General features: G+C 47.0%; 112 protein-coding genes (1 of these 112 running past the window's edge). 51 read left to right on the forward strand and 61 right to left on the reverse strand.

The window, feature by feature from the left end:
* The 4 genes from QZZ54_RS04795 to QZZ54_RS04810 form a co-directional block, all read right to left on the reverse strand.
* On the reverse strand, window positions 1-103 hold a 103-nt coding region (locus tag QZZ54_RS04795), incomplete at its 3' end, for a cold shock domain-containing protein (protein ID WP_290700142.1).
* A gap of 204 nt (window positions 104-307) precedes the next feature.
* Complete coding sequence (locus tag QZZ54_RS04800) at window positions 308-1,774, reverse strand: sensor domain-containing diguanylate cyclase (RefSeq protein WP_290699617.1); 1,467 nt, start codon at window positions 1,772-1,774, stop codon at window positions 308-310.
* A 265-nt stretch (window positions 1,775-2,039) separates the two neighbouring features.
* A complete protein-coding gene (locus tag QZZ54_RS04805) occupies window positions 2,040-3,161 on the reverse strand; it encodes a polyamine ABC transporter substrate-binding protein (protein ID WP_290699620.1) in 1,122 nt (373 codons plus the stop codon).
* Window positions 3,162-3,247: 86 nt separating this feature from the next.
* The gene (locus tag QZZ54_RS04810; RefSeq protein WP_290699622.1) at window positions 3,248-4,594 is read right to left on the reverse strand and encodes a glutamine synthetase family protein; all 1,347 of its coding nucleotides are present in this window, start codon (window positions 4,592-4,594) and stop codon (window positions 3,248-3,250) included.
* 336 nt (window positions 4,595-4,930) lie between these two features.
* Here QZZ54_RS04810 and QZZ54_RS04815 point away from each other — a divergent pair, with 336 nt between their 5' ends.
* The 3 genes from QZZ54_RS04815 to QZZ54_RS04825 all read left to right on the forward strand — a co-directional run bounded on the left by QZZ54_RS04815 (window position 4,931) and on the right by QZZ54_RS04825 (window position 7,917).
* On the forward strand, window positions 4,931-6,214 hold the full coding sequence (locus QZZ54_RS04815; RefSeq protein ID WP_290699624.1) for an FAD-binding oxidoreductase: 1,284 nt from the start codon (window positions 4,931-4,933) through the stop codon (window positions 6,212-6,214).
* Window positions 6,215-6,301: 87 nt separating this feature from the next.
* Window positions 6,302-6,952, forward strand: coding sequence for a TetR/AcrR family transcriptional regulator (locus tag QZZ54_RS04820; RefSeq protein ID WP_290699626.1), 651 nt, complete (start codon window positions 6,302-6,304; stop codon window positions 6,950-6,952).
* 236 nt (window positions 6,953-7,188) lie between these two features.
* Complete coding sequence (locus QZZ54_RS04825) at window positions 7,189-7,917, forward strand: glutathione S-transferase (protein ID WP_290699629.1); 729 nt, start codon at window positions 7,189-7,191, stop codon at window positions 7,915-7,917.
* 69 nt (window positions 7,918-7,986) lie between these two features.
* On the opposite strand, the gene QZZ54_RS04830 is transcribed toward QZZ54_RS04825, so the two are convergent.
* A complete protein-coding gene (locus QZZ54_RS04830; protein ID WP_290699632.1) occupies window positions 7,987-10,233 on the reverse strand; it encodes a peptidase U32 family protein in 2,247 nt (748 codons plus the stop codon).
* A gap of 761 nt (window positions 10,234-10,994) precedes the next feature.
* Between QZZ54_RS04830 and QZZ54_RS04835 the strand changes: the two genes are divergently transcribed.
* The 4 genes from QZZ54_RS04835 to QZZ54_RS04850 all read left to right on the forward strand — a co-directional run bounded on the left by QZZ54_RS04835 (window position 10,995) and on the right by QZZ54_RS04850 (window position 12,912).
* Window positions 10,995-11,606 carry a glutathione S-transferase family protein gene (locus tag QZZ54_RS04835; RefSeq protein WP_290699635.1) on the forward strand — a complete coding sequence of 204 codons (612 nt, stop codon included), beginning with the start codon at window positions 10,995-10,997 and terminating at the stop codon, window positions 11,604-11,606.
* Window positions 11,607-11,752: 146 nt separating this feature from the next.
* On the forward strand, window positions 11,753-11,977 hold the full coding sequence (locus tag QZZ54_RS04840) for a cysteine-rich CWC family protein (protein ID WP_290699638.1): 225 nt from the start codon (window positions 11,753-11,755) through the stop codon (window positions 11,975-11,977).
* 124 nt (window positions 11,978-12,101) lie between these two features.
* The gene (locus tag QZZ54_RS04845; RefSeq protein WP_290699641.1) at window positions 12,102-12,365 is read left to right on the forward strand and encodes a hypothetical protein; all 264 of its coding nucleotides are present in this window, start codon (window positions 12,102-12,104) and stop codon (window positions 12,363-12,365) included.
* A 61-nt stretch (window positions 12,366-12,426) separates the two neighbouring features.
* A complete protein-coding gene (locus QZZ54_RS04850) occupies window positions 12,427-12,912 on the forward strand; it encodes a GNAT family N-acetyltransferase (protein WP_290699643.1) in 486 nt (161 codons plus the stop codon).
* Window positions 12,913-12,924: 12 nt separating this feature from the next.
* On the opposite strand, the gene QZZ54_RS04855 is transcribed toward QZZ54_RS04850, so the two are convergent.
* Both QZZ54_RS04855 and QZZ54_RS04860 read right to left on the reverse strand, forming a co-directional pair.
* Complete coding sequence (locus QZZ54_RS04855) at window positions 12,925-13,398, reverse strand: NYN domain-containing protein (protein ID WP_290699645.1); 474 nt, start codon at window positions 13,396-13,398, stop codon at window positions 12,925-12,927.
* A gap of 49 nt (window positions 13,399-13,447) precedes the next feature.
* Window positions 13,448-14,365, reverse strand: a complete 918-nt coding sequence (locus tag QZZ54_RS04860) for a LysR family transcriptional regulator (RefSeq protein WP_290699648.1) — start codon at window positions 14,363-14,365, stop codon at window positions 13,448-13,450.
* 201 nt (window positions 14,366-14,566) lie between these two features.
* On the opposite strand from QZZ54_RS04860, the gene QZZ54_RS04865 reads away from it, so the two are divergent.
* Both QZZ54_RS04865 and QZZ54_RS04870 read left to right on the forward strand, forming a co-directional pair.
* The gene (locus QZZ54_RS04865) at window positions 14,567-15,904 is read left to right on the forward strand and encodes an aspartate aminotransferase family protein (protein WP_290699651.1); all 1,338 of its coding nucleotides are present in this window, start codon (window positions 14,567-14,569) and stop codon (window positions 15,902-15,904) included.
* 146 nt (window positions 15,905-16,050) lie between these two features.
* Entirely contained in the window at window positions 16,051-17,541 is a 1,491-nt protein-coding gene (locus QZZ54_RS04870) for a CoA-acylating methylmalonate-semialdehyde dehydrogenase (protein WP_290699654.1), read from the forward strand.
* 232 nt (window positions 17,542-17,773) lie between these two features.
* Here QZZ54_RS04870 and QZZ54_RS04875 read toward each other — a convergent pair whose 3' ends face one another.
* Complete coding sequence (locus QZZ54_RS04875; protein ID WP_290699657.1) at window positions 17,774-18,562, reverse strand: alpha/beta hydrolase; 789 nt, start codon at window positions 18,560-18,562, stop codon at window positions 17,774-17,776.
* Window positions 18,563-18,811: 249 nt separating this feature from the next.
* Between QZZ54_RS04875 and QZZ54_RS04880 the strand changes: the two genes are divergently transcribed.
* Window positions 18,812-19,657, forward strand: coding sequence for a DNA ligase (locus QZZ54_RS04880; protein ID WP_290699660.1), 846 nt, complete (start codon window positions 18,812-18,814; stop codon window positions 19,655-19,657).
* 46 nt (window positions 19,658-19,703) lie between these two features.
* Window positions 19,704-20,033, forward strand: a complete 330-nt coding sequence (locus tag QZZ54_RS04885) for a hypothetical protein (protein WP_290699663.1) — start codon at window positions 19,704-19,706, stop codon at window positions 20,031-20,033.
* 120 nt (window positions 20,034-20,153) lie between these two features.
* Here QZZ54_RS04885 and QZZ54_RS04890 read toward each other — a convergent pair whose 3' ends face one another.
* From QZZ54_RS04890 to dctP, 3 genes are all read right to left on the reverse strand, one after another.
* On the reverse strand, window positions 20,154-21,455 hold the full coding sequence (locus tag QZZ54_RS04890) for a TRAP transporter large permease (RefSeq protein ID WP_290699665.1): 1,302 nt from the start codon (window positions 21,453-21,455) through the stop codon (window positions 20,154-20,156).
* A 3-nt stretch (window positions 21,456-21,458) separates the two neighbouring features.
* On the reverse strand, window positions 21,459-22,112 hold the full coding sequence (locus QZZ54_RS04895) for a TRAP transporter small permease (RefSeq protein WP_290699667.1): 654 nt from the start codon (window positions 22,110-22,112) through the stop codon (window positions 21,459-21,461).
* 114 nt (window positions 22,113-22,226) lie between these two features.
* Window positions 22,227-23,246: a TRAP transporter substrate-binding protein DctP gene (dctP, locus tag QZZ54_RS04900; protein ID WP_290699669.1), complete on the reverse strand. Its 1,020-nt coding sequence runs from the start codon at window positions 23,244-23,246 to the stop codon at window positions 22,227-22,229.
* Between the two features lie 478 nt (window positions 23,247-23,724).
* On the opposite strand from dctP, the gene QZZ54_RS04905 reads away from it, so the two are divergent.
* Entirely contained in the window at window positions 23,725-24,207 is a 483-nt protein-coding gene (locus QZZ54_RS04905; RefSeq protein WP_290699671.1) for a cyclic nucleotide-binding domain-containing protein, read from the forward strand.
* 146 nt (window positions 24,208-24,353) lie between these two features.
* On the opposite strand, the gene QZZ54_RS04910 is transcribed toward QZZ54_RS04905, so the two are convergent.
* The 4 genes from QZZ54_RS04910 to QZZ54_RS04925 all read right to left on the reverse strand — a co-directional run bounded on the left by QZZ54_RS04910 (window position 24,354) and on the right by QZZ54_RS04925 (window position 29,395).
* The gene (locus QZZ54_RS04910) at window positions 24,354-25,310 is read right to left on the reverse strand and encodes a DMT family transporter (protein ID WP_290699674.1); all 957 of its coding nucleotides are present in this window, start codon (window positions 25,308-25,310) and stop codon (window positions 24,354-24,356) included.
* A gap of 70 nt (window positions 25,311-25,380) precedes the next feature.
* Window positions 25,381-26,889, reverse strand: a complete 1,509-nt coding sequence (locus QZZ54_RS04915) for a Na+/H+ antiporter NhaC family protein (protein WP_290699676.1) — start codon at window positions 26,887-26,889, stop codon at window positions 25,381-25,383.
* 95 nt (window positions 26,890-26,984) lie between these two features.
* Window positions 26,985-28,268: an FAD-binding oxidoreductase gene (locus QZZ54_RS04920; RefSeq protein WP_290699679.1), complete on the reverse strand. Its 1,284-nt coding sequence runs from the start codon at window positions 28,266-28,268 to the stop codon at window positions 26,985-26,987.
* A gap of 188 nt (window positions 28,269-28,456) precedes the next feature.
* Window positions 28,457-29,395 carry a LysR family transcriptional regulator gene (locus QZZ54_RS04925; protein ID WP_290699682.1) on the reverse strand — a complete coding sequence of 313 codons (939 nt, stop codon included), beginning with the start codon at window positions 29,393-29,395 and terminating at the stop codon, window positions 28,457-28,459.
* A gap of 214 nt (window positions 29,396-29,609) precedes the next feature.
* Between QZZ54_RS04925 and QZZ54_RS04930 the strand changes: the two genes are divergently transcribed.
* The 4 genes from QZZ54_RS04930 to QZZ54_RS04945 all read left to right on the forward strand — a co-directional run bounded on the left by QZZ54_RS04930 (window position 29,610) and on the right by QZZ54_RS04945 (window position 32,991).
* Window positions 29,610-30,626 carry a TRAP transporter substrate-binding protein gene (locus tag QZZ54_RS04930; RefSeq protein ID WP_290699685.1) on the forward strand — a complete coding sequence of 339 codons (1,017 nt, stop codon included), beginning with the start codon at window positions 29,610-29,612 and terminating at the stop codon, window positions 30,624-30,626.
* A gap of 61 nt (window positions 30,627-30,687) precedes the next feature.
* Window positions 30,688-31,218 carry a TRAP transporter small permease gene (locus QZZ54_RS04935; RefSeq protein ID WP_290699688.1) on the forward strand — a complete coding sequence of 177 codons (531 nt, stop codon included), beginning with the start codon at window positions 30,688-30,690 and terminating at the stop codon, window positions 31,216-31,218.
* Window positions 31,218-32,540 carry a TRAP transporter large permease subunit gene (locus tag QZZ54_RS04940; protein WP_290699691.1) on the forward strand — a complete coding sequence of 441 codons (1,323 nt, stop codon included), beginning with the start codon at window positions 31,218-31,220 and terminating at the stop codon, window positions 32,538-32,540. Before QZZ54_RS04935 ends, QZZ54_RS04940 begins: the two co-directional genes overlap by 1 nt.
* A gap of 10 nt (window positions 32,541-32,550) precedes the next feature.
* Window positions 32,551-32,991: a universal stress protein gene (locus QZZ54_RS04945; RefSeq protein ID WP_290699694.1), complete on the forward strand. Its 441-nt coding sequence runs from the start codon at window positions 32,551-32,553 to the stop codon at window positions 32,989-32,991.
* Here QZZ54_RS04945 and QZZ54_RS04950 read toward each other — a convergent pair.
* Complete coding sequence (locus tag QZZ54_RS04950; RefSeq protein ID WP_290699696.1) at window positions 32,980-33,903, reverse strand: LysR family transcriptional regulator; 924 nt, start codon at window positions 33,901-33,903, stop codon at window positions 32,980-32,982. The two genes, QZZ54_RS04945 and QZZ54_RS04950, sit on opposite strands and share 12 nt — an antisense overlap.
* A gap of 137 nt (window positions 33,904-34,040) precedes the next feature.
* Between QZZ54_RS04950 and QZZ54_RS04955 the strand changes: the two genes are divergently transcribed.
* The 3 genes from QZZ54_RS04955 (at window position 34,041) to QZZ54_RS04965 (ending at window position 39,184) form a co-directional block, all read left to right on the forward strand.
* Window positions 34,041-35,507: an NAD-dependent succinate-semialdehyde dehydrogenase gene (locus tag QZZ54_RS04955; RefSeq protein ID WP_290699699.1), complete on the forward strand. Its 1,467-nt coding sequence runs from the start codon at window positions 34,041-34,043 to the stop codon at window positions 35,505-35,507.
* 23 nt (window positions 35,508-35,530) lie between these two features.
* Window positions 35,531-36,883 (forward strand): aminotransferase, encoded by a 1,353-nt coding sequence (locus tag QZZ54_RS04960; RefSeq protein ID WP_290699701.1) that lies wholly within the window; start codon window positions 35,531-35,533, stop codon window positions 36,881-36,883.
* 363 nt (window positions 36,884-37,246) lie between these two features.
* Window positions 37,247-39,184 (forward strand): ATP-dependent DNA helicase RecQ, encoded by a 1,938-nt coding sequence (locus tag QZZ54_RS04965; protein WP_290699703.1) that lies wholly within the window; start codon window positions 37,247-37,249, stop codon window positions 39,182-39,184.
* A 90-nt stretch (window positions 39,185-39,274) separates the two neighbouring features.
* Here QZZ54_RS04965 and QZZ54_RS04970 read toward each other — a convergent pair whose 3' ends face one another.
* Complete coding sequence (locus tag QZZ54_RS04970; RefSeq protein ID WP_290699706.1) at window positions 39,275-39,478, reverse strand: DUF1289 domain-containing protein; 204 nt, start codon at window positions 39,476-39,478, stop codon at window positions 39,275-39,277.
* 508 nt (window positions 39,479-39,986) lie between these two features.
* Between QZZ54_RS04970 and QZZ54_RS04975 the strand changes: the two genes are divergently transcribed.
* The 4 genes from QZZ54_RS04975 (at window position 39,987) to QZZ54_RS04990 (ending at window position 42,802) form a co-directional block, all read left to right on the forward strand.
* Window positions 39,987-40,292, forward strand: a complete 306-nt coding sequence (locus tag QZZ54_RS04975) for a helix-turn-helix transcriptional regulator (protein WP_290699708.1) — start codon at window positions 39,987-39,989, stop codon at window positions 40,290-40,292.
* A gap of 62 nt (window positions 40,293-40,354) precedes the next feature.
* The gene (locus QZZ54_RS04980) at window positions 40,355-41,407 is read left to right on the forward strand and encodes an alkene reductase (RefSeq protein WP_290699710.1); all 1,053 of its coding nucleotides are present in this window, start codon (window positions 40,355-40,357) and stop codon (window positions 41,405-41,407) included.
* A 199-nt stretch (window positions 41,408-41,606) separates the two neighbouring features.
* Window positions 41,607-42,266: a nicotinamide riboside transporter PnuC gene (gene pnuC / locus QZZ54_RS04985; RefSeq protein WP_290699713.1), complete on the forward strand. Its 660-nt coding sequence runs from the start codon at window positions 41,607-41,609 to the stop codon at window positions 42,264-42,266.
* A complete protein-coding gene (locus tag QZZ54_RS04990) occupies window positions 42,266-42,802 on the forward strand; it encodes an ATP-binding protein (protein ID WP_290699716.1) in 537 nt (178 codons plus the stop codon). The genes pnuC and QZZ54_RS04990 overlap by 1 nt, the downstream gene beginning before the upstream one ends.
* A 142-nt stretch (window positions 42,803-42,944) precedes the next feature.
* On the opposite strand, the gene QZZ54_RS04995 is transcribed toward QZZ54_RS04990, so the two are convergent.
* From QZZ54_RS04995 to QZZ54_RS05005, 3 genes are all read right to left on the reverse strand, one after another.
* Window positions 42,945-43,808 (reverse strand): aminotransferase class IV, encoded by an 864-nt coding sequence (locus tag QZZ54_RS04995; protein WP_290699719.1) that lies wholly within the window; start codon window positions 43,806-43,808, stop codon window positions 42,945-42,947.
* Between the two features lie 373 nt (window positions 43,809-44,181).
* Entirely contained in the window at window positions 44,182-45,066 is an 885-nt protein-coding gene (locus QZZ54_RS05000; RefSeq protein ID WP_290699722.1) for a LysR family transcriptional regulator, read from the reverse strand.
* Window positions 45,067-45,128: 62 nt separating this feature from the next.
* Window positions 45,129-45,590: an Lrp/AsnC family transcriptional regulator gene (locus QZZ54_RS05005; protein ID WP_290699725.1), complete on the reverse strand. Its 462-nt coding sequence runs from the start codon at window positions 45,588-45,590 to the stop codon at window positions 45,129-45,131.
* A gap of 153 nt (window positions 45,591-45,743) precedes the next feature.
* On the opposite strand from QZZ54_RS05005, the gene QZZ54_RS05010 reads away from it, so the two are divergent.
* Window positions 45,744-46,790 carry a PLP-dependent cysteine synthase family protein gene (locus QZZ54_RS05010; protein WP_290699728.1) on the forward strand — a complete coding sequence of 349 codons (1,047 nt, stop codon included), beginning with the start codon at window positions 45,744-45,746 and terminating at the stop codon, window positions 46,788-46,790.
* A 98-nt stretch (window positions 46,791-46,888) separates the two neighbouring features.
* On the opposite strand, the gene QZZ54_RS05015 is transcribed toward QZZ54_RS05010, so the two are convergent.
* From QZZ54_RS05015 to QZZ54_RS05045, 7 genes are all read right to left on the reverse strand, one after another.
* Complete coding sequence (locus QZZ54_RS05015; protein WP_290699731.1) at window positions 46,889-47,743, reverse strand: DUF4392 domain-containing protein; 855 nt, start codon at window positions 47,741-47,743, stop codon at window positions 46,889-46,891.
* A 101-nt stretch (window positions 47,744-47,844) separates the two neighbouring features.
* Entirely contained in the window at window positions 47,845-48,783 is a 939-nt protein-coding gene (locus QZZ54_RS05020; RefSeq protein ID WP_290699733.1) for a biotin-dependent carboxyltransferase family protein, read from the reverse strand.
* Window positions 48,780-49,493: a 5-oxoprolinase subunit PxpB gene (pxpB, locus tag QZZ54_RS05025; protein WP_290699736.1), complete on the reverse strand. Its 714-nt coding sequence runs from the start codon at window positions 49,491-49,493 to the stop codon at window positions 48,780-48,782. Before pxpB ends, QZZ54_RS05020 begins: the two co-directional genes overlap by 4 nt.
* Window positions 49,490-50,224, reverse strand: coding sequence for a 5-oxoprolinase subunit PxpA (locus QZZ54_RS05030; protein ID WP_290699740.1), 735 nt, complete (start codon window positions 50,222-50,224; stop codon window positions 49,490-49,492). Before QZZ54_RS05030 ends, pxpB begins: the two co-directional genes overlap by 4 nt.
* 13 nt (window positions 50,225-50,237) lie before the next feature.
* The gene (locus QZZ54_RS05035) at window positions 50,238-51,026 is read right to left on the reverse strand and encodes a putative hydro-lyase (protein WP_290700145.1); all 789 of its coding nucleotides are present in this window, start codon (window positions 51,024-51,026) and stop codon (window positions 50,238-50,240) included.
* A gap of 294 nt (window positions 51,027-51,320) precedes the next feature.
* Complete coding sequence (locus QZZ54_RS05040) at window positions 51,321-51,512, reverse strand: hypothetical protein (protein WP_290699743.1); 192 nt, start codon at window positions 51,510-51,512, stop codon at window positions 51,321-51,323.
* A 210-nt stretch (window positions 51,513-51,722) separates the two neighbouring features.
* Window positions 51,723-52,928: an HDOD domain-containing protein gene (locus QZZ54_RS05045; RefSeq protein WP_290699745.1), complete on the reverse strand. Its 1,206-nt coding sequence runs from the start codon at window positions 52,926-52,928 to the stop codon at window positions 51,723-51,725.
* A 250-nt stretch (window positions 52,929-53,178) separates the two neighbouring features.
* On the opposite strand from QZZ54_RS05045, the gene QZZ54_RS05050 reads away from it, so the two are divergent.
* Window positions 53,179-53,949, forward strand: coding sequence for an SH3 domain-containing protein (locus QZZ54_RS05050; protein ID WP_290699747.1), 771 nt, complete (start codon window positions 53,179-53,181; stop codon window positions 53,947-53,949).
* A gap of 80 nt (window positions 53,950-54,029) precedes the next feature.
* On the opposite strand, the gene raiA is transcribed toward QZZ54_RS05050, so the two are convergent.
* From raiA to QZZ54_RS05070, 4 genes are all read right to left on the reverse strand, one after another.
* Window positions 54,030-54,377: a ribosome-associated translation inhibitor RaiA gene (gene raiA, locus QZZ54_RS05055; RefSeq protein WP_290699749.1), complete on the reverse strand. Its 348-nt coding sequence runs from the start codon at window positions 54,375-54,377 to the stop codon at window positions 54,030-54,032.
* 446 nt (window positions 54,378-54,823) lie between these two features.
* On the reverse strand, window positions 54,824-55,342 hold the full coding sequence (locus tag QZZ54_RS05060) for a hypothetical protein (RefSeq protein WP_290699751.1): 519 nt from the start codon (window positions 55,340-55,342) through the stop codon (window positions 54,824-54,826).
* A gap of 57 nt (window positions 55,343-55,399) precedes the next feature.
* Complete coding sequence (locus tag QZZ54_RS05065) at window positions 55,400-57,058, reverse strand: GMC family oxidoreductase (RefSeq protein WP_290699753.1); 1,659 nt, start codon at window positions 57,056-57,058, stop codon at window positions 55,400-55,402.
* 18 nt (window positions 57,059-57,076) lie between these two features.
* The gene (locus tag QZZ54_RS05070) at window positions 57,077-57,577 is read right to left on the reverse strand and encodes a gluconate 2-dehydrogenase subunit 3 family protein (protein ID WP_290699756.1); all 501 of its coding nucleotides are present in this window, start codon (window positions 57,575-57,577) and stop codon (window positions 57,077-57,079) included.
* A 94-nt stretch (window positions 57,578-57,671) separates the two neighbouring features.
* On the opposite strand from QZZ54_RS05070, the gene QZZ54_RS05075 reads away from it, so the two are divergent.
* Window positions 57,672-58,514, forward strand: a complete 843-nt coding sequence (locus QZZ54_RS05075; protein WP_290699758.1) for a hypothetical protein — start codon at window positions 57,672-57,674, stop codon at window positions 58,512-58,514.
* 19 nt (window positions 58,515-58,533) lie between these two features.
* Here QZZ54_RS05075 and QZZ54_RS05080 read toward each other — a convergent pair whose 3' ends face one another.
* Both QZZ54_RS05080 and QZZ54_RS05085 read right to left on the reverse strand, forming a co-directional pair.
* A complete protein-coding gene (locus tag QZZ54_RS05080; protein WP_290699761.1) occupies window positions 58,534-59,151 on the reverse strand; it encodes a glutathione S-transferase N-terminal domain-containing protein in 618 nt (205 codons plus the stop codon).
* Window positions 59,152-59,168: 17 nt separating this feature from the next.
* The gene (locus QZZ54_RS05085) at window positions 59,169-59,936 is read right to left on the reverse strand and encodes a hypothetical protein (protein WP_290699764.1); all 768 of its coding nucleotides are present in this window, start codon (window positions 59,934-59,936) and stop codon (window positions 59,169-59,171) included.
* Between the two features lie 239 nt (window positions 59,937-60,175).
* Here QZZ54_RS05085 and QZZ54_RS05090 point away from each other — a divergent pair, with 239 nt between their 5' ends.
* Window positions 60,176-60,781 carry a DUF924 family protein gene (locus tag QZZ54_RS05090; protein ID WP_290699767.1) on the forward strand — a complete coding sequence of 202 codons (606 nt, stop codon included), beginning with the start codon at window positions 60,176-60,178 and terminating at the stop codon, window positions 60,779-60,781.
* A 66-nt stretch (window positions 60,782-60,847) separates the two neighbouring features.
* Window positions 60,848-61,804, forward strand: coding sequence for a GGDEF domain-containing protein (locus QZZ54_RS05095; protein ID WP_290699770.1), 957 nt, complete (start codon window positions 60,848-60,850; stop codon window positions 61,802-61,804).
* 195 nt (window positions 61,805-61,999) lie between these two features.
* Here the strand turns inward: QZZ54_RS05095 and QZZ54_RS05100 are convergent, their stop codons facing one another.
* The gene (locus QZZ54_RS05100) at window positions 62,000-63,421 is read right to left on the reverse strand and encodes an FGGY family carbohydrate kinase (RefSeq protein ID WP_290699773.1); all 1,422 of its coding nucleotides are present in this window, start codon (window positions 63,419-63,421) and stop codon (window positions 62,000-62,002) included.
* Between the two features lie 128 nt (window positions 63,422-63,549).
* Here QZZ54_RS05100 and QZZ54_RS05105 point away from each other — a divergent pair, with 128 nt between their 5' ends.
* Window positions 63,550-65,445, forward strand: a complete 1,896-nt coding sequence (locus tag QZZ54_RS05105) for a GNAT family N-acetyltransferase (RefSeq protein ID WP_290699776.1) — start codon at window positions 63,550-63,552, stop codon at window positions 65,443-65,445.
* Here QZZ54_RS05105 and QZZ54_RS05110 read toward each other — a convergent pair.
* The gene (locus QZZ54_RS05110) at window positions 65,442-66,269 is read right to left on the reverse strand and encodes an MOSC domain-containing protein (protein ID WP_290699779.1); all 828 of its coding nucleotides are present in this window, start codon (window positions 66,267-66,269) and stop codon (window positions 65,442-65,444) included. The genes QZZ54_RS05105 and QZZ54_RS05110 overlap by 4 nt on opposite strands.
* Before the next feature lie 150 nt (window positions 66,270-66,419).
* Between QZZ54_RS05110 and QZZ54_RS05115 the strand changes: the two genes are divergently transcribed.
* Complete coding sequence (locus QZZ54_RS05115) at window positions 66,420-66,635, forward strand: DUF3820 family protein (protein WP_290699782.1); 216 nt, start codon at window positions 66,420-66,422, stop codon at window positions 66,633-66,635.
* A 21-nt stretch (window positions 66,636-66,656) separates the two neighbouring features.
* Here QZZ54_RS05115 and QZZ54_RS05120 read toward each other — a convergent pair whose 3' ends face one another.
* Window positions 66,657-67,445, reverse strand: a complete 789-nt coding sequence (locus QZZ54_RS05120; protein WP_290699784.1) for a glutathione S-transferase family protein — start codon at window positions 67,443-67,445, stop codon at window positions 66,657-66,659.
* A gap of 87 nt (window positions 67,446-67,532) precedes the next feature.
* Here QZZ54_RS05120 and QZZ54_RS05125 point away from each other — a divergent pair, with 87 nt between their 5' ends.
* From QZZ54_RS05125 to ybaK, 4 genes are all read left to right on the forward strand, one after another.
* Entirely contained in the window at window positions 67,533-68,411 is an 879-nt protein-coding gene (locus QZZ54_RS05125) for a LysR family transcriptional regulator (RefSeq protein ID WP_290699786.1), read from the forward strand.
* 63 nt (window positions 68,412-68,474) lie between these two features.
* Complete coding sequence (locus tag QZZ54_RS05130; RefSeq protein WP_290699789.1) at window positions 68,475-69,014, forward strand: YSC84-related protein; 540 nt, start codon at window positions 68,475-68,477, stop codon at window positions 69,012-69,014.
* 10 nt (window positions 69,015-69,024) lie between these two features.
* Window positions 69,025-69,558, forward strand: a complete 534-nt coding sequence (locus QZZ54_RS05135; protein WP_290699791.1) for a hypothetical protein — start codon at window positions 69,025-69,027, stop codon at window positions 69,556-69,558.
* Between the two features lie 26 nt (window positions 69,559-69,584).
* Window positions 69,585-70,058 (forward strand): Cys-tRNA(Pro) deacylase, encoded by a 474-nt coding sequence (gene ybaK / locus QZZ54_RS05140; RefSeq protein WP_290699794.1) that lies wholly within the window; start codon window positions 69,585-69,587, stop codon window positions 70,056-70,058.
* A gap of 92 nt (window positions 70,059-70,150) precedes the next feature.
* Here the strand turns inward: ybaK and QZZ54_RS05145 are convergent, their stop codons facing one another.
* The 5 genes from QZZ54_RS05145 to QZZ54_RS05165 all read right to left on the reverse strand — a co-directional run bounded on the left by QZZ54_RS05145 (window position 70,151) and on the right by QZZ54_RS05165 (window position 74,980).
* Window positions 70,151-71,524: a sigma 54-interacting transcriptional regulator gene (locus QZZ54_RS05145; RefSeq protein ID WP_290699797.1), complete on the reverse strand. Its 1,374-nt coding sequence runs from the start codon at window positions 71,522-71,524 to the stop codon at window positions 70,151-70,153.
* Between the two features lie 2 nt (window positions 71,525-71,526).
* Window positions 71,527-72,048, reverse strand: a complete 522-nt coding sequence (locus QZZ54_RS05150; RefSeq protein WP_290699801.1) for a hypothetical protein — start codon at window positions 72,046-72,048, stop codon at window positions 71,527-71,529.
* The gene (locus QZZ54_RS05155) at window positions 72,041-73,420 is read right to left on the reverse strand and encodes a HAMP domain-containing sensor histidine kinase (RefSeq protein WP_290699803.1); all 1,380 of its coding nucleotides are present in this window, start codon (window positions 73,418-73,420) and stop codon (window positions 72,041-72,043) included. The genes QZZ54_RS05150 and QZZ54_RS05155 overlap by 8 nt, the downstream gene beginning before the upstream one ends.
* A gap of 79 nt (window positions 73,421-73,499) precedes the next feature.
* Window positions 73,500-73,880, reverse strand: a complete 381-nt coding sequence (locus QZZ54_RS05160; protein ID WP_290699804.1) for a hypothetical protein — start codon at window positions 73,878-73,880, stop codon at window positions 73,500-73,502.
* Window positions 73,881-74,095: 215 nt separating this feature from the next.
* The gene (locus tag QZZ54_RS05165) at window positions 74,096-74,980 is read right to left on the reverse strand and encodes a fumarylacetoacetate hydrolase family protein (RefSeq protein WP_290699806.1); all 885 of its coding nucleotides are present in this window, start codon (window positions 74,978-74,980) and stop codon (window positions 74,096-74,098) included.
* A 139-nt stretch (window positions 74,981-75,119) separates the two neighbouring features.
* Between QZZ54_RS05165 and QZZ54_RS05170 the strand changes: the two genes are divergently transcribed.
* Complete coding sequence (locus tag QZZ54_RS05170) at window positions 75,120-76,241, forward strand: hypothetical protein (protein ID WP_290699808.1); 1,122 nt, start codon at window positions 75,120-75,122, stop codon at window positions 76,239-76,241.
* Between the two features lie 53 nt (window positions 76,242-76,294).
* On the opposite strand, the gene QZZ54_RS05175 is transcribed toward QZZ54_RS05170, so the two are convergent.
* The 4 genes from QZZ54_RS05175 to QZZ54_RS05190 all read right to left on the reverse strand — a co-directional run bounded on the left by QZZ54_RS05175 (window position 76,295) and on the right by QZZ54_RS05190 (window position 79,830).
* Window positions 76,295-76,897 (reverse strand): DnaJ domain-containing protein, encoded by a 603-nt coding sequence (locus QZZ54_RS05175; RefSeq protein ID WP_290699810.1) that lies wholly within the window; start codon window positions 76,895-76,897, stop codon window positions 76,295-76,297.
* Window positions 76,898-77,007: 110 nt separating this feature from the next.
* The gene (locus tag QZZ54_RS05180) at window positions 77,008-77,709 is read right to left on the reverse strand and encodes a VWA domain-containing protein (protein WP_290699812.1); all 702 of its coding nucleotides are present in this window, start codon (window positions 77,707-77,709) and stop codon (window positions 77,008-77,010) included.
* An 86-nt stretch (window positions 77,710-77,795) separates the two neighbouring features.
* Window positions 77,796-79,511 carry a lysophospholipid acyltransferase family protein gene (locus QZZ54_RS05185; RefSeq protein ID WP_290699815.1) on the reverse strand — a complete coding sequence of 572 codons (1,716 nt, stop codon included), beginning with the start codon at window positions 79,509-79,511 and terminating at the stop codon, window positions 77,796-77,798.
* Between the two features lie 130 nt (window positions 79,512-79,641).
* Entirely contained in the window at window positions 79,642-79,830 is a 189-nt protein-coding gene (locus QZZ54_RS05190; protein WP_290699818.1) for a hypothetical protein, read from the reverse strand.
* 227 nt (window positions 79,831-80,057) lie between these two features.
* Between QZZ54_RS05190 and QZZ54_RS05195 the strand changes: the two genes are divergently transcribed.
* The 5 genes from QZZ54_RS05195 to QZZ54_RS05215 all read left to right on the forward strand — a co-directional run bounded on the left by QZZ54_RS05195 (window position 80,058) and on the right by QZZ54_RS05215 (window position 84,574).
* Window positions 80,058-80,339: a helix-turn-helix domain-containing protein gene (locus tag QZZ54_RS05195; protein WP_290699821.1), complete on the forward strand. Its 282-nt coding sequence runs from the start codon at window positions 80,058-80,060 to the stop codon at window positions 80,337-80,339.
* Window positions 80,340-80,385: 46 nt separating this feature from the next.
* Window positions 80,386-81,495 (forward strand): DNA polymerase IV, encoded by a 1,110-nt coding sequence (dinB, locus tag QZZ54_RS05200; protein ID WP_366645146.1) that lies wholly within the window; start codon window positions 80,386-80,388, stop codon window positions 81,493-81,495.
* A 12-nt stretch (window positions 81,496-81,507) separates the two neighbouring features.
* Window positions 81,508-82,062, forward strand: a complete 555-nt coding sequence (locus QZZ54_RS05205) for a nucleoside deaminase (RefSeq protein ID WP_290699823.1) — start codon at window positions 81,508-81,510, stop codon at window positions 82,060-82,062.
* Between the two features lie 79 nt (window positions 82,063-82,141).
* Window positions 82,142-83,704, forward strand: a complete 1,563-nt coding sequence (locus QZZ54_RS05210) for a SulP family inorganic anion transporter (protein ID WP_290699826.1) — start codon at window positions 82,142-82,144, stop codon at window positions 83,702-83,704.
* A gap of 69 nt (window positions 83,705-83,773) precedes the next feature.
* Window positions 83,774-84,574: a sulfite exporter TauE/SafE family protein gene (locus QZZ54_RS05215; protein ID WP_290699828.1), complete on the forward strand. Its 801-nt coding sequence runs from the start codon at window positions 83,774-83,776 to the stop codon at window positions 84,572-84,574.
* A gap of 393 nt (window positions 84,575-84,967) precedes the next feature.
* Here the strand turns inward: QZZ54_RS05215 and QZZ54_RS05220 are convergent, their stop codons facing one another.
* The 12 genes from QZZ54_RS05220 to QZZ54_RS05275 form a co-directional block, all read right to left on the reverse strand.
* Window positions 84,968-85,309, reverse strand: a complete 342-nt coding sequence (locus QZZ54_RS05220) for a HopJ type III effector protein (protein ID WP_290699830.1) — start codon at window positions 85,307-85,309, stop codon at window positions 84,968-84,970.
* A 37-nt stretch (window positions 85,310-85,346) separates the two neighbouring features.
* Window positions 85,347-86,285, reverse strand: coding sequence for a 2-dehydropantoate 2-reductase (locus tag QZZ54_RS05225; protein ID WP_290699832.1), 939 nt, complete (start codon window positions 86,283-86,285; stop codon window positions 85,347-85,349).
* Window positions 86,286-86,416: 131 nt separating this feature from the next.
* On the reverse strand, window positions 86,417-87,892 hold the full coding sequence (locus tag QZZ54_RS05230) for a DEAD/DEAH box helicase (RefSeq protein WP_290699834.1): 1,476 nt from the start codon (window positions 87,890-87,892) through the stop codon (window positions 86,417-86,419).
* 76 nt (window positions 87,893-87,968) lie between these two features.
* Window positions 87,969-88,817, reverse strand: a complete 849-nt coding sequence (locus QZZ54_RS05235; RefSeq protein WP_290699836.1) for a class I SAM-dependent methyltransferase — start codon at window positions 88,815-88,817, stop codon at window positions 87,969-87,971.
* A gap of 94 nt (window positions 88,818-88,911) precedes the next feature.
* Entirely contained in the window at window positions 88,912-90,603 is a 1,692-nt protein-coding gene (locus QZZ54_RS05240) for an AMP-binding protein (protein WP_290699838.1), read from the reverse strand.
* 100 nt (window positions 90,604-90,703) lie between these two features.
* A complete protein-coding gene (locus QZZ54_RS05245) occupies window positions 90,704-91,282 on the reverse strand; it encodes a peroxidase-related enzyme (protein ID WP_290699840.1) in 579 nt (192 codons plus the stop codon).
* Between the two features lie 125 nt (window positions 91,283-91,407).
* Window positions 91,408-92,310 carry a hydroxymethylglutaryl-CoA lyase gene (locus QZZ54_RS05250; protein ID WP_290699842.1) on the reverse strand — a complete coding sequence of 301 codons (903 nt, stop codon included), beginning with the start codon at window positions 92,308-92,310 and terminating at the stop codon, window positions 91,408-91,410.
* 2 nt (window positions 92,311-92,312) lie between these two features.
* Complete coding sequence (locus tag QZZ54_RS05255) at window positions 92,313-94,298, reverse strand: acetyl/propionyl/methylcrotonyl-CoA carboxylase subunit alpha (RefSeq protein WP_290699844.1); 1,986 nt, start codon at window positions 94,296-94,298, stop codon at window positions 92,313-92,315.
* A 5-nt stretch (window positions 94,299-94,303) separates the two neighbouring features.
* Entirely contained in the window at window positions 94,304-95,110 is an 807-nt protein-coding gene (locus tag QZZ54_RS05260; RefSeq protein ID WP_290699846.1) for an enoyl-CoA hydratase/isomerase family protein, read from the reverse strand.
* Between the two features lie 14 nt (window positions 95,111-95,124).
* Complete coding sequence (locus tag QZZ54_RS05265) at window positions 95,125-96,732, reverse strand: carboxyl transferase domain-containing protein (protein ID WP_290699848.1); 1,608 nt, start codon at window positions 96,730-96,732, stop codon at window positions 95,125-95,127.
* Between the two features lie 259 nt (window positions 96,733-96,991).
* Window positions 96,992-98,158, reverse strand: coding sequence for an isovaleryl-CoA dehydrogenase (locus tag QZZ54_RS05270; protein WP_290699849.1), 1,167 nt, complete (start codon window positions 98,156-98,158; stop codon window positions 96,992-96,994).
* Window positions 98,159-98,201: 43 nt separating this feature from the next.
* Entirely contained in the window at window positions 98,202-98,639 is a 438-nt protein-coding gene (locus QZZ54_RS05275; RefSeq protein WP_290699851.1) for a MerR family DNA-binding transcriptional regulator, read from the reverse strand.
* Between the two features lie 289 nt (window positions 98,640-98,928).
* Between QZZ54_RS05275 and QZZ54_RS05280 the strand changes: the two genes are divergently transcribed.
* The 6 genes from QZZ54_RS05280 to QZZ54_RS05305 all read left to right on the forward strand — a co-directional run bounded on the left by QZZ54_RS05280 (window position 98,929) and on the right by QZZ54_RS05305 (window position 104,979).
* Window positions 98,929-99,753 carry an ABC transporter ATP-binding protein gene (locus QZZ54_RS05280; RefSeq protein WP_290699853.1) on the forward strand — a complete coding sequence of 275 codons (825 nt, stop codon included), beginning with the start codon at window positions 98,929-98,931 and terminating at the stop codon, window positions 99,751-99,753.
* The gene (locus tag QZZ54_RS05285) at window positions 99,750-100,460 is read left to right on the forward strand and encodes an ABC transporter ATP-binding protein (protein ID WP_290699855.1); all 711 of its coding nucleotides are present in this window, start codon (window positions 99,750-99,752) and stop codon (window positions 100,458-100,460) included. The genes QZZ54_RS05280 and QZZ54_RS05285 overlap by 4 nt, the downstream gene beginning before the upstream one ends.
* An 83-nt stretch (window positions 100,461-100,543) precedes the next feature.
* On the forward strand, window positions 100,544-101,761 hold the full coding sequence (locus QZZ54_RS05290; protein WP_290699857.1) for an ABC transporter substrate-binding protein: 1,218 nt from the start codon (window positions 100,544-100,546) through the stop codon (window positions 101,759-101,761).
* 93 nt (window positions 101,762-101,854) lie between these two features.
* Window positions 101,855-102,742: a branched-chain amino acid ABC transporter permease gene (locus QZZ54_RS05295; RefSeq protein WP_290699859.1), complete on the forward strand. Its 888-nt coding sequence runs from the start codon at window positions 101,855-101,857 to the stop codon at window positions 102,740-102,742.
* 9 nt (window positions 102,743-102,751) lie between these two features.
* On the forward strand, window positions 102,752-103,678 hold the full coding sequence (locus tag QZZ54_RS05300; protein ID WP_290699862.1) for a branched-chain amino acid ABC transporter permease: 927 nt from the start codon (window positions 102,752-102,754) through the stop codon (window positions 103,676-103,678).
* Window positions 103,679-103,797: 119 nt separating this feature from the next.
* Window positions 103,798-104,979 carry an acetyl-CoA C-acyltransferase gene (locus QZZ54_RS05305; protein WP_290699863.1) on the forward strand — a complete coding sequence of 394 codons (1,182 nt, stop codon included), beginning with the start codon at window positions 103,798-103,800 and terminating at the stop codon, window positions 104,977-104,979.
* Window positions 104,980-105,285: 306 nt separating this feature from the next.
* Here QZZ54_RS05305 and QZZ54_RS05310 read toward each other — a convergent pair whose 3' ends face one another.
* Window positions 105,286-105,543: a DUF1272 domain-containing protein gene (locus QZZ54_RS05310; protein ID WP_290699864.1), complete on the reverse strand. Its 258-nt coding sequence runs from the start codon at window positions 105,541-105,543 to the stop codon at window positions 105,286-105,288.
* Window positions 105,544-105,607: 64 nt separating this feature from the next.
* On the opposite strand from QZZ54_RS05310, the gene QZZ54_RS05315 reads away from it, so the two are divergent.
* Window positions 105,608-106,606: a helix-turn-helix domain-containing protein gene (locus tag QZZ54_RS05315; protein ID WP_290699865.1), complete on the forward strand. Its 999-nt coding sequence runs from the start codon at window positions 105,608-105,610 to the stop codon at window positions 106,604-106,606.
* Window positions 106,607-106,698: 92 nt separating this feature from the next.
* Entirely contained in the window at window positions 106,699-107,049 is a 351-nt protein-coding gene (locus QZZ54_RS05320) for a putative quinol monooxygenase (RefSeq protein WP_290699866.1), read from the forward strand.
* A gap of 229 nt (window positions 107,050-107,278) precedes the next feature.
* Here the strand turns inward: QZZ54_RS05320 and QZZ54_RS05325 are convergent, their stop codons facing one another.
* Window positions 107,279-109,327 carry an NADH:flavin oxidoreductase gene (locus QZZ54_RS05325; protein ID WP_290699867.1) on the reverse strand — a complete coding sequence of 683 codons (2,049 nt, stop codon included), beginning with the start codon at window positions 109,325-109,327 and terminating at the stop codon, window positions 107,279-107,281.
* Between the two features lie 153 nt (window positions 109,328-109,480).
* Between QZZ54_RS05325 and QZZ54_RS05330 the strand changes: the two genes are divergently transcribed.
* Both QZZ54_RS05330 and QZZ54_RS05335 read left to right on the forward strand, forming a co-directional pair.
* The gene (locus QZZ54_RS05330) at window positions 109,481-110,245 is read left to right on the forward strand and encodes a TetR/AcrR family transcriptional regulator (protein WP_290699870.1); all 765 of its coding nucleotides are present in this window, start codon (window positions 109,481-109,483) and stop codon (window positions 110,243-110,245) included.
* Window positions 110,246-110,333: 88 nt separating this feature from the next.
* Window positions 110,334-110,570: a DUF1059 domain-containing protein gene (locus QZZ54_RS05335; RefSeq protein ID WP_290699873.1), complete on the forward strand. Its 237-nt coding sequence runs from the start codon at window positions 110,334-110,336 to the stop codon at window positions 110,568-110,570.
* Between the two features lie 67 nt (window positions 110,571-110,637).
* On the opposite strand, the gene yjeH is transcribed toward QZZ54_RS05335, so the two are convergent.
* Window positions 110,638-111,912, reverse strand: a complete 1,275-nt coding sequence (yjeH, locus tag QZZ54_RS05340; RefSeq protein ID WP_290699876.1) for an L-methionine/branched-chain amino acid transporter — start codon at window positions 111,910-111,912, stop codon at window positions 110,638-110,640.
* Between the two features lie 47 nt (window positions 111,913-111,959).
* Here yjeH and QZZ54_RS05345 point away from each other — a divergent pair, with 47 nt between their 5' ends.
* A complete protein-coding gene (locus QZZ54_RS05345) occupies window positions 111,960-112,472 on the forward strand; it encodes an Lrp/AsnC family transcriptional regulator (protein WP_290699878.1) in 513 nt (170 codons plus the stop codon).
* 13 nt (window positions 112,473-112,485) lie between these two features.
* Here the strand turns inward: QZZ54_RS05345 and QZZ54_RS05350 are convergent, their stop codons facing one another.
* Window positions 112,486-112,586, reverse strand: partial view of a VOC family protein gene (locus QZZ54_RS05350; protein ID WP_290699881.1) — the final stretch only. The gene runs 322 nt beyond the window's last position; 101 of the gene's 423 nt are visible here — the last part of the coding sequence; its start codon lies off the right edge, out of view; the stop codon is at window positions 112,486-112,488.

Raw genomic sequence — 112,586 nt, forward strand, 5'->3', positions numbered from 1 at the left:
TTGCACTGAAATGTGCGAATACGTCAGGGCCATTTTCTTGCTCAATAAAACCGAAGCCTTTATCAGCGTTAAACCATTTAACAGTACCGGTTACAGTAGACATGTTAGTTTCCTTTAAGAAATAATGTTAGCCATCAATGATGGCGGATGATGCAGGAATTTTTACTATACATTATGGAAACAGGACGATGAAGCTGAAACAGGATCTTCGCAATGAGGCATAAAAATACGGTGAATCTTCAAGCTGAATTCAATATAACACTTTATTTTTTATTATCAACACTTTAATTAATCTTTGTGACAGTTATCAAACGGTCTCAGTTGGTATGTTCGTCGTGCATTCAACCTGATTACGTGATTTAGCTTTAGCCCGATATAGCGCTTTGTCAGTACGGCTGAACAGGTTAGCAGATGATTCATTGTTGCTATATTCAGCGACGCCAAAGCTGGCTGTGATTTTTAAATTCAGGTTGTCTACTGAAGGTAAAGAATTTTCTATCTGCTGGCGCATCTTCTCAGCGACCTGGCGGGCTTCTGCCTGATTACAGTGTGGTAGAACGATTAGAAACTCATCCCCGCCCCAGCGGCATAAAGTATCGGATTGACGCAGGTTATCAGTGAGAATATTTGCAATCCGAGAGAGTACTTTATCACCAACCAGGTGGCCGTGATTATCATTTACTTTTTTAAAATGATCGATATCGACCAAGATTGTAGAGACCGGGTGTTGCTCCCGCTGGGCAAAACTGAGTATCTGTTCAAAGATTGATTCGAATGCATAACGGCTTGCAGTGCCGGTCAGAGGGTCAGTATTGGCCATATACTCCAGCCGACGCTGATACCCGCCAAGAGTATAATAAAGCAGTAGCAGTACAAGCAGGGTGACTAGCAGACTGATCGAGAGGTTAACCCATAATGTTTTAGTGATGAGCACTTCACTATGCTCTTTGTGTTCGACGATCAGATACCAGTCCAGCTCCGGAATAAAACGTGATTTGATCAGATATTGTTGGTTGTTACTGCTATAGCTGAATGATCCACCCCGTGTGGTTAGTATCACCGAGGCAATATCTCTCAATCCCTCAGCCTGATGTATGTTCTCTGTACCGTTATATTTACTGCCCTGGAGGGCGACCTTGCCGAGTCGGTCAATGAAGTAAACCTGACGACCAAATCTTTGTTGATAATCTTCAATTAACTCTTTGAGTGTATGTGACGCCAGGCCAACACCGATGATGCCCAAGAAGTTGCCTTGCTGGTCTTTGACTTTATGGTTAACGAATAGGTTAGTGCTGGAGCTATCAACGGTATCCAAATCAAGATTGATATCAAACTCGACCTCGAGATTTCGGGTGGTGAAATACCAATTATCTGCTGGGTCTTCAGCGGATACTTGTTTGATGATGCCGCTACTGTGGTAGTAGTTAGATGTTTGCTCTGAAACAAAGAAAGTGGTGATTGCGTTATAGCGATCCTGAATTGATTTGAGGTAGCGATACATCTGCTCGGGTTGCTGTTCTCCGGTATCAATCCAGTTGTGTACGAAGGTATCCTGGGCCATTAATGAAGACACCAAAATTGGCTGTAACAGATCTCGCTGTACTTCTGAGTAGATGTTGTCACTGGTTAGGGGGAGCGTATTTGTCTTGATGTGCTGATTCAGTGAACGGTTTGCCACATAGTAGCTAATCAGGCTAATCGCAGTGAATGCAATGATCAGTAAGCAGCTGCTAATCAGAATAAAAGGTGGCTTACGCTTAAATGTCTGTTTCATATAGTGCATCGACTCGGAGTAGTATTGGCCGACAGCCGAAATCTTCCTTGGTGTCGCTTCCTTATTTTAGCAGCTTTCTTAGCTTTGCCTATCGAAAGAGAGTGGCCGATTGGCAAGTATTGATGAGTGCCAGCTAGCTATCAACAGCAGTTACATTTGCTTGCGGGTAAAAAGGTGGAGGGGGTGGGTAGAAAAAAAACCGCCCTTAGAAGGGCGGTATGAATGGAGTAAATATTGGTCTGACCGGATTAGTTATCAGTGTACTTTAGTTGCCGGTTTTTATGTTTGACCAGGTACGGCTTCGCACGCGGGCGACTTTTGCTGGGAGTGTTGCTGGCATATACAAGCGAGCCCTGGTTTCAGCATCCGGATAGATCGCTGGATCTGAAGTGATCTCCTCATCGACCATTGTGGTGGAAGCCTTGTTTGGGTTGGCATACCAGACGTAGTTAGTAATCTCGGCAATGATCTCAGGTCGTAGCAGGAAGTTGATAAACTTATGCGCGTTTTCGGCATGTTTGGCATCAGATGGGATTAGCAGCATATCAAACCAGATCTCAGTTCCCTGTTTGGGAATGCTGTAGCCGATCTCGATACCGTTTCCAGCCTCTTCAGCTCGGGCCTGAGCCTGAAATACATCACCGGAGTAGCCGATAGCGACACAGATATCGCCATTTGCCAGGTCGTTAACATACTGGGATGAATGAAATTGGCGCAGGTAGGGGCGTACTGCTTTCAATGCCGTCGCTGCGGGACTGTCATTTTTATGCGCGGCTTTACTCGTATCCGTTGAGGACTGACCACTGTAAAGCAATGCTAATGGGTATATTTCATCGGGAGAGTCGAGGAAGGTGACACCGCAGTCCTTCAGTTTTTTTATGTTCTCAGGGTTGAAGATTAGCTCCCAGCTGTCGATGGGTGCATTTTCACCCAGTGCCGCCTGAACCAGTTTAACGTTGTAGCCGATACCCGTAGTGCCCCAAAGATAGGGAACACCGTAGTCATTACCCGGGTCTTTACTATCTAATAGCTTCATTAATGAAGGGTCAAGATTGCTGAGGTTGGACAGTTTCTCTTTCTGTAGTTTCTGAAATATGCCCGCTCTAATCTGCTGTTGCATAAAGTGTGAACTAGGTACAACCAGGTCGTATCCTGAGTTGCCGGCCAGCAGTTTTGCCTCAAGCGTTTCGTTACTGTCATAGACGTCGTAGATTACTTTGATACCGGTTTCAGCTTCAAACTTTTCCAACGTATCTTCAGCGATATAGTCTGACCAGTTGTAGAAGTTCAGAACCTCCTGAGCTTGGACGAATGGCACAGATGCTGTCAGCCCCAAAATCGAGATCTGAATAGCTTTTCTGATCAGGGAAGGTACAGATGTTTTCATTATTATTTGCCTCTCAACTGATTTAATAATTGATTACTTTTTAAGAACCCCTCTAGCAACTCAATATTGCTAGAGGGGTGATAGCATTAAACATTCAGTAACAGGTATTCCCGTTCCCAGGAACTGATGACTTCATGGAAAGTTTCGAACTCGGCCCGCTTAACGCCAATATAAGCATCAACAAATGCTGAGCCCATAATTTCACGGAGTTCAGGGCAGTCTTCCAAAAGCCTCAGGCCCTCTTCAAGTGAGCGTGCTACCTCTACCGTATCGCCTTCATCAGCAGCCAGTTCTGAAACCGGCTTGTCTGGTTGCAAACTATGCTTTAACCCCAGATAACCACAGGCCAGGCTTGCGGCAATAGCCAGATAAGGATTGCAATCAGCCCCCGGGAAGCGGTTTTCTATTCGGGTTGCTGCTAATGGTGCCTCGGGAGCCCGCAACCCTGTCGTACGGTTATCAATTCCCCATTTGAAGTTAACCGGTGCTGCGATATCTGGCGCAAAACGGCGATAAGAATTCACGTTGGGCGCATAGAACGAGATTGCGTGGTGAGTATATTTCTGCAACCCTCCCAGATAGTTGTAAAACTTGTCTGAGAACTTCTTCTCTTTAGTACCAGCAAAGATGTTTTTACCGGTTTTAACGTCGATAAGACTCTGGTGGATATGCATCGAACTGCCAGGCTCATGCTGCATCGGCTTGGCCATAAAGGTCGCGTACATGTCGTGTTTCAGAGCGGTTTCCCGCAGGGTACGCTTGAATACAAATACCTGATCAGCCAGGTCCAGTGCATCGCCATGAAGGAAGTTGATCTCCATCTGTGCAGCACCGGATTCATGGATTAGCGTGTCGACGTCCAGTCCCAGGGTTTCACAATAGCTGTATAGGGTATCGATCACTGGGGTGAATTCATTCACGGCGTCGATACCGTATGATTGGCGAGCAGTTTCCCGACGGCCAGAGCGACCGGTAGCGGGCTTTAGCTCATAGTCAGGGTCGACATTTTTTTGTATCAGGTAGAACTCTACTTCAGGTGCGATAACCGGGCGTAGCCCTTCATCCTCATAGAGCTTTAATACTCTGCGAAGTACTGAGCGGCTGGCTAATGGGTGTAATTCCCCATCATTTGTATAACAGTCATTGATCACTTGGGCAGTGGGTTCATCAGCCCAGGGGACCAGACGCAATGAATTTGAGTCGGGCACTAACACCATATCCCGGTCAGCCGGGTCGACAATGTCGTAATGGTTATTGGCCCACTCGCCGGTCACGGTCTGTACCAGCAGAGTCTCAGGAATTTTACCGCCTTTCTCCGCTAGGAATTTTTTCGTGGGGTAAAACTTGCCCCGTGCGTTGCCTGTCATGTCCGGTAGGGTCGATTCGACCTCAGTAATCCCGTTCTCTTTGAGAAACCTTTCCACGGCTTCCATAAATCACCTGCTTGGTAGTGTTAATTTCTCTGCGCTGCCTTTCACTATAGAAGTGCTGTGCGTAACCGCTAAGCCTGAATACAGGGCAGATCAAAATATTTGGGAATAATAAACGCGGATATCAGATCGGTTTAGATCTTGTTGTGTGATAGATAACCGAATTATTATTCGGCTTTTAGGTTATTTCATGATTTTATAGAAATCAACACTAATTTGAAATTTGTTACCATTTAATGGGGTTGTTGTTGGGTTAAATTAGAACTATTATTCGGTTTATTGTGTGGTCCTTTCTATTTTTGTTGTTATTTAATGCTATGTTTGATGGAGACCCAGTTTATGAGTTCTAACGATTATCAGCCGTCTTACTATGCCGATTCGGCGAGTTTCAACACGGATTATCCATCGCTTACCGGTGAGGAACAGGCTGATGTCTGCATAATTGGAGCGGGCTATACGGGGCTGTCTGCCGCTCTGCATCTGGCTGAAAAAGGCTACTCAGTCAGGGTGCTGGAAAGTGAGAAGGTGGGCTGGGGAGCCTCTGGACGCAACGGTGGTCAGGTGTGTCCTGGGCATAATATGGGTCACGAAGAGCTGATTAAGAAAGTGGGTAAAACCTCGGCAGACGGATTGTGGCAGATGTCCCTTGATTCAGTGCAATTGGTAAAAGATCTGATTGCTGAACACCAGATCAGCTGTGATCTGAAGCAGGGGGTTATGCATGTTGCGGCTAAGCCGGGGCATGTTGCTGAGATACGCGAAAGTGTTGAGTATAAACAGCGTGTTCAGGGTTATGACAAAATCCGCTTTGTCGCAGATGATGAAGTTCAGGCGATGCTGGGCACCGAACGCTATTTTGGAGGTGAGTACTGGGAGGATGCGGTACATCTGCACCCATTTAATTACACCCTGGGTCTGGCTAGTGCTGCGGTAAAGGCAGGGGCGGTTATTCATGAGAAAAGCCGGGTTACCGATTATCACACCGGGGCTAATGCTGAAGTACGTACCACCGCGGGCGTGGTAAAAACTAAATATATTCTGCTGGCCTGTAATGGCTATCTGGGCAAACTCGAGCCCAGGATTGCGGGTAAAATTATGCCAATAAACAACTTCATCCTGGCGACCGAACCACTCAGTGATGAGCTGTGCCGAAAGATAAACCGAGATGATGTTGCGGTGGCCGATTCCCGGTTTGTTATCAACTACTTCAAGCTCTCCGGCGATAATCGATTGCTCTGGGGTGGCGGTGAAAACTATAGCAGCCAGTTCCCGAAGGATATTCCCAACTTTGTCCGTCCCTATATGCTGCAGTTCTACCCTGAACTGAAGGATGTAAAGATAGATTATGGCTGGGGCGGCACTCTGGCTATTACCCTCAATCGGATGCCGCACTTTGATCGTATGGACGATAATCTGTTCGTCGCCCATGGCTATTCAGGACACGGTGTTGCCCTGGCGACCCTGGGTGGAAAACTAATGGCCGAGGCGATCAGTGGGACGGTAGAGAAATTCGATACTTTTGCCAGGGTTCCTACTCCGACTTTCCCCGGGGGGACTCTGCTGCGCTGGCCAGGTCTGGTGGCGGGGATGTTGTATTACTCAATGCGGGATCGTTTTTTATAGGCTTAGTTTTCAGCCGCTGGATAAATCGGTCTATAATAGCCCCGCATTATCAGAACCGGTTTATAAGAATAAGAGCAGGGTAGAAAGTTGACTGAGAGTCGTCGGGTAAAAACAGCGCAAGATCTGGCACCGCGCAATGCGCCGGTACAGGGGCGTTCAAAAAAGCGTTCAAAGGAGATCATTGATGTTACCGGTGAGCTGCTTGAACGGGTTGGACTGGATGACCTGAACACTATCCTGATCGCTAAAGAGGTGGGTATCTCGGTTGGCTCACTCTATCACTACTTTCCTAACAAACATGCCATCTTATATGCCATGGGCTCACGCTGGTTAGAAACCGTGGAAGCCGCACTTGATGAGATTGCGAGCTGGCCGATAGAAGGGTTGCCCATGGATGTTTTGGTCGAGCAGATGCTCGGCCTGAAACTGAAAACGTATAAGCGGCAGAAAGCGATTCTGACGTTGGTGCAGGCGATGTTTTCAGTGCCGGAGTTACGCGAACTGGATGCACGTCATGATGAACTGGAAATATCCCGCATGTCTGTTGTGTTTAAGCGGATGGGTATTAATCGACACCTGAAAGAGCGCGAACGACTTGCTCGACTCTACCTGGAAGTGACCCACAGTGTGATGCTGGTGGTTGTTAATCAGCAGGGTGAACGCGCCAAACGTACTCTGGCCGATTTGAAAATGATTATCTGTAATCTGTTGAGTCAGTATACGGTAGATGTCGAGTAGCTCGAACGTCGCTTCGCGACTTACTCGTGGCTCGACGTGACTGCGTCACTTGCTAGAAAGGGCGGGTGGTTCCAGGGTTTTAATCTGGTGTAGGAGCTGCTTCTAGCAGCGATGGGTACAGTGCTTAGAGCGACTGTTAGTTGCTCGACGTGACTGCGTCACTTGCTAGAAAGGGCGGGTTGAGTCTGCACTTCAAGCCTACTCGCGTAGAATTCCGTAATTTGGTACGCTCAATTATGCTTAAATCCTGCTCAAATCTACCCATATTGTATTCCCTACAACATTGCCCTTATGCGATGCGTGCTCGGTTAGGCATTCTATTGGCGCAGCAGTCAGTGCTGATTCGCGCGGTGGTGACAAATAACAAACCAGCAGAAATGTTAGCCATCTCTCCTAAGGGCACCGTGCCCGTATTAATCATCAATCATATTGAAGGTAGCGAAGCGCAGCACCAGCCGGGCGCTCTTGTTGATGAGCGTATTATTGATGCCAGTATTATCGACGAAAGCATCGATATTATGTTGTGGGCGCTAAAGCGAAATGATCCTCAGAATTTATTACGGGCGGAAGACCCCGTTCATCTAGAGTCCATGTTAGAACTTATCCGGAAAAACGATAAAGAATTCAAATCCAGGTTGGAAGTTTATAAGCTGGCGAAGCGATTCCATAAAGAGTCTGAAGTGAAAGATCGTCAGGACTGTGAAGTTTTTATAGCAGCGCTAGAAAAGAGGTTGGAGAGGCATCACAACCTAATGGGCGACCAAGACAGCCTGGTTGACTATGCTTTACTGCCCTTTGTACGGCAATTCGCCCGAGTCGATCGCAAATGGTATCTGCAATCGCCTTACCCTAAATGTCGAGACTGGTTAAATCGGCATTTGCAAATGCCGCTATACACTAAAGCCATGGCGAAATATCCACTCTGGTTAGAGTGCCATGAAGCCTTTTTATTAGGGAAAAACTAGAGTCTTCTCCTAAGCAGAGAGCACAGCATAACGTACTAGCAAGTGCCGTCGTTATGCTGAGGTTTCTCTCTATAGGCCCTGCTTGTACTGCGCATTAGTCGATACTGTGACCATCTCATGTAACTGAACGCCAGCTTCCTGTACGCCATTCAACACACTTTCAAATTGATGAATCAGTTGGATTTTATCCAGCTTTTCTTTCGACCCGCTACCGATATCAGTTAGATCGATAAAGAACTCATCGAACAACTTCGAAAAATCATTAACGGCATCTATATTCAAAAATTGTTCATGATTATAGATGCTGGGATAGCCTCCTTTCTGCTTATCAACGGCAAACTTAATGCCTTTCACATTGGTAATAGAGGTGGCCTTTTCACACTTCAGCATACAGCCGTCTTCGATACTGGGTTTTTTACATCCGACCGTTTGCTGGAAGAAGCACTGACGGCTGGTCATCATCAGAATAGGGTGATAGATACTGTAAAACAGCTTAAAGTTTTCAGGGCGCTTAATATTACGAATTTGAGATTGGTTAATCTCGTTAGAGATAAAAGCACCCTTACAATTCAGATCTTCTTTCAGCGTTAATAACGCATAAGAGTTGGTCGTATTCAGGAAGGGGCCTGCTACCCAATCAATACCCATTTCAAACGCTTTGTAAGCGATGCCCGTGTTATTGCTTACAATCTGTTTTGGCCGTACTTCTTCAAGTACTTTAACCGCCTCTAAATAGTCCTTACCAATGAGCACGGCAGGAAACCAAGGGATCAGCCTTGGGTTGTCTAAGAATATGTCGATGTACTTTCGGTCGCCGACTTTGAAGCTTTCTGGCAACTTGAAATAAATGTCGGCCGCTGTTTCATCACATAGATGGATGTCATTTATGTCGGCAATTAACAGCGATAGCGTAGGCTTTTCTTCGACCTTGGCATGCTGCTTTAAGGGCGCTATTTCAACAGCCGGAACAATAGCGACAGAGTCATTGAGTAGGAATGCCAGTTCTTTTTTTAACGCGGTCAGTTCTCTAAACGGAATATTCAGATCTGAATCCAGATCTTCATAGTCAAAGCTTTCAACCAGGTACTCAGAGTTGTTGAATGCTTTGAAACGCTTTTCGATATCGACCTTATCAATTCCGGATTGGCCTGCTGCCGTCAGATTCATACTGGATTTAACGACAAATGTCTTATCTTCAGACACCATCGCTGTGACGGTAAAAGGTTGGCCTAGCTTGCCTGAAAACTTTATCACAAGATTTTGTTTGGCAATGCTCAGATACTTTATTTTCTCGTCTACCAGCAGGCCGATCTCATTTTTTTCTTGAGCCAGGTCATGCTGTGTTTCCTGAATTTGAACAACCGAAATAGCATCGCTTTTTTCATTGGCATGGGTAAAGCTATGATCACGGGGGTTATCAATAAACATCGACTTTTTCATGTCGCCTTTCATGAAAAGGTTGGTGAAATCCCGGTTAAACACTTTGTAGAGATTTGAGTCGTCATCAAGCAACTTGCCGGTTTCGACAAACGTATTGATCTGTTTGCGCCAGCTATCAACCACCGTATGCACATACTGTGGGCCTTTAATTCGCCCTTCGATTTTCAAAGAATCTACACCGGCCTCTACCAGTTCGGGTAGATCAAAATAGGCTGAATTGTCTTTTAAGTTAAGCGGGAATTTATTGCCCATGGCGGTGGGCTCATATTCATCACGGCACGCCTGACTACAGCGACCACGGTTACCCGAGTTGCCCACGCTGACCGAGCTTGAATAACATTGACCAGAAAAGGCGATGCACAAAGCCCCATGAACAAAGACTTCAGTTAATACGTCAACATCATGAGCAACTTCTGTTAAGGCTTTAATTTCAGTCAGGTTTAGCTCACGGGATAAATTAACCCGCGTAGCACCGACTTTAGACAGAAACTGAATCTGCCCTTCATTATGCGTCGTTACCTGAGTTGATGCGTGCGCATCCAAACTCGGAAAATGCTTTTTAACCAGATTAAACAGCCCGAGATCCTGGACAATGATGCCATCGATTCCACTGTTCACCAGCTTATTCAATAGCTTAATCATGCCCACTATTTCGTGTTCCAAAATCACAACATTGAGGGTTAAAAAGATCTCGCAATCATACTTATGGGCCAGCTTGACGACACCGGTTAGATCATCAAAAGAGAGGTTAGCCGCACGGTTACGGGCATTAAAGGTGTCGAGGCCGCAATAGACGGCATTGGCACCCGCCACGATAGCCGCTTTAATCGCATTAACATCACCGCCAGGGGCTAATAGTTCTATTTTCTTAGTCATACAAACCCACTTTAAGTCTTTGCCGGCTAACGTTGTAATTTTGAGGGGCGATTTTATCTTTACCCCCTGAGTATTACTATCAAATTGTGGGTGAGGGCGGGTTAATGTTACAAGAAGAGTACAAATCAGCGCTCTTATGGGCATTTTCCACGTAGTAACCGTACATAATTAAGGGTCTAGAGCGATAAGGGCCGTAGCTCGAACGTCGCTTCGCGACTTGCTAGTAGCTCGACGCGACTTCGTCACTTGCTAGAAAAATCGAGATTGGTGCAGGGCTTGATTTTGTAGGAGCCGCTTTAGCATGCCCTCTGGGTACTAGCAGCGATGGATATATTACCCGGTGTGAACGTCGCTACGCGACTCATTAGACGAAACTGCGATTCGTACTGTTTCTTCAAAACGCCATTTCAAAGCGCGATTTTAACGCAATAAGGTGCCTACTAAATACTGGTCGATTCAGAAACGGTAAAGCGGGAAGGATTGAGTGTGGGGCAGAGTTTTTTATATATGGTTCAAGAAGTATTTATATAACTACTAAAAAGTACGATCTTTGAGTTGAACCATGTAACACATCAACCTTGGACATGCATAATCCATAAAATTTAATTTATGCTGTTTCAGCCTCAACACGGATGAAGTGATAACGCCTTATTTCCTTATGAATATCGGGCCTACTCCAGCAGCATCTTGTGCTAGCATCGTCATCAATCCAATTGCTATCTAATTGTTAATCGATGGCAGAACATATTTAAGGAATCCCTATGTTAACTATTTATGGTAGCCCTCAGTCCAGTGCCGGCCGTTGTTTCTGGTGTTTAGAAGAGACAGGTGTTGAGTACAGAGCAAAGTCGATTGATTTTAGCGCGGGTGAGCATAAGGCAGTTGATTTTTTAAAGGTGAATCCGAACGGGAAAGTCCCGGCATTGGTCGATGGCGATTTCACAATTTGGGAATCGTTGGCGATCAATAATTACATTGCGGAAGCTTATAAACCAGAGTTGCTGGGCAACACCGTGCAGGAGCGCGGGTTGGTTAGTCAGTGGAGTATCTGGTCGGTGGCTGATTTACAAGCACCGTTAATTCAGGCGTTTATTCAGTTGGTGTTTGTCCCCGAACCGAAGCGTGATGCTTCGATCATTGAGAAATCGTTTGAGAAACTGCCTCCCCTACTGAGCACACTGAATAATTCCCTCGCAGATAAAACCTATTTGGTGGCAGAGAGGTTTACACTGGCCGATCTTAATACGTCGTTTGTAGTGGCGATTTGTGATGCAGTTAAGTTTGATCTGGCTGAATGCACGCATATCCAGCAATGGCGTGAACGTATTGCTGAGCAAGACAGCGCAAAACGCTATATGGCTTTGTGCAAGTAGTTTAGGGAATAAATGGGGAATAAATGGGGTCAAGATCAATGGGGTCAGAGTAGATTGATCCGATATTTGGGACAGTTTAACGCTATGTCTTAGGTTGAAACATGCTTCGTAGTACAACCAAGTCTTTCAGTTGATAGAGGTTTATTTTGAGCATTAATCCAGACGCTATTGATCCAAATCTATGCCCGATCTGTCAGCAAGACAATCGGTGTGGGAATATGGCTTCCTGTGGTTCTGATGAAAATTGTTGGTGTCGCTCGCCTGATATAACGTTTTCAGAATCGTTGTTAAGTCAGGTGCGGGAAGAGGCTAAAGGGAAGGCCTGTATATGCAGAGCTTGTGCGTTGTTAAATAGTCAAATAGCTAAATAGTTAAGTGACTTGACTGTTTGGTGTATATTCAAAGAGTTAAGAAAACAAAACGGATGCCTAACCGTTGGCTGTGGTACCTTTTTCTCTCTTTCAGCCGACTGCGTTAAAGCCTGAGGAATTGGTAATGCCTAAGAATAAGCACAAACGAAAAGCGTCAGCTCACTCTAAATCTAACGCAGTAAAAAGTGCCAAGCCATCCGGGTTGAGAGCGTTAAACCCTAAAATATTTGTTGTGCTGGGTTTGTGCTTAGTTGCGTTAGGGCTCTATATTTTGGTGTTTAAATCTCACGGTAATGCCATGTCTGGCTTTGCTATGCTGTCTATTTTTATTGGCGTGGTGACAGCCATCATTGCCAGCTTTTCTGGGCCGAAGAAAAAGATAGATTAACGGGTGTAAAGGCTTGCTCCCAGTTCTTCTTTAATTGGGTGCTATGTTGTAGGGATACTGAATGTTCAGAGAAATAACGCAATCAGATTTTGAGTTGTTTTGGCCTACGTTTTCGAGCGTAATCCAAGCTCAGGAAACCTATGCATTCGACCCGAGTATGACACTAGAGCAGGCATATCATTTGTGGTGTGAAACACCATTGAAAACTTATGTGTTCGTAGAGAATGACGTAGTCTTAGGTTCTTACTTTATTAAGCCAAACGGGATGGGCCCCAGTCAGCATATTTGTAATTGTGGTTATATGGTTGCAGATAAAGCGAGAGGCAAGGGCATCGCCCGTAAAATGTGTGAGCATTCTCAACAACAAGCACTTTTGCTGGGCTTTGAAGCTATGCAATTTAATAGTGTAGTTTCAACTAATGACGTTGCAGTTCAGCTTTGGCAAAAGCTTGGCTTCAATATTATTGGCACGATTCCAAGGGCTTATAAACACGGCAAACTTGGGTATGTTGATAGCTATGTCATGCACAAGCAGCTACGAACATAATTAACGACTGCTTCAAAGAAGCAGTTCCTGTTCGATGGGGAAAAACTCGGTCGCCGAGCTGACTAACGAATTCGCTGTTAGTGCCGGCACCCCGTATACCTGGGCCTTCACGCCATACTTCCGTTTGATCCTTTCCAGTAATAGATCAAAATCACCATCGCCTGAGAGTAGAATAATAGTGTCTACTTCCGGAGCGGTGTCCATCACGTCGATGGCGATACCTACATCCCAGTCGCCTTTGGCAGAACCGTCGCTGCGCTGAATGTAAGGTTTTAGTTTTATGTTGAAACCGATATGTTTCAGGGCGTTCTGGAACTTCATCTGACTGTCGTCACCCCGATGAATGGCGTAGGCATTAGCGATAACGATCTCACCTTCAGCACTGATTTTCTGCCAGAGTTTACGGTAGTTAAATTGTCGTCCATACGCCTGACGGGTGGTGTAGTAGATATTCTGTACATCAACAAAGACAGCAATTCGATTCACAGGTATTCCTTAGGTTTTAATCTTTATCGAGCAACGAGCAACGGCTTTCTTACTGCTTTTCCAATTCTTCAATAAAGGCATCACGAATCAGGTTATTGCGAGCACCTTTACGGGTGATGGTGGTGTAATGAGTGGTAAAAGTGCGTTTCTCTGGCTGGACCGCTTTGAGCCGTCCTTCCTTAATCCATTGTTCAGCATAATGGGTGGGTAGAAAGCCGATATAACTACCACTGAGAATCAGAAAAGCGATGCCTTCCCGATCGGTAGAGCTGGCGCTGGCTTTCAGCATCGTTTGTTGCTGCTTTATCTCGGCTGATTGGGGGTAGGCGGGTAAAACGGCATCGTACTTAGCCAGTTCACTATCGCTCAAACTATCGTTATCGGTTTCAAACAGTGGGTGTTCGTTGCCGCAATAGAGCAGGGATTGTTCGTCATAGAGAGACAGGTAATTAAGGCCGGGCAGGGTACGCTGTTCAGACACAATACCGACCAGTAGCTGGCCATCCAACACTCCGGATTCAATATCTTTAGGTGGGATCATGCGAATATTGATAGTTACTTCAGGTCCGCGTGCTTTCAGTGCTGCAAGGGCCCGGGTAATGCGCATATGTGGCACAGTGATCATATTGTCGGTAATACCAATATTTAACTCACCTTTGAGTTCAGTATTGATTGCGTTGATACGCGCACGAAAGTTTTCCAGCCCGCCCAATAACTGCAATGTCGCATCGTATGCTTCTTCGCCTTGCTCGGTCAAAGCAAAGCCAGCTCTGCCTCGATTACAGAGGCGCATATTGAGTAGGCTTTCCAGCTCAGATATAGCTAAACTGATAGCGGGACGACTTATATTCAGTTCCACTTCAGCCGCTGAAAAACCGCCACTTTCGACCACGGCCTTATAGATACGTAGTAGCCGGATATGGGCATCGCCAAGCTGCCGTGGCAACAGGTTTTCTCGTCGGGACATGTACGCCTCTATATGAAAGTCTTAATAGGTTTGTTAATGGTTAACTTTAAGTAAATAAGTATGGATTTAATAAACTTAGTTGTTGGCGATAATAGAGTCAACCGAAAATAACAACACAACACTGAGATTGGTTAGTTAACGGACTGCGTAAAACCTAAAGCGTAGCCGATACCAATAAGCTCAAAATTGAGGTGAGATTCTATGACTGATACCACCAAACGCTGCGGCCTGAGTCAGGCGCAACTAGATGCACACTGGATGCCGTTTACTGCGAATCGCAGTTTTAAGCAGGACCCACGCCTGATCGTTTCAGCAGAAGGGAATTACTATACCGATGCTGAAGGTCGCAAGATCTTCGATGGCCTGTCTGGCCTGTGGACTTGCGGTGCAGGTCATAGCCGTCCGGAAATTACCGAGGCTGTGAGCCGACAGTTGAAGGAGCTGGATTATTCTCCGGCATTTCAGTTTGGTCACCCTAAATCATTTGAGCTGGCGCATCGCATTTCTGAACTGATGCCAGACGGCATGAACCGTGTGTTCTTTACCGGTTCGGGTTCTGAGTCGGTTGAGACCGCATTGAAGATCGCCCGTGCATACTGGCGTAAAAAAGGTATGGCCAGCAAGACTCGTTTTATTGGTCGGGCTAAAGGCTACCACGGTGTTAACTGGGGTGGCATCAGCGTTGGTGGTATCGGTGGTAACCGGGCTACTTTCGGTCAGGGTATCGATGCGGTTCATCTGCCTCATACAATGCTGCCGGAAAATCTGTTTACCCAGGGTATGCCTGAAACCGGTGCCCATCTGGCAGATGAGCTAGAGCAACAGATTGCTATGTATGACGCTTCAAATATCGCGGCAGTGATTGTTGAGCCGTTAGCGGGCTCTGCGGGTGTGATTCCACCACCAAAGGGCTACCTGAAGCGTCTGCGTGAAATCTGCGATAAGCATAATATTCTGCTGATTTTTGATGAGGTTATTACTGCTTTTGGTCGTATGGGCTCAAATACCGGGTCAGAAGAGTTTGGTGTAACGCCTGACATGATGACGGTAGCCAAGCAGCTGACCAACGGTGTAGTGCCGATGGGTGCGCTGATTGCTAAGCAGGAAATTTACGATACTTTTATGGAAGATGCCGGCCCTGACTATATGTTAGAGCTGCCCCATGGCTATACCTATTCTGCACATCCAGTGGCTTGCGCTGCTGCTCTGGCATCGCTGGATATTCTGGCTAATGACAAACTGATCGAGCGGGTTAATTCTATCTCACCTCAATTCCAGGAGATGGTACATAGCCTCAAAGGTACACAGTATGTTGCGGATATTCGCAACTACGGTCTGGCTGCGGGTATTACTATCGAGTCGGCACCGGGTGAGCCAGCACTGCGTCCTTACCAGATCGCGATGAAGTGCTGGGAGAAAGGTTTCTATGTTCGCTTCGGCGGAGACACTATTCAACTAGGTCTGCCGTTTACGACAGAACTGGGAGAGATAGATAGCCTGATTAATGCCTTGGGTGAATCAATCAACGAACTTTCCTGAAGCTGAAGGTAGCTATTGTGCCTGGCCAGATGATGCTTTCTGGCCGGCGCTCATGACGCTATCTATAGCCTCAGTATTTTGACACAACAGATTAAATACTGCCGTTTGCAGTAAATAATAAATAAATATATTAAGAGTATAAAGCTATGACAATTATCGGCCATCTGATTAACGGCGAGATGCGTGATGACGCAGCCCGTACCCAGGACGTATTCAACCCATCCACTGGTGAAGTAACTAAGCAGGTTGCGCTGGCAAGTGTTGAAACTGTTGAAGAAGCGATTGCTGCTGCACAGGCTGCTTTCCCTGCATGGCGTAATACACCACCGGCAAAGCGTGCTCAGGTGATGTTCCGTTTTAAAGCGCTACTGGAACAGAATGCTGACAAGATCTGCGCCATGATTGGTGAAGAGCATGGCAAGATTTCTCACGATGCAATGGGTGAGCTTCAGCGTGGTATTGAAAACGTTGAGTACGCTTGCGGTGCACCTGAGCTGCTGAAAGGCGAGCATAGCCGTAATGTTGGACCAGGTATCGATTCCTGGAGTGAATTCCAGCCATTGGGCGTCGTTGCGGGTATTACACCGTTCAACTTCCCAGCGATGGTTCCGCTGTGGATGTACCCTATGGCGATCGTTTGCGGTAACACTTTTATACTGAAGCCTTCTGAGCGTGATCCAACCGCTACTACCTTTATTGCACAGTTGTTGCAGGAAGCGGGTCTGCCAAAGGGTGTCATTAACGTCGTAAATGGCGATAAAGAAGCAGTTGATGTTCTGCTGACTGATGAGCGGATTAAAGCGGTAAGCTTTGTTGGCTCTACACCGATTGCTGAATACATTTACAGCACTGCTAATGCCAACGGTAAGCGTTGTCAGGCACTGGGTGGCGCTAAGAACCACGCGATCGTAATGCCGGATGCGGATATGGATAACGCTGTAAACCAGTTGTTGGGTGCTGCATTTGGCTCTTCTGGCGAGCGTTGTATGGCTCTGTCTGTTGCGGTTGCCGTGGGCGATGACGCTGCAGACGCGCTAGTTGCGAAAATGAGTGCCGGTATGGAACCTTTGAAAGTTGGTGCTTACAGCAATAGTGATAACGATTTCGGTCCGGTAATCACTCGTGCACACCAGCAGAAAGTAAATGGCTTCATCGACAGTGCAGAAGCTGACGGTGCGAAGATTGTTGTTGATGGTCGTAACCCAGACGTTGCGGGTTATGAAAACGGCTTCTTCGTTGGTGCTACCCTGATCGACGGCGTTACTGCTGAGATGCAGAGCTACCAGGAAGAGATCTTCGGTCCGGTACTGCAGATTGTACGTGTTGATACGATGGAAGAAGCGATGCAGCTAATCAACGATCACGAATATGGTAACGGTACCTGTATCTTTACCCGTGACGGTGAAGCAGCACGTTACTTCTCTGACAATATCCAGGTGGGCATGGTCGGTATTAACGTACCACTGCCAGTACCCGTGTCTTACCACAGCTTCGGTGGCTGGAAGCGTTCTTTGTTTGGTGATCTGCACGCTTACGGTCCTGACTCAGTACGTTTTTACACTAAGCGTAAGACGATTACTCAGCGCTGGCCTTCCAGCAGTATGCGTGAAGGTGTTTCTTTCGCATTCCCTAGTTAATCACCAATGTAAGATTGGCTAGACCGTTGAATATGTTTGCTTTGCTAGAGTGTCGCAGTGCGACCTGCTAGTGGTCAGACAAAACGGTCTAGGCTTCTTTTTGCTTTCCTCTTGTTTTGAGCGATAAGGAAACAAGTTTTACTCCTGAGTTTCTTTTATTCCGCCATTTGCCGGTTCCTGTACATACAGGTGCCGGCTTTTTTTTGTCTGGTTGTTAATAATCTTAGGCGTGTCAGTTCGCCGCGATAAAGTCATATATCTTATCTACGACTTTATCTTCGATTCCCAGGAAACCGTGATAAGAGAGGCCCTTACAGGAATCGCCAGTTTCCCTGCCACCTTGAAAGATAATAACCTCAGCGCTACTGGCGTTGACTAATTTATCTTTGATCAGCTCAGCACCTTCTGGTGGTGTATTTGCACAGCCGTCATTCTCATGGGTGGCAATAAGAGTCGGTTGAGTAATCTTTGCAAGATCCATCATGACTACGGATTTACCACCCTTATTACGCTTACTCATGCTGGATGTCAGCACCAGACCGGAAACCTGTTGAGCGCTATTAATCGTAATATGGGTTGCTGATTCTGTACCGCGGCTAGTGCCTACCAACCAGACCGGAATATCTGCCTGCTGCTTCAGATAGGCAATAACTGCGTCAATATCGGTGACATGCTCCTCGCTGCTACGAAAGCCTTTGAACATGCCTTTCATCTTTTGCTTATCAGATGGCGCATCAACCACCGCAACCATCAGACCTTTATCAGCGAACAGACCCCTGGAGCGGACCAGAAAGTTAGTTGTGCCAGCGCCCAGAGAGGGAGTGCCAAACACTGACGAAAGCTTAAGAGTACCTGCGCCGCCGCTGAATAGAATTACACTGGCAGTGGGGTTGTCCGGTTTGATCAGGATAAATTTTTGGGTTACGTCGCCGCGAGTTTTCAGGCTGACAAGTTCTGCAGCGGATACAGAGTAGGAAGCTAAAGTGAGGAGCAGGATTAAGAAGTTGCTTAACAGTCGCATAGTCATTCCATGTATTAAAGCACCTGCGAACAAGTCTGCAGGTTACTTAGATGCTGTTATTAAAGAGGTTCAGATAAAGAAAACAGACCTGAATCAGTATTATCATCGGTCAGGGCTGTATGAAAAACAATCAGACTAAGGCCGTTATATGGCCAGTCTGGAAGGAGCTTTAACTATTCTTTTGCTATGATAACCCTGTTTATATGAGTTCAGGGATAGTGTTACAGCTAACCGCCATGGAGGGTGGAAATGGTAATTCGTAATGGGCTGATTTTGTTAATCAGCTATCTAATCACGTCATTTAGTTATGCAGATAAACCGGCGTTGCAGTTGGCGACAGTCTACTCGCCCGGGCTTGATGTCTCTCGTTATTGGGTTAGTGAGAAACTTGATGGAGTACGCGGTTACTGGGATGGCCAGCAGTTGCTAACCCGCCAGGGTTATCGCATTGATGCGCCGGACTGGTTTATTGCACCGCTACCCGAACAATCACTGGATGGCGAGTTATGGATAGGACGGGGGCAGTTTGATACAGTCTCTGCGCTTATCCGAAGTAGCTATGTTGGAGACAATAAAGGCCGCGATAACCGCTGGCGACAGGTGAAATTTATGCTATTTGATCTGCCACAGTTCCCCGGTGCTTTTAGTCAGCGACTTACGCGATTAAGAGGCGTTATTGATGAGGTTGATCGGGACTGGATTCAGACGGTGTATCAACGGCAGTTGGCCAGTGATACAGCGTTAATGGATTGGTTAGAACAGGTAGTTGCTGGTGGCGGTGAAGGGTTGATGTTGCATCATGAAGAGGCGATTTATAAGCAGGGGCGTAGTGCAGATCTGCTGAAGTTGAAACAGTGGCAAGATGCAGAAGCGATGGTTATAGGTTATCAACCGGGCAGAGGTAAATATGCCGGTATGCTGGGTTCATTAGTGGTGGAAACGGCTGATGGAATACGCTTCAAATTAGGCAGTGGATTCAGCGATGCTCAGCGCAAGAATCCGCCTGCAATCGGCAGTCAGGTTACCTATAAATATACCGGCGTCAGTGCCAGAGGTGTGCCCCGGTTTGCCAGTTTTATGCGAGTTCGCAGATAATGAGCACAGCGCTTTAAAATCTTTATAGCAGAGATCTATATGACATATGAATAGAGTTGAATCATTAAGCCAGATTATCAGTTTTGGTGAACGCAGGGAGCAAGCCTATTCTTGTCTAGTGGGTGGTTCTCTTGAAAGTAGTTGCGAGCAGGTTGTCGTAACTAAACAGCAGCTTGCTGAAGTGTTAAACAAATATATCCTTGGCGATATCTGCACCGATGATCTTGAAGAGTGGGCGATGTTTGTTGAGTGCCGTGATGATATCGATCACGCCACAATTGAAGATTATATATATGCTTTGTCTAATCCATCTGTGATGGGAGAAATTGATAAAGATAAGATAGTTCAGATGGCGCAGCTGCTGACGGATGTATAACAATTATCAAGCCAGCTTAATTTATTCAATAGTGTTTGCCCTGTCAGATTAGAATCAAGTGAGTCACGTAAATAAAAACCGGGCATGGAGCCCGGTTTTTTTATGGCTATCGACCGTTGATTAGTAACCCAGTAATAACTTAGGCAGGAAGAGTGACAGTTCCGGCACAAAGGTCACCAGGAATACCATCGGCAAGTGGCCCAAACAGAGGAATTTCAAGGTCGGTTTGATATATTTATCTAACGATAACTTTCCGACCCCTCCTGCCATATAGAGCATGGGCGCACAGGGGGGCGAAACATTACCCAGTCCCAGGTTCACACCCACAACCGCTGCGAAGTGGATCGGATCTATACCCAGTTGATTAATGATCGGCAGGAAGATAATCGCGGCAAGTACGCTGCCAGAAATATCATCCACTATCATGCCGATAAGTAGCAGCAGGATATTGATCAGAAATAGCAGTACGTACTTGTTATCCGATACCTGGAGTAAAGCGTCTGCCAGATCGCGGGGCACCTGCTCCAGAATCATGGCGCGGCTCATAATAAACAGGAAGAACAATACCGCCATAATTGAGCCGGTCATGGTCACCGCTCGTACGGTCACTGCTCCTAAGTTGCTTAGAGACATCCCTTTGTAGATAAACAGACCCACCGGAATAGCATAGATAACGGCAATAGCAGCCGCTTCAGTGGGTGTTGCGATGCCACTATAGATAGCACCGAGAATGATCAGTGGCATGAGTAGCGCAAAGATTGCGTTGTAGCTGGTTGTTGCGACTTCTTTGGCTGCTGCTTTAAAGGCCAGTGGTGGATCGACTTTAATATCGGGATTATCACGCAGGAACCAGATGTTCAGTACGCAGTAAATGACGGTCAGCATGATGCCCGGAATAATGGTTGACAGAAATGCCGCGCCTACCGATAAGCCACCGGTGATTGAAAACACGATCATCGGAATGCTGGGGGGAATCAGCAATGCCAATACCGAAGAGCAGGCTACCAGCGCGGTGGCATGCCCCGGTGGATAGCCTTCGCGAATCATCCTTGGAATCATGATCTGACCAACGGCTGCGATCGCCGCGGACGAGCTGCCGGATATGGCACCAAATAGCGCACAGGTAAGCACCGTCACAGCGCCTAAGCCGCCTTTAATTCGTCCTACCAGAGAGTTTACAAAGTTAAGTAGTCGTTCTGATATTCCACCTTCAGCCATTAAAAGACCGGCAAATATAAACAGTGGCAGAGCCAATAGGGCAAAGCTACTGGCGGTTTTAAACCCGTGCGGAATCAGGAACGAAATATCGTTACCGGTGGTGTAGGTAAAGAGAATTGCGCCGATACCGAAGGCAAAGGCTACCGGGATCTCGATCAGGATCAGGATAACGACAATCAGCATTGAAATTAGAAACAGAGTCATCGTTTAATCCTCCTGTTTATTCGGTTGGCGGGGCATTTTGCATAATGCGCGGAATTCAGTAATGGTTTCGAGCAAGAAGTAGCCCACCATCATGGCAAATCCTACGACCATGCTGGCGCTCCAAAGGCCACGGGGCCAACGCAGGTTGACGCTTAAGCGGCCACGATCTATCTCTTTTAGCGCGTATTTACAGGCAAAGTAGCCAAAGATGCAGGCGGCAATCATGCAGGTTATTGAGCCAGCAAAGCGAATAATGCTTACTTTGTAGGGGTCTTTTACTACCAGGCTTACAATACCGCCGTGGATATGTTCGCGTACCCGGGTGGCATAGCCCATACCGAGGAAATAGATCCATACAGCCAATAGGACAGCTACTTCTTCTATTCCAGTGAAGGGAGATTGGAATACGTAGCGCATGATGACTTGCGAGAACATCAGTACAGCCAGGCCCAGGCCAGCTATCATCATCATCCCACGGAACGTCCAGTTCAACAGGCGTTCAAAGCGGATCAGATAGTGGTCAATCTTGTTGTTTGATTGAACAGGTATGGCGTGTAGGTGAGGTGGAATTGGATGGGTACTGAGGTCAGGATCGTAATCATAGATCTTGGCTTCACCCACCGGTTTTACAACGGTATTCAGTTTTTCTTTTTGCATAGTACTGATCCTGAATTAGTATCCGGACGATATCACCCTCGAGGCCCCTGTGTTCTGCCAACAGGGCAGAACAGAGGGGGAGGGTGATACCGAGACAGTTAACGTCGGGATGGATCAGTTGATACCGGCAATATCGCGCATCATGTTCATGATCTCAGGACCAACAATCTTTTCCATGAATGGCCATTCATTCTTATAGAGAATAGCTTTTGCCTTATCCATCTGTTCAGGAGTCAGTTCAACTACGTTGATACCTTCGTCACGAACTCGCTTCAGGAAGCCTTCGTCAATTGCTTGTGCTTCATCCCAAACTTTGTTGAGGGTTACGTCAGCAGCTGCCAGCAGTTTTGCACGCTCATCAGCCGGCAGGTCTTCCAACCAGGATTTGTTGACTACCCAGAATGCGTGCTCAAAGTAGTCCTTGGTCAGGATGTAAGCGGACAGTACGTCGCGCATCTGCCAGATCTCTACGGATGGGCCAAACGCACGGCCATCAACGGTGCCTAGCTGTAAGCCTGTGTATAGCTCAGAGAATGGCATAGGTACTGCGGTGAAGCCCCAGTTATTGAAACGCTCAATGCCGATTGGCACTGGTGGTACGCGCATCTGGATACCTTTGGTATCTTCCGGGAAGTTGACGGGTACGCGATCTACGCCTTTACGGATAGCAACTGAGCCGAAGCCGGTAGGAATAGTTCCCAGTACGACCAGATCAAGATCGGCCATGATGTTGTTATATACATCGGTCATCTTACCGTTCGGGCCATAAACTTTGCGTGCGTCATCCCAGTTATCAACCACGTAACCCAGCCATGAGATGTCCAGGCGTGGATCAAATTCGGATGCAGCAAAGGTCATGCTCATCGGAACGACACCATCCATGCTTTGCTCGAAGATAGATGCCCAGTCACCCAGGTCGCCGCCTGGATGGTAATCGACTTCCATACCAGAACCCTGCTTTGCCAGCTGTTCTGTAAAGGAAGTAGATGCCAGGTGAAATATGTGATCAGTAGGGTAGGCGTGGGCTAGCATAAAGTCATCGCCGGCCTGTGCAGACTGAATTGCCGGCACTGATAGTGCTGCGGTAACGGCACAGGTAGAGATAAGGTTTTTCAGAGATTTGTAACTTGTCATAGCGACCTCTAATATTTTTTTTATGGTCTTTCTTAAGCACTGCCATCGGCCGTTTCTGTTTATAACAGACCTAGTTAAGATGGAGCAGGTGACATTCTGCGCTATGAGTTTGGTTAGTTAAATTACGAATTTATATATTTAACTTAAGTGAAAGCTTAACTTTAATCTTTATCAATACCCTTATCTGGGTACGGGATTTAAATGAAGCAATTAAGGGACGTTTTATGATAAAAAAGGCATCGCATTAAAGTAGTCTGTCGTAATTATTTATTGTAAATAACCGGAGGGTTGAACAACGTTATGCTGTTAGCACAAGGAGTGCTTAACACTGGCAGTAGCTTGATGACTTGTCGGGTGTCACTGAAGTGATCGGCGATATCGTTAGTCAGGCATTGTATCTCTACCCCCACGAGGGTATGCCCTGATGCTTAAATCGCAGACTATAATTAGGTTGTCTTAATAATTTCGAGTAGTAGTAATGCAGGAACTTCAATATTCCGAGCAACGTGGACAGTTTTCAACTGATTTCTGTCATGGCTTGTCTATGTTTGGTGCCCTATCAGACGATAGCCTTGATTTTATGTTACAGCGGGGGCGGCTTTTGCAGGTAGATGCGGGTGAGACGCTGTTCAGCGTCGGTGATAAATCTGACATGTTTTATGTCGTGTTAAAAGGGGCTGTGCGTTTCTTTCAAGCTAAAGATGAAAGTGGCATTAAGGTGCCATTGCGTAAATACCAGGTCGGTGAACAGGTGGGATTTGTTGGCATGATAGGTCTGCATCAACGACGTGGTGACGCACTGATGGAAGAATCCGGTTATTTGATGGAGATCAGTGCTGAACTGTTCCATCAATTGTGTGAGAAATTTCCTGAAATGTTCCAGATTTTCCTGATAAATATTGCCCGGGAAATGAGCCGAGAGATCAGCCATTTGGACCAGATGTATATTGATAAAGATTAATATCGGGGCTCAACTTTCCCTGCTTTACCATTCCTGGTTCTTACTCTCTTTGCTGTTTAATGTTCATGGCCAGTATTTAAAGGCCAAGCCTCGGAATGTTCCTCATACAACAGCACAAGCTACAGATATCGTTTTATATTACCGGGCTAAGTAATAGCTGTGGTCTGATCTAGCGGCGCTATTTTTACTTTACGTTTACGGTCGCCTAGTTCCGCAATTAGCATGGCGGCAATAATCAGTCCTGCACCGATAAAGCCTTTGCTACCCAACTCTTCTTCCAGAAAAAACCACGCAGCAAGGTAGGCAAATACTGGCTCTGTCGCAAAGATTAGCGCGACTTTGTGAGATTCTAATATCTGTTGGCAAGCTGACTGAGCCCAGTAAGCGTAGGCGGTACCTAAAACGCCTGAGATGAGAACTGCGCTGATAATGATGGGGCTCACCGCAAGATCTTGCCAGCTAAGGGGTGAAGAACCGGCGTGATAGAAAGCGGGCTCAGAACTTAACCCTGCCGATACTGAACTATAGATAGCCACAGCAAACAGCTGCAGAATACTCAAGGGTATAACGGGAAGCTTGTCGACGAATCGACCGGTCAGAATGATATGAATGGCAAAGCAAAATGCGCAGATAAGCACCAGAACATCACCCTGATTAAATTCTAACTTATCACCAATAGTGAGCAGATAAAGTCCGCAGGTGGCGATGATCATTCCGATCCAGACTGAGATGGCGGCACGGGTTTTAAAGAGAAGAAAGCCTAATAGAGGGACCAGAGGTACATTCATCCCGGTGATAAAACCGGCGTTGGAAACCGAGGTGTAACGCATACCCTCTGTCTGGGTGTAGAAACCAGCAAATAGAAGCAGACCGAGTAAAGCACTGGCGCCCAGCAGAGGGCGCCAGCACATATCTGCATATTGCTTACGCGTCAACCAGAGCAGTGGTAATAATGATAAAGCTGCCAGTAAAAAGCGCACACTGTTAAACGTATGCGTGGGTATCAACTCGATTGCCAGATCTATCAGAACAAACTCTGCTCCCCAGATAAAGCTTACTAATAGCAATAGAATGACAGCCATTCGCGGAGATCTGATAAGCATCGATTGTCCTTTTCCATAATCTGAAAATGGAGGCTAGGCCTCCATTTTATCTATTATGTGGTTTAGCCGCTTAGGCTACGCTGAAACCTAGTATTAATAGAGATATAAGTGCAATGACTGCTCCGATCATCGCATAGGGTATCTGACTCAGGGCATGTTGCATCGGTGTACAGCCAGAACCTTGGGAGGAGAGCACAGTGGAGTCACTGAAGAAGCAGGCGTGGCTACCGAATGCTGAAGCAGACAACAGAGCACCAACTGTTAACGGCATCGACATATCCAGGCTGATTGCCATAGGGATGACGATCGGCAGGGATACGACGAATACACCCCAGCTGGAACCCGTGGCGAAAACGACTGCAGCCATAGAGACGAAAACTAATGCCGGTAATAGTTCTTTAGAGAGGTAGGGTGCCAGTGAGTCGATGATGTACGGCGTCATACCCAGTTGATCGTTGACCTCTTTAACCATGAAACCTGCACAAACAACGGCGATAGGGTGAAGCATGACCTTAAAGCCATCTAACATGGAGTCGACCAGCTGTCCGAAACTCATTAGGCGCTGCCAGAAGTACAGAACCATCGTGAACATAGAGGCAACCAGAGCTCCCAGTAATAGATCAATTTCGTAGTAGACGCTTGCCGCAACCAGAACCGCCATCGGCATCAAAAAGTTGAGTAGGCCAACAATCGGTGCTGTTTTTTTCATGGCCGAGGTATCAAAACCATCCTGCTGGATACCAGGAGGAATCGGCTGACCTGCCTGGGCGCGCTTCTCCGCTGTTTTCATGGTGCCAAAGTCGCCTAAGATACCTGCAGCAACCAGGAAAACGACTAATAGAGCAGCCCAGCCGTAAGCCATATAAGGAATAGACTCGATATAGAGGGACATACCCTTGCCTTCAGGGGTAGCGCCGTTCTCTTCTAACAGAGCCGCAAAGTAAACTGCCCAGGTTGATACGGGCACTAGAATACAGACAGGAGCTGCCGTTGAGTCGACCAGAAAGGCCAGTTTTTCACGGGAGATCTTGTAGCGGTCAGTCAGGTTCTTCATTGAGGCGGATACCGCCAGAGAGTTCAGGTAGTCATCGATAAAAACCATGATTCCCAGAGTGCAGGTGGTCAGCATAGTGCCGCGCTTGGTTTTGATTCGCTTGGCCAGCATCTCGCCAAAACTAAGGACACTTCCACCCCGTTCCAGCATATTGATCAAGCCTCCCATCATGCCGCATACCAAAACAATCCAGGCGATGGTTTCATCCATCACAACGTTGATTGATAAATCTCCTAAGCCTGACACTATATTGGTTGGATCTAATAGCAACAGGCCGGCAATAATGCCGGCAAAAATAGATTCCAGTGGTTTTTTGGTAATGACTGCGACAAATAGGATCAGCAGCGCAGGTAGCAAACTATAGAAGCCATAAGGCTCGCCTTCGATATGTTGAGTCGACAAATAAGCGAAAAATGCCATGATCGAACCAAAGAAGATTATCCACTTTTGTGGGCTATTCGTGGTTTCATTTACCGTGCAGGTAAAATTGCTATCTGCTCCCGGTTGAGCGATATCAGAACTCATAAAAACACCTTATGTTGTATTTCTTATAACTGTTATTTTGGTCTTACTGCATTCACTGCGCTGATTCAGAGCGCTACTGTTAGCAAGGAAATTATTTAGATTCCCAGCTTATCCCGCAGGGTGTAATACCAAGCGCCCATTGCAGTGTAGGGGATGCGCAAAGCACGGCCGCCCGGGAAGGGATATTGCGGCAGGCCGGCAAATATATCGTAACGTTCAGCCTGACCCTGGATCGCGTCGGAGAGTACTTTGCCCGCCAGGTGTGAGCTGGTGACACCGTGGCCGCTATAGCCCTGGGCGTAGTATATGTTGCTGCCGATCCGGCCGAATTGAGGCAGACGCATCAGGGTTAGCAGGAAGTTGCCGGTCCAGGCGTAATCAACTTTGACGCCTTTGAGTTGTGGAAAGGTTTTTAACATATTCGGCACGATAAGTGATTCGATCTTGTCCGGCTCGCGGGCTCCGTAAGTGACGCCACCACCATAGATCAGGCGGCCATCGCCGGACAGACGGAAATAGTCCAGCAGGTAGTTACAGTCTTCGACACAATTACCCTGGGGTAAGAGCTCTTTCTGCTGAGCTTCGGTCAGCGGTGCAGTAGTGATTACCTGAGTACCACAGGGCATCGCCTTCTGTTCCAGCTTGGGAATCAGGCCACCCAGATACGCGTTACCAGCCACAACGACAAAATCGGCGGTTACCGAACCCTTATCGGTGAAGATGACCGCTTTATTACCCTCCTGAACCCGGGTGACAGCAGAGTCTTCGTAAATCACTCCGCCCAGGCTTTCCAGTGCGGCTGCCTCGCCCAATACCAGATTAAGTGGATGGAAGTGGCCGCCACTTTTGTCCAGCAGGCCACCTTTGTAACGTGATGAACCTACGTGGTTCTGAATAGTCTCTTCTGAAAGCATTTCCAGCTGGCTATGGCCATGGGCTTCCCAGAGTGCTTTTTTCTGTTCCATATCTTGTAGCTGTTTGCTGTTGCAGGCTGCAAAAATCCCACCCTCTTTAAGGTCACACTTAATATTGTACTGATCGACAAAGCGACGGATGATTCTGCCACCCTCGAAGGCCATCTTGCCCATCTCAGTACCGGTATGCTTTCCGTAATGTTTCTCAATAAAGTCGATATCGCGGCTGTAGCTGTGAACAATTTGGCCGCCATTACGGCCCGAGGCGCCGAAGCCAATTCTGCTGGCTTCCAGTACGACAACTTTAAAACCCTGTTCAGCAAGGTGAAGTGCAGATGACATACCGGTATAGCCTGCACCGATAACACAGACATCGGCTGTGATATCTTCATTTAATGAGGCGCGAAGCGATTTATCATTAGCGGAAGCGGCATAGTATGACGTTGTGTGAGATGGAGTTGTCATATAAAGAAACCTGTATTACGACCCAGCGTGGGTATTGGTGATATGTGCCGGGACGTAAAATGAAAGTCCGCAGCTTGGTATATGCCACTACAATAATATTTTGCAGCTGTAGAGAGCTATACCTATCAGGGGATAGAAGAGTGTTGGTGTTACCTACTCGCCGTGTAGGCGCCGATATCAGACGAGTATTAATAAGGGGGGGCAATTTCTGTATCAGCGTGAATGCTACGGATAGTCTCGAGAAACAGGTCTCTGGCCCGGTTTGGCTGAGCAGATTTTTTACTGATAACAGCCACTCCTAAACGGAAGCTCTTAAGTTGTCTGGCAATGGATTTTAACTGACCACGTTCCACATAGGGAAGGGCGACTTGCTCCGGCAGAAAACTGATAAAGAAGCCGGACATTAATAACGCGATTCTGGATTCATAGTGATAAGAACTGGCTGCCAGGTTCATGTGAGCCAATTGATGGTAGACCTCTTCATGGGGTTTTAAACCGGCATGGACTAGCTTACTGCTGTTGATTATGTCTTCCGTTATTTCCGCCTCTGGTAGATTGAACAGAGGGTGTTCATGGCCGCAGTATATGTAGTTTACATCGGTAAAAAGGTGGATATAGTCGAGGCCTTCAAACTGGCGATGGTAGGGAATTATCGCGATATCAACTTCGTTATTCAGAACCAGTTTTTCCATCACGGTCATATGTTCGACTTCAACTTTCAGTTCAACATCCGGTGCTTGTTGATAAAATTGTCGGAATATCTCGGTTACTTTACAGCGCGGATCTGTACTGAAGGTGTCGCTTAACGCAATTTTGAGTAACCCGGCTGGACTTGAGCCTAAATTATTAATGGTATTACGAAATTGATTCAGTTGTTCGAGAAGCTGATTAGTTTGCTGGTATACAACGGCACCTTCCTCGGTTAATGAAAACCCCGCTCGTCCTCGTTTACACAACGTCATATCCAGGCGTGATTCCAGTGCGGCAATATGATTACTAATAGTGGGACGACTGATATTTAGTTCTGTTTCAGACGCCGAAAACCCGCCGCAATCGACAACCGCTTTGAAAATTTTCAATTGCTTTATTTCAATGTCACCCAGCTGTCCCAATGCAAATTTAGTCACTTACTGCCTCTTTTTCTCTCGTTCAGGTCCTATAACCAAGCTCTAATAACGGAGTTATTGTTCGTATATTCTATACCTATGGAGAGGTGTTGCGTAAAGCTTTTCAAACGTTTGGGTGGATTTGTCGTGATTTATCGATTCACCGTGATTTGTAAGGATTGGGGTACAGAGAGTTTATTCCGATCAATAACTAATAAGAACTGTAGGGTAAAGCATGATTAAAAACCTTAAGAAAAAGCTATCTACATCTGCGTTAGCAGTAACGTTAGGCCTGGCTACGCTGGCAGCAGATGTATCTGCAGCAGAGCATAACTGGCGCTTTAGCAATCTGTATGGCCGTGGTACTGCTTTCGGTGAAGTTTACGAGAGTCTGGCTAAGAATATTGAAACCGCTTCAGAAGGCCGTATTAAGGTTCAGGTTCTGTACTCCGGTGAAGGTGTCGGTACAAGTGGTCTGTTGGGTGCAGTTAAGTCCGGTCTGGTCACTATGGGTGCGCCTTTCCAGTCTATGCATGCCGGTGAATTACCTGCAGGTGTTGTAGAGATCGGCCTGCCAGGTGGTACTGATGATCCGGCTGAGCTACAGGCGCTTTTTCATGATCAGGGTTGGGATAAAGTCCTGACTAAAGCTTACGGTTCACAAGGTCTGGTTTGGCTTGAACCTTACATCCAGCCACCGGTTTACATCCTGACTAAGAAAGAAATTAAGTCCGCTGCAGACTTTAAAGGTCTGAAAATCCGTGCGCCGGGTGCTTACGGTAAGTTCCTGCGTAACCTGGAAGCGTCACCTGTTTCTTTGTCCTGGAGCGAGATTTATACCTCTCTGGCAACGGGCGTAATCGATGGTTCTATCGGTAGTAACATGATCGATCACCGCGATGGTAACCACGTTGAAGTGGCTAAGTACATGTACAAACTACCGTTGGCGGGCGCTCAGGTGCTGCCAATCGTTGTTAACCGTAGTGCCTGGAAGAAACTGCCAGAAGATCTGCAGGCTGTAGTACGTAAAGCAACTGAACAGCATGCAGCTGACCAGCTGCGTTTGTCTAAGAAGTGGGAAACTGAAGCGGTTGCCGAGATGGAAGCTAAAGGCCTGAAGTGGAGCCCAGAGCCATCTGACGCTGATCGTAAAGCATGGGCTGATGCAGGTGCTGGCCTGTGGGATGAATATGCCGCAGCGGATAAGTACAGCAAAGAGCTGATCGATATCCTGCGTGCAAATAGCAAGTAAGCATTTTCAGTAAGCTAAAAAGGGGTGCAGCTGTGCCCCTTTTTTTATTGCAGGTGTCGTTATGTTTAAGAAAATACTAATAAAATTCTGTTTTACTATTGATTGGGTGGTTCGCCAGGCAGGCCTGCTAGCGTCTTTCATCATGCCTGTGCTCGCGTTTGTTGTCGCCTATGAAGTGTTCTCTCGCTACGTCCTGGGCAGCCCTACGATCTGGGCATTTGATCTATCCCTGTTTATGTTTGGTTATCTTGCGGCTCTCGGCGGTGCGTATGCGCAGCAACAACGAGCCCACATCAATGTAGATATTCTCTATCTGAAAGTTTCCCACAAAACCCGCTGCATTTTTAATCTGATCTCATTCTCGTTAGCCATTTTCTTCCTGGTGGTCATCGTCATGATGAGCTGGGGAAAGTATGAAGAAGCGATTGAGTTTGATTACCGCCGACAAAGTGAGTGGGCTCCACCCATGTTTCACTTCTGGATCATGATGATGGTCGCTAGTGGTTTATTTATTGCCCAGTTGGCAAGAGACATGTTGGCCGAGCTGTATTTTCTTCTGACCAGTACAGCGCTTATTGAGGAGGCTCAGTGATGGGTATCGAACTATTAACGGTAGTATTACTGCTATGCATACTGGTGTTCTTCGCGTTAGGCGCTCAGGTGGGACTGGCATTGGGCGGTATCGCCATGATGATCGGTTATATGACCTGGGGCGATGGAATATTCAATGTTATACCCACGACGCTTGAATCAACCTACTTCAGTTTTATTCTGTTGGCGATTCCCCTCTATATCTATATGGGGCAGTTGCTGACTAAGTCGGGTATCGGCGATGCGATGTTCAATTTCAGCCAGATGTTGATTGGCCGTGTGCGTGGATCGCTGGCAATCAGTGTTATCGGTGTTTGTTCAATGATCGGCGCAATGGTGGGCATTATCGGCGCAGGTATTATGACCTCCGGTAGTATCGCACTACGCCCGATGTTGGAACGGGGTTATAACAAGCGTCTGGCTCTGGGTGTCATCATGGCCGGTGGAGGCCTGGGTATCCTTATTCCGCCCAGTATTCCGATGATTATGTTTGCGGCGTCAACGCAAAACTCAGTGGGCCGGATGTTCCTGGGTGCGATGATGCCTGCACTGCTGACAGTGGTGATGATGGTGCTCTATGTTGGTATCAGCTGCTGGCTGTATCCGGAGCGTGCGCCACGGGATATGGATAATAAAGATATCGTTAAGCTGGAAGGGCGGGAAAAATTCAAGATTGCCCGGGACGGCCTGTTCTCAATACTGCTAATTGTGGCGGTACTGGGCAGTATTATCAGTGGTATCGCAACGCCAACTGAATCCGGTGCTATCGGCGTAGTGGGTGCGTTAATTCTGGCGGTTATGTTTAAGCGCTTTAAGCTGGATATGTTCCTGCATTCCGGTTTCCAGACCGCCGCATTGGTGAGCGTCGCGATGTGGATTATCTTTGGCGCTTCAGTCTTCAGTAACTTCCATCTGTTGATGGGTGTGCAAAGCATGGTGGCTGACTTTACAGGCACCCTCGATTTGCCGCCGATCATGATCATTATCATGTTCCAGCTGATCATGCTGTTGTTGGGCTTCATCATTGATGAGTTCATCATCGTGTTGATGTGTGCACCGCTATTTACGCCGATTGCAGTGTCTCTGGGCTACGATCCAATCTGGTTCGGTGTGTTGATGATTCTGAATATTCTGATTGCGGTACAAACACCACCCTATGGTTTTGCACTGTTCTATCTGAAAGGGATAGCACCTCCTGAGATCGGTATGTCAGAGATCTACAAGTCAGTAGCGCCCTTTATTATGTTGAATCTGACCGTGCTGATTCTCTGTATGGTGTTTCCAGAGATTGTGCTCTGGTTACCGACACTAGTGATGGGTTGAGGAAGTAATTATGTACAAAAATATTCTAGTGCCTCTGGATCTGTCTCATAAAGAACAGGTTGTCGAGTTAGGGCAGATAGCCGCATCACTGGCTGCCGGAGGGAACGCTGATCTGAATTTACTTTATGTTGATCAGAGCTTTGTGCACCGAGCGGGAAATCCTCAGTTTGATGAGAAAACCCATGAGGGGCATCGTAAAGACGCTCTTAAAGAGATGGAGGGGTTGTTGTCTGAGCTGCCAGAGAGCCTTCGCGTGAGTACCATCTATCGTAGTGGCCCTGCCCATGATCAGATTCTGGAAACGGCTAATCAGCTTAATGCCGATGTCATAGTAATGATGGCCCGTAAACCGGGTATCAGCAGCTATTTCATCGGGTCTAATGCTGAACGGGTGGTGCGTCATGCGCCTTGCTCGGTCTTTATCGTACGCTGCGATGAATCAGATAGTTGATTCACTCAGGCATTCGGTAAAGCGTTGAATAATTAACTGGTTTTTCTGGCGGTTACGCCAGATCGCTTTGAATTGGTTGCTGTAGCCGTACTGCTCAATTAACAGGGGACGAAGATCGTTATCAAGTCCCCAGTTACTGACCAGATGGCGGGGCAGGAATCCCAAATAGTGGCCACTCAGAATAAGCGTGGCCCGAGCTTCCTGGTGATGGGCTTTGGCCTGTTTATTCCACAGTTTCATTTCTGGATGTATCTCCCTACCTGGCATAAGGCGAGGTGACTCAACAAAACGATACTGGCGAAGCTCCTCTGCACTAATATTATCTTCACGGATAAACAGAGGGTGGCTCTGACCACAGTACAACAGCATCTCTTCGTCGAAGAGGTGCAGACTGGTGAGTTCGGGGTAGGACTGATGAGTAACGGTAATGCCGATGTCGATCTGATTGTTGAGAAGTGTTGAGATGACTTCATCGGAGCTCATGATACTGATGCTAATATTTACATCAGGTGCTAATTGAGAAAAACGGTCCAGTGCTTTTACAATACCTGAATTATGAGCGCCCAGCATATGTTCGGCAAAGCCCAGATGAAGATCCCCCAGAATTCGGTGATGACTTTGGTTGATGGTGTTTTTAAATTGATCGATAGCGCTTATCAGTTCTAACGTTGCGTTGTAAACGGTTTGACCCTGCTCTGTGAGTGAAAATCCAGCCCGGCCCCGTTCACATAAGCGCATATCAAGCCGTTTCTCCAAATCAGATATGTAGTTTGAAATCGTGGAGTTAGCCAAATTCAGCTGAATTTCAGCGGCAGTAAAACCACCGCATTCAACGACAGTTTTGAAAACTCTCAGCAAGCGCAAGTCCATATCTGCCAGCTGACCGGAGAGGGCGGCTTTTTTGCGTCCCATAGCACGTTGTACCTTTATGTTTGTATATTCAAATGTAAATAATTGAAAGTAATTATATAAGCAAAAGAGTTGCCGATCTATAAATAGGTTAATAGCTAAGCCGCTTGAACGGCTATGTGTAAGAGATGAGATAGAGAATGACATTAGAACTTAAAGACAGAGCGTTGCTCCGGACTCAGGCTTTTATCAATGGCCAGTGGGTTAATGCTGATAGTGGAGACACTTTTGCTGTTACTGATCCTGCTACGGGCGAACACCTGGCAGATATCGCCAGCGTAGGTGCAGATGAAACCCGCAGGGCCATCGAAGCGGCTCAAATCGCTATGTCTGAATGGAAGGCGTTGCCAGCAAAAGAACGCAGCGATGTGTTAGAAACGTGGTATCAGCTGATCATTGAAAGCACCGAAGATCTGGCGGTGATTATGACCGCAGAGCAGGGCAAGCCTTTGGCTGAGTCTCGTGGTGAGATCGCCTACGGTGCTTCGTTTATTAAGTGGTTTGCCGAAGAAGGGAAACGGGTTTACGGCGATATTATTCCTACCCCGCAGACAGATCGTCGTGGTGTTGTCGTTAAACAGCCTATTGGTGTGGTGGCTGCTATTACGCCCTGGAATTTCCCTAATGCGATGATTACCCGTAAAGCGGGTCCAGCTTTGGCGGTTGGTTGTGCCATTGTGTTGAAGCCTGCTGCTGAGACGCCTTTGTCTGCATTGGCATTGGTTGAGTTGGCAAATCGTGCGGGTATGCCAGCAGGCCTGTTAAATGTGTTGCCTGGTATGGATGCGCCAGCGATCGGTGGAGAGATGACTTCGAATCCTATCGTTAAGAAGCTTACTTTCACCGGCTCTACACCGGTAGGTAAATTGCTGATGAAACAGTGCGCTGATACTGTTAAACGAACGTCTATGGAGTTAGGTGGCAACGCACCGGTCATCATTTTTGATGATGCTGATCTTGATCTGGCCGTTGCGGGTGCTTTAACTGCTAAGTATCGTAACTCTGGTCAAACCTGTATCTGTGCCAATCGTCTGTTAGTACAGGAAGGGATCTACGATGCTTTCGTTGAGAAATTTAGTGCTGCGGTCAGCGAGTTCCGGATGGGTAATGGCTTTGATACCAACACCACGCATGGCCCGGTGATTACCGTGAAAGCGGCTAAAGATATCGATGCTAAAGTTAAGAATGCGATTGAAGAGGGCGCAACCGTAGTTATCGGTGGTCAGCCTGGTGAGCAGGGCCCCTGTTTCTATCAGCCTACCGTGTTGACTAACGTAAACCGTTCGATGCGCGTATTCCGGGAGGAGATCTTTGGCCCAGTAGCGCCAGTATTTAAATTCAGTACAGAAGCAGAGGCTGTGCAGATGGCCAATGATACTGAGTTTGGCCTGGCTGCTTATGTTTATACCGAGAATATGGGCCGTAGCTGGCGCGTATCGGAAGCGATTGATTACGGTATGGTGGGTGTGAATGAAACCGCCATCAGCTCTGAAGTAATTCCGTTCGGCGGTGTTAAAGAGTCGGGGCAGGGCCGTGAAGGTTCTAAATATGGTCTGGATGATTATCTGGAAACCAAGTACATCTGTTTTGGCGCATTGCAGCGTTAAGCTGCGATTAGTGGAGAAGAATTATGAGTAATATTATTTACCCAACGACTAACCTGAAAGCAACTGAAACCCTGGTTATAGAGCGGGGCGACGGCGCCTATGTTTATGACAACGAAGGTAATCAGTATCTGGAAGGGCTGGCAGGGCTGTGGTGTACTTCACTTGGTTACAACAACCGTGAACTGATAGACACTGCGGCTGATCAGATGAGCAAGCTGTCCTACTCGCATATGTTCGGTGGTAAAACTCATCAAGTGGGCATCGATCTGTCCGAGAAGCTAACCGCAATGGTGCCGGTTGAGAATGCGAAGGTGTTTTTTGGTAACTCAGGAAGCGATGCTAACGATACCCATGTAAAGATGCTGCGCTATTACTTTAATGCCATCGGTAAGCCTGAAAAGTTTAAGATTATTGCCCGAGAGCGCTCTTATCATGGAGTGACGGTTGCCGCGGCGTCTCTGACCGGATTGCCACCTAATCATACCAATTTTGATCTGCCGTTTGATGCTCTGGGTGTTCTGCGAACCGATGCTCCGCATTACTTCCGTGGTGCGCTAGTAGGTGAAACTGAAGAGCAGTTTGTGGACCGTATCGTTAATAATCTGGAACAACTGATCCTGAAAGAGGGCGCGGATACAATCGCAGCCTTCATCGCTGAACCTATTACCGGTGCCAGTGGCGTTATCGTTCCTCCAAAAGGTTACTACCAAAAGGTTCAGGCGGTACTAAACAAGTACGATATTCTGTTCTGGGCTGATGAAGTTATCACCGGCTTTGGCCGTACCGGTAATGATTTTGGCTGTACCACTATGGGGATTGAAAGTCCTGCACTGATGACTCTGGCTAAGCAGCTTTCATCCGCCTACATGCCGATTAGTGCCTCTGTTATTCGCGGTGATATCTATGAAGCGATGATCGAGCCAAGCGCTAAAGTCGGCGTATTCGGTCACGGCTATACCTACTCAGGTCATCCGGTAGCTGCTGCAGTTGCGCTGAAAACACTGGAAATCTACGAGCGCGATAATATCTTCGGCCATGCCGCTACATTGGGCGAGTATATGCAGAAACGTCTGCATGAATTCGCCGATCATCCGCTGGTGGGTGAAGTGCGTGGCGAAGGTATGATTGGTGCTGTGGAGATGGTTGCTGATAAGCGCTCTGGTGCGAGCTTTGAGGGCGGCGCAGTGGGTACTTTTGCGATGCAGTCATGTCAGAAGCACGGCATGATTACCCGTTCTGTTGCGGGTAATTCACTGGCATTCTGTCCGCCGTTGATTGTTACTGAAGCACAGATCGATGAGATGATTGAAAAGCTGGGTAAAGCGCTGGATGAAACGCTGGACTTCGTTACCCGTGAAGGCTTGATTGCTGCTTAATACAGTATTGAATAGCGTTTAATACTTTCTTGCACGATCGGGTCGGTTTGGAACTGGCTTGCCCGATGACCTCTACAGTTCCATTGCAACTTACATTCGCTGTTGGAATGGTTGAGTTGTTTCTTGTCGAGCACTGGTCCTAACGGATCTCTTTGTTTGGGGGCTTTATGCCCCTTTTTTTTGTCTTTTTACTAAGCCCTATTTTGAGTCGAATCAACGGATTCAGTGAAACGGTAGCAGTGTTCGTGGAAGTGGTTATACTGCGAAACATTGAACTGCTGTTGTTCTTGAGTCAGTACCAAGCTGAGCAGATATGCGCTAACCCCATTAAAGCTTATAAATGGACTTACGACGAGTACTCAGATGACAATTGACCTGCACTCCCCACTTAAACAATTTTTTGGTTTTGACCAGTTCCGCCAGGGGCAGGAGCAAACGGTCAGTCAGCTGCTCAATGGCAACTCTTCGCTAGCCATCTTTCCCACCGGCTCGGGTAAATCACTTTGTTATCAGTTAACCGCAACACAGCTTCCGCATCTAACGCTGGTGGTGTCTCCTCTGTTGGCGCTGATGAAAGATCAGTTAGAGTTTCTGGCCCAAAAGGGCATTCCTGCCGCCAGTATTGATTCAACACTAACACCGGACCAGAACCGCCAGGTGATGAGTGATATACGTAACGGCACAACGAAAATTCTGATGGTATCGGTGGAGCGGTTTAAGAATGAACGTTTCCGACAGTTTATTCAGTCAGTTCCGGTATCAATGCTGGTGGTAGATGAAGCACACTGTATCTCTGAGTGGGGTCATAACTTTCGACCAGACTACCTTAAACTACCTGCTTATAGAGAAGCGCTTAATATCCCTTTGGTGTTGTTGTTAACGGCCACCGCAACACGGCAAGTAAAGCTGGATATGGCGCAAAAGTTTGATATTAGTGAAGAGCATATTGTTCAGACAGGTTTCTATCGTCCAAATCTAGACCTGACGGTACTGCCGGTCTCCAGTGCGGGTAAAAATAGTCAGTTGTTGCAATCGATCAGGGAACAGCAGGGGCCGGGTATCGTCTATGTGACTTTGCAACACAGCGCTGAGCAGGTTGCAGGATTTCTGCTTCAGCAGGGAATTAACGCTAGCGCCTATCATGCGGGTTTTGAAGATCAGAAACGTCAAAAGATCCAGTCTGATTTTATGTCCGGTCGCATTAATGTTGTGGTGGCGACCATCGCCTTTGGTATGGGGATTGATAAAAGTAATATCCGCTTCGTTATACATTATGACCTGCCTAAATCGATTGAAAACTACAGTCAGGAGATCGGTCGGGCGGGGCGGGACGGATTGCCATCTAACTGCATCACGCTGGCTAATTTGGACGGTTTGAATACGGTCGAAAATTTTGTCTATGGAGATACTCCCGAACTCAGTGGCATCGAGCATGTTCTGGATAATATCCGCAATGAGTGTCAGAGCAGTCAGTGGGAATTACAGCTACATGGGCTGTCTACTGCCAGTAATATCCGTCAGTTACCGATGAAAACCTTGCTTGTGCAACTAGAGTTGCTAGGTGTTCTGCAGCCGTTGTACGCCTATTTTGCCGATTTCAAATATAAATTATTACAGCCTGAGAGCCAGATACTAGAAGGCTTTAACGGTGAGCGAAAAGATTTTTTATCTTCAGTCTTTGCTAATACTCAGTTTAAACGAGTCTGGGGAGCCCTGGAATTTGAGGCTCTGTTCAGGGCTTATAACTGTGACCGTAAACGGGTTGTTTCGGCGCTGGACTACTTGCAAGAGCAGCGTCTGATCGAACTTGAAACAAAGAAAATTACTGAGGTATTTCAGATAAATCTGGCAGCGTTAGCTGATCCTGAACTGGGACAAAGACTATATGAGTATTTTGCGGATAAAGAAGAAAAAGAGATAAAACGCATCGCTGCACTGATCAGTTTCTTTGAGCTCGATAGCTGTTTGAGTCGTAACCTCTCGATCTATTTTGATGACCACGAAAGTGCTGAAAACTGCGGGCACTGTTCCTCGTGCAGAGGCTTGTCAGCACGTCTGGAATACTCAGTATCACCCAGCTGGCCTTCCGATGAACAACTCCAGAGTTATCTCTCTGGGTTGCGACAGCACCTCGCTGCGAAGCATTCAGAGACTATTTCGATTGATACCCAGTGTCGTTTCCTGGCGGGTATCAGTGTGCCGTTGTTTGCCCGTAACAAAGTTCGACAGTTGAGTGGCTTTGGGAGTTGCGAAAGTCTGAGATACGCTGATATTCTTAAAAAGGTCGAGTCATTGGGGTAAAGCAAGGGAAGGATTTAACCTTAACGTTAATCGCGTAAAAGTGATGCTGCAGAAGAGTGACATAAAATAACGGTTTATATCACTGCTTCATTAGAGAGCATAACGTCGGTGTTTACGAAGCTGACATAAGGTCAGAATCTCATTTTTTTCATCATCTGATGCCTGGTGCCAGTTTAGAATCTCTTCAAGTGAACGATAACACCCCATACAGATGTCTTTTTCATCTAAACAGCAGTTGCGGACACAAGGAGAGTTCGCAACTTCAGATGCACTGCTGAAATTAGATTTTGTCATATGGGCTACTCAAAATGACTGTATTAGAATAGTAAAGGCGCCTCAGAGTTAACTTCGCTTCAGAAACATACCCGCGTTAAAAACCTTCAATCAAACCAGCAATACTTCGATACTAGCAAAATTACAGCTTTAGTCCCGGTCTTTAGGGATCAAGTAAGAGTGCTTTCCAGATAATTGACTGAATCATAGCTACTATCAACCGTATACCCATAGGCTAGCTGAATATTCATCTTCTTGCCTATCTGATGCCTTGTTTAATCAGGCTCAAATTCTGGTAGACACTTTTAAAGTAAGCAAGGCTAGAGGGCGAGTGTAAGCATAGTAGTAACGACTCGGATTAAAATACTGAGCAGCAAGGGGGTCGATAGAAAAGGCCTGGATAGAGAACCCATTTTTTGATTTATAAAGCGCTCAAAGTATCTATATATCGAATAAAAACGAATTATATATTGCTATATCGCGATTTAACGATATTATGATTGAGAGATAAACGCTATAGAGGAATTGTATGAGCTCTACCGAACTCGATGAGATGATCAAAGCGCTGTCGCACCCGGTGCGTAGAGATATTCTAAATTGGTTAAAACAACCTGAGCTGTATTTTTCAGATCAGGAGCACCCACTAAGTTTCGGCGTTTGTGCGGGTTTGATCGACCAGAAAACAGGTCTGTCACAGTCCACAGTTTCAGCTCATCTTGCAACTCTGCAGCGGGCTGGTTTTATCAGTAGAAAAAAAGTAGGTCAGTGGAATTTCTTCGCCCGTAATGAAGAGATTATTAAGCAATTTTTGTCGCGTTTAAATGAACAGCTTTAATTGAATAACTTTTATTAATGCTTTTCTTCAGACCCGCTCTTAACAAATTACCGGAGTTATCGATGCCAACTTTATTTGATCCAGTTACTTTGGGTGATCTGACCCTGAAAAACCGTATTGTAATGTCACCTTTAACCCGTGGCCGTGCGGATGAAGGGCGGGTGCCAAACGCATTAATGGCTGAGTATTATGCCCAGCGTAGCAGTGCCGGTCTGATTCTCTCTGAAGCAACCTCGGTTACACCTATGGGGATAGGTTACCCTAATACACCGGGAATCTGGTCTGATGAGCAGGTGCAAGGCTGGAAGCTGGTCACCGATGCTATCCATCAGGCGGGTGGACGTATATTTCTTCAACTATGGCATGTAGGTCGCGTGTCAGACCCTATTTATTTGAATGGTGAGTTGCCGGTCGCGCCAAGTGCTGTACGCCCAGAAGGGCATGTCAGTCTGATGCGTCCAATAAAGGATTTCGTACAACCTCGTGCCTTAACACTGAGTGAGATTAAAGAGGTTGTAGAAACGTTTCGTCAGGGTGCGATTAATGCAAAAGCCGCCGGTTTTGACGGTGTACATGTGCATGGGGCGAACGGTTATCTGCTGGATCAGTTCCTGCAGGATAAAACTAACCTGCGGGATGATGAGTACGGTGGTTCACTGGAAAATCGTGCCCGCCTGTTATTAGAAGTTACGGATGCTTGTATCGATGTTTGGGATAAGGATCGGGTTGCTGTACATCTGTCTCCACGGATGGATGCTCATGATATGGGCGACTCAAACCCTGTCGAGACCTTTAGCTATGTAGCGACTGAGCTGGGTAAACGGAGCATCGCCTTTATTTCGACCCGTGAACATGATGCAGAGGACAGCTTAACGCCATTGTTAAAAGAGTTGTTTGCTGGCCCGGTAATCGCTAATGAACAGTTCAATAAGGTTAAGGGTAATCAGTGGTTGGCGGATGGTAAAGCCGATGCTATTGCGTTCGGTGTACCATTTATTGCCAATCCGGATCTGCCAAAACGTCTGGAATTGGATGAGGAACAGAACACGCCGCGCCCCGAACTGTTTCATGTCCAGGGAGCAGAGGGCTACACGGATTACCCATCGCTGGGATGAGTCAGTCTGTTGAGTGAATAAAAAGGCCTGCTTGATGCAGGCCTTTTTTTATATAAATAAGCATTGTTTTAGTTGTATAAGCGCTGATAATCCAGCTCAATATGAGCGTTACTATGCGCTGTGCACCGATCCGAATTTGATTCAGTCGGATTTGAATATTGAAAACTATTAGCTGAAGAGAAAAACGAAAAATATTCTTATGGAAAATAATATCCTGGCGACTATCGAGTGGCTACAACTGTTGGGTAGTACCCCTCTGGAAATTATAGCAACTGTGAGCGCTATTCTGGGGGTTATTCTGATTGCCCGGCAGAGCATTTGGGGTTGGCCGTTGGGTATCCTGTGGGCGTCAATCTCCGCATGGTTGGCGATTACCGAGTGGCAGTTAGTTTCCGATGGCATTCTTTACCTTACTTATATCCCGATTCAGCTGTACTGCTGGAGGGTCTGGGCTAAAGGGAGTGCGGCTCGAGAGGAGGCCTCTTTTGTTCCGGTATGGCTAGCCAGAGATAAGCAGTTGGCTCTGTTTTTTGCCACAGTTCTCTGTATCGCTGGGTGGGGCTTTGGTATAACGGCATTGGCAGCAAAGGTTAGTTGGATTCCTCAACCCTCGTTGTTGTGGCTTGATTCTGTCACTACCGTATTAAGCTTTTTTGCTCAGTTCCTTCAGGCACGTAAACGGATGGAAAACTGGGTCGGCTGGTGTATCGTCAATGTGCTTGGTATTTACATCTACTGGGTTAAAGGCGCGCCTATATACTCCTTCCAATATGCAATTTTTCTGGGTCTGGGGATCTATGGCTGGATTCAGTGGCACAGGTCTCTTAAAGCTCAACCCTTGGCGAGCGACCTTTCCTAATGAGGATTGTTATTACAGGTGCGGAATCATCCGGGAAAAGTACTATTGCAGAGCACCTGGGCAGACAATTCAATCTGCCTTATGCACTGGAGTATGCTCGCTGTTATCTGGAAGAAAATGGCCCTGACTATGACCTTGAACTGCTGATTCGATTGAGCGGATTACATCGGGACTATCAACAGACAGAGGTTGATCCTGTTGCGCCAATGGGTATTTTCGATACTGATATGATCAATTATAAAATCTGGGCTGAAGAGGTTTTTGGGCATTGCCCTGGGCAGATTATCGAGGGGATTGAGAAAGAGTCATCCCACGTCTATCTGCTATGTATGCCCGATCTTCCCTGGAAGCCTGACTTGTTGCGGGAGAACCCAGACGATCGTGAGATGCTTTATCAGCGCCATTTGAGTGAGATTAAGCGGCTTAACCGGCCCTATGCGGTAGTGGAGGGGGTGGAGGGGGTGGGTCTGCAACGATTAGCGAATGCTGAAGCGGCTGTAGAGTGTCTGATGGCAGAGCAGGCGGCTAAAGCCTAAGCCTATTTAGAGTATATAACTGTTCTTTAGCCATAAAAAAACGCACCGAGGTGCGTTTTTTGAGAGTCAGTTATCGGCTAAATCGTCTGCTTAATCGCAGGACTTAATAGCCGTGCTTGCCAGTAGTACTTACTAGCAGTGCTTAGAAGTCGTACTTTGACGCAGTGTAGATCTTGAATGCTTTTTCCCAGATCTCGCCAACTTCGCCATTACCGACAGGCTTTCCATCCAGTTTAGTGACCGGCGCGATCTCTTTAGATGAGCTGGAAACCCAAAGTTCATCAGCATTTTGTGCTTCTTCCAGAGTGATAATACGCTCTTCAACCTTCAGGGAACCATCTGCTTTGAGGCTATCGATGATGATGCGACGGGTGATACCCGGCAGGATCTGGTTGTCCTGAATCGGGGTCGCAATCACGCCATCTTTAACGATAAATACGTTACATGAGCTGGCTTCGGTCAGCTCGCCTTTAGCGTTGAAAAGCAGGGCTTCGTCGTTACCGGTAGAGTAGCCTTCCTGGAAATGGATAACGTTGCCTAGCAGTGCAGTCGATTTTATGTGGCAGCGCTGCCAGCGTAGGTCTTCAGTCGAAACCATGCTGTATTGGTGTACTTGACTACGATCAGCTGGCTCAGGATCTTTGATAGCGAAGGCGAAACAGAAGATAGTTGGCTCTACACCTTCTGGATACGCATGGTAACGCTTAACGTCAGTACCACGAGACACGTGAACGTATACACCCAGGTTTGTACCCAGGTCGCTGTTTTTAGCAATCAGATCGCTCAGTAGGGTTTTCCACTCGTCAGCGGTGTGACTATTCTTGATCTCGATCTCAGTAAGGCCGTTGATCATACGGTTGATATGGGGCATCAGGCCTACAGATTTACCGTTGTAATACGGAATTACTTCGTAGATACCGTCGCCAAACAGAAAGCCGCGATCCATTGGTGAGATGCGGGCTTCTTCTAGTGGCAGGTATTCGCCATTAAGGTATGCAATGCTCATATTAACCTTCCTTTAAACGTGTGTGAGACCCTGCTTAAGTGTAAACCCCGACTCGAATATAGCCAGGTGGTGAAGTCTTAATGCATGGTCCGGAATACTATGACTCTGTGTTGCTGATTTAACTTGATCGGGTATCGATCTGAGGACAGCGATAGAGTCATGCAATTTTGCAGAAAACCGGGCAGGTTTACTGCGGTCTGGTTTTTCTATGGAGGTCAGTTTCTTAGAAAAGAGGAATAGTTTCAATAGCTTTAAAAAGATAAGAAAAAAAATCTGTATATGTTTATCAAACAGAAATAAATAGCGTTATATACAGGGTTTTAGTTATAAGTCCTGTCTATGTTTTTGGTCGTTTTGGCGCAAGCTTAATGGCCTAGACTGTAGTGATAATAATTTCACGGCCGCTTTGGGCTAACAGCTGGGGAAGAATCCGGTCATCATCTAGCCGCCAGCAGGCACAGAATGCAAGTTCCGGTGGTTTAGGGCCGGGGCTGAACTCTACTAACATTCCTTTTGCCAGGTGTTCTTTTACAATTGGCGCGGGTAAGAGCGCCATTCCTGCTCCCTGAAGCGTGAGTGTCAGCAAGTTGGCGACAGAACTACAGGTATGAAAGACAGGCGTTTCATCAAGGGGCCGAAACAGCTGTTGCAGATAGTCCCAGGGCCGGGTGTCACGGGGAAAGCTTAGAATTGGGGAGTGGCTGAGTTCTTCTATGCTGGTGACGGGGTTTTCAGCGAGTCGCTCCGGTGTCGCGACCCAGTGTTGAGGGTAACTACATAAGGGCTCTGTCACCAGTTCGGGCTGGTCGTTATTTCCAGCCACCATCAGAGCCAGGTCCAGTTGGTTCTCTTGCAATTGACGAGTCAGAGTCGGTGTTACATCACTGATCAACTCAAATGACATTAAAGGATGCTGTTGCTGCCAGTGTTTCAGTAATGGAGAAAGATATAGATTCGCCAGTGTGTCGGTAATGCCGATACGCAGCGTGCCCTTTTGCGGGTTTTGATCGCTGATTTGCTGCTTCATCTCCTGACTGATTGCCAGTAGTTTCTTTGCATAGGGAAGTAGCTGTACACCACGGGAAGAGAGTCGGGTGCCGCTCTTATCACGAATAAAAAGCTGGGTCCCCAGTTCCTCTTCAAGTGTGTTAATGCGTGCTGATATAGCCGGTTGAGTGGCATGCAGTTGTTGGGCGGCAGCGTGGAAACTTCCCAGACTCGCTACTTTGATAAAAGTGTTCAGGTTTCTCAGGCGCATGGGGATAATACTCGTGTAATCATCGAGTCAACTATATAGAAGCCTGCCGGCGGTGCAAACTTTTAGATGTTGTGAAGCGGAAGGCAGGTGGAGAATTTAATCTCCTCCATGGCAAAGCTGGAAGTTACATCGGTTAAACCATTTATTTCAGTAATGAGCTTTTTATAGAAACGGTCAAAAGATTCGATATCTTTAGTGGCGACTCTTAACAGGTAATCCCACTCACCGGCCATTCGGTAGCATTCCATCACCTCATCAAAACCAGTGATGCTTTCAGCAAAGCGCGCCAGCCACAGGTCTTCATGATTGTGGGTTTTCAAGTGGACAAAAACAGAAACCCCCGCACCTACTTTTGCACTGTTCAACAGTGCTACCCGAGCTTTGATGACGCCGGTATCCTCAAGCTTTTTAATGCGTTTCCAACAGGGGGTTGTTGAGAGGTTAACCCGTTCAGCTATGTCATTAACCGACAGGGTCGTATCCTGCTGTAGTAGGTTAAGTATTTTCTTATCTACGCTATCCATAAAAATATTTATCCTAAAATGATAATAGATGAGAAAATTATTCTATATATTGGCGATTTAATCCAGAAAAAGACAAAAACTTTCTATCAGCACAGTTCTATACTTTGTGTGTTGAATAATTGAGTTGAATAATTGAGTTGAGGAATTGCCGATATGACGAGCTGGGTACAAGAGGCGGTAGCCCTGATTCAGGCCGACGCACAGCGTTCTGCTGATACGCATCTAATTAAGCTGGATGTGCCGGGTCTGGTTGGAATCGACCTGTATTTGAAGGATGAGAGCAGTCACCCTACCGGAAGCCTGAAACACCGGTTAGCCCGCTCTCTGTTTCTCTATGCGTTATGTAATGGACAGATTAGCAATCAGACAACCGTGATCGAGGCTTCTTCGGGAAGTACTGCTGTCTCAGAAGCCTACTTTGCTCGTATGATTGGTGTGCCATTTGTAGCGGTAATGCCGCGTAAGACCGCCGTAGCTAAAATCAAGCAAGTCGAATTTTATGGTGGTCGTTGTCATTACGTCGATTGCCCCACTCAGATGCATGATGCCGCGGTGATGTTAGCGCAAGAATGTAATGGCCATTTCATGGATCAGTTCCGTTATGCTGAGCGGGCTACCGACTGGCGGGGTAATAGCAATATTGCTGAGAGTATCTTTCGGCAGATGAGCCAGGAGCCTCATCCGGTGCCTGCTGCCATCGTTATGAGTGCCGGTACCGGTGGAACAACAGCGACTTTAGGGCGTTATATTCGCTATAAAGGATTGGATACAGAACTGATGGCCGTCGACCCTGAAAACTCAGTATTCTATGACGTTTGGCGAACCGGTGATCGTTCGATTGAAATTGCTAAAGGGGGGCGAATTGAAGGAATCGGGCGCCCTCGGGCGGAGGAGTCGTTTCAACCTACAGTGATCGACCGGATGATCAAAGTACCTGATGGGGCTTCGGTTGCTGCGATGCGCTGGCTGGAACAGCAAACAGGTCGCAGAGCAGGGGCGTCAACCGGAACCAACCTTTGGGGTATGTTGACGCTTGCAGCGGAGATGCATCAGCGGGGCGAAAAGGGCTCTCTGGTTACGCTTATCTGTGATAGCGGTGAGCGCTACCTGGATAGCTATTATGATGCGCAATGGGTGGCACAAAATATTGGCGATATCTCTCTTTATCAGGAACCTCTGAAAGTGATGACGGGGGGATAGATTTTTTAGAGGAGTCGGTCAGGGGGCAACTCGTTCTTCGCTGCAATTTTCAGACATAAAAAAACCGCCATACGGCGGTTTCTTATTTGTATCAGTGGTTAGTCGTTATAACCAATCAGTCCACGCAGTTCTTTTATAACACTGATCCCTTCATCAACCGGCAGACCATCTTCGGTGAGTTCGTTGATGCGGGTAACGCCATCAACACTACCAAGCTTGGACAGGTATTCAAGGATCGCTAATGGTTCGAACTCACCTAGCAGATCGCGGCCACTCCAGAGACTGAAGAATGTGATCAGGCCATATGCTCCCCAGTTAGATACATCGGCGATCAGTAGCTCATCAACGCAGGTTGCCGCCGCGTTGATATCCAGATCTTTAAGCGCTTCAGTAATGTTACCCATACCAATTTCGTTGCCACCATCGCCGATACCAATCGTCGGGCACTTAGCGTTGTTAACAAAGGTATCGAAACAAGCGGTGCGTTCACTGATGCTCTCGCCGCGCATATTGTAATAGCCCCCATCTGCTGCCTGTCCCGGGCGTTCGATAGATAACACGGCATCTGGGTTATAGTTGTACAGTGCCTTGAAAGCTTCAAGGGTACGTTCCTGATGTTCGCCAACGCGGATTTCATGTACCCGGTAGTTGTCCATCAGTGCCTGAGATACCGGCGGTCCACAAACGATAACCGGTGTGGCACCGAGTTTTTCCAATGCTTCGTAGAGCGCAATAGCGCCAACGGGGCCATCGGTTTCAAAGGTGTCGACTACAGGAAAGCCGGTACCAATCAGTACATGGCCTTTACACTTATAAAGTGTGCGTGCAGCGCGCAGGTAGTAGCCTGTAGAAAGAGCAGGCTGAACGGTTTTCATGCCGCGCAGGTTGCGGGAAACCAGTAGGTCTTCTACCTGAAGGCTCAGGGCTGATTCGTTGATCTGATTCTTAGACATCGAGAGTTCTCTCTTTAAAAATTCTGTTCGTAGCCATTAATACAGACTCAGCTATAAGTACTTATCTATAGGTACTCATCTACAAGAGCCTGGCTGTTTGCTTAATCGATGGCTTCCGGCTCGGTATTGTTAAACCGAACATGGGCCAGGCAATGTAGGTTATGGGCATCATCGATACTGATCTCCTCGAATGATATTCGAGAGCCTGGGAGTAACTGAGCCATTCGGGCTGTATCCATTGCGATCATTGAGCCTATCTTCGGATAGCCGCCGATCGTCTGTCGATCATTAAGCAATACGATCGGTTGACCATCGGCCGGAATCTGTATCGCTCCGTGGCAGATACCTTCAGATAAAATGCCATCAATCGCCGGTTTAACTTCAGGGCCTTCCAATCGGTAGCCCATGCGGTCAGCACGATCAGTAACCTTGTATTCGCTACTGAAAAACAATCGTTTTTGGTAATCGCTGAAAGCCTGTTGCTGATAACCGGTAATCACCCTTAGGGATATGTCGTCGAAGTAGTCGGGACGATGTTCGTCAGGTAGGCGGAAACCACGATGATCTACAGGTGGATTGCAATGTAGATAATCACCCTGTTGGAGCTTTTCACCGGTAAAACCGCCGATGCCTTCGCGGGTAACTGTCGCGCTGCTGGAAAAACTGTGCTCTACCTGAAAGCCACCGCTGACGGCCAGGTAAGCACGTGCACCTTGTGTCGAGAAACTGACTTCGATTTTATCGCCTGCTTTGATCTTGTGAGCGTGCCAGCGATCTTGTTCAATACCGTTGATCTTCAGGGGCATCTCGGCGCCGGCCAGCACGATCTGGGCATCAGTCTCAGCTTGCATCACCAAACCGCCAAAACTAATCTCCAGGGTGGTGCTGTTCATTGGGTTATCAACCAGACGGTTAGCCCATTTGAACGCCAGACTATCCAATGGACCACCGGTGGTCAGGCCGATGCGATGGTGACCGAAACGGCCGGCATCCTGGATCAGGGTAAGCAGACCCGGTTGAATAACTTTAAAACCGCTCATTTTATCTCTCCCAGTTCACCACCCAGAGAGAAAAACTCATCACGGCTGATCGGGTTGAATTTAATGCGGTCTCCTACCTGAACGGGCATGGTAGGTTTAGCTTCTGGGTCAAACATACGCGTAGGACAAAGTCCGATCAGATTCCAGCCGCCGGGAGATATCGCCGGATAAACAGCGGTCTGACGGTCAGCAATAGCGATAGCGCCACGGGGAACCTTCATTCTCGGTGTAGAAAGGCGTGGAGCGGCAATTCGTTCATCGACTTCGCCAAGGTATGCGAACCCCGGTGCAAAGCCGATGGCGTAGACCCGATATTCCATTTCGCTATGTAACTTAATTACTTCATCAGCACTGAGCCCGGCCCGTTGAGCCAGAGCATCAAGATCGGGGCCAGATTCACTGCTGTAATATGCAGGCAGGATAACCAGATTCCCCTCTGCGTTAACGGCATCGCTCAATTGGTTAAGTACCTTGCGTATGGTACTGCGTACTTCCAGGTGGTCAGTTGCCAACTGATCATAGATCACCAGCAATGACGCATAGGAAGGCACCATATCGATCAGCTTGCCATTTAACTCAGTCTCAAGAATGGTGACCGCTTGTTGGACCCGTGCCGACACGCTTGGATCGGTCTTTTCACCAAAGTAGATGATCAGAGCATTTTCGCCTGCCACTTCGATGCGGATGCTTTTGTCTGCCATGCTAATCATTGGCGGATCAACTCTCTAATTTCCTCAATAGCATTAACGCCGTCCATATTGTCACCATGTACACAAAGGGTATCAGCGCGCAGGTTTAAGGTATGCCCGCTAACGGTAGTGACGGTACCTTGTTCTTTAAGCTGTTTAACCTGAGTTAGCATCTTCTCTTTGGTGTGAACGGCTCCTGGCTTGGTGCGGGCTAATAACTTGCCGTCGTCGTCGTAACAGCGGTCGGCAAAGATCTCAAACCAAAGCTCTATACCGGCGGCTTTAGCTTCCTCAAGGTGCTGCTCAAATTGAGGCGTGCTCTGAAGCATCAGAACCAGTGGACGGTGATACTCGGCGACGGCCTGCATGATGGTTTGGCGTATGGAAGCGTCAGCCATCATATCGTTGTACATAGCGCCGTGAGGCTTAACGTAGCTCAGAGTCATACCCTGAGTTAATGCCATTCCATCGATAGCTGCGATCTGGTACTGCACCATCGCTTTTAATTCTGCCGCAGAGGCTTTAATACTACGACGACCAAAACCGACAAGATCTGGGTAACCGGGGTGTGCGCCAATAGTGACACTGTTATCTTTGGCCAGCGTCAGTGTCTTCTGTAACACTAGCGGGTCGCCAGCGTGAAAACCACAGGCGATATTTGCCTGGTCTATGTGCGGCATTACTGCTTCATCAAGACCCATTTTCCAGGAGCCAAAGCTTTCACCTAAGTCACAATTCAGACGTAAAGACATAGTTGATTCTCCTTTACAGTATAGCCAGACGGCTGTTTGGCAGATCGGTTATCAGCATATGCCCCGGGCTGTGGGTGATACAGAATTCCGGCTTGGCTTGCTCAATGGCCACTTGTGGTGTTACCCCGCAAGCCCAGAATACTGGAAGTTCACCCTCTTTGATGGTAACGGCATCGCCAAAGTCAGGTGAGTTTATATCGGTGATTCCGATCTGAGACGGATCGCCCAAGTGAAGAGGTGCGCCATGTACTGATGGGAAGCGGGTGCAGATTTGTACAGCACGAATTGCATCAGCCGCTTTCATTGGACGCATACTCACGACGGTGGTGCCGCTGAAGCGTCCCGCACTTTTACACTCAATGTTGGTGCGGTACATAGGTACGTTGACACCTTCGGTGATATTACGTACTTCCAGTCCGTCGGCGATCAACGCTTCTTCAAAAGAGAATGAACAGCCTAATACAAAGGTCACCAGATCATCACGCCAGAAAGGTGTCAGGTCAGCGACTTCCTGGGTCAGTATGCCCTTTTCGTAGATACGGTATCTCGGTACATCGCTGCGGATATCAATCTCTTGGCCGAGGTCTGGCAGCATAAATTCGCCTGGCTGGCTGGACATGCCAACAATCGGGCAAGGTTTTGGGTTCTTTTGGCAGAACTGGAGAAAGTCATTAGCCCATTCTTTTGGCATAATCGCGAGGTTTCCCTGTACAAAACCCTGTCCGAATCCAGACGTATTACCGGTAAAATCGCCGTTGCGAATCTGCTGGCGGATCTCAAAAGGAGTCATCTCTTTGTTCATCAGTTTTACCTTTATTCTGCGGGTCGCAATGCGACGCTCTTTTGTGACTTTGTTTTCCTGCATTTAAAGAATGCGGGACAACGACAGCCTGATAATTGAATCCTATCAGGCTAAACTGCCGGTAGAACAGAGTATAAGCTTAGACCCTGTTGGAAAAAATGGAGCTAAAAGTAGAGCTCTAACGTCGAAGGAAATGCCAGGTGGCTGGGGTAGGGGGAGGCTGGTCAGGATCGCTGACCAGCCGGTTAACTAAAATCTAGAGGTATTTAGAAGTCAGTCAAAACCTGTAGTCGCTTACTGATTGGCCATCCACTCTGTCACCTGGGCTTTAGTACGTCCGAAAAAGACGACGCGGGCTGTAGCGCTCAGGCCTCCGTTATAACCGATAGTACGACGGTATACCCACCAGCTATTTACCGCCTGTTCAACGATTTCATCAACATGGCGAAGTTGTTGAAACTTGTTCAGTGAGATCATTGTGCTCATGAGTGGACCATACTCTCTTTAAATTCATGGTTGTGTGAATATGTAGTTATTGTCGTCCTACCATCGAATTCTGTCTAATGAATAATCGCTTACAGATCTGATAACAAATTCTTATCAGATCTGTAGTTTCAACCTGATCACGTTTAGTTAGTTGTGGGTTTGCTTGGTCGTCATTAGGAAGGGGGTGAACTAGAGGCGGAGAGACAGGGGTCAGATCATTTTATCTGTGATTTCAGTCACCCAGGCCAGACTCTCGATATAGGATTTGCTGAGATCTTGTTCTGAGTGTTGGGAAGATAATTTGTTCCAGTGCCCCTGAATCAAATTATCAACACAGCATAGTAAGTCCCCGTAAGGGCCCTCACTCATTAGAATGGCTTTCTCAATATCATCACTCAGGAATACCTGATCCAGAATTTCTTCCATTGGGATATCAAGCAGGGCATCAAGACCGGAAACGACACCCATCATAAAGGCTGTTGAACCAGACATTCCAGGAATGTTTTCAGCCAAAAGTTCACACATGCGGGCGCGGATAAGTGTATGACGGGTCAGTTCTTCGGGCTTTCCCGTTTGATCTGAAAAAGCGATCAAAGCACACCAGCGTTTTATCTCAGATATTCCCAGTAATATGATCGCTTCTTCAAGGCTGTCTATCTTTCTGGTCAGATTGTAGAAAGAGGAATTAACGATTCGAAGAATCCTGAATGTGAGTTGAGGGTCTTTTTTAATCACCAACTCAATACTGGCGGGTGTTACATCGGCTTCCGCCAGAACTGACATCAGTTCGACCATGACTATTTCACTGGAGTTCAGCTGTTTACCTTCAACAAGTTGGGGGCGGCAAAGGAAGTAGCCTTGGAAGAGTTTAAACCCCAGTGCCTGGCAACGTTCGAATTCAGCGTGTGTTTCTATCTTCTCAGCTAACAAAGTGACATCGAAAGGCTTAAGGATTTCTACATGCCTGACGAGTTCTTCGTCAGTCATTTCGAGTATGTCTAATTTGACGATATGCGCCATACGAATGATCGGGTCATATTCGGGACTATAGATAAAGTCGTCTAGAGCAACTCTATACCCTTCATCTACAAAACGTTGAATGCCGGAAATTAGCTCGTCATCGACCTTCATGCCCTCGAGGATTTCCAGCACTATATGTTCGCGGGAAAGTTCAGGCATGCGATCAGATTTCACCATCTCTTTGGTTAGATTGATGAAGGCAGGAAGCTTGGTCAGTTTGCCGGACTGATAGATACTGGTGTAATTATTAAGTAAAACTTGGCTGGTGGCACTATTGCCATCACTAATCAGATTGTTTTGTAGACTGTCTTTTGAACGGTATAACAATTCATAAGCTACAACGTTTAGGTGCTGATTATAAATTGGCTGGCGGGCCATTAGTATATCCTGCGCCATAAACAGCTCCTGCTTTGTGGACTTAATCAATAATGTACGTTGTAAGTAAGCCCTGTCTACGGGTGGCTAGAATTGAGTATAGCGATTTTTTATTAGGTTAGGGCCTTTATTATCCCCGGATTGTGTATTTATTAAGCGACAGGATGAGAGGAACACAGATCGCAAATTTCTTCACCTCATTCAGGTTGTCAGAACTGACACAATTGCTATGATGGGCCACTATATTGATACTTTTTAAGGATCGAATATCGTGAAAGCAACCATTGTTAAATCTGCTTTGCTGGCTTTTTTATGTCTGTTCTCCTTCGTAAGTCATGCGTTTGAGTATTTTGTCGTTAACCAAACCGCTAAGGTGTTTTCTGCTCCTGATAGTCATAAGGTCTTAACGCAGCTTAGTAAGGGGAGTTTTCTGCTGGAGATTGATAAGCAGGGGACCTGGTCTAAAGTTTTTTTTCTGACGGCTGAAAAGCAGGCCCTTAAAGGTTGGATTTTAAGTGAACATCTCTCAGCACAACAGCAGGGAGCAAGTCAGCCCGTTAGTGAAGATAGCGGGAAATATTATACAGTCGCTGTTAACGTACTCCGGTTGCGAAGAGGGCCCGGTGGTGACCAGCCTATTGTCGGTGGTTTGAAGCGTGATCAGATGGTAAAGCAACTGCATCGTGAAGGTAAATGGGTAAAAGTCAGGTATCGCAATGAGTCAGGTAATACTGCCCAGGCATGGACTGCTTCACAATTTTTAAAGTCGGTTAAAGTGATGCCAGAGGGTAAAACATCTAATTTAGCCTCTACACAGTTATTGACTGAACCTGATGCTGGTAACGGTTTGTTTAGGGTTAAAGGCACGCAAGTTAATTTCCGTTCGGGCCCGGGAGTCGAGTATCGGGTGATTGGTCAGCTGAGTAAGCCACAACAGGTCGAAGTGATTGCCAGCCAGGGAGAGTGGAAGAAAATCCGTGTCGATCCAAATGGTAAAGACGTTACCGGTTGGATTATCGAACGGTTACTTGAGCCGCGATGAGGGTTTATAGTAACTTATCCGGTTAACAGAAATAAAAAAGGCTGAACATAGTTCAGCCTTTTTTTTTGCTTGATTAGAGATCATTCTTCTTCGACGATCTCTTCTTCAGGTTCAGCCATCACTGGGATGCCAGAGCCCTTTTTATTGGTTTGAATATCACGGATCTTCGCTAGCTGCTTATCAATCTTATGAGCTAGAGAGTCCAGTGCAGCAAAAAGATTTTCTTCACTGGCTTTGGCAAATAGATCTTTGCCAGTCGCATGAATAGTGGCTTCAACAATCTCCTCTTTACCATTACTTTTTTCAACGGTGACCTGGGCGCTGGTGATGACGTTGTAGCGCTTTTGACTCTCCTCTAACCAGCTTTCAATTTTGTCTCTCAGAGCGGGAGATACTTTGTCATTTCGGTTAGTAATATTGATATTCATGATGTGGCCCTTAATGCAAACTATGCTTGATGTCACACTTACAGAATGCCCTTTTCAGATTTTATTGCAAGCGCTTGTGCTACTAAAAAATAACCATTTTGTGCTATATGGAAAATAACGATTGAGATCCTTGATCTCTGCCCGGCTTGGTTCACTTTTTTATATCTAAAGTCGTTTGTTTAGCTTTCATATCCATTAATCAGCTTGCTTTGTCAGGGTATTCAAGAGTTGTGAGGCTGGCGTAATACTCTCAAAGAGCAGAGCGAGATGTTGCTATCCAATCCAAAGTAAATCTCAAAATCAGTAGGATTCGGATTATAGATAGTCATATAGATTTGAAAACAGGAGCAGCACAGAAGCTGGAATACCTGTAAGTAAAGGTGACACAGCGGTGCTTAAAGAATAAAAAAAACCGGACAAATGTCCGGTTTTTTATGTCGATCCGATTAAACTGGTGGTACGAACGGTACGACTACGACTACTTTTTCCTGATCAGGAGCCTCATAATCAGTACTGTTAAGCTGGCCATTCAATTGGAAGCCGCCCTGTTTAAGCAGGTCAGCGCCGATATTAAAGTGGTCACCCTGAGCTCCTAGTGTGCCGAGCCAGCTTTGGTTGAGCAGGCTGAAACCGAAACCGAGCTCTCCAGCCAGATCATCGTTGCCCTTAATGCCAAATACTTTGATTTTATCAAAGCTGGTTTTCAGCAAGCTAAAAGAGATGCTGGTACCCGCACCTTCAACATCGCCATCACTGTTCACATCAACGCTTCGAAAACCCAGAATAAGCTCGGGTGTCAGGCTGCCGCCCAGCGCCCAGTTGAAACCGATGAAAGCTTCATCTTTAGATTCTTCAACATCATTATAAGTTGTTGTCGTCGTTGCTGGTGGAGGGCCACCTGCGAAACTATTAAAAGATAGTATTAAGAAGGCAAGGCTTAAGCCAGCCTGGAAAGTTTTATGCATTGTAAATGTCCCCATTATGCGATGTTATGTTTTGTACAGAGGCTAAATCATAGTGACTTATTCTACAAGGTGTTTTAGAGAGTTGGCCATTCGCAACGCCAGGGCTTCTATGGTTAGTGAAGGAGATTCTCCACCGCCACTGCTTGGAAAAATACTTGCATCACAGATGTAAAGGTTGTTCCAGCGATGGGATTGTCCGTAACTGTTTGTAACAGATGTATTACTATCATTGCCCATTCGGCAGGTGCCAAATACATGAGTAGATGAAAAAAAGTCGTAACTGCCATAGGACTCGATTACTTCGGTCATTCCTGCTGCATGCAGAATACTGTTACAGCGCTTAGCCATAAACTCAAGACGTCTGAGTTCCGTTTCAGGCAGATAGCTGTTAATCCTGGCCAGAGGTAAGCCATGCTCATCTTTCGCTGTTGCGTCCAGAGCGATGAATGAACGGTCATTGGGTAGCGATTCGCCAATAGCGCCAACGGTTATTGCATGCCCAAATTGCTGTCGCATAGTGTCTTTGAATTCAGCTCCCCAGCCTTTGACAAGACGACGGGCATAATTGACCGGGCCGCTCAGGTCAGCTTCGGCTGTAGTCGAAGAAAAACGACAGCCTCCAATAATATGAGGGACACTGTCAGGGGCATTAAAATCCCAGCAGATGCCATCAGCAGGTAAACCTTTGAAGGTTTGAACTGAATCATTACTCAAACCAGTTGAAGTCCAACTCAGGGTCTCCATAAAGTTTTTGCCAACTTGCCCTGATTCGTTGGCAAGCCCTTCTAGAGAGTTTGCGTCAGCTGAATTCAACAGAAGTCTAGGAGTCTCTAGTGCGCCGCAGGCGAGGATAACAATAGGCGCTGAGAACGAAAAACGCTGCCCGGAACTGTCGGCACACAGCACCCCTGAAATTTTACTGTTGCCATCATTTTCAAGTTTTAAAACCGAAAGTCTGGTTTTTATCTGCAGTTTGCCAGTTAATTCTGCCTGACGAATAAAAGTTACATCTGCAGATCCTTTATCACCTCTGGGGCAGCCACGGTTACAGTTGTGACAATAATTACAGGCGGGTCTACCATCATAGGCTTGGGACAATGCTGCCCGGTTATTGGCCTGCCAATGCATTCCGAGCTTTTCTGCTCCACGTTGCAATATTCTGCTGGTGTCAGAGAACGGGTGGGGAGGAAGAAGCGATGAGCCGTTGTAATCTCTGCCCGAAATATTAGTTATGCCTGCAACACCGATCAGCTTTTCTGCTTGATTATAGTATGGCATGAGGTTGTGGTAGGTCAGAGGCCAATCGGCAGCGACCCCAAATAGGGAATGCATTTTCATCGATTGCTGATGGAGCCGGTGGCTTTCGCCTGTAAAATGAAGCGTGCTGCCACCGATTCCTCTGACGTGATGGTAACCGATCCCAGAGGGTATTCGGGAATCTCCGGGTGATAGATAGCCATTAAGACTGTTTTTCGAGCGAAGGTGTTGCCAGCGAGCTTCAAGCTTTTGCATCGGCGCAAAGGTATATTTTCCCTGGCTTCCCTTCTTTTCTGGAAATAATGATAACTCCCAGTCGCTGTTGGTCAGTGGATAATCAGTAGCTGGGTTGAAACGTGGGCCCGCTTCAAGCAGCAGTACCTTGTGTCCTGCCTGAGTCAATCCGTAAGCAGCAGCGCTTCCACCGGCCCCTGATCCCACAATAATTACATCGTACATAGTACTTGTCTTATCCACTTAGTTATCACGCAGGCCTATTTCAGGGTAACCCATTGGTTGAGGGGACTGATGTAGTCCTAGCCCTTTCTGAGCCTGTTCAGTTGCATAATAGAGACCTACAGAGTGATATCTTACTTGTCTGAAAAAAAGCCCTGGGAGGCGCTTAGGCGATGCTCTCTCGTCCATCCAGCGTAGTAATTCAATCTTTTGGTTGTCCGGCAGTGTGATAAAGTTCCCAAACGATTCTTTGTCGAGCCATCGGCAACCTTTAATCAAGAGTTTTTTTAGGTTTAAATTTCTCTCAGCAAGCTGCCACAGGGCTTTATTTACCCCCAACTGACTGGCAGCAGGCGAGTGTTGGTCGGCTGGAAGTATCATATCAACCATCGCAGTCAGTATTTCTTGCGGATGATTAGAGGCTTGTTTATTGATCGTTCCAGCTGACAAAATCTGGGGAGCAGGCAGAATGGCACTATAAACTGTCGCAACTAGCAGCTGTCTTCTGGATAAAGGTTTCATTTTGATCCCTGAGTAAATTCTTTTTGACCCTTAATCATATTTGTCACAGTATCAACTGTAGCGACGAAGATGACCATATAACGGAATAGAGTCAATGGCTAAAGAGTTAAAAAAAATCTCAACCTCAGCTCTAGCAAAGAAGCTAGGTAAGACCAGTCGCCAGATGTTTTCTGAGCTGGAAGCGCTTGGCTGGATTAGGCGTGAAGAAGAACAGTGGTTGTTAACAACTAAAGGGGAATTTGAACAGGGGAGTTACCGGGATAGCGAACGCTATGGGCGTTATATCGTCTGGCCAGAAACAGTAAAAGAGCATCGTGCGCTGGTCAGTCCTGAAGACCGCTTCACCAGTGCTAAAGGGCTGGGGTTGAAAACAGGACTTGAAGCGAAGCGTATTAATACCTTACTGGCAGAACTTGGGTGGATAAAATCCTGGTTAAAAGGCTGGCAAGTTACCTTGGCCGGAAAAGAACAGGGAGGGCTTCAGAAAGAAGATCCGAATACGGCGATACCTTATGTCGTCTGGCCTAAGACGCTGACAGATAGCGCCGTGTTAAAACGAAGCCTGAAACAGTTTGCGCCGCATTTGGCTGAAGTAGAAAGTCGCATGGGGTGTAGTTCAATGGATGGTCATCTTCTGCGTTCTGAAGCAGAAGTGATGATTGATAATTGGCTCTACTTGGCGGGTATCCCACATGCCTGTCATAAAGTTTTACCTGTCAGGGATGATGTCAGAGCTGATTTTTATCTACCTCAGATTAGCTTGTTTATAGAGTTCTGGGGCAGTGAGAATGATCCAGGCTACCTGAAAGAGAAGATGCGCAAGATATCGTTATATCAGGAAAATAACCTCGATGTGCTTGAATTACAGCAGGAAGATCTAAAGAACCTTGATGAGTTTTTGCCCCGACAACTTCGCCGGTTTGGCCTGGAGTGTTGACGAAGTATTGCGTAGGGTTTTAAGGGACGGCCATGCCTCGCTGAACAAATTCGATGTTACTCATCTTCTCCATCCAGGTTTTTACATGGGGGTATTTATCCAACTGAACTCCCTGCCACTCATAGCGTCCTGCCCAAGGATATATAGCAAAATCAGCAATGCTGAGCTCTTGATCAATGATAAAGGAATGTCCGGCCAGTTGTTTATCTAACACTCCCCAAAGGCGCCGGGTTTCATCACTGTAACGCTTAATGGCATAGGGAATGGTTTCTTTTGCAAAACGGTTGAAGTGATGAGCCTGGCCCAGCATCGGGCCAAAGCCGCCCATTTGCCACATCAGCCATTGCAGACACTCCAAGCGTTTGATTGGATCGGTAGGGATAAAATCACCAGTCTTTTCTGCGAGATAGAGAAGAATGGCCCCGCTTTCAAAGAGCTTTATACTTCCTCCATCTGGGCCTTCATCATCGATAATGGCAGGAATTTTATTATTAGGGCTAATAGCCAGGAAATCCGCTTCATGCTGGTCACCCTTCACAATATCTATCGGGTGCACCATATACGGTAAACCTGTTGCTTCCAGCATGATAGAAATCTTACGTCCGTTGGGCGTTCCCCAAGTGTAGAGATCAATCATGTTAACTCCCGCATTTGTTATTGATTACTGAAATGGTTGTAAATATTTATCAACTCATCCTGTGTGAAGGATACGATTATTAATTCCTGGCCTGGGTTAATAAGGTTTGGGTTTTGGCCAAGAACACCTTTTGCGTAGTTATATACATAGGTGTCTTTAACTTTTTCATCTAGTACAGAACCTAAGAATGAACTGGTACTGTTGGCGAGTCTTTCGTCAGCAACTTGCGGGATGTCAGTACGGATCTGTTGGTTATTTAATTGAATGCCACGGGCAAAGGTGTCGATAAGCCCGCTTTGGATTATCCCCCAGAGTCCCTGCTTATCAGAGTTGCTGACACCGTGAATGTAAAACAGGGTGCCTGCTGCATTATCCGGATTATTCAGTAGCTCCTGAAGCCTGATCTGGTCGGCTGCTGGAAGTTGGGTAATGGATATTATTTCTTTCTGAGGTTGGCTGGGGTTACCTATCTGTTCCAGTTGAATACCAAAGGTTGTTGCGGTATCGGATTTGATCGCTTCAAGACCCGCTTCGGCTGTGGCTTTACCCGCCGGTAGCTGTAGGAGTTGATCCTGGGTGACAAAGTTATTTGCCTGACCGATTTCAATTACTTGCTCGGGTTCTGAGGTCAGATTTTCAATATGCCGCTCTGCCGCCATCCGCGATAATTCGTCCTGCTGAGGTTCCGGGTTACTGACTGATTGTGTAGGTTGCTGTTGGTTTAAAAATAGATAACCGCCAAAACTCACTACGGCCAATATGACAAGAATCAGAATATTTCGCATTTTTCCCCCATTGAAAAATCCACTGAAAATACTTTGGAGTTATTCGCATACTTCCCTAGTGTATAAAGAGTGGTTTATTTTCATATAGTTCAGACTAAAGCAGATTTGCAATTTATCAAAGTTAAATTGCTTTTACTCTAAGTCTCTCACATATTAGTTGAAATCTTATTTTTGGCCGTGCTTCTCTTCTATACTGAGATCTGGGGCGTGCTAAATAATTGGTTTAATGAGGGAATAGTATGACCGAACAGATAGAAGAGGTTCTGCAATTTTGGTTTGGCGAGCTGAAGCAGGGGTTTCCAGCTACAAATCGTAAGAATCTTTGGTGGTTTGGTGATGAAAAGATGGACCGTCTGATTGACGAGTTATTTGGTCATCAGGTTAGAATGGCTCAGTGGGGAAAGTTGGATGATTGGTCGGGCCAGCCGAGAGGGCGTTTAGCGCTGATTCTCCTACTGGATCAATTCACCCGTAGTATTTATCGCGGTTCGGTTGATGCTTTTTCCGGTGATCAGAGAGCGGAACAGTTATGTCGTGAAGGCATTGAGAGTGGTCATGATACCGCTCTGGAAACCAGTGAAAGACTGTTCTTTTATATGCCTTTGGAACATGCTGAAGATATGAGTGCTCAGAACCTTTGTGTTACGCAATTTGAAGGGATGCTTTGTGCAACCCCCAGAGAGCAGAGGCATCATATAGATAATGCCCTTGATTTTGCCAATGAACATCGGGATCTTATTGTTCGTTTTGGCCGGTTTCCGCATCGCAATAAAATTCTAAACCGTTCTTCAACGCCTGAAGAGCTGGCTTATCTCAATCAGCCACATAAACGTTATGGCCAATAGGGGTTTGCATCAACTAAGAAAAAAGTATTTACTGGATGAAACAGGTCGTCATAAAGGAACACGAGTGTGATAGAAACCAGACAAACGGAAACTCAGAGCCGACTTCAAACCATTTTTATTCTGGTGGTTTCGGTGCTGGTGTTTGTCGCTTTATTTTTTGGGGTTCGCTCCTATGAAGAAAGGGTTGCTGTTCAGGCTATCCGTCTTGCGATTGAGCACCGGGTGGATGAGGTCAATTATGAGCTAGCGGGAAAAGCGAGAGATGTCGATTCGCTATGGGAAGCGTATGGGCCGCAGGAAGAGTTGGCTGAAGATGAGTTTTTTAGTCTTGCGGATCCAATTGTTGCCAGTCATCATACGTTTATTCCCCTTTTTATTGCGTTGATGGGAGGCGGTTTGACCTTTGTAATGTTCGGTATGTGGTTGAGCATGTCAGGACGAACCCGTACTTATCATCAGGTCATTCAGTCGAAAGAACTGGAGCTACAACAGAGTCAGGAAAAGGTAGCTTCACTTGTTGTCAGCGATGATCTTACTGGTCTTGCTAATGAACGCCATTTTAATCAGATGCTGAATACTGAATGCCGTCGGGCTGTGAGGGAGTTCAGCCCATTAACATTGATGCTAATTAATGCCGATAAGCTTGAAGTGGAGGAAAGCGAGTCTTCTCGTCAGAAGGTTTGCCAGGTTGCTGCTGTTCTTGAGGGCGCTATATCGCGGCCAGGTGACCTCGTTGCCCGAATTGCGGGTAACCGCTTTGCCCTGCTGTTGCCGGCAACTAATGAACAATCTCCGGTGCTGGCTGAACGACTCTGCCAGGAGGTTCGGGATATCGGAACAGAAGGAAAGGCACTGAGTCTCAGTATTGGTACTTGTACAATGCAACCATCGTCTCTACTCACCGCTGAAAACATACTGACCAAAGTTGAAGCGGCATTGAGCGATGCAATTGCTCAGGGTGGCGACCAGGTTTGTGCTAAAACTGAAGACCCTCGAGATATTCCGGTAACATTTTCCAGCTAATCTAGTGGCGGGTAAATAGATAATTCAGTACTAGTTAAAGCCTGCTAATCAGCGGGTTTTTTTATGAAGGAGAAACCTTGTTAATAATATGTTGAGACAGACGCTAAGCTGGCAGAGACGTTTTATGAACAAGGTTTGATCGTATTGAAAATTTTGCAATAGGGCGCAATAGAGAACGCATTATCGATGGGTCAGTTATTCATCCAGTTGTTCAAGGTATTCCCTGAATACTTCCTGCCACCGTTTATAGCGTGCTTCGAGAGCTGTATTCTTCATCGGTGCAAATTGCTGCTCAGGTTTAAAGTCTCTGATGCTATTTGGCAAGGCGTGCCAGGCAGCTCCCAGAGAAGATGCCTCTTGTTGCTCATAGCGTATTACCGGAATTCCGCACAGATCAGCTACCCCTTGGCTCAGATAGTTCAGTCGACTAGCGCTGCCGCTAATGATGATCTGTTTGGCTTTGGGTAGGGCAGACATAGCCGAAATATTACGGCAGGTGAGGAATATGATGCTCTCCATCACCGCAACCATTCGAGCTTTAGGGTCTTCATTGTCATCGATCCAACAGGACCGATCCAGAGAGTTCCAATAGGGAGATCCTACCCCACCAACCATATTCATAAATAGGGGTGGATCAGGGAACTGGGCGGGCCACTCATCCAGATTTTGAGAATCAGGGCGACAGATATTCAATGCCCATTCCAGAGCATTTTCTACACCGTTAACAGTACCTTCCGCACTAAACATTGGCAGCTGCCCTGACAAGATCAGATTGTGCAGAAGCTTCTCCTGTGGATGAAGTCCCCGTTCCGTTATGACCCGGTTTAGAGAACCGCCTGTCCCCAGATTTATATGCAGGTTATCTTGCGAGGGTGGGCCAAAGGCAAATAAAGCAGCTGCCTGATCACCACTGACAAAATTGAGGGGTAATTCGCACCCAGGCAATCGCAGTTTTCCGTAATTAAATTTGCTAGGGCAGACCGTGGGGAGAAGAGAATCAGGTAGTTCAAACAGGTTCAGTAGTTCGGGGTGCCAGTTTTTTTCATTGATTGAATAAAGCATGGTACTTGAGGCATTAACTCCATCGACCAGGTCCGGCTGTTCGTGGACTAATTGTTTAATCAGCCAGGCAGCAACCGGGCCTCCTCTGACACGGTGCTTTGCAGTAGTGAATGGCAGATGCTCTAAACACCAGCGCAATTTTGAGGCAGCCAGGTGAGCACTAGGGTAGAGCCCCGTCAGTTGTCTGATCATCGACGCCAGAGGCATTATATCGTCTATATAATGGCTACCACGGCGGTCCTGCCAGCTGATGACAGGTGTTAGCGCAGCACCGCTATCAGCATCCCAGCACAAGGTGCTAGAGCGTTGAGTGACAAGAGCTGCGCTTCGCAGGCGCATTCTGTCTTCCCGCTTCAGGGTGCTGATCGCTTCCAGGGCTGCACGTTTTAATGAGATAAGAATCTGCTCGGGTTGCTGTTCGGCGCGGTTGGGTGGTGTCAGCTGTGTCTTAATTCTGACCTGTCCCTGGCTATGACAATGACCAAAACGATCAAAGACCATTGCTCGGCTGCTATGGCTGCCCTGATCCATTACCAGACATAAGTCAGAATGCATTAGTTATATCCAACACTTCATACGCATAGAGGCCGATTCCGTAGTGATTTGTTTTTAATTGTATTTCTCTTATACCCTGACTAACAGACGGTGTAAAATTCAGTAGTGGTGAAATTAAGGATAGAACAGTGAGCGGCGTTGAACCGGTTCAGAAGAATATTGAAGCATTACTGAAGGCTCAGCAGGAGAGCGCCCATCGATTACTGATAGTTATTAGTGGTAGTCGTGAATGGTGTCAGCGAGTAATACCCCGGCAGCGAAATAGTCTGTCGCGGTGGTCCTGGGTTGGCGATTCCGATATAGGGTTACAGTCGCCTTCAGGTATTCGTCCAGTTAGTGCAAAACAGGCACATCAGTTGCTAGGACAGGAAAGTGATTGTGTTTTGTTGGACTGTTGGAGCGGCTTTAACCCTAATGGCTTTGGGCAGGTGGTCGGCACTTTGGTTGCCGGGGGCACATTTATCCTGATTACACCATTACCTGAACTGTGGGAGGGTTTCTCTGATCCGGAGTATCAGCATATTGCGGTAGAACCTTATGTTGAAAAGGATGTGGGGCGCCGCTTTATCCGCCATCTGCAGAAAACGATAGTGGCCGATGATCAATTGATTCAATTCTGTGAAAATGTCCCGCCTCCTAAAAATCCTTGCTCTGCCAGTGTAACTATTGTTAGAGCATCTGACGCGGCGCCTGAGGGCTTTCCGTATAAAACGGCTGACCAAGCATCTGTAGTGAACAATTGCTTGAAAATGGTGGATCAGAGACGAGCTGTTAGGGTTGTTACTGCAGACCGGGGCCGGGGGAAAAGCGCCGCATTGGGTATTGTTGCTGCCAAGTTGATGAATGGTGACGCTGTTGAAATAATTTTGACAGCTCCGTCGCGTAGTTCGGTTCAGTCAGTCTTTACTATGATCAAAATGCTATTACCCTTTGAGAAGCTTCTCTGTGACCGTGATAGTTGGACCCTCGGCAAGAGTCGCATGTGTTTTATCCTGCCTGATCTTCTGATTCAGCAACGACCAGCAGCAGACCTGCTACTAGTCGATGAAGCTGCCGCCATTCCGGCACCTGTTCTGTTAAATATGTTGGACTATCAGCGAGTGATTTTTGCTTCGACCCTGCATGGTTATGAGGGAACCGGGCAGGGCTTTGCCGTTAGATTTATGCCTCTACTGGATAAAAGAGTTCCTGAACGGGTGTTGCTACGCATGGAGCAGCCGGTTCGCTGGGCTGAAGATGACCCTCTGGAAAGGTTTACTTATCAGGCGCTGTTACTAGATGCTGAACCGGTGCAGTTTCCAACTACTCACCAGGATCAGGGTGTAAACCTGGAGAGCCTGAGTTTCAAACGCTTGTATTCAGATGAGTTGGTTGCAAATACGTCGCTGCTAAAACAGCTTTTCGGTTTGTTGATTCTAGCGCATTACCGAACAACACCAGGCGATCTACGGATTTTGCTGGACAGTCCAAATATTCAAATCTGGGCGGGATTCATCGTAATGAATGGTGAGGAGCAGCTTATTGCAACAGCCTTGCTTGCTACTGAAGGGCCAATTGCACCTGAATTGGCAGACGCAATTCTTAAAGGTACCCGTCGCCCCAAAGGGCAATTGATACCTCAGACGTTGCTGGCCCACAGTCAGATACCTGAAGCCGCGGGCTGCTGTGGGCTCAGGGTGATGCGTATTGCAGTGCATCCACAGTTGCAGCATCGGGGAATAGGAACTGCACTGTTTAAAGCGATTGAACAGGGGTATTCAGATATCGATTGGTTGGGAACCAGCTTTGGCGCTACGTCACCGCTATGTGATTTCTGGCAAAAACTGGGCTTACGGTTACAGCGGCTTGGTTATAACCGGGATAAAGTGAGCGGTACACATGCCGCGGTTATGTTGAAGGGGTTTACTCCTGCTGGCTGTGAATTACAGCAAAAAGGGATGCTCAAAGCTCAGCAACAGCTACTGAATGACCCAGCAATAGAGTCCGTTGTCGCTGATGAGCTGGCGGACGTTTTTATATTCTAAGCTGTCGGATAAATCTCAGGCTCACAGATTTCCAATATCTCTACTTTATCACCTTGCGATATGATGCCTTGGTTAAGGGTGATAAGATTCTGTCCGAAATGAGCCTCACCATCGCTTCCTTTACGATACTTTTTCAGAATGCTTAAGGGTTCCCGGTCAGGGTTGCGCTCAAGCGTATAAGGGTCGGTTGTTGTCAGTATGCATCGTCCACAAGGTTTAGCTACTTTAAACTCTACAGTGCCGATTCTAATTCGCTTCCAGCTGTCTTCTGCATAGGGAAGCGTATTCTCAACTACCAGATTGGGTCGCATTTGATCCATCGCAACAGTACTTTTACAACGTTGATTCAGTTCAGACAGAGAGGCTTGTGAGATAAGTAGAAGGGGATAGCCATCCGCAAAGGCAACCTGGTTTTCAGGATTTTCTGCCACTGGGCGGTTGGATTGAGAGCCAAAAAAATATAACTTACAAGATTGTTGCAAGAAATGGCTAATCCATCGTTCTGCAGCTTCGCCACAATAGACTGCGTCGATCTGGTCCTTCCAGACATTGATACTGTCGTAGTGACTTTCCATCGAAGTATATTTAAGCGTTAACGGCTTAGATTCTGGCGCAGAAATAATGAGCCTATCGAGAAGAAGAGTGGCCTGTACTTTCAGAAGGTTAGGTTGGGTACGTGCGGTTAAAAATTTGCCACTTGAATCACAAACAACAAACTGGCGGTCAAAGGCTAGACCGGTATCGGTGACTGCACAGCGACTCAGGTGTAGCGGCGCTGTGGACTTAATGGGATAGATCGTGAGTTGTGAAAGGCGTGGCTGCATTATGAATTTTCTCTTCCCTAGATTGCGGCATCGTTTGGCTGTAGTCTCGCTCTGATAAATAGTAAATGCAATCCTAGTGTCCCTCAATAGGTAGAGAGTTTCTTGTATACCCGGGATATTATTTAATCGAATTTTTGAATTGAGGCCATAATGGAAATTACCCCCCAGAGGTTGCAGAAACTGGCAAATATGCAGATGCCATTTGGTAAGTATAAGGGGCGAATATTGGTAGATCTGCCAGAACCCTATGTGCTTTGGTTTGCCAATAAGGGTTTCCCTGAAGGGGAGCTAGGAATCTTGTTACAGATACTTTATGAGGTGAAACTCAACGGCCTGGAAGATGTTCTCAGGCCATTGCGTCGTTAGAGATATCCAGAGTCCTTTTTGTTAGTTTGCCAGATGTTGTCTTATAATTGGCAACGCTTTTCTTCCGAGTGATAACAGCTCTTCGTTGGTCTCTGCTGAAAAATCGTCATCAACGGCAGTCTGATATGAGTCTCTGGTTGACATAGTCGCATACCATTGTTTTACCGACGGAGCGCTTTCAAAAAATAGTTCCCAACCAAACTGTTTCAGGGTCTGAAAGTAGGGAGCCATAGCGCAATCAGCCAAAGATATTTTATCTCCCGCCAGCCATCTATTGCTTTGGAGTGCCTGTTCCATTTTCTCTATTGTTGTGATGTAGGTTTTTACCGCGTCTATTACGTCCGGGGCGTTTAGTCCCATTTCCAGCAAGCGCCTTTGTCTTTCCCTGCGAGGCTTTTCTACTACTCTGTTAATCAGTGCTTGTTGTTCTTCTGGTGATTTCTCAAGTAAAGCCGGCCGCATAATTAAAGGCCATTGAAGCGCGCCACAGGATGGGTGTAATTTAATATCAATGTGTTTCATCCAGAGTCGCATTGCAGCAATTTCATGTGGGTCCTGACTACGAAGCGATATTGCTGGGTAACTATCTTCCAGGTATTCGCATATTAAAGATGATTCAATAACCGGCTTATCGTTTTCAACCAGTGTAGGAACAACCCCAAGAGGGTTTAGTTCAAGATACCAGGGCTGCAGGTTTTCTTTCTGTTGCAGGTTGATAGGATGAGGCTGCCAGCTTAGCTTTTTTTCAGCCAGCACTATTCTGACCTTCTGAGCGCAGGGGGACATCGGGTGGGTATACAAGGTAATCATGCTCATTCACCGTGATCTTATGGTTGTTATTATAAGTCTGATATCAGTGTATACCTGCACTAATGCACATAAAATGTAGAAATGTGCATGCAGATAATGCAAAATTGCAGCATGAACTGGAATGATCTGAAATACTTTATTGCTCTATACCGTTACGGCTCACTCAGCCGGGCAGGAAATTCGCTCAAGGTAAACAGTACAACTGTTGCTCGGCGAATTCGTCAGTTAGAGCAAGACCTGGGCAATACGCTATTTATTCGTCAGCAAAATCGTTTTCTTCCGACAGATGAAGCTGAGGCTATCCTTGCTTTGGCTGAAGCAGTCGAACAGCAAGCGGCAGGCATTGCGCAGCGACTTGATAGCCGTAATCAATCGCTACAGGGTGTTATCAGGATTACTTCAGTCAGTACTTTTATTAACGGATATCTTTTGCCTAGATTGCCTGAATTCAGAGCGTTGTATCCGGGTATTCAAGTAGAGCTAATTGCTGATTCGCAGCAACTGAGTTTGACTCGCAGAGAGGCTGACCTAGCGATTCGTATGGGGCGCCCGCAGTCAGGTAATCTGGTGATCAGCAAGTTAACCGACCTTAATTATGCTGTTTTTGGTAGAAAGGATAGTGCTTTTCAGTCTGATTTAGGGGGCTATCCCTGGATCACGTTGGAAGAGTCATACAGTCAACTCCCTGAAGCTGTTTGGCAGCAGAGTCATTATGCTAATGCAGAAGTTGCCCTGCGGGTTAATGTAGGTCTGGGTTCTGTTGAGGCGGTAAATCAAGGTTTGGGATTAGCCTATCTGCCCTGTTTCCTCGGGCGAAAATTCAAATTGGAACGGCTCAGTGAAAGTTCACCTACACGTGAACTATGGTTGCTCCAACATCCCGAGCTCAGAGAGTTGCAAAGGCTTAGAGTGTTTACTGATTGGCTGCGTGAGTGTATTGCTGAAGACCATGGATTGTTTCTTTGATGACATTGCTGTCTATGTATTCGTAGCCCATACTTTTTAAATCATTAGGTATGGAGTGTACAGATGAAAACTATTATCACTTTGCTCTTTATTTCTCTAATAATGATCTCTCCTGATCATTCACAAGCAGCTTCTGCTCAAGAGATTAACGCAAAGATTAATCAGGCGCTAAAAGAATTCTATCGGCACAGTCCTGCAGGAAAGGAATTAGCTCAAAAAGCTACTGCGGTACTGATTTTTCCTGACGTTATTAAAGCGGGTATTGGTATCGGTGGGGAGTATGGTGAAGGTGCGCTACGTGAAGGGGGTAAAACAACGGCATACTATAATGTCGCTTCAGCCTCTATCGGTTTTCAGCTGGGGGATCAGCTAAAATCTGAAATTTTATTATTCATGACAGAGGAAGCGCTGCGTAAATTTCGTAATAGCGATGGTTGGGAAGCCGGGGTGGATGGAAGTGTAGCGATAGCGACTCTGGGTGCGGGGGGCGAAATAGATTCGAATACTATTCAGCAGCCTATTATTGGTTTCATCTTTTCCAATAAAGGTCTGATGTATAATCTAAGCATTGAAGGTTCTAAAATATCGCCAATTAGCCGTTAGGAATTATTCTATGAGAAGCAAATTATTTTGTTGTTTGTTAGCAACGAGTTTAATGTCCATACCGGTTGCGGTATTGGCAAAAAAACCTGACGGAGCGGGAAAGTCTAGCTCCCAGAGTGAAATGCAACATCACAAGGGGTCTTCAGATAAGCATCACTCTAAATCCGATGAGGACTCAAAACGAGGTGGCAGCGCTAGCCGGTTTAATCATGAAGAGCAGCGTAGCGTTCGTGAATATTATCTGGGTGAACAAAGTACTCAACAGGGCAAAGGGAAAAATAAGCAGAAAAGGATCCCTCCAGGTTTACAAAAGAAACTGGAACGGGGTGGCCAGTTACCACCAGGGTGGCAGAACAAAGTTGCTGTAGGTGAAGTTTTGGACAACGACCTGTATAGCCGGTCTGAACCGTTGCCAGATGATCTTGATTCAGTGCTTGGCAGGGTGGCGGGTGAGGAACACCGCAGGATCGGCCACAAGGTGATTAAAGTCCTTGAAGGAGATGCTACTGTCATTGATGTTATTGATATTCTTGACGGTATGTAAGGCAGTACAAATGAGTAAGTGACAAGATGACACCTGCAATTAATCTAGCGAAGAAAGAAAAAATCAGCTTTAGTGTCCATGAATACCGCCATGATCCCGGCAATGACTCTTATGGGGGAGAAGCAGCAGCTGCTCTTAATATAAGCCCTCTACAGGTTTATAAAACGCTGCTGGTGGCGGTTAATGGGGACAATCGGCAGTTGGCGGTAGCGATAGTCCCTGTAGCCGGACAGTTGAATCTTAAAGCCGCTGCTACGGCACTGAAAGCTAAGAAGCTAACCATGGCTGATCCGCAACAAGCTCAGCGTAGCACAGGCTATCTGGTTGGAGGGATCAGTCCGTTAGGACAGAAGAAACGATTACCAACCCTGCTGGATGATACCGCAGAATCTTTCGAAACCATTTTTGTCAGTGCGGGGAAAAGAGGGCTGGAAATAGAGCTTCAACCCGCTGACCTGCTGCGATTGACAGGTGGAAGCCTTGCGGGCATCGGAGTGTAATAAGCATCATCAATATAAAAAAGCCTGTCGTTAAATATTAACGACAGGCTTTTTTTGAGCTATCAAAACTGAGCTAAAACAGGAAGTTGAGACTACCCTGCTTTTTTATGCTCGATATATTCAGTCGCCTTGCGGCCTGGTTTAAATTGAGATGCTTCAAGATTGTGCTTATTCAGCAGCTTATAAAAATCAGTACGGTTTCGTTGTGCTATTTTCGCTGCCTGTGTCACATTACCTGCAGTGATATGCATTACTTTAGTCAGATAGCTTCTTTCAAAGCTAGCTCTGGCTTCGTTAAAGGAGGGAATAACGCGATCTTGATTAGCGATCGCCTGATTAACCAGTCCTTCACTGATGATGGGCGCGCCAGAAAGGGCAACGGTTTGTTCTACCACGTTTTCCAATTGTCTGACGTTGCCTGGCCAGGCCGCCTGGGCGAGAATGTGTAACGCTCCAGGAGAGATCCCTTTTACTTTAGGGTTGTGACGCTGGGCCGATTTTTCTACGAAGTAACGGGCAAGAAGAGGAATATCTTCAGGACGGTCACGTAGCGGTGGCAGATCCAGATTCACCACGTTGAGGCGGTAATACAGGTCTTCACGGAATTCGCCGTCCTCCATCGCCAACTCAAGGTTGCGATGGGTAGCAGAAATTACCCGGACGTCAATTTCGATAGAACGAGTAGAGCCTACAGGTCGGATAATCCGTTCTTGAATAGCCCGTAATAGTTTCACCTGCAGAGAGGTCGGCATATCACCAATCTCATCAAGGAATAGGGTGCCTCCCTGAGCTGATTGAAACAGACCTTCATGTTGGGTTACTGCACCGGTAAATGCGCCTTTGGCATGGCCAAATAGTTCAGATTCGAGCAGTTGTTCTGGTAGTGCTCCGCAGTTAATCGCTACAAAAGCTTCTTTAGCACGATCGCTGGCATTGTGGATCGCTTTCGCCATCAATTCTTTACCTGTGCCGCTTGGGCCAGTGATAAGAACGCTGACGTTAGACTTTGCAACCCGTTCAGCCTGACTAAGGCGTTCATTCATCAGTGGGCTCTGTGTCACTATGGCGCTGCGCCAGCTTTCATCAGGCGAATGGGCAGATTCAAGTGCAGAGTTGATGGTGCTGAGTAACTGCTCTTTATCAATAGGCTTAGTCAGAAAACCGAAAATACCTTTCTGAGTCGCTTCAACGGCATCGGGAATAGAGCCGTGGGCGGTGATAATCACCACAGGAAGCGCAGGATGGTCATCCTGAATAGCGGAAAACAGAGCCATGCCATCCATACCATCCATTCGCAAATCGCTTAGTACTAAATCTGGTAGCTCGCTTTTAATTCGCTGCAGGGCTTCCACCCCAGAATTAGCGGTATTGATGCGAAAGCCGGAAGCGCTTAATCGCAGGCTAAGTACTTTCAGGATACCCGGGTCATCATCTACTATCAGGATGAGTGGTTGAGTCGGCTTCATAATTACTTCTCCTCTCCGTCTTTCTGGCGAGACAGATCATTCTCAATTCGGGTCAATGCATCAATTTGTTGCTTCAGTGTATCCCGTTCTGCGGATAACTTTTTGCGTTCAAGATCAGCGGTATTCAAGGCACGTTGCAGGGTTAATACTGCCTGAGTATATTGGTGGCGAACTAGCAGGTAATGTTCAGCATCACAATCTGGTGTCTTATCGAGTTCAAGCTGCTCAAATAGTTCAATTGATCTTTTTAATTGTGCTGTAGTGTTCTCTGGCTGACTGAGCAGAATAGCCCCGATAGCTGTCGTGTTATTCTCTTTCGCTTGTTTCAACAGCTCTGCTTTACCTTTTGTCCCGGACTGCTGATATTGTTGTTCGAGCATAAGCCATTCCTCTATGCTGCCAACGGAGCAGGAATAAGCTGTATCTGGATCTTTATCTATAGCAGGCAGCGCTGGAAGTAGCTGCTGTACCTGACAACCGCTGATGACTATAACTGTAAATACGGCTAACAGCGTTTTACTCATCTGTAGCTTGTCCTTGTCTTGGAAGACTGATCATAAAACTGACATACCCATCCTGATTGTTGTGAAGTTCTAGGTTGCCGCCCATCGCTCTTATCGATTCACGGGCAATGCTTAATCCGATGCCGGAGCCTTTAACAGACCCCTGTCGCTTATTGACGCCTTGATAGAAGGGATCGAATAATTTACCCAGATCGACCTCGGGAATTTCAGGGCCGGTGTTACCAATGTCTATTGTCAGGTTATTGTCATCTGTCATCAAGGATATTTTTAATTCCCCGTGTTCGCTTCCATAAACCGAAGCGTTAGATATTAGGTTGCTCAAAGCTCTTTGTAGCAGACCTTTATCAACGGCCCAAGGAGAATCCTGTTTCGGGAGTGTGACCTTAATCTGTTTTTGGCGGAGTAACAGCTGGTGAGATGCCAGCGATTCATTAATGACTGGCAGAATAGGCTGGTTTTGCATTTCATGCTCTCCTCCATGCTGCAGTCGATTGTAATCAAGTAGCTGTTCAATAAGGGACTGCAGGGAAAAACTGTTTTCCTGCATCAGATTGATAATCTCTTTCTGGTTTTCTGTTAGCGGGCCGGCGAGCTCTTCAGCAAGCAAGTCAGTACCTTCTCTCAGTGTAGTCAGAGGGGTTTTTAATTCATGGGACATATGCCTTAAGAAAGCCTGTTTTTCTTGTTCCAGCAGCTGAAGATGTGTTTCCAGCCATTCTAATTGCTGGTTAAGTGCAAGAAACTCTTTGGGCCCATTAAAAGGTTCGGACATGTCTAGTCGTCCATGGCCTAATGCTTTTATTCTTAGCATTAGTTGCTTCACGGGTTGAGTTATTCTGATACTGAAAAATAGAATGAGGATGGTCGACAGGGTGATAAGAAGTCCGGCTTGTAGCCAAAGTAGGTTTTGTTGTTCTTCTGCTTTCGCATTCAAATATTCTAATCGCTGATCAAGCTTCTTCCGTGTGTCGTCATAGAGAGTTTGGGTTAGTGGAACCAAGGCGCTGACGGTTTCCGTCGAGGTGCTTTCCAGAGGTCGTTCTTCCATCTCGTTGATCAGAATAAAAATGGTTTCAATATTGCCGGAATCAATCAGAAAGCTGTGGAGCTGTAGTAACTCTTTATATTCAGACAGCTGGTCTCGGAATCGATCTTCGATTTCAGTTTTCTTAAGAACGTTAAACTGTCTTGCGGATCGAACCAGATCACCAGACAGCTCTCTCAGGTGCTGGCTGCGACTGAAGAAGTCTAGCGCTTCTTTTGCATGCTCACGACCCTGGCGCGAAAGTGTCACCATAGAGTCGGTTGCTTGGTAGATCAATATGCCTAATGGTGCAACTACCAGAAAAAAAGCTAGCACCACCAGTTGCATCAGCGATCGGGTTTGTAAAGAAGACCCCCTGACAGTATTTGAATTGTTGATAAAGCGATGATCCTTCAGCTATAAAAAATTAAATAATCCTGAGAGCTGTTAACGTCAGAATATTTCGCAGTCCCTTAACTTCCTCTTGAAGGGGCTGTATCTCTTTCCGGTTCAGCACTCCGTCATTATTGATATCCAGTTTATGGAAACTGCTCGCCAGTGTTGGGTGGCGACGCATCTCTGTTAATGAAACCTCATCATCTCGGTTTCTATCCAGAGACTCAAACATTGAAAGGTAATGGGTCCTCTGGATAACACTTTTTTCCTTAGGAAGTTCAGAACGGATATGTTCAATAACTTCGGTATTGGACAATCGTTCCAGTTTTGTCGATTCAAGTTTTTGCTCTGTTTCGGCTTGGGCCAGTGATGCGGTAAAGGTCATCGCCAATAATACAATTGCAGCACGCATGTTTATCTCCCGGTAAGTGCTAAGTCACCGCGATATAAGCAATTATCAGGCCCTGTTTAATAAACTCCAACTAAAACAATGATTTAAGATATTTGTTCGAAAGAGATGCCTACTGATAGTATGGACTAAATTTGAATTATTGTCTCTTAAGTGCGACTATAAAACGGCTTAAGATTAAATATCCTTTAAAATCAATTAGTTGTATGGTTATGGATTTACGACAGGGGATGCTGGCTAATGAAACTATTGTGCTCACTTTCCTGTTCAACAGGATTGCATAATTGTCCTATTCCCTGGATTTCAATAGTTACCTTGTCACCGGGTTTCATATAGCCACGGGGTTTCATTTTAACGCCTACGCCGCTGCAGGTTCCGGTTGCAATGACATCACCTGGTTTTAAGGTGCAGACTGAAGAAAGAGTTTCAACCAGTTGATAGCAGTTGAAAATCAGATTGCGGGTATTTGAGTGTTGTCGTAGCTCGTCATTTACCCAGGTTTTTAGTTCCAGATTATGAGGATCCAGACTGTCGGCAGTTACTATCCAGGGGCCCATTGGTCCGTGACTGTCAAAAGACTTCCCTAGTGTCCAGGTCGGTGATTTTATTTGCCAGTCCCTCACTGAGACATCGTTGACAATGGTGTAACCGGCAATGGCCTGGGGCGCGTCTTCCACACTAACGTTGCGACAGTACTGCCCGATCACAAAGGCCAGTTCTCCTTCGTAATCCAGCTTGTCGGAAATATGTGGCCGGTATATAGGAGCGTCTGGATTAGTCACGCAACTGGATTGCTTATTAAATAGAGTCGGGAATGTTGGTGTTTCTAAGCCGGTTTCTGCTATGTGATCAGCATAGTTAAGCCCGACCCCGATAAACTTTTCTGGTTGCGGGATAGGAGCCAGTAATTGCACTGAATTAAGACTCATTGAATCACAATTATTGTCTGTCAATTGTTGAAGTCTAGACTTTAATTGAGAAAACTGACTCAGTAATTCTGGCATTGATCCCTTGAAAATATCGCCGGGGATTGGAAATATTCTGTCCGAATGTACAATTCCTAGTTGCTCGCCACCTGAGTCTGTATATCGTGCTAACTTCATCTGAGTTTTCCAGTTTTCTTCATTTTCACTACTGTAGCAAATTCCATGTTCAGGCGTCAGGGCCTCTTTGATATACGGTCGTTGAGGGGTATGCTAACGCCCTGACTAAAGTTTGTTTCTTGTTGAATTACGGATAGTTATGACCCGATTTACTTTTCATATAACCGCTTTTATCGTATTGCTGATGCTGGGGGGCTGTGCTGCACAGAACATGCGCAGTTTCCCTACTGCTCTATCGATAAAATCACTTTCTGGGGTGATGCTTGAGCAGCAGGGAGTACTCTGGTTCAGGCCCTGTAATGAACGTCTTTGGTGGTTGCTTAAAGATTATACTGAGCAACAGGAGTTGGCGGGGTTTTATCGTCAGTTTACTCTGGATAGTAAAGAGGAGCTTTATATCGAATTACAGGGCGCTGTAGACCCTGAGCATGAAAGTAATCTTCTGGTCAAACAGTTGGATACGGTTGGCGGTACCGCCTCTACATGTGATTTTCAGCTCAGGGATATTGAATTCAGAGTGGCTAGCAGTTCACCCTACTGGGTTGCTGATATTGGTTCGAAGATGACCTCGGTTAAAAGTTTTAAACCGGCGGGAAGCTATCACTTCTTTACCCAGGAAGAATCGACTGAAGATCCATTAATAGCGAATATATATAGGGAAAGAACCAAGGTTGCGCAGCCACTTCAGATAAAGATATTTTCTAAGCGTTGTATTGACCCTGAAAATGGTACGGTGCTGCCGTTTAGGGCAGAGATGACTTTTTTTGGCAATCTGTACAAAGGTTGCGCCCGTAAAGGTCAGCCCAGTGCTGAGTTTCTCAGTGGCTTCTACTGGTATCAACCTGAGGGGAAATACCAGGTGATGTTTAAGCTTTCTTTAGATAAACGGGTACAGCTGGTTACCCGGGACTCACGAGGAAACGCAGTGACGGAACGCGGCGCCTGGCAATATCTTGAATCGGGAAAGCTTATATTCAGTATGCTTGATGCCAGAGAAAACGAATATCTGATGTTATTTCGTTTAGGGAGAGAGGGGCAGTTAATATTGCAGACTGGTTCAGAGCGTTATGCCTCTGCGGGCGCCTCTTTTAAACTCTGGCGCCCATCGGGTTTGAGTGGTGGGCAGCTGCTGGGCTCCCGTGCTAAGCCTGGGGGGGTGACTGACGCCACGGATATGAAAAAATCAGAACTGATTGGTTCGACCGTTCTTCCAGCAGATATTGATGATGAGCTATTGAACGAAATTATCGTCATTGAATGAAGCGCTATAGGAACAAAAATATTGTTAGTTTCTAATCGCTTTCATTCATTCTGTTAATCTTTTAACAGTAAATCTTTAGCCTGATTTATCTCCGCTGCCAGATAATCGCTGCCGCCTCGATCCGGGTGAAGCTTTTGCATAAGTCGACGGTGAGCCTCAATGATCTCCTGCTTGGTTGCATCAGGATTAAGTCCTAAAATCTGATAGGCTCTGTCTTTTTCGGATAGTTCAGATTCTGTTCCGGTTTTATCATCTCCCCGCCAGCTGTCTCCAAAGCGCTTATCCAGATAAGTTTCGAGTAATCGTGCTGATTGAGGGTCTTTCTGGCGGCAGAAATTCAATAACTCAATAAACTCAGATTCACTAAGACTATCTAGCTGTCTACCTTGCAAAGGGCCTTCCAGTATTGCGCCGTCTAAAGAGCCAGTGTCATGGTCCAGGTTCATTTTTAAGATACGACTGTTAACTTCTGAGTTGTTTCCGTTAGTTTGTTTGTTTGCCTGGTAATGCCTGAAAATCTTTCCGGCAAAGGGGAGTAGAGGTAATAGTCGGCGGGCAAAAGGTAATAATAGAGCCACCAGAGCTCCAACCCAGTGTAGCTTCCCTGTGACGGTCAGGTAGAAGACCGTGGCAATTAACACTCCAAGAAGTAGCATCAGGTTTGCCTTGCGTTGCTGAGTGGTAGGCTTGCTTCTTAGCCATAAAAACCAGCCTAGTAATAGTAAACTGAGTAGAATTAGTACGATAGGATTCAAAGAAGATGCCTTTATGATTTGATCTGATGGCTTAACTGCAGGATGTCCGGGTTGCCTTTTCTCGCATACTCTAAAAGTGCCTGACGACCACCGGTTGCATACACGGCTACCGCACCGAGAAGTGCTTTAAGCGTTGCAGCACTGGCATCATCAAAGCGACAGTAAGCCCCCCCTGAAAGCTTTGCCATCTGCTTGAAAGCTCGCTGCGCCGTAATGTCTCGCCCTTCCTGAAAAATAAACAGAGGCGTTGAATGAATGCCTAACTGGCCTGCTAACTGACAGAGAAAATCTACGGGTTCTTCAACACAATCACCGATAAAAATGACCGCTTGTACGGTCTGTTGTCGGGTTTGCTTAAGGGTGTGCTGAAGTAAGCGCGCAATCTGAGTATGACCACCCTGGCAGTGAACCTGGTTCATCTGCTGAAGTAGACTATCGGTATTCTGTAGCCACGTGCTCGCGCTGAAGTTGTTTATGCCGCCATAGTGACAGAGTTGTACAGATAGTTGCCCCAGCTCTCTGGTTTCGAGAAACATTTCACTTTGTAGGTGGCAGGCATGATCCCATGTTCTTTCACGACTTGCAGTAGCATCCAGAGCGAAAATAAGTCGTCCGCTACTCTGAGAAGAAACACTGAGCTGCTTCGCTTGTTGCAGGAAAGCGTCAATCTCCTGATCACTGGAAACTGGCCGCAGTGAGCGTTTGTCTTTCATCTTGGTCAGACCTAAATGACTATATTGTCTCAAAGTCTGGCAGAAAACAGGGGGGCTTGCAGCCCTTATTTTAAATAACTAAATGATCAGCGCTTATCGCTAATATAACGGGCTCGCTTTTTCTCTTTAAGGTAGTCCATATCAACTAACACCAGGCCGTCAACGCAGAAATTAAAGTCAGCATCTACTCCGAAGTCGAGAAAGCGCACACCGCCTTCCTGGCAGACATCAGCGTACTGTTTGTAGAGTGTAGGTACCGCACAATTAAGGAAGTCCATCTGTTGCTTAAGTATCCGGAAATCCGCTTTGTAGTCCGCGCCGGTGAAAAGTTTTTGTAGATCTGCAGTTACTTTCGGTTCGAGCCTGTATGGGGTGAATGATTTGCCCAAGGAGTCATTATCGGGGAAGTGGAGGCTATAGAAATACACCAGCAAGTCTTTAGCGTGTTGAGGGTAACTGTTGCTCAGGCTAACAGGGCCAAACATATAACGTACCTCGGGGTGGCGCTTCAGATAAGCACCTATGCCATACCAGAGATAGTCCAGGCTACGTTTACCCCAGTATTTCGGCTGGACAAAGCTGCGACCCAGTTCAATTCCCTGCTCGAAGAACTGTTGCATTGCTGGTGAGTAATTAAATAGGGTAGAGCTGTATAGTTGATTGTCCTCACGGCTATTCATTTTCCAGACCTCGGCAAGACGGTAAGCGCCAACGATCTCTAGTTCTTCCTCATCCCAGAGTATCAGGTGACGATAGTGAGAGTCATAACGATCCAAATCGAGATTTTTACCGGTACCTTCACCAACACAGCGAAACGATAACTCTCTGAGGCGACCAACTTCGCGCATAACGGCAGAATCGGCCTGATAATTGAATAGATAGATTCGCTTACCGTCGGCTGTTTCACCAAGTAGTTCAGACTGCTTAAACTCCTTTTTCAGGGCTTGGCGGTTTTGCGGATGGGCGATGGTTTTTTCAGTTTTGAACAGGGGTTTACGCCCTTTGGCCAATCGATATAGATGTTTACGGACCAGTTTGCATTTTTCGCTACCCGGTAATGGTAGCTTCTCTAATTGAGAGTAGGGAATGGATTCACCTACCTTAAATGTCAGATTCATCGAGTGCTTATTAAACATTTCATGGGGAAGCAGCAGTGCGGCCAGGGTCTTGTTGATGCTTGATATGGTATAAAACAGTGAAGAGTTTTTACCTCCGATATAGATCGGCAGGATAGGGCTATTTGTTTTTTTTGCGAAGTGCAGAAATCCTTGATTCCAATTGCTGTCTTTAATACCTATTGCGCCAGCACGCGATACCTCTCCAGCGGGGAATACAATCACTGCTTCTTCGTTATGCAGTGCATTATTGATATTGGCGATGTCGTGCTTCCGCGTAGAGCGATTAAGATTATCAACCGGAAGGAGTAGAGGGCTTAACTGAGAAAATGAGGCAAGCATGTCGTTCGCCACAATGCGGACATCTTTACGAATTTCGCCGATCATTTTCAACAATGCGAGCCCGTCGAGGGCGCCTAGCGGATGGTTTGCAATAATAAGAACTCGTCCGCTGGAGGGAACGTTCATTAGGTCTTTATTGGTTAAGCTGTAAGTGAAATTGAAGTAGTCTAGTACTTGGTCAATGAAATCAAATCCCTGACAACTGCGATTCTCATCCAGAAATTTATTGACTTCTTGCTCGTGAAATAACCGCCGTAAAATAAACAGCACTGTGTTTCGAATGGCAGTAGGTTTAGATGTAAAAGATGGGTATTTTTCGATTATTACCCGTTCAACGTTTATCACTTTTATCGCCCTTATTGTTACAGTTCACTGCTGAAATTTATGATATTTTCGTGACAGTGAGTTGGCAAAAAAGTGACGATTTAGTGACAGGGCAAGTTATTGTTGGATTTTGCTATCTGACCCTACCAGGTTAATCAAATTCCAGTGACTCCTTCCAGGGGTCTTTATCCTCTTTTCGGCGACCATGGTTTTTTCTTCGACCAGCTTCATAGCGAATAAGGTTTCTCCGATCAAGACCTGCTCGGCGGTCTTTGCATGACCTTCTCTCATCCAAAGGGTTGTGCTGTTCTAGCTGATCTTTATTAGAATCTGCTTCCATCTGAAGTTTCCTCCGATTAATTACTTACAGAATAGAAGGTTACTTCGTCTTTGGCTAATTTAACCATATCTCGATGGGGCTCTGGATGCCTTCTTGTGCTTTTTACTTAGTTATTAATTGCTCAGGGACAATGTTTTTGATCTGGTTACCTTGACGCTCCGCTTTGCTAACATCAAAATTATAGTTGCTATCTATGCTTAACTTTTATCTAAGGGAATAGAATTTCAATGGACACACTGAATGCAACATTTGCTCGCCGCCTCCTGATTGCTCATCTGGTTTCTACTCTGGAGAAGCCCAGCGTGCCCGTTCTGATGTCTGAAACAGGCTGGCCTCGTCGAACTATTCAGGATGTTATTAAAGCGATACCAGGAATGGGTGTGAATATCTATTTCAGGCAGGATGGACGTCGTAATAACGATGGATATTATGTGATTGACCAGTGGGGAGCGATTAATCCAGATTGGCTAGATCAAAATATTGATAACGTGAAAAAATCATTAGAGTAAAAATAACTGTTTTTTTGTACAGTATTTAATAGTAGGCTTGGATTTACTGATTGAAAGTTCCGGGCCGCCATTAGTGATAGATCAGCTGACAGATGAGCTTCAACGAAAAATAATCCACTGTGATTGTGACTGTTTCTTTGCCGCAGTCGAGATGCGGGATAATCCAGCTCTAAGAGATATTCCCCTGGCTATTGGCGGGTCTTCTGATCGTCGCGGGGTGCTATCTACTTGTAATTATCAGGCCCGAAAGTTTGGAATTCATTCGGCAATGGCAACCGCCCATGCCTTAAAGCTCTGCCCTGACCTTATCGTCATCCCCGGCAGCATGGAGAAATACCGCCAGGCTTCTGCGGCGATTATGGCCATCTATGCTGACTATACTGATCTGATTGAACCGCTATCTCTGGATGAGGCTTACCTTGATGTAACCGGGGTCTCTACTTTTGGGGGGAGCGCGACCCTGATTGCAGAGGAGATAAGGCAAAGGGTCAGTAAAACAGTTGGTATCACTATTTCTGCCGGTGTGGCGCCGAATAAATTCATAGCTAAAATTGCCAGTGATTGGAATAAACCCGATGGGCTCTGTGTTATCACTCCGGATAAGATGGATGCATTTATTCTGCAATTACCGGTAAAAAAAATCTATGGTGTAGGAAAGGTGACTTCTGGAAAATTACAGCAGATGGGCATCGAAACCTGTGCAGATCTTCGTCAACTAAGTATGGCGCACTTAGTAGACCGTTTTGGGCGATTCGGCAAGCGGCTTTATGAGCTGAGCCGAGGTGAAGACGACCGTCCTGTTCGTGTGAGTCGTGAACGTAAGTCGATCAGCGTGGAACATACGTTTTCAAGTGACTTACCAGATCAGCAAAGTTGTACCGATCAGTTACCTGCTATGCTTGAGGAGCTTGAACAACGTTTTCAAAAGCACAGTAAGCAGCGCGAGATAGCTGGAGCGGTTATAAAGCTGAAGTTTTCCGACTTTACTCAGACGACTGTTGAGCAAAGTGCATCTGAATGTCCGTTGGCGCTCTATGAGCATCTGTGCCGTGAAGCATGGCTTCGGGGTGATAAGGCAGTAAGGTTGATTGGGGTTGGCTACCGGCTTAAACCGCGAAATCCTCAGTCTGTTGAACAGCTTAGATTGATAGAATAAAGAGGCAGGCCTATGGCGGCATTTCCTGTAGCTGAGCTTATTCAGCGGTTGGACCGGTTACAGTCTGAATCTGGCTACCGTGATGATGTTAATGGTCTCTACTGTTGCCGGTTAGCACTCGACGCGCTAGAACAGGGTAATTATGGTGTCGCTGCCATTCTGATTGATTCCCAGGGAGAGGTAATAGCTCAAGCTGAAAATCGGGTATTCAGTTCTGGTTACAGTAGTAGCGCTCATGCAGAGATGCTATTGGTTGATCAGTTGGAGCGGGGGCTAGATTACCCTCCTGCTCAGTTAACCATGTTGGTGTCCCTTGAACCTTGTCCAATGTGTCTGGCTCGGTTGATTCTGTCAGGGATAGCTTCAATACGATATATGGTGCCAGATTCTTATGGCGGGATGGTGAGTCACGCTGAGCATTTTCCACCGGCCTGGAAAAACCTGGCTCAGTTACAAAATCATTATGAAGCGCATATCTCTTCTGCCGTCAGGGATCTGGCTGCTGATATAGCGACAACAAATCTGAGTTTGCTACGTAAAAAACTCCTATCCCATATCCGTCCCTAGCTCTGTTTTGTGCGCTTGCACAATGCTATAATCGCGCACTTTATCCAGCCTCCCACTCTCTCAGGAAAAGCGTTCTATTATGCTGCAGTTGATCTATAAACGTTCTCAAAGTATGAAAGCCGACGTGCTGTCAGGCCTTACGGTCGCGCTGGCGCTGGTTCCGGAAGCTGTGGCTTTTGCTTTTGTGGCTGGTGTTGACCCTTTGGTCGGTCTTTACGCTGCGTTCATGGTGGGACTGATTACTGCTTCTATCGGAGGTCGTCCGGGTATGATTTCCGGAGCCACAGGTGCATTAGCGGTAGTGATGGTTAGTCTGGTGGCACAACATGGTGTTGAGTACCTGTTTGCCACTGTTGTACTGATGGGTATTCTCCAGATTGCGGCAGGAATATTTCGCTTAGGTAAGTTTATCCGAATGGTGCCACATCCTGTCATGCTGGGTTTTGTTAATGGCTTGGCTATTGTTATCTTTCTCGCCCAGATGAAGCAGTTTCAGATTGCTGATGCCGACGGCGTGTTGGGCTGGATGCAGGGTGGACAGATGGCTGTCATGCTAGGATTGGTTGCATTGACGATGGCGATTATCCATTTTCTACCTAAGTTGACGACGGCGGTTCCATCGACGCTGGTTGCGATTCTGGCTGTGACAGGCATCGTTATCGGTCTGGATATTGATTCTGCCCGCAGTGTGCAGGATGTGCTTGTTGATATGACGGGTGATGCGACAGCGAGCATAGCAGGGGGGCTCCCACAGTTTCATATCCCTATGGTTGATCTCAACCTGGAAACGTTGAAAATCATCCTCCCTTATGCGCTGATTCTGGCCGCAATTGGTCTGATTGAATCCCTTCTTACTCTAACCCTGATTGATGAAATTACTGAGACCCGTGGCCGAGGTAACAAAGAGTGCGTAGGTCAGGGCGTTGCTAACGTTGCGACCGGCTTCTTTGGCGGTATGGGCGGTTGTGCGATGATTGGCCAGAGCATGATTAATATAAGCTCCGGCGGAACAGGGCGTGCATCGGGTATATCCGCAGCGCTTTTCCTGCTGCTGTTTATTATGGTGGGCTCCAGTTGGATAGAGATTATCCCTGTGGCTGCACTAGTTGGTGTAATGTTTATTGTGGTTATCGGAACATTCGAGTGGGCTAGTCTTAATATGATGCGTAAGATTCCGCCATCGGATGCGATTGTGGTTGTGACCGTTACAGTTGTTACTGTGTTGACGGATCTGGCTATCGCCGTAATTGTAGGTGTAATTGTATCGGCATTGGTGTTTGCCTGGAAGCATGCCAAGCACATGCTGGTAGAGACCAGCATGCATAACAACGGTTTTCTTAAGATTTATAAGCCAAACGGCCCGCTGTTTTTTGGCTCAGTGAAGACTTTTAGGGATAACTTTACGCCAAAGTTTGATCCACAAGAGGTGATTATCGACTTTGCTAATTGCCGCGTAATGGATCACTCAGGCATTGAGGTTATCGATTCTCTGGTTGAGCGGTATGAAAAAGCGGGCATCGATATTCATATCCGTCACCTGAGTTTTGAGTGCATTAAGTTACTTGAAAAATCTGGCAGTGTGGTTGAGATTAACCGTGCTGAAGATCCCGACTATAAAGTGGCGGATGACAAGCTGGCTTAGGGGCTCGTTATTTCGTTCAAAGCCGCGACAATAGTCGCGGTTTTTTTTATCTTTTTACAGGTACTAAATATGGAAATTGAACTGATTGTCTCCTTCTTGGCTCTGGGAGCTGTTGTTGGATTTCTGGCAGGACTGCTAGGGATTGGGGGTGGCTTGGTAATGGTGCCGGCGCTGACTTCGTTGTTTATCTGGCAGGGGATTCCACTGGAGCAGGTTGTTCATTTGGCGCTGGGAACGTCTATGGCTTCTATAGTCGTTACTTCAATCTCCAGCATGCGTGCTCACCATAAAAAGGGCGGCGTTCTCTGGGATGTGGTTAGACTGATCGCTCCGGGAATTGTTGTAGGCGCATTTTTGGCCACCTTTCTGGCGGCGGTGCTTAGCTCGAAGGTGCTGGGAATCTTTTTTTCCTGCTTCCTAGTGTATGCCTCTACTCAGATGTTCCTTAATATGAAGCCTAAACCGACTCGGATATTACCAGGCAGGACCGGACTGTTAGCAGCGGGAAGTATTATAGGGAGTGTTTCAGCGCTGGTTTCTATTGGTGGCGGGACCCTGACAGTGCCTTTTCTCAGTTGGCATAATATTGATGTAAAGAAAGCGATTGGCACTTCAGCGGCCATTGGTTTGCCGATCTCAGTTGCGGGTACTATAGGATATCTGGTGAATGGCTTATCTGTCGATTTGAATATCGACTATGTGTTCGGCTTTATCTATCTGCCGGGCGTAGTTCTGATCTCTATGATGAGTTTTCTGACGGCCTCTCTGGGTGCGCATGTTGCTCATCTGCTCCCGGTGCCGGTATTGAAGAAAGTCTTTGCTGTATTGCTGCTGGGCCTGGCAATTAAAATGATTAGTTCTGTTATTTGAATAAAAAGTGACTGCTCTTAAGTAAAAAAGGGTAGGCGAAAAAAAAGAGCGTCAATTCCATGAGCTCTTTTCTTAATCCCAGCTAAAAGCAGGTCCTTACTGTAACCTCTTCGAAATCCTGGAAGAGGCTTTCCATCCTTGGAAATTTCATGCGAAATACCGGTCAGCTTCCTGCCGATAGGTAATGTCCTTATCGCGTTCTTACTTCCTTGTCCCCCAGTTGTTTCTTCAGTCCTTGAAGAGCGTCGATCCAACGGGGATAGTATCTCTATATTGTCGTAATAGAGATATAGGAAAAAGTCTTAATTTGTCTTCTTAATGCGACCTCTGTGTCTTTATTTAGAGACAGCGGTTGATTTGGCTTTTTCCTAATGGGTTACTATGTCCGGGATTTTATTTCGCTTTAAGTGGTGCTTGGTCGAAACTAATTCCACTCCAGCCCTGCTGCATAAAGTTTCGAATATTGCCATGATCGCTGCCTTGAGGGTTTTCCAGTACATCTTTGTGATAAAAGCGACCAAAACAGTTGAGAGTCTGTTGCTCTGACAAGTTGTTGAGTTGGGCAAAGGCAAAGATCTTGCAAGAGCCTTCATTGGTGCTCGCTTCATTGATGAGCTCACCATTGTTGAAGCGGGTAGGAGAGTATTCATAGCTCGCTGTGATAACAGCCATTGTATCTTCAAAGTCTATATTTTCAGGGGTATTAAGCTGTTGTATGAACTGTTGCAGATTCATATAAGATTCCAGTCTCTATATTTTTAAAAAGAGTGATTTACTCTTGTTGCTGTAACAGTGCGTGAACTAGTTCTGTATTGGGTACATCAATACCTAACTGTTGTGCGCGCTTGATGACAGCACCGCTGATGCCATCTAATTCTAGTGGTCTGTTTTTCTCTTTATCTACTAACATCGAGGTTTTGATAGCGTCGAAGCTGCTAATCAGTTCAAACATCTCATCGATGTCTTGCTGATTTAGGTCGACATCATCAGCTTGTGATACGGCGGCCACTTCCTGCATCATCCGATAGACTGTTTTGCCATAGGTAGGATGAGATGTCAGGCTGCGGGTATCAAGGCGAGTCAGGGCGGAAAGGGGATTAACGCCATTGTTGATGAGAAGCTTACGCCATAATTCATGGCGTATGTCGTTGCTGATTCGTGCAGGGATGCCCGCACCGTTAAATGCTTCGGCAAATAACGTCAGTGAAGCAGGGCTGAATATCTGTGTACTGCTGTGATTGGGCCAGCTACCGAAAACGACCTGAGCGGGCCCCGTAGCTTCTATTTTACCAGGTGCAATGATATGCCCGCCGATACGTACTGCGAGCCCGCCTATCGTGCGATAGCGTCCCAGAGCCTGTTCTATCATCGGCTCATTATCTACGCCATTCTGAAGAGATAAAACAGGCACTTCTGAGGAGGTTAGCCAAGACTCTAACTGGGATAAAATAGACGAAGTCGCGCCTGCTTTAAGGGTTAGCAGAATGAGGTCAAAATCAGCGCATTGATAGTCTTTCTTCAGGGCCTCAATATCGACAGCTTCAACCTGCGCATTGAAATTAAGATCCTGATGGCTGACGCGTAAGCCTTTCTGTTGCAAGGCTTGTAGATGTTCGCCACGAGCCAGGTAACAAACATGATGTCCCTGAAGTTGGAGTTTGGCGCCGTAGTAACAACCAATCCCACCGGCACCGATAAAAAGAAATCGCATAGTCTGCTACCTTTCAGATCACTTTTGGGCTGAGGATAGAACTATACCTGCAGAGAGGGTGATTTCCAGTCTGTAATTATCAACTTAGGTAAAAACTTGGAAGTTACCGGGGTTTTTAAGCCCCGGAATGATTAACGGTTGCCAGAACGTTGGCTTGGTTTTGCGGTACTGTTAGTTCGACTACCGGAGCGTCCACCACGACTAGCTGGTTGCTGACTGTTTCCAGAGGGCTTGGCGCCTGATGCAGCTCTTTGTGCAGGCTTAGCTTGTGCTTTCTGGCCTTGTGGGGCATTGCCACCGTTCGATTTCTGTTCCTGATTGCCACCAGAGGCGCGGTGGCGTTTGTTTTTGCCAGTGGGTTTATGGCCCCGGGCGACATCGGAGGAACGTTGTCCATCTTTATGCCCAGTGCTCTGTCTTTTAGGCTTATTAGGCTTGCGCTTACGGGTATTCAGACTTGATTCGGGTAGATTGTGTAACGGCTGGAATCCCAGTACCTCTTCACGTTCCAGTATCTTACCAATCAGGTTCTCGATATCAGATAGCTGATCAAACTCATCAGCGCTGACCAACGATATCGCCTGACCAGTTGCACCAGCGCGGCCGGTACGACCAATTCGGTGGACATAGTCTTCAGCAACATTTGGCAGGTCAAAGTTAACTACCTGAGGGAGCTGCTCAATGTCCAGTCCACGTGCTGCAATGTCAGTTGCAACCAATACCTGCACTTTACCTTGCTTGAACTCTGCAAGGGCTTTGGTTCGTGCGCCCTGGCTCTTATTGCCATGGATGGCCGAGGCATTAATTTTTTCAGAGTCTAGATGCTTAACAAGTTGGTTCGCCCCTCGCTTGGTGCGGGTAAATACCAGTACCTGGTGCCACTGGTGTTCTTTAACCAGCTCAGTGAATAGGCGCGCTTTCTGTTTCTTATCAACCGGGCAGATCCACTGTTTCACGGAGGTTGCTGCTGCGTTACGCGGTGTAACGGATATCTCTACCGGATTGTTGACCAGGCCTTTTGCCAGAGTACGGATAGAGTCAGAAAAGGTAGCGGAGAACATCAGATTCTGGCGCTTCTGCGGCAGTAGGCTGATGACTCTTTTAATATCGTGGATAAAGCCCATGTCCAGCATTCGGTCAGCTTCATCCAGAACCAGAACTTCAACTTTGTTAAATTTAACAGCGTTTTGGTTGTAGAGGTCCATTAGACGGCCAGGAGTAGCGATAAGAATATCGATACCTTTACGAAGCTGCATCATCTGCGGATTAATACTCACACCGCCAAAGACAGCGGTGGATCTCAACGGCAGGTGCTTACCGTAGTCGTGAACACTTTCAGCAACCTGAGCGGCCAATTCACGAGTGGGAGTGAGAATGAGTGCACGAATCTGATTGCCCTGGGCGCGTTCACCACGGCTAAGCAGCTCGAGAAGTGGCAGGGTAAAGCCCGCCGTTTTTCCGGTACCGGTCTGAGCTGCTGCCATCAGATCCTTGCCTTCCAGTACGGCAGGAATAGCCTGCGCCTGAATCGGAGAAGGGGTCTCGTAACCTTTATCGGTAATGGCATTGAGTATCGGTGCCGACAGGCCCAGCTCGGTAAATTTCATGCACTCTCTCTATAACTGAAGTGTCAAAATGACAGAAGCGCGAAGGATACAGGAAAGGCGGTCTAAATGGCAGTATTTATGCCGTTTGCAGGGTGCAGCTGAGTTGCCAAACTTCTATGGAACCGCCGCTTAGGTTGGCGATTAGATTTGGTGCCATTTTGTTAAAATCATCACCTAGAATCTGAGTGGGTGAGATGGGAGTAATTTTCTTCGTAGGGGTGTCGGTGTTATTTTCTTTGCTCGTCTGCCGTTTGCGCCAGGCTAGTGCCTCTTCTGACCAGTGATCAGTATTGTCCAGGGTAAAGCCACTCACTTCCAAAATTTCAGTTAACTCTCTCAGGGTTAGCAGGTGAGATTGATCAGCGGTACGCGCCCAAGGTACGGGGTAGCGCATTTGCTCCGGATTAGGGCCTTGAATTACTTCATGAAGCAAGAGAGTACTGTTTGTGTCCATAACCCTGCGACACTCGCGCAGACAGTCTTCTGTATCGGGTATATTCAGCAGACTGTGCTGAAAGATGATGCAATCGAAACTATTATCAGCAAAAGGGAGCTGTTGTGCATCACAGGTAACTATTCTAACGGAAATGTCTTTGCTGAACAGTTCGGTTATTGATCGGTTGAGCGTATTAAATCGGTGGGTGATATCAACTGTGGTTATTTCGATAGCAGATATTTCTGTGTTAAAGCGGTTAGAGATCAGGCGCATCAGACCGCCAGTGCCGGAGCCAATCTCAAGAATCCTTTTTGGTTGTATCTTCTCCAGTTGTAGCAGCAGTTTCTCAGAGGCTTTGATGCCGCCAATATGGAGCTGGTCTATGGGAGCCAGTTGATAGATGGTAGGCCCTTCGGGGTAACGTTCGCGTAGTTGAGAGAGCAGTGTCTCTTCATTCATATGATCGCTATAGTGATGATCTATGCCCATCGTCTATCCCTGTTGTTATTTTACCGATTGCTTAATCTAAAACGGGGGCTCCTGTTAGGGAGCCCCCGTATGTTCATCAGACAAAAAAGCAGTATTAGATATCATCTAATCCCAGCTCTTTGATAGAGACTTCACGCATCTTGAATTTTTGGATCTTACCGGTAACTGTCATCGGGAACTCTTCCACGAATTTAAAGTAGCGCGGTACTTTAAAGTGCGTGATCTTGCCCTTACAGAAAGCCCGAAGCTGCTCTTCAGTCACGCTATCGGAATCACCATTGAGTTTAACCCAGGCAATCAGTTCTTCACCGAATTTTTTGTCCGGTACACCGGTAACCTGAACGTCGCTAATACCCGGGTGAGTGTATAGGAACTCTTCAATCTCTTTTGGATAGACGTTCTCACCACCACGGATAACCATATCTTTGATACGACCCACGATCTGGATATAACCTTCTTCATCCATGGTTGCCAGGTCTTCGGTATGCATCCAGCCGTTTACATCGATAGAGCCTTTGGTGCCCTCTTCGTTGTTCCAGTATTTCAGCATGACGCTGTAACCACGGGTACAAAGCTCGCCAATCTCACCGCGGGCAACAGTTCGTCCTGTTGCTGCGTTGACGATCTTAGTTTCCAGATGCGGCTGAGTACGGCCAACAGTAGTTACTCGTTTCTCGAACGGATCGTCGGCTGCAGTTTGAGTCGAAACCGGGCTGGTTTCAGTCATGCCATAGGCGATCTGAACCTCTTGCATATTCATCTTTGTGTTTACCGCTTTCATCACCTCAGCAGGGCAAATGGCACCTGCCATGATGCCGGTGCGCAAGGAAGACAGATCATAATTATCAAAATCAGGATCTTCCAGCTCGGCGATAAACATCGTCGGAACGCCATATAACGCAGTGGCTTTCTCTTTCTGAATCGCTTCCAGTACTGATTTAGGATCGAAACCATCAGTCGGATAGATCATGGCTGCACCATGCGTCATGCAACCCAAGTTACCCATAACCATGCCAAAGCAGTGGTAGAGTGGTACTGGAATGACCAGGCGGTCTTTATCGGTTAAGTTCTGACTTTCGCCAACAAAATAGCCGTTGTTAAGAATGTTATGGTGACTTAGGGTTGCTCCTTTAGGGAAGCCGGTGGTACCCGAAGTGTATTGAATGTTGATAGCATCATCGAACTGCAGCTTTGCCTGAGTTGCTTCGACTTCTGAGAGCTCTACCTTGCTAGCCTCTTCGACGAAGTCGTTCCAGCGCCACATACCTGGGTGCTGTTCTTCCGAAAGGTTAATAATGCATTCCAATGTTTTCAGCTTTTCAGATTTAAGCTGGCCTTTTTCGCAGCTATTCAGCTCTGGCGCAAGTTCCAGCAGCATCTGAGTGTAATTGGAATGTTTAAAGCTGTCCGCAGTTACCAGGAACTTAGTGCCTGACTGGTTCATGGAATATTCCAGCTCGTGCAGTCGGTATGCGGGGTTGATATTCACCAGAATGGCGCCAACTTTAGCCGTGGCGAACTGGGTGACGGTCCATTGTGCGCAATTTGGTGACCACATGCCTACCCGGTCACCGGCTTTAACGCCGACAGCTAGAAGGGCGCGGGCACACTGTTCTACTTGCTGGCGCAGGTCATCGTAGGTCCAACGAATATCCTGAAAATGTACAATCAATGCATCGTTGTCAGGGTAGGTGGCACAGATTTCATCGAACTTATCGCCGATGGTCATGCCTAGTAGCGGTTTATTACTGGTACCGCTTGTATAACTGGGTTTTGCATTACTCATTGCTATATCCCTTCCTTATTCTTATCAGCGGAGAGCTTTATTGTCCTGTCTGACAGTTCGAACACCTGGGCTCTCGCTTTAATTAAGATAGTTAATTCGGTTAACGCGCCTGTGCGTGATACTCAGGGTTGGGCTGCATATCTACCGCACTGGCAACTCGGTTCGTCATATTGTAAAAACCGGCTACGTTGGCGATATCCCAGATGTCCTGATCGGAGAAGCCGGCATCACGTAGTGCCTGACGGTCTTCCTCTTCAATTGAATCTGCGGCAACGGTCATCTTTACGGCAAAATCGAGCATTGAGCGATGTCGCTGAGACAGCTCTGCAGCCCGATAATTAATCGCCATCAGTTCGCCCAGAGCAGGGTCTTCAGAATAAGTACGAACCGCAGCGCCGTGGGCGACGATGCAGTAGAAGCAGTGATTCTGTGAGGACACGGCAACAGCGATCATCTCGCGTTCCAGTGTCGTCAGATTGCCTTCGCCGAACATAAGCTCATTATAAAACTTAGAGAATACGTCTAATTGAGCTGCGTTCTGGCTGTAGGCGGTCAGTACATTAGGTACCATGCCCAGCTTTTCATCGCAGACTTCGAAATATTTTTTGAACTCCGGCGATAGTTCATCGCGCGCCGGGTATTTCAGATCTAACGCGGTAACATGATCCGGTTGAGACATCGTATTACTCCGTATTATTGTTATGTCAGAGCGGTTTTAATATCGCTATATTAGGGTAAACCCTCATCTGATTTCAAGCGTTCAGATCAAGGCTTCCCCTTTTGCTGCTGGCTTAGCTGCGGCTCTTATTTACACCCTAGCGCCAGTGCTACTTTTGAACCACTGCTACGGCCAAGTTGAGCGGTGATCCAATGACCGGTTTGTGCCAGTTTCTGTAGATCAACGCCGGTCTCAATACCTAATCCGTTAAGCATGTAGAGCACGTCTTCGGTCGCCACATTACCGGAAGCACCTTTAGCGTAAGGGCAGCCTCCAAGTCCTGCGACAGAAGCATCGATTACCGCAACACCTTCTTCAACAACAGCATACAGGTTGGCCAGGGCCTGACCGTAAGTGTCATGGAAGTGTGCTGCCAGGTTTGCAACAGGTACTTGTTTGGCTACCGCTTCGAGCATTCGTTTTGCTTTCAGCGGTGTACCAGCACCGATAGTGTCACCCAAGGATATTTCGTAGCAGCCCATGTCCATGAGGTCACGGCTTACCGCAGCAACCTGTGCAGGATCGATATCGCCATCATAAGGGCAGCCCATCACGGTGGAGACATAGCCCCGCACCCGGATGTTGTGCTCTTTAGCCATTTCAATCACTGGTGCGAAGCGCTCCAGGCTTTCCTTAATAGAACAATTGATGTTCTTTTGGGTGAAAGCTTCAGATGCTGCACCAAATACGGCTACCTCATCCACGCCGGCAGCAATTGCGCCTTCCAGCCCTTTTAAGTTAGGCGTCAGTGCTGAATAGGTAATACCTGATTTGCGGGTGATGCCAGCCATAACGGCACTGGCATCGCCCATCTGAGGTACCCACTTAGGCGAGACAAAACTGGCCGCTTCGATATGCGTCAGGCCGGTATCGCTAAGTTGGTTGATAAGTTCAACCTTAATAGCGGTGTCGATTACCGGTCCTGATTCATTCTGGAGACCATCGCGGGCCCCCATTTCGAATAAGCGAACATGCTTAGGAAAAGCCATGCTTAGTCCTCCGCAGCGTTTAGCGAAATAAGCTCAGCGCCATCTTCAACCAGATCACCTTCAGCGAAGTAGACTTCAGCCACAGTACCGTCATGCGGTGCCTTCAGGCTGTGCTCCATCTTCATCGCTTCCATGATTACTACGGTTTCGCCTTTTTTAACTTCCTGACCAGCTTCAACCAGTACCGCAACAACGGCGCCGTTCATTGGTGCAGTCAGGCTGTTATCACCGGCGCTATCGTCGGTAATGAAGCTTTCACGGTGCTGTTCGCAGATAAACTGTTCGCCTTCATGGAACAAGGTCAGGTCGTCACCATCATTAAACAGATGCACACTAAGGCGGTGACCGTTGATGATTACATCAAGTTTGTCATCGTTGAGCTGTGCAGATACCAGATAGCTAGCATCGCCAACCTGTATCTGGTACTGACCGTTCTGCTCGACAATGCTCAGGTCATACTCAGCTTCGTTATGAATTAGCTTGAGTGGGCGGGCATACTCAGAGTTAACGCGCCAGCTGTTCTGGTGACCAAAAGGTGAGTACGCATCATCCGGATTCGTCGCTTGTTGTTTGGTCTTTTCGCCGAAGAAGCAGGCGGCCATTACCAAGCAATACTGAACATCCAGGTTGCTGGCAGGGAACAGCAGTTTTTCATGCTTCTCGATAAAGCCGGTATCCAGATCCAGTGCTTTGAATGGAGCGCTACCAGCCAGGTTACGTAGGAATCGCAGGTTAGTTTTAAGGCCGCTGATGCGGTATTCCTCAAGTGCCTTTTCCATTCGCGCGATAGCACGGTCACGGTCATCATCCCAGACAATCAGCTTAGCGATCATTGGGTCGTAAAATACGCTGACTTCGTCACCTTCTACTACGCCGGTATCAACCCGCACGTGCTGGCTTTCTTCCGGAGTACGCAGGTAGTGCAGGGTACCGGTAGCTGGGAGGAACTCATTATCCGGATCTTCGGCATAAATACGGGCTTCCAGAGCGTGACCGTGGACACGGACCTCATCCTGCTGCTGTGGCAGTGGTTCACCACTGGCGATACGTAGCTGCCATTCCACCAAATCTTGTCCGGTGATCAGTTCGGTAACGGGGTGCTCTACCTGTAGACGGGTGTTCATCTCCATGAAGTAGAAAGAACCATCCACGTCATACAGAAACTCGACCGTACCGGCACCGACGTAGTCAATTGCCTGGGCCGCACGAACGGCCGCGTCACCCATAGCTTTACGGGTTTCGTCAGAAAGGTTTGGAGCAGGTGCTTCTTCAATAACTTTCTGGTGACGACGCTGTACCGAGCAGTCACGTTCCGCCAGATAGACGCCGTTGCCCTGCTTATCGCAGAACACCTGAATCTCTACGTGACGTGGTTGAGTCAAGTAGCGCTCAATCAGCATATCGGAGTTACCAAAAGCCTTTTTTGACTCACGGCAAGCCGAAGTCAGGGCTTCATCGAACTCATCGATAGAGTTAACCACCCGCATGCCTTTACCACCGCCACCGGCAACCGCTTTTAGCAGTTGTGGGAAGCCACACTTGACTGATTCTTCTTTCAGTACAGCATGGGTCTGGTCATCACCGTGATAACCCGGTACTAAAGGTACTGATGCGTGGGACATAATCTCTTTTGCAGCAGACTTTGAACCCATCGCCTCGATAGCGCCGGTTGGTGGTCCGATAAACTCAATGCCGTTATCAGCACAAGCTTGAGCGAATTGAGCATTTTCAGACAGGAAACCATAGCCTGGGTGAACAGCCTGAGCGCCGGATTGTTTGGCAATCTCAAGAATTTTGTCAGCCCGAAGGTAACTTTCACTGCTGGGCGCTGGTCCTAACAGAAAGGCTTCGTCAGCCATCGCAACATGACGTGCGTTACGGTCTGCTTCAGAATAGACAGCAACACAGCGGATACCCATGCGGTGTGCGGTCTGAATAACACGGCAAGCGATCTCGCCGCGGTTAGCTATAAGAATTTTACTAAACATGCCGCTTACTCCTGGATCCAGTTCGGTTTACGCTTTTGCAGGAAAGATCCTAGTCCTTCCTGTCCTTCGCCGCTGACACGGATGTCTGCAATGCGACGGGCGGTATCATCGATCACTTCTTTCGTGATCTCCTTCTGGCTGACTGCGAAGATCAGATCTTTTGCAGCTTTCATTGCCTGAGGGCTGTTTTTACGCAAGGTAGCGATAAAACGGTCACAGGCTTCATCCAGTTGTTCCACGCTTTCTACTACTTCATGTACCAGACCAAATTCTTGTGCCGTACGGGCATTAAAGAGTTCAGCGGTGACAAAGTAGCGACGTGACTGTCGTTCGCCAATAGCACGAACAACGTAAGGGCTGATAACCGCAGGGATTAAGCCAATCTTCACTTCAGACAGACAGAAGCCACTGCTTTCAGCTGCGATAACAATATCGCAACAGGCTGCGAGACCGACGGCACCACCATAGGCGGCACCTTGAACCAGCGCGATAGTCGGCTTGGAGTGGTCATTTAGAACTTCCATCAGGCGAGCCAGACGACCCGCATCTACCATATTCTCTTCATGACTGTTCTGAGCCATGCGTTTCATCCAGGCCAGGTCGGCGCCAGCAGAGAAGTTTTTACCGCGGGAGCGTAGAACCAATACCCGGACTTCAGGGTCTTCGTTAGTGGCTTCCAGGTTGGCAATCAGCTGCTCAATTACATCGTCATCAAAAGCATTGTGCACTTCTGGACGATTGATGATTAGCTGGGCGACACCGTTACTGCTTTTTTCCAGCAGCACCAGTTGATTATTTGAATCAGTATTCATAGTCAGGCCCTCCGTTACATGCGGAATACGCCGAAACGGGTTTCACCCACCGGCTTATTCAATGCTGCGGAAAGGCTCATGCCGATAACATCACGAGTCTGAGTCGGGTCTATTACGCCATCATCCCAAAGACGGGCTGAAGCATAGTAAGGGTGACCTTGATGCTCATAGGTATCGATGATTGGCTGTTTGAATTCAGCTTCTTCATCCGTAGACCACTCTTCACCGACGCGATCCATGTTGTCACGCTTAACGGTTGCCAGCACACCGGCAGCCTGTTCGCCACCCATTACTGAGATACGGGCATTTGGCCACATGAACATCATGTTAGGGCTGTAAGCGCGACCACACATACCGTAGTTACCGGCACCGAAGCTGCCGCCAATAAGAACTGTAAATTTAGGTACATCGGCACAGGCAACCGCCGTAACCATCTTGGCGCCATGCTTGGCAATACCTTCCGACTCGTACTTTTGGCCGACCATAAAGCCGGTGATATTCTGTAGGAATAGTAGTGGGATCTTGCGCTGACAGCACAGTTCGATAAAGTGTGCGCCTTTCTGAGCGGACTCGCCGAACAGGATGCCGTTGTTAGCGACGATGCCAACTGGATAGCCGTGGATATGTGCAAAACCAGTTACCAGAGTCGTACCGTATAGTTTTTTGAATTCATCAAATTCAGAACCGTCGACAATACGCGCAATAACTTCACGTACATCATAAGGTTTTCTAAGGTCGGTACCGACAATGCCGTATAGATCGTCAGCCGGGTAGAGCGGTGCTTTAGTTGGCTGAGTCTTGATATTAATATCTTTACGACGATTGAGATTGGCCACACAGGTGCGGGCAATTTCCAGTGCGTGATGGTCGTTCTCAGCATAGTGATCGGCTACGCCGGATACTTTACAGTGAACATCTGCACCGCCCAAGTCTTCAGCACTAACAACTTCACCCGTTGCCGCTTTAACCAGCGGAGGACCAGCCAGGAAGATAGTACCCTGTTCACGAACAATAATAGACTCGTCTGCCATGGCCGGTACATATGCACCACCTGCAGTACAGAGACCCATTACAACAGCGATCTGTGGAATCCCTTTAGACGACATACGTGCCTGGTTGTAGAAAATGCGGCCGAAGTGATCCCGGTCTGGGAATACATCGTCCTGCTGGGGTAGGTTAGCACCACCAGAATCAACCAGGTAGATACAAGGCAGGTGGTTTTGCTCAGCGATCTCTTGTGCACGCAGGTGCTTTTTAACAGTCAGTGGAAAGTAAGTTCCACCTTTAACTGTCGCGTCGTTTGCAATGATCATGCATTCCTGACCACTAACCCGGCCAATACCGGTAATGATACCTGCTGCTGGAATATCGTCATCGTAGACGCCATAAGCGGCCAGCTGTGATAGTTCAAGCAAAGGTGAGCCTTCATCAAGAAGGGTATTGACACGTTCGCGGGGAAGTAACTTGCCGCGTGATAAGTGGCGTTCCTGATACTTGGCGCCGCCACCCTGATGAATTTGTGACGTTTTTTCCCGAAGGTCGGTTACCACTTCTGCCATTGAATCATAGTTGGCGCGGAAATCTTCAGCACGGGAATTGATTTTAGAATTTATAGTAGCCATCAATTGTCCTCTCGGAGTTGTGCAATAACCGTTGCGCTGAGGTATAGGGCGGTGAAAAGTCGGATATATGAACTTACAGCTGTAAATTCCTATTATTCGTTTTCGACTACCTTTTTAACCTGGGCTCATATAGTTATTACTCAATTCCTTTCTTATTGTTCTGTTGTCAGTGTGAAAAAGAAGGGGGGGCTTCTTTTATGAAGAGAAAGCTCCCCCTTTAAACCTTCTTGCGAAGGTGTCCACTTACTTAAAAACAGTCTTACTTGTTCAGGAACAGCTCACGGCCGATCAGCATACGGCGGATCTCAGATGTACCTGCACCGATTTCATACAGCTTGGCATCACGTAACAGACGACCTGTTGGGAATTCGTTAATGTAGCCGTTGCCACCCAGTAGCTGGATCGCATCCAGTGCGATTTTGGTTGCCATCTCGGCGGTATATAGAATGACTGCTGCACAGTCTTTACGAGAGGTTTCACCGCGCATCGCTGCCTGTGCAACTGTGTAAGCGTATGACTTAGAAGCATTCATCAGGGTGTACATGTCGGCAACTTTACCCTGTACTAGCTCAAATTCGCCGATCGCTTTACCAAACTGAACACGGTCACGGGTATAAGGTACAGTGATATCCATCGCTGCCTGCATAATACCCAGAGGTCCGCCGGCTAGTACCAGACGCTCGTAATCCAGACCTGACATCAGAACCTTAACGCCGCCATTTAATTCGCCTAAGATGTTCTCTTTAGGTACAACACAGTCCTCGAAAACCAGTTCGCAGGTGTTAGATCCACGCATGCCCAGCTTGTCCAGTTTCTGGTGACGGGAGAATCCAGGAGCATCACGTTCTACGATGAATGCTGTAATGCCTTTAGACGCAGCATGTACATCGGTCTTGGCATAGATAACGTAAGTGTGGGCATCGGGACCGTTAGTAATCCACATTTTGTTGCCGTTAAGCAGGTAGTGATCACCGTTGTCACGGGCAGACAGTTTCATGGAGACAACATCTGAGCCAGCGTTTGGCTCGGACATCGCCAGTGCACCAATATGCTCACCGCTGATTAGCTTAGGCAGGTATTTAAGCTTCTGCTCGTGGGTACCGTTACGGTTGATCTGGTTAACACATAGGTTTGAATGAGCGCCATAAGACAGGCCGACAGATGCAGATGCACGGCTGATCTCTTCCAGTGCGATCATATGAGCCAGATAGCCCATGCCAACACCGCCGTACTCTTCGCTAACGGTAATACCCAGGAGGCCCATATCGCCGAATTTCTGCCACAGATCATTCGGGAATTCGTTATCAATATCGATCTGTTCTGCCCGTGGTGCGATTTCAGATGCTGCGAAGCTGTTTACATGTTCGCGAAGCATATCCAGAGTTTCACCCAGGCCAAAATTTAGTGAGCTGTACTGTGCAATCATTTCCTGTCCACCTGTCTTCTTAAGTGTGTTTTATTGTTTTGCTTTATTTTGCGTTCCGTATCAGAGCTAAATCATGTTGCTCTAGGCCGGTTTGTTCTTCGTTAAGTTCATTCATTGCATCCAGGCAGCGATTTTCAGCGCTGTCCAGTTCGAGCTGGAGCATGGCGATGTCATTGAGTTGTTGTTCTAGCGCCAGCTTCTTTTCTTGAATCTTGGTCATTAAAAGCTCCAGCTGCTTCATGCTGCCAGTGGTGCTCTCATCCCATAGCTCGAAAAGTTCTCGGGTTTCTGCCAACGAAAACCCCAGACGTTTTCCCCTTAGGATCAGTTTTAATCTAACCCGGTCTGGCCCGCTAAAGATACGGGTTTGTCCCCGACGGGTAGGAAATAGCAATTTTTGATCTTCATAAAAGCGAATGCTGCGCGTTGTAACGTCAAATTCGCCGGCTAGATCGCTAATTGAATATGTTGATGGGCTCATAACAGGCTTCTTGTTTTCTTGTGATGGTCTAAATATAGAGGAAGTTTACGTAAACGTAAAGCATAAATACAATTCGTTGCGATTTGCTGGTATTGAGTAATATTAATGTAAGTCATTGTATTTGTTGAATATAAAGTAGAATTCATGAGTATAATTACATTTATTGAGACTAAAGTAGTACTTGTTAATCAGTAAGGGAAATTGCTAACTTGACGTCAAAGCTGATGTGGGCATTCTTTTTTTGCTCATACGAAAATAATAACAATTAAATAAGTGAGGCCGGTTCCGCATGAGTGCAGACTACGTTCTCGAGACCAGAAATCTGGTTAAGGAATTCAAGGGTTTTACCGCCGTTGACGATGTAAATCTAAAAGTTGAGCGAGGAACAATACACGCGCTGATCGGACCTAATGGTGCCGGTAAGACAACTGTATTTAACCTGCTGACTAAATTTCTAACGCCTACCACCGGAACGATTCTGTTCAATGGTAAAGATATTACATCAATGAAATCCGCTGCTATCGCCCGTAAGGGTATAGTTCGCTCGTTTCAGATCTCAGCTGTATTTCCGCACCTTAGTGTGTTGGAAAATGTTCGCATTGCGTTACAGCGTGAAGAAGGTAATAGCTTCCATTTCTGGAAATCAGAGAAGGTACTGGACAAACTTAACGATCGTGCTGTTGAGCTGCTTGAAGAAGTGGGCCTTAAAGATTATGCCAATACGATCACTGTAGACCTTCCCTATGGCCGCAAGCGGGCACTAGAAATTGCCACCACCCTGGCGCTTGATCCTGAAATGCTATTGCTGGATGAGCCAACTCAGGGAATGGGTCATGAGGACGTAGGTGTTGTAGCCGACCTTATTAAGAAGGTATCGGCTAATCGAACCATTTTGATGGTAGAGCACAACCTACATGTAGTCGCTCAGTTAGCCGATACCATTACCGTATTGCAGCGTGGCGCCATTCTTACCGAAGGTGATTATGCAACTGTATCTCAGGATCCTCAGGTGCGTGAAGCCTACATGGGTGTTGAAGCTGATGATGAAGTAGCTAACGCTATTGCTGCAGAAAGTGCGGCAACCAGTGCGGCAGAGAAGGAGTCAGTGAAATGAGCAGTACCGGTGAAAAAATCCGCATTGTAGACCTGCATTCACACTACGGTGAGTCGCATATTCTGCATGGTATCGATATGACTATCATGCAGGGTGAGTTGGTTACCTTGCTGGGCCGTAATGGTTCTGGTCGTTCGACCACGTTGAAATCGATTATGAATATGGTGGGGCGTCGTACCGGTGTTATCAATATTAATGGTAACGAAACGATCGATATGCCGGCCCATAAAATTGCTCATCTGGGAGTAGGTTATTGCCCGGAAGAACGAGGCATTTTTTCCAGCCTGAATGTTGAAGAAAATCTGATGTTACCGCCGGCCGTACGTTCTGACGGTATGAGCGTTGAAGAAATTTATGACATTTTCCCGAACCTGGCTGAACGTCGTTATAGCCAAGGTACTCGCCTGTCCGGCGGGGAACAGCAGATGCTGGCGATGGCCCGTATTCTGCGCACCGGTGCCAATATTCTGCTACTCGATGAGATAACAGAAGGTCTGGCTCCAGTAATTGTGCAAAAACTGGCTGAAGTTCTGTTAATGCTGAAAAAGCGTGGTTTGACTATCTTGTTGGTTGAGCAGAATTTCCGTTTTGCGGCGCCAATTGCTGATCGCCATTACGTTATGGAGCATGGTCATATCGTAGAAGAAGTTCTTAAGGATGAGCTGGAAGCGAAGACGGAAATGTTGAATACCTATTTGGGTGTGTAAGGTCAGGGTGATAATCACCTGATCGGACACCTAATTCCCTTGAAGTTCGATAACAATAAAAATTTATCAAGCAGGAGTGACACATGAAATTAATGAAAAAAACTGTACTGGCGGTAGCAATGAGCCTGGCAACGGTAGCGGGCGTTCAGGCAGCTGGCGTATCCGATGACGTAGTCAAGATCGGAGTACTGGGCGATATGGGCGGTGTTTACGCTGATATAGCTGGTCCGGGCAGCGTTGTTGCTGTGAAAATGGCAGTTGAAGATTTTGGCGGCACTGTATTGGGTAAGCCAATTGAAGTTGTTTCCGCTGATGATCAGAACAAAGCAGATGTTGGCTCTAGTATCGCCCGTAAGTGGGTCGATGACGAGCAGGTTGACGTGATCAACGGCGCTGTTGCTAGTTCGGTGACTGGTGCGGTAACTAAGGTTATGACCGCTGCTGAAAAGATCACTCTGATTGCAGCTTCTGCTAGCCATGCATTTACGACTAAGGCTTGTTCTCCATTCAACGCTCACTGGACTTATGATGTGGTAGCGCTGGCTAACGGTACTGTAAAACCAATGGTTACTGGCGGTAAAGAGAAATGGTTCTTTATTACGGCTGACTACGCCTTTGGACATGCACTTGAAAAAGTAGCTACCGGCGTAATCAATGATAATGGCGGCAGCATTGTTGGCGGCGTACGCGTTCCACTAGGTACCACCGACTTCTCTTCTTATATCCTTCAGGCTCAGTCCTCAGGTGCTGATGTTATCGCTCTGGCAAACGCCGGCGCAGACATGGTTAACGCGCTTAAAACTGCTGCTGAATTCGGTGTTACCGAAATGATGGATGTAGCGGGTCTGCTGGTATTCACTCAAAACGCTCAGGCGCTTGACCCAGCAATTGCTGGCGGCATGAAGCTGACTACTGGCTTCTACTGGGATATGGATGATCAGACGCGCGCTTGGTCTAAGCGTTACATGGAGCGTATGGACGGTAAGATTCCTTCCATGGCTCACGCCGGTGCTTACTCCTCTACCATGCACTACCTGAACGCAGTTAAAGCTGCTGGTACTGATGAAGGTAAGGCAGTTATGGCTAAGATGAAGGAAACTCCAGTAGAGGATTTCTTCTCTCGTAATGGCTACCTGCGTAAAGATGGACGTATGGTTCACGACATGTTGCAGGTTCGTATCAAGAACGCTGACGAGCGCACAAGCGCTAATGACATCTTCGCTATCGAAAAAGTTATCAAAGGCGATGATGCATTCTTAGAGCTTAGCAAAGGTGGTTGTGAATTCGCTATGGCGAAGTAATCACCCCGCTTAAGTAATAAGTACTGATGTACCGGCCACCCCATCCGGGGTGGCCTCTATAACTAGAACGACATGAATCACTAGGGTGCGACTATGGCGACCTTTCTCGGAATTAATCTATTTGCTCTTTCGGGCCAATTGCTGGTTGGCCTGATCAATGGCTCATTCTATGCATTGCTCAGTCTAGGTCTGGCGATTATTTTTGGTCTTTTGAAAATTATTAACTTCGCGCAGGGCGCGATGTATATGCTCGGTGCTTTCTTTGCTTGGATGGCTCTGAACTACATGGGTATCAACTACTGGGCTGCGCTCATATTGGTGCCGATTGTAATAGGCTGTATCGCAATTCTGATTGAGCGTTTTTTGATACGCCCGATTGCTGGCGAAGATCACCTCTACAGTTTGTTGCTAACTTTTGGTATCGCACTTGTATTGCAAGGTGTGTTTACTCATCTATTTGGTTCTTCAGGCCTTCCTTATAAGATTCCTGCAGAACTATCAGGCGGCACTAAATTGCCGTTCATGTATTTACCTAATTACCGTGCCTGGATTATCGTGATTTCTCTGATAGTGTGTGGCAGTACCTGGTGGGTTATCGAGAAAACTAAACTGGGTGCATACCTGCGTGCAGGTACCGAGAATCCACAATTGATGCAGGGCTTTGGTATCAACGTCCCGCTAATCACGACCCTGACATTTGGTTTTGGCGTTGCACTGGCAGGTTTTGCCGGAGTGCTGGCTGCACCTGTGTACTCTGTTAGCCCGGATATGGGCTCGAGTGTCTTGATTGTCGTGTTTGCCATCGTGGTTATTGGTGGTATGGGTTCTATCGGTGGCGCCATTCTTACCGGTCTGTTGATGGGGGTGGTAGAGGGATTGACGAAGTTCTTCTATCCGGAAGCTTCCGCCACCGTTATCTTCCTGGTCATGGTGATCGTGCTGCTGATAAAGCCTGCCGGTCTGTTTGGTAAAGAGGCGTAGGAGTTGACCATGAAAATTAATAAGCTTTATCTGGTATTGTTTCTTCTGGCTTTAGTAGCACCTACGGTTTTGTATCCGGTGTTCCTGATGAAGGTGTTGTGCTTCGCGCTGTTTGCCTGTGCCTTTAACCTGTTGTTGGGCTTTGTTGGCCTGCTGTCCTTTGGTCATGCTGCCTTTTTGGGAACCGGTGGTTATGTAACAGGTGCGATGATGTTGCATACCGGTATGGGTCCTGAACTGTCGATCCTTGCGGGTACCGTTGCTGCGGGCCTATTGGGGGCTGTATACGGCAAGCTTGCGGTTAAGCGTGAAGGTATTTACTTCGCAATGGTAACCTTGGCATTGGCTCAGCTAGCATTCTTCTTCTATCTACAATCACCGTTTACGGGTGGTGAGGATGGTCTGCAAGGTGTACCTCGTGGTTCTTTGCTGGGGATGATTGATCTGTCCGATAATATGAACATGTACTACTTCGTACTGGCGATCTTTATCTTCGGCTTCTGGTTAATCCACCGGACGATACATTCACCTTTTGGTCAAATTCTGAAAGCGATTCGTGAGAATGAGCCGCGTGCAGTATCGTTGGGTTACAACGTTAATGACTATAAGTGGGTTGTATTTATCATATCTTCTGCTCTTGCAGGACTGGCAGGTTCAACTAAGACGTTGGTATTCCAGCTGGCGTCCCTGACCGATGTCCATTGGCATATGTCTGGCGAAGTTGTACTGATGACTCTGTTGGGTGGTATGGGTACTATCTTCGGGCCTGTTGTGGGTGCTGGTGTGGTCGTCACGATTCAGAACTATCTGTCTGGTGGTGAACTGGGTAACTATATCCACATCATCATGGGCTTGATCTTCATTGTATGTGTACTGGCTTTCCGCAGCGGTATCGTTGGTGAGTTCCAGAAGATGATGAAGAAAAACTTTGGTTGAAGCTAAATAGCTTCACCCTTATAGCTATACAAGGGACGTAATGCGTCCCTTTTTATTGTCCAAGTTTTATCGGTGAGCCAGTTTAGCTGCCCGTAAGAAATTGTGTTGGAGAGAATGTTATGAGTCAGGATTCTGTTGTTATTGTAAGTGCTGCCCGTACGCCAATGGGTGGCATGATGGGCTGCTTTAGTGATGTTAGAGCGCCTGATTTGTGTGCTGCAGCAATACAAGCAGCGGTAGAGCGGGCCGGTATCAGCGGTGCTGATGTTGATGAAGTGATCATGGGTTGTGTCCTTCCAGCGGGATTGGGTCAGGCACCAGCACGTCAGGCTGCCCGTGCAGCTGGAATTTCTGATGCAGCAGGCGCTACGACAGTTAATAAAATGTGCGGTTCCGGCATGAAAGCCGTAATGCTGGCTCACGATCAGATTGCTGCAGGCCAGGTCGACATTATGCTGGCAGGCGGAATGGAAAATATGAGTCAGTCTCCTTATCTGCTGCCTAAAGCCCGTGCAGGTATGCGCATGGGGCATCAGCAAGTGATAGACCATATGTTCTTTGATGGCCTGGAAGATGCTTACGAAGGCGGTCTGATGGGTAGTTTTGCTCAGAAGAGTGCGGATGATTACAGTATTACCCGTGAAGCGATGGATGATTTTGCTATCGGCTCACTTGAAAAAGCCCTTAAAGCGATTGAGACGGGCGCTTTTAAAGATGAGATTGCAGCGGTGACTGTTAAGTCCCGTCGTGGCGATACAGTGGTTGATACCGATGAACAACCGGGTAATGCTCGCATGGATAAAATTCGCCAGCTGAAGCCGGCGTTTAAGAAAGATGGTACTGTCACGGCAGCTAACTCTAGCTCAATATCAGATGGTGGTTCCGCGCTGGTACTGATGCGTGAGTCAGAAGCTCAGAAGCGTGGGTTGAAGCCACTGGCTCGTATCGCCGCGCACTCTACCCATGCTCAACTGCCTGCAGAGTTCACTATTGCGCCTATCGGAGCCATAGATAAAGTATTGGCCCGTGCAGGCTGGAGCAAAGATGATGTAGATCTGTATGAGATCAACGAAGCTTTTGCAGTGGTATCTATTTTGGCTATCAATGAAATGGGTCTGGATGCCAATAAAGTTAACGTCAATGGTGGTGCCTGTGCATTGGGTCACCCGATTGGTTCTTCGGGCTCGCGTATTCTTGTAACACTGCTTTATGCACTGAAAAACCAGGGCAAGAAAAAAGGTGTTGCTTCACTCTGTATCGGCGGTGGTGAAGCGACCGCTGTTGCGGTGGAGATGCTTTAATACTTATAGTGAACTAAAGCTTTGAGTTAGATTTAGTTGTTTGAAAGGGGCTGATGCAGAGATGTATCGGCCTTTTTTTGTTCTTGGTGCGTCTTTTTTATTATCGGAGTGCTTCTTTGCTTATGTTTTCGCCTTGCTGGGCCATTGGGTTGATCAGACTTCACTAGGGATGTTTAGACTACTCTTCTTTGGAAGTTGGTTAGTTGAATGATGGGCGGTCCTAAGACCGCCTTTTTTCTTATCTCAGTTAAAACATAAAGCCCATATAAAGAAGCCTACCGGGGCAAAATGATATTAAGTATTGGACTACCGAGATAATGCTGCCTGACACTGAGAATGCTTTTTTACGAAGCGTTCCATCGATGCCGGGTGTTTTAAAAGATACTCCGATGTTCGTACGGGGCGGCGGACTAATTCTCCGCCGCAGTTAGGGCAATATCCGTCAAAGTTATTGTCGGCACAGTCTGCACAAAAGGTACACTCAAAAGTACAGATACGTGCATCGCGGCTTTCAGGCGGTAGATCGACATCACAGCACTCACAGTTTGGTTTTAGTTTTAACATGGTTACCTCCTTTTGCTTAAGTTCTAGATAGACTAGCAGTTGAAGATATGGCATAAATGACAATATGCCCTCAATTCCAGCCAAAAATATTGTTTTTATTGTTTTTCCAGAAACCAAACTACTGGATCTTGCAGGACCTTTACAGGTCTTCAACGATGCAGAACTGGCTTCAGGAGAGTCTCTTTATGAAACCCATGTTGCTTCATTGTCAGGTGGGCAAATATCTACTGATACGGTTGTATCATTAAATTCGAAACCAATTTCATCTTTGATTGTGAAAGAGATCGATACATTAATTATTTCGGGGGGGAAAGGGGCGCTCAGTGCAGCCAACGACGTTGATTTTATGAACGCTATCCAACCACTCTTTAAAAGTTGCCGAAGAGCTGGGTCAATCTGCACCGGAGCATTTATTCTTGCCGCTAGTGGATTACTGACGGGGAAATGTGCTGTCACCCACTGGGATTCCTGTGGCTTGTTGCAAAAAATGTATCCTGACGTTCAAGTACAAAAGAACCCAATCTATTTGAATGATGACAGTACCTGGTCTTCAGCTGGGGTGACAGCGGGCATAGACATGGCCCTGGCGATGGTTGCTGAAGATTTTGGCAACGAGTCTGCTTTAAGTATCGCTCGGTCACTTGTAACTTATATGTTTCGTCCAGGTGGGCAATCGCAATTCAGCGAAATGCTGCAAATTCAGGATACGGACAAGAAAGGGCGCTTTGATAGTTTGCATAAGTTCATTACGGAAAATCTTACTAGCGATTTACGGGTAGAAAGACTTGCTGACCAGATGAATATGAGCAGTAGAAACTTTGCCAGGGTGTACCAACGAGAAACTGGTTCTTCGCCCGCCAAAGTCGTTGAACGTATGCGTACTGAAAGAGCTCAGCGGCTTTTGGAAGAAACTAATTTACCTATTTCCGAAGTTGCGCGACAGGTTGGCTTTGATGATGAAGAGCGTTTGCGAAGAACCTTTATCAGACATGTTTGTGTTGCGCCCATGAGTTATCGGGAGCGTTTTAAATCTGTGAATACGGAATCAATGGGGTCAGAGTAATTGATTTATAGCGCAATCTCACTCAGTCAGTTTCCCGTTCCTCTCATTTTCATCTACTATCACTCAATTGGCTAAACCTTAAAGGAAAATCTATGACCAGTCGTGTGTATGTCTTAGCGCAATTTAAGCCCAAGCAAGGTAAAGAGGCGGAGTTGTTTGAGGTGTTAAAGGCGCTTGAGCCGGATTCTTATCGGGAAGAGGGTTGTCTTCAATATATGCTAACGCGGCAAATTGACCACCCAAGTGCTTCGCGAAATGAGTACTCCATAGTATTTAACGAAATTTGGGAAGATGCTGAAGCTTGGGCGGCACATGGTCGAAGAAAGCAGATTCAAGACTTTTTTGAAACTCAGGTTGAAGCAGAAACAGGGCTGGTTGAAGATGTTTTAGTGACGGCCTATTCCGATGAAAGTGTCGATTTCGACGCGCCTGTTTTTGAATAATAAGATTCGATAAATAGAGTGGTTCTAAATCTAACCCTGGGTTTGTATCTGAATGGTGAATCAAGAAAAGCAGGAGGGGGTTGTTAGCTCGGTACTGTTTATTGTTTCAAAACATCAAGCCTGATCATATTTATCAGGTTTTAGTTCCGTACCTCTTCGCTTTTCGGATACGAAATAGTTGAGCCAGGTTAACCGTGAAACGAGAAACCTGGCTCACTCCTCTTCGGTTTTACAGATCTTTAACCAGTCGCAAGGCATCATAGATAGCAGCATGGGTATTGCGGGCTGAGACTGCATCGCCGATACGGAATAACTGGAACTGACCTTCACTGTTCTTATTCAAGGTCTGAGGTTTGCCATTGACGAGGTCGTTGTAGTTTACTTCACCCTCATTGGAAGAGAGAGGGCGCAGTTCAAAATACAGATCCTCAAAGGGGAGTGTTCCGTGATTGACTATCACCTGATCGACCCGGCGGGTCTGGGTGAAATCACGACTACCGTCATCATAGTCGCTGCCGATGGTGGCCAACAACTCACCACCATCCCGTATGACAGAGTTCAGACGATAGGTGACGGTAAAGGTTACATCCTGTTTTTGCAGAGTACGCATATAGGGTACTAGGTTCATGGCCATTACTTCCGGCGCAAAGCTTCTGTCCGGGGTGATGATCTCTAGTTTGGCGCCGCTGTTGGCGATAATTTCCGCTGCCTGTAGTGCTGCATGATCACCGGCATCATCGAATAGCAGAACATTACTTCCGGGTTTGATGCTGCGGGAGAGAATGTCCCAGGTTGATACCACCAAATTATTGCCGCTATCTAATACCTCGGTATCGGGTAAGCCCCCGGTTGCGATGATAACGACATCCGGTTTTTCAGCTTGTATCGTTTCAGTTTCAGCATAGCTGTTGAAGTGGAAGGTGACACCTAGCTGCTCACACTGGTTCATACGCCAGTCGATGATGCTGATCATCTCATGGCGTCGTGGACTTTGAGCGGTCAGCCGGATCTGGCCCCCGGCGTCGCCTAAAGCTTCATAAACGACGACTTCATGGCCACGTTCAGCCGCCACCCGTGCGGCTTCAAGTCCGCCTGGCCCGGCCCCGACGATAACGACTTTCTTAGCTTGATCTGCTTTTGGAATATCGTGGGGCATCGTCAGCTCACGCCCGGTAGCTGAATTGTGGATACAGTAGGCTGCACCGCCTTGATAAATCCGATCGAGGCAATAATTGGCGCCTACACAGGGACGTATGCTTTCTTCTTGGCCAGCTATGATCTTTCGCACGATATGGGGGTCTGCCATATGGGCACGGGTCATGCCCACCATATCGACTTTGCCGCTTGCTATGGCGTAGCGCGCAGTTGCTACATCAGGAATCTTTGCGGCATGAAATGTTGGCATTTCTGTTGCCGAACGAATTTCACCAGCAAAATCCAGATGCGGAGAGTTACGCATTCCCTGAATCGGAATAAGGTCGGTCAGGCCGGCATCGGTATCGATATGACCGCGGACGACATTGAGGAAGTCCACCATACCGCTCTCTTTCAGGCGCTGAGAGATGGACAAACCGTCTGTTAGTGTTAGGCCGCCTTCCAGCATCTCATCGCCGGTGTAACGAAGGCCGAGGATAAACTCATCGCCAACTCGTTTACGGATCGATTTGAGTAGATCAAAGGTAAAGAGCAAACGGTTATCAAGGTTGCCACCATAGGGGCCATCAAGAGTGTTTGTCAGTGGTGACCAGAACTGATCCATCAGGTGACCGTAGGCCTGCAATTCAATGCCATCTAAACCCGCTGCCTGCATCCGTTCAGCCGCGTCGGTATAGTCCTTGATGATTCGGTCTATATCCCAGTCTTCAATCTGTTTAGGGAAAGCGCGGTGGGACGCTTCACGTTTATGGGAGGGTGATACTGCGGGTAACCATTCGCCTTTATCCCAGCGGGTGCGTCTTCCCAGGTGTGTCAGTTGAATCATCACAGCAGCACCGTGCTCGTGACATTCATCTGTCAGGTCTTTCATCCAGGGAACAATTTCATCTTTGTACACCAGTAGATTATCGAATACCGGAGGGCTATCCAGAGAGACCGCAGCGGAACCGGCAGTCATTGTCAGTGCAACCCCCGCTTTTGCGCGTTCGACATGATAGGCGCGATAGCGTTCCGTGGGCATTCCGTTTTCAGAATACGCAGGCTCGTGTGCGGTGACCATAATACGGTTGCGCAGGCGCAGATGCTTAAGTTGGTAGGGTTGCAGTAATGGATCACTGGACATTTTAGTCCTCCGTCATGGTGAGCTATAAACTCAGGTTTTATGTAATTTAGGAAAAATGTACACATATGTCAATTAAAAGTACATGAGTGTATATTAAAGGTTCATCTGTGTAGATGTGAGAGTGAAACCTGGGTTTACTTCGTCTGAACAGTTATGTACATTTCGTCGGGTCTCCAGGGGCTTACTGGCAGGCAGGTAGCTGCATCGCACCATCCGGTGCTGAAAGCAGAGCAGGGGAGTAATCTGAGTACTATGAATACCGATACCAACAGCGGCGAAACTTCTAGCAGTAAAGCAGCGGAAGATAGTGGCTGGCGCGGTTCTGCTGATGTCTGGCTGCAGGCATCTTATGAGACACTGATTGAAGCGGGTATCGACACCGTTCGTATTCAGCCCCTGGCAAAAAAACTGAAGCTGTCTCGTACCAGTTTCTACTGGTTTTTTAAGGACAGGAACGAACTGTTAAATGCTTTGCTGACACAGTGGCGAGATAAAAACACCGGTAATCTGGTGGCTCAGGCAGAGGCATATGCGGAGAGCATTGCGGAGGCAATTCTTAATGTATTTGATTGCTGGTTGAATCCAGAGCTGTTTGATTCTCAGTTTGAATTTGCGGTGCGCAGCTGGGCGCTTCAATCCCCAGATGTCGCTGAACAGATTAGTCAGGCGGATAATGCACGACTAGAGGCTCTGCGACAGATGTTTATCCGCTTTGGGTATGAGGCGGCGAAGGCGGATGTCCGTGCCCGCAGTATCTATCTGACTCAGATCGGTTATATCTCTATGAAGTCCGATGAGGATATCGCCACCAGGCTGCAGAGAGTCTCTGATTATGTGGAGATCTTTACCGGGCAGGCACCGAAATCCAGAGAGTTGAAACGATTCTATGCCCGTCATGAACCTGCTGAAAAGGTCTGAGCGAGTCTGGTTAATAAGCTTAATTGAGATTCATTGTCTGGTGTTTTAGACGTTAGCTCTCTACTCTTAACTAAAAGAGGGGCTACAGATGAAAACGATGAGCTGTACACAACTGGGCGGAGCTTGTGAACTTGAGTTCAAAGCGAATACTTTTGAAGAGATTGGGCAATTGAGTAAGCAGCACGGCATGGAGATGTTTAAAGCGCAGGATGAAGCTCATCTCGCTGCGATGCAAAAGATGCAATCTCTTATGCAGAACCCTGAAGAGATGACTCAGTGGTTCGAGTCAAAAAGAGCAGAATTTGATGCGCTGCCTGACGATTAAAATCCTTCTAATTTAAATTAGAAGGATTTAGCTGTTATTAATCGGTAGCGGTTGTTTGATGTGTTAGTTAAAGGTTCGCCCTCTCTCTCGCTAAATCGTTTCGCTTCCAAACCTGCTGACCTAACAATCCCAGAGTAATAAGTAGTCCTAGTAATAATGCATAAAACATTGCGCTACCCAGGCAGTAGATAAACAGTCCGCAGGCGAACAGTCCAACGATTATCGCAGGCCTGCAACGATGATCAAGTAACTGCCACGCAGCCAGCATTGAGACGGTATAAATTACCACAAATGAGCCGTTTACCCAGTGGGCTATGACGGTGAAATCCATCTCTGCCAGGTAGCTAAGCACCAGCATCAGTGCAGAAATACCCATAAAAGTGATTAATGCAGTCGATGGAATCCTATGCGGGTTCAGCGCGCGTAATGGGTTAGGCAAGATGCCATCGTTACTGAAGCTCCAGGCTAGGCGGGAGAGGCTGGCAAAGTAGATATTGATAGTCGCTATCCCGCTGATAAAGCCTAAGCCTCCGATGATCCAGCGGCCGCTATTACCAAGCTGCGTCTCAAACAGGCCTACCATCGCCAGTGGGTGTTCGGGAGCCTGCATTGATAACCAGGTGCAGCCGATATAGATCAGTCCTACCAGAGATACACCGATCAAAGTTGCCGGAATAAAGTCTCTCTTCACATCTTTAAACTCGCCAGCCAGGTGGGTGATCGCTTCAATGCCAAGAAAACTCCAGATCGCCAGCCCTATCGCTTGCATCATGCCGTTGTAATCACCAATATTTGTCGTAACGCTCAGAGCTTTAGTGGTATTTGATTCGGGCGTTTGAACAAGTGACATTGCCAGCATCAGAGTGACAACGAATAGAATCATAATTGTCAGCCCCATCTGAATATTGCCTGAGAGTTGCAAGCCTCGACGGTTAACAAAGAACAATAGTAAAAAGATCAGCAGTTCACCGCATAACTGCTGTTCTGCAGAGAGGGTGATAACCGGCTGCAGAAACTTGAAGGTCATGATGAGTGCTGCTGCAGCTCCGGGAGGAACTGAAAACAGAAATAACAGGCCAATGATGCGACCAGGGAGTGGGCCAAATGCCTGATCTACAAAATAAGCAGGGCCTGCTGCGTGAGTGAAGCGGCGGCCCAGTTCGGCAAAGACGTAAGTTAAAGGGAGAATGCCCAATAGCAGGATGGCCCAGGCCCAGATCGCTTTATCACCGGCAACAACGATGGTTAACTGTGGCAGGATAAAGACACCGGTGCCTAGTAGGGTGGTCGCAATGAGCCCTATTCCTTGCCAGCGGGTGATGGTTTGATTTAGCCTAGTCATCCTTTTTTCCAGATCGTTATAAATAGTGTCAGTAAAGTGTACGATTAATGCGAAAAACGTTGCGTCGTGGTTTACTGTCGATCTGTAGTTTTTTCATTAATTTGCCGACGTTTTGCATACTCAGGTTACGCATGGATAGTTTTGATCAGAAAATAATCGCAGCACTTCGGGAAAATGCCCGTCAGAGCGTGTCAGCCATTGCCGAACAGGTCAGTCTGTCACGCCCGGCCGTTTCAGAGCGGATAAAGCGCTTAGAAGAGCAGGGCGAGATTGTTGGCTATCAGGTGCTGACAGCAAAGAAGACTGAAGCCGGAGGCTTTCTTAAGGCTTATTTTGAGATTAAACAGGGGGGCTTTAAGTGTCGCCCGCTAGTCCAGATGCTGCTGCAATATCCGGAAGTTAAACATTGTCACGGTATCAGTGGTGAAGTTGACCTGTTGGTGTACCTGGAGTTTGCTGGCATGCAGCGGCTACACGACATTCTTGCTGAAATTGATGAAGAGCTACCTAAGGATGCGAAGGTTGTCACTCACATGGTGATGCAGGAGTGGGAACGATAAACTGTCTCATCTCTTATTCCTGGGTAGATAGTTTTTTGCTTTTCAATTCAATAGTATTTCCTTCAGGGTCTTCGATGTAGATCGATTGCCCAAAGCCTTCACTGCCATAGCGTT

The organism is Amphritea sp., from assembly GCF_016744155.1.
Lineage (GTDB): Bacteria > Pseudomonadota > Gammaproteobacteria > Pseudomonadales > Balneatricaceae > Amphritea.

What these genes read in the sequence shown, in the direction of transcription:
- pnuC (WP_290699713.1), top strand. Translation starts at nt 41,607, where the DNA reads ATGGAAAATAATATCCTGGCGACTATCGAGTGGCTACAACTGTTGGGT.
- QZZ54_RS05060 (WP_290699751.1), bottom strand. Translation starts at nt 55,342, where the DNA reads ATGCATAAAACTTTCCAGGCTGGCTTAAGCCTTGCCTTCTTAATACTA.
- QZZ54_RS05240 (WP_290699838.1), bottom strand. Translation starts at nt 90,603, where the DNA reads ATGAGTAATGCAAAACCCAGTTATACAAGCGGTACCAGTAATAAACCG.
- QZZ54_RS05135 (WP_290699791.1), top strand. Translation starts at nt 69,025, where the DNA reads ATGAGAAGCAAATTATTTTGTTGTTTGTTAGCAACGAGTTTAATGTCC.
- QZZ54_RS04890 (WP_290699665.1), bottom strand. Translation starts at nt 21,455, where the DNA reads ATGACTCTGTTTCTAATTTCAATGCTGATTGTCGTTATCCTGATCCTG.
- QZZ54_RS04950 (WP_290699696.1), bottom strand. Translation starts at nt 33,903, where the DNA reads ATGGGACGCAAAAAAGCCGCCCTCTCCGGTCAGCTGGCAGATATGGAC.
- QZZ54_RS04845 (WP_290699641.1), top strand. Translation starts at nt 12,102, where the DNA reads ATGCCTAAGAATAAGCACAAACGAAAAGCGTCAGCTCACTCTAAATCT.
- QZZ54_RS04935 (WP_290699688.1), top strand. Translation starts at nt 30,688, where the DNA reads ATGTTTAAGAAAATACTAATAAAATTCTGTTTTACTATTGATTGGGTG.
- QZZ54_RS05155 (WP_290699803.1), bottom strand. Translation starts at nt 73,420, where the DNA reads ATGCAACTGGTGGTGCTAGCTTTTTTTCTGGTAGTTGCACCATTAGGC.
- QZZ54_RS04910 (WP_290699674.1), bottom strand. Translation starts at nt 25,310, where the DNA reads ATGCTTATCAGATCTCCGCGAATGGCTGTCATTCTATTGCTATTAGTA.
- QZZ54_RS04850 (WP_290699643.1), top strand. Translation starts at nt 12,427, where the DNA reads ATGTTCAGAGAAATAACGCAATCAGATTTTGAGTTGTTTTGGCCTACG.
- QZZ54_RS05205 (WP_290699823.1), top strand. Translation starts at nt 81,508, where the DNA reads ATGGCGGCATTTCCTGTAGCTGAGCTTATTCAGCGGTTGGACCGGTTA.
- QZZ54_RS05080 (WP_290699761.1), bottom strand. Translation starts at nt 59,151, where the DNA reads ATGATTGATCTCTACACTTGGGGAACGCCCAACGGACGTAAGATTTCT.
- QZZ54_RS05305 (WP_290699863.1), top strand. Translation starts at nt 103,798, where the DNA reads ATGAGTCAGGATTCTGTTGTTATTGTAAGTGCTGCCCGTACGCCAATG.
- QZZ54_RS05295 (WP_290699859.1), top strand. Translation starts at nt 101,855, where the DNA reads ATGGCGACCTTTCTCGGAATTAATCTATTTGCTCTTTCGGGCCAATTG.
- QZZ54_RS05335 (WP_290699873.1), top strand. Translation starts at nt 110,334, where the DNA reads ATGAAAACGATGAGCTGTACACAACTGGGCGGAGCTTGTGAACTTGAG.
- QZZ54_RS04870 (WP_290699654.1), top strand. Translation starts at nt 16,051, where the DNA reads ATGACAATTATCGGCCATCTGATTAACGGCGAGATGCGTGATGACGCA.
- raiA (WP_290699749.1), bottom strand. Translation starts at nt 54,377, where the DNA reads ATGAATATCAATATTACTAACCGAAATGACAAAGTATCTCCCGCTCTG.
- QZZ54_RS05015 (WP_290699731.1), bottom strand. Translation starts at nt 47,743, where the DNA reads ATGTCTAAGAATCAGATCAACGAATCAGCCCTGAGCCTTCAGGTAGAA.
- QZZ54_RS05010 (WP_290699728.1), top strand. Translation starts at nt 45,744, where the DNA reads ATGACGAGCTGGGTACAAGAGGCGGTAGCCCTGATTCAGGCCGACGCA.
- QZZ54_RS04815 (WP_290699624.1), top strand. Translation starts at nt 4,931, where the DNA reads ATGAGTTCTAACGATTATCAGCCGTCTTACTATGCCGATTCGGCGAGT.
- QZZ54_RS05085 (WP_290699764.1), bottom strand. Translation starts at nt 59,936, where the DNA reads ATGCGAAATATTCTGATTCTTGTCATATTGGCCGTAGTGAGTTTTGGC.
- QZZ54_RS05325 (WP_290699867.1), bottom strand. Translation starts at nt 109,327, where the DNA reads ATGTCCAGTGATCCATTACTGCAACCCTACCAACTTAAGCATCTGCGC.
- QZZ54_RS05125 (WP_290699786.1), top strand. Translation starts at nt 67,533, where the DNA reads ATGCAGATAATGCAAAATTGCAGCATGAACTGGAATGATCTGAAATAC.
- QZZ54_RS04975 (WP_290699708.1), top strand. Translation starts at nt 39,987, where the DNA reads ATGAGCTCTACCGAACTCGATGAGATGATCAAAGCGCTGTCGCACCCG.
- QZZ54_RS05120 (WP_290699784.1), bottom strand. Translation starts at nt 67,445, where the DNA reads ATGATTACCTTGTATACCCACCCGATGTCCCCCTGCGCTCAGAAGGTC.
- QZZ54_RS05070 (WP_290699756.1), bottom strand. Translation starts at nt 57,577, where the DNA reads ATGAAACCTTTATCCAGAAGACAGCTGCTAGTTGCGACAGTTTATAGT.
- QZZ54_RS04990 (WP_290699716.1), top strand. Translation starts at nt 42,266, where the DNA reads ATGAGGATTGTTATTACAGGTGCGGAATCATCCGGGAAAAGTACTATT.
- QZZ54_RS05280 (WP_290699853.1), top strand. Translation starts at nt 98,929, where the DNA reads ATGAGTGCAGACTACGTTCTCGAGACCAGAAATCTGGTTAAGGAATTC.
- ybaK (WP_290699794.1), top strand. Translation starts at nt 69,585, where the DNA reads ATGACACCTGCAATTAATCTAGCGAAGAAAGAAAAAATCAGCTTTAGT.
- QZZ54_RS04830 (WP_290699632.1), bottom strand. Translation starts at nt 10,233, where the DNA reads ATGACTAAGAAAATAGAACTATTAGCCCCTGGCGGTGATGTTAATGCG.
- QZZ54_RS04995 (WP_290699719.1), bottom strand. Translation starts at nt 43,808, where the DNA reads ATGAGCATTGCATACCTTAATGGCGAATACCTGCCACTAGAAGAAGCC.
- QZZ54_RS04960 (WP_290699701.1), top strand. Translation starts at nt 35,531, where the DNA reads ATGAGTAATATTATTTACCCAACGACTAACCTGAAAGCAACTGAAACC.
- QZZ54_RS05195 (WP_290699821.1), top strand. Translation starts at nt 80,058, where the DNA reads ATGGACACACTGAATGCAACATTTGCTCGCCGCCTCCTGATTGCTCAT.
- QZZ54_RS05030 (WP_290699740.1), bottom strand. Translation starts at nt 50,224, where the DNA reads ATGTCTTTACGTCTGAATTGTGACTTAGGTGAAAGCTTTGGCTCCTGG.
- QZZ54_RS04930 (WP_290699685.1), top strand. Translation starts at nt 29,610, where the DNA reads ATGATTAAAAACCTTAAGAAAAAGCTATCTACATCTGCGTTAGCAGTA.
- dctP (WP_290699669.1), bottom strand. Translation starts at nt 23,246, where the DNA reads ATGACAAGTTACAAATCTCTGAAAAACCTTATCTCTACCTGTGCCGTT.
- QZZ54_RS04920 (WP_290699679.1), bottom strand. Translation starts at nt 28,268, where the DNA reads ATGACAACTCCATCTCACACAACGTCATACTATGCCGCTTCCGCTAAT.
- QZZ54_RS05045 (WP_290699745.1), bottom strand. Translation starts at nt 52,928, where the DNA reads ATGGCGCAGGATATACTAATGGCCCGCCAGCCAATTTATAATCAGCAC.
- QZZ54_RS05065 (WP_290699753.1), bottom strand. Translation starts at nt 57,058, where the DNA reads ATGTACGATGTAATTATTGTGGGATCAGGGGCCGGTGGAAGCGCTGCT.
- QZZ54_RS05035 (WP_290700145.1), bottom strand. Translation starts at nt 51,026, where the DNA reads ATGAACAAAGAGATGACTCCTTTTGAGATCCGCCAGCAGATTCGCAAC.
- QZZ54_RS05245 (WP_290699840.1), bottom strand. Translation starts at nt 91,282, where the DNA reads ATGTCTCAACCGGATCATGTTACCGCGTTAGATCTGAAATACCCGGCG.
- QZZ54_RS04885 (WP_290699663.1), top strand. Translation starts at nt 19,704, where the DNA reads ATGAATAGAGTTGAATCATTAAGCCAGATTATCAGTTTTGGTGAACGC.
- QZZ54_RS04865 (WP_290699651.1), top strand. Translation starts at nt 14,567, where the DNA reads ATGACTGATACCACCAAACGCTGCGGCCTGAGTCAGGCGCAACTAGAT.
- QZZ54_RS05235 (WP_290699836.1), bottom strand. Translation starts at nt 88,817, where the DNA reads ATGGGCATAGATCATCACTATAGCGATCATATGAATGAAGAGACACTG.
- QZZ54_RS04965 (WP_290699703.1), top strand. Translation starts at nt 37,247, where the DNA reads ATGACAATTGACCTGCACTCCCCACTTAAACAATTTTTTGGTTTTGAC.
- QZZ54_RS05260 (WP_290699846.1), bottom strand. Translation starts at nt 95,110, where the DNA reads ATGAATACTGATTCAAATAATCAACTGGTGCTGCTGGAAAAAAGCAGT.
- QZZ54_RS05310 (WP_290699864.1), bottom strand. Translation starts at nt 105,543, where the DNA reads ATGTTAAAACTAAAACCAAACTGTGAGTGCTGTGATGTCGATCTACCG.
- QZZ54_RS05225 (WP_290699832.1), bottom strand. Translation starts at nt 86,285, where the DNA reads ATGCGATTTCTTTTTATCGGTGCCGGTGGGATTGGTTGTTACTACGGC.
- QZZ54_RS05180 (WP_290699812.1), bottom strand. Translation starts at nt 77,709, where the DNA reads ATGAAAGACAAACGCTCACTGCGGCCAGTTTCCAGTGATCAGGAGATT.
- QZZ54_RS04980 (WP_290699710.1), top strand. Translation starts at nt 40,355, where the DNA reads ATGCCAACTTTATTTGATCCAGTTACTTTGGGTGATCTGACCCTGAAA.
- pxpB (WP_290699736.1), bottom strand. Translation starts at nt 49,493, where the DNA reads ATGATTAGCATGGCAGACAAAAGCATCCGCATCGAAGTGGCAGGCGAA.
- QZZ54_RS05265 (WP_290699848.1), bottom strand. Translation starts at nt 96,732, where the DNA reads ATGGCTACTATAAATTCTAAAATCAATTCCCGTGCTGAAGATTTCCGC.
- QZZ54_RS05110 (WP_290699779.1), bottom strand. Translation starts at nt 66,269, where the DNA reads ATGCAGCCACGCCTTTCACAACTCACGATCTATCCCATTAAGTCCACA.
- QZZ54_RS05190 (WP_290699818.1), bottom strand. Translation starts at nt 79,830, where the DNA reads ATGGAAGCAGATTCTAATAAAGATCAGCTAGAACAGCACAACCCTTTG.
- QZZ54_RS05175 (WP_290699810.1), bottom strand. Translation starts at nt 76,897, where the DNA reads ATGCTACTTCTTGGAGTGTTAATTGCCACGGTCTTCTACCTGACCGTC.
- QZZ54_RS05210 (WP_290699826.1), top strand. Translation starts at nt 82,142, where the DNA reads ATGCTGCAGTTGATCTATAAACGTTCTCAAAGTATGAAAGCCGACGTG.
- QZZ54_RS05230 (WP_290699834.1), bottom strand. Translation starts at nt 87,892, where the DNA reads ATGAAATTTACCGAGCTGGGCCTGTCGGCACCGATACTCAATGCCATT.
- QZZ54_RS05270 (WP_290699849.1), bottom strand. Translation starts at nt 98,158, where the DNA reads ATGATTGCACAGTACAGCTCACTAAATTTTGGCCTGGGTGAAACTCTG.
- QZZ54_RS05290 (WP_290699857.1), top strand. Translation starts at nt 100,544, where the DNA reads ATGAAATTAATGAAAAAAACTGTACTGGCGGTAGCAATGAGCCTGGCA.
- QZZ54_RS05285 (WP_290699855.1), top strand. Translation starts at nt 99,750, where the DNA reads ATGAGCAGTACCGGTGAAAAAATCCGCATTGTAGACCTGCATTCACAC.
- QZZ54_RS04895 (WP_290699667.1), bottom strand. Translation starts at nt 22,112, where the DNA reads ATGCAAAAAGAAAAACTGAATACCGTTGTAAAACCGGTGGGTGAAGCC.
- yjeH (WP_290699876.1), bottom strand. Translation starts at nt 111,912, where the DNA reads ATGACTAGGCTAAATCAAACCATCACCCGCTGGCAAGGAATAGGGCTC.
- QZZ54_RS04825 (WP_290699629.1), top strand. Translation starts at nt 7,189, where the DNA reads ATGCTTAAATCCTGCTCAAATCTACCCATATTGTATTCCCTACAACAT.
- QZZ54_RS05170 (WP_290699808.1), top strand. Translation starts at nt 75,120, where the DNA reads ATGACCCGATTTACTTTTCATATAACCGCTTTTATCGTATTGCTGATG.
- QZZ54_RS04880 (WP_290699660.1), top strand. Translation starts at nt 18,812, where the DNA reads ATGGTAATTCGTAATGGGCTGATTTTGTTAATCAGCTATCTAATCACG.
- QZZ54_RS05315 (WP_290699865.1), top strand. Translation starts at nt 105,608, where the DNA reads ATGCCCTCAATTCCAGCCAAAAATATTGTTTTTATTGTTTTTCCAGAA.
- QZZ54_RS05275 (WP_290699851.1), bottom strand. Translation starts at nt 98,639, where the DNA reads ATGAGCCCATCAACATATTCAATTAGCGATCTAGCCGGCGAATTTGAC.
- QZZ54_RS04905 (WP_290699671.1), top strand. Translation starts at nt 23,725, where the DNA reads ATGCAGGAACTTCAATATTCCGAGCAACGTGGACAGTTTTCAACTGAT.
- QZZ54_RS05255 (WP_290699844.1), bottom strand. Translation starts at nt 94,298, where the DNA reads ATGTTTAGTAAAATTCTTATAGCTAACCGCGGCGAGATCGCTTGCCGT.
- QZZ54_RS05075 (WP_290699758.1), top strand. Translation starts at nt 57,672, where the DNA reads ATGGCTAAAGAGTTAAAAAAAATCTCAACCTCAGCTCTAGCAAAGAAG.
- QZZ54_RS05100 (WP_290699773.1), bottom strand. Translation starts at nt 63,421, where the DNA reads ATGCATTCTGACTTATGTCTGGTAATGGATCAGGGCAGCCATAGCAGC.
- QZZ54_RS05320 (WP_290699866.1), top strand. Translation starts at nt 106,699, where the DNA reads ATGACCAGTCGTGTGTATGTCTTAGCGCAATTTAAGCCCAAGCAAGGT.
- QZZ54_RS05330 (WP_290699870.1), top strand. Translation starts at nt 109,481, where the DNA reads ATGTACATTTCGTCGGGTCTCCAGGGGCTTACTGGCAGGCAGGTAGCT.
- QZZ54_RS05150 (WP_290699801.1), bottom strand. Translation starts at nt 72,048, where the DNA reads ATGAGTAAAACGCTGTTAGCCGTATTTACAGTTATAGTCATCAGCGGT.
- QZZ54_RS04805 (WP_290699620.1), bottom strand. Translation starts at nt 3,161, where the DNA reads ATGAAAACATCTGTACCTTCCCTGATCAGAAAAGCTATTCAGATCTCG.
- QZZ54_RS04835 (WP_290699635.1), top strand. Translation starts at nt 10,995, where the DNA reads ATGTTAACTATTTATGGTAGCCCTCAGTCCAGTGCCGGCCGTTGTTTC.
- QZZ54_RS05300 (WP_290699862.1), top strand. Translation starts at nt 102,752, where the DNA reads ATGAAAATTAATAAGCTTTATCTGGTATTGTTTCTTCTGGCTTTAGTA.
- QZZ54_RS05250 (WP_290699842.1), bottom strand. Translation starts at nt 92,310, where the DNA reads ATGGCTTTTCCTAAGCATGTTCGCTTATTCGAAATGGGGGCCCGCGAT.
- QZZ54_RS05345 (WP_290699878.1), top strand. Translation starts at nt 111,960, where the DNA reads ATGCGAAAAACGTTGCGTCGTGGTTTACTGTCGATCTGTAGTTTTTTC.
- QZZ54_RS04800 (WP_290699617.1), bottom strand. Translation starts at nt 1,774, where the DNA reads ATGAAACAGACATTTAAGCGTAAGCCACCTTTTATTCTGATTAGCAGC.
- QZZ54_RS05215 (WP_290699828.1), top strand. Translation starts at nt 83,774, where the DNA reads ATGGAAATTGAACTGATTGTCTCCTTCTTGGCTCTGGGAGCTGTTGTT.
- QZZ54_RS04940 (WP_290699691.1), top strand. Translation starts at nt 31,218, where the DNA reads ATGGGTATCGAACTATTAACGGTAGTATTACTGCTATGCATACTGGTG.
- QZZ54_RS05130 (WP_290699789.1), top strand. Translation starts at nt 68,475, where the DNA reads ATGAAAACTATTATCACTTTGCTCTTTATTTCTCTAATAATGATCTCT.
- QZZ54_RS05115 (WP_290699782.1), top strand. Translation starts at nt 66,420, where the DNA reads ATGGAAATTACCCCCCAGAGGTTGCAGAAACTGGCAAATATGCAGATG.
- QZZ54_RS04860 (WP_290699648.1), bottom strand. Translation starts at nt 14,365, where the DNA reads ATGTCCCGACGAGAAAACCTGTTGCCACGGCAGCTTGGCGATGCCCAT.
- QZZ54_RS04955 (WP_290699699.1), top strand. Translation starts at nt 34,041, where the DNA reads ATGACATTAGAACTTAAAGACAGAGCGTTGCTCCGGACTCAGGCTTTT.
- QZZ54_RS05000 (WP_290699722.1), bottom strand. Translation starts at nt 45,066, where the DNA reads ATGCGCCTGAGAAACCTGAACACTTTTATCAAAGTAGCGAGTCTGGGA.
- QZZ54_RS04945 (WP_290699694.1), top strand. Translation starts at nt 32,551, where the DNA reads ATGTACAAAAATATTCTAGTGCCTCTGGATCTGTCTCATAAAGAACAG.
- QZZ54_RS04875 (WP_290699657.1), bottom strand. Translation starts at nt 18,562, where the DNA reads ATGCGACTGTTAAGCAACTTCTTAATCCTGCTCCTCACTTTAGCTTCC.
- QZZ54_RS05145 (WP_290699797.1), bottom strand. Translation starts at nt 71,524, where the DNA reads ATGAAGCCGACTCAACCACTCATCCTGATAGTAGATGATGACCCGGGT.
- QZZ54_RS04915 (WP_290699676.1), bottom strand. Translation starts at nt 26,889, where the DNA reads ATGAGTTCTGATATCGCTCAACCGGGAGCAGATAGCAATTTTACCTGC.
- QZZ54_RS05040 (WP_290699743.1), bottom strand. Translation starts at nt 51,512, where the DNA reads ATGAGCACAATGATCTCACTGAACAAGTTTCAACAACTTCGCCATGTT.
- QZZ54_RS05165 (WP_290699806.1), bottom strand. Translation starts at nt 74,980, where the DNA reads ATGAAGTTAGCACGATATACAGACTCAGGTGGCGAGCAACTAGGAATT.
- QZZ54_RS05020 (WP_290699733.1), bottom strand. Translation starts at nt 48,783, where the DNA reads ATGAGCGGTTTTAAAGTTATTCAACCGGGTCTGCTTACCCTGATCCAG.
- QZZ54_RS04810 (WP_290699622.1), bottom strand. Translation starts at nt 4,594, where the DNA reads ATGGAAGCCGTGGAAAGGTTTCTCAAAGAGAACGGGATTACTGAGGTC.
- QZZ54_RS04970 (WP_290699706.1), bottom strand. Translation starts at nt 39,478, where the DNA reads ATGACAAAATCTAATTTCAGCAGTGCATCTGAAGTTGCGAACTCTCCT.
- QZZ54_RS05160 (WP_290699804.1), bottom strand. Translation starts at nt 73,880, where the DNA reads ATGCGTGCTGCAATTGTATTATTGGCGATGACCTTTACCGCATCACTG.
- QZZ54_RS05090 (WP_290699767.1), top strand. Translation starts at nt 60,176, where the DNA reads ATGACCGAACAGATAGAAGAGGTTCTGCAATTTTGGTTTGGCGAGCTG.
- QZZ54_RS05220 (WP_290699830.1), bottom strand. Translation starts at nt 85,309, where the DNA reads ATGAATCTGCAACAGTTCATACAACAGCTTAATACCCCTGAAAATATA.
- QZZ54_RS05005 (WP_290699725.1), bottom strand. Translation starts at nt 45,590, where the DNA reads ATGGATAGCGTAGATAAGAAAATACTTAACCTACTACAGCAGGATACG.